The organism is Flavobacterium sp. M31R6, from assembly GCF_013284035.1.
GTDB lineage: Bacteria > Bacteroidota > Bacteroidia > Flavobacteriales > Flavobacteriaceae > Flavobacterium.
In genome coordinates, this window is sequence record NZ_CP054141.1 from 2,595,215 (window position 1) to 2,710,557 (window position 115,343).

93 protein-coding genes and 1 other RNA gene (1 of these 94 cut by a window edge) are annotated in these 115,343 nt (G+C 32.8%); 46 read left to right on the top strand and 48 right to left on the bottom strand.

The annotated features are described in order from the left end of the window. The first annotated feature begins 186 nt into the window (after positions 1–186). Positions 187–366 (top strand): hypothetical protein, encoded by a 180-nt coding sequence (locus HQN62_RS10605; RefSeq protein WP_116795272.1) that lies wholly within the window; start codon positions 187–189, stop codon positions 364–366. Between the two features lie 64 nt (positions 367–430). Here the strand turns inward: HQN62_RS10605 and HQN62_RS10610 are convergent, their stop codons facing one another. The 8 genes from HQN62_RS10610 to tsaD form a co-directional block, all read right to left on the bottom strand. Continuing rightward, positions 431–997, bottom strand: coding sequence for a hypothetical protein (locus tag HQN62_RS10610; RefSeq protein ID WP_173504341.1), 567 nt, complete (start codon positions 995–997; stop codon positions 431–433). A 1-nt stretch (position 998) separates the two neighbouring features. Further along, positions 999–2,180: a THUMP-like domain-containing protein gene (locus HQN62_RS10615; protein WP_173504342.1), complete on the bottom strand. Its 1,182-nt coding sequence runs from the start codon at positions 2,178–2,180 to the stop codon at positions 999–1,001. A gap of 1 nt (position 2,181) precedes the next feature. Continuing rightward, positions 2,182–3,273, bottom strand: a complete 1,092-nt coding sequence (locus HQN62_RS10620; protein WP_116795269.1) for an AI-2E family transporter — start codon at positions 3,271–3,273, stop codon at positions 2,182–2,184. 77 nt (positions 3,274–3,350) lie between these two features. Continuing rightward, complete coding sequence (locus HQN62_RS10625; protein WP_173504343.1) at positions 3,351–4,301, bottom strand: zinc metalloprotease; 951 nt, start codon at positions 4,299–4,301, stop codon at positions 3,351–3,353. A gap of 227 nt (positions 4,302–4,528) precedes the next feature. After that, positions 4,529–5,479, bottom strand: a complete 951-nt coding sequence (locus HQN62_RS10630) for a zinc metalloprotease (RefSeq protein WP_173504344.1) — start codon at positions 5,477–5,479, stop codon at positions 4,529–4,531. 320 nt (positions 5,480–5,799) lie between these two features. After that, the gene (locus tag HQN62_RS10635) at positions 5,800–6,444 is read right to left on the bottom strand and encodes a DUF4159 domain-containing protein (RefSeq protein WP_173504345.1); all 645 of its coding nucleotides are present in this window, start codon (positions 6,442–6,444) and stop codon (positions 5,800–5,802) included. Between the two features lie 30 nt (positions 6,445–6,474). Next, positions 6,475–7,182: a 16S rRNA (uracil(1498)-N(3))-methyltransferase gene (locus HQN62_RS10640; protein ID WP_173504346.1), complete on the bottom strand. Its 708-nt coding sequence runs from the start codon at positions 7,180–7,182 to the stop codon at positions 6,475–6,477. Positions 7,183–7,185: 3 nt separating this feature from the next. Beyond that, the gene (gene tsaD, locus HQN62_RS10645) at positions 7,186–8,208 is read right to left on the bottom strand and encodes a tRNA (adenosine(37)-N6)-threonylcarbamoyltransferase complex transferase subunit TsaD (protein ID WP_116795264.1); all 1,023 of its coding nucleotides are present in this window, start codon (positions 8,206–8,208) and stop codon (positions 7,186–7,188) included. A 268-nt stretch (positions 8,209–8,476) separates the two neighbouring features. Between tsaD and HQN62_RS10650 the strand changes: the two genes are divergently transcribed. The 5 genes from HQN62_RS10650 (at position 8,477) to HQN62_RS10670 (ending at position 16,650) form a co-directional block, all read left to right on the top strand. After that, positions 8,477–12,856 carry a translocation/assembly module TamB domain-containing protein gene (locus HQN62_RS10650; protein ID WP_254454429.1) on the top strand — a complete coding sequence of 1,460 codons (4,380 nt, stop codon included), beginning with the start codon at positions 8,477–8,479 and terminating at the stop codon, positions 12,854–12,856. Positions 12,857–13,173: 317 nt separating this feature from the next. Further along, a complete protein-coding gene (gene pfkA / locus HQN62_RS10655; protein WP_116795262.1) occupies positions 13,174–14,160 on the top strand; it encodes a 6-phosphofructokinase in 987 nt (328 codons plus the stop codon). 44 nt (positions 14,161–14,204) lie between these two features. After that, entirely contained in the window at positions 14,205–15,209 is a 1,005-nt protein-coding gene (gap, locus tag HQN62_RS10660) for a type I glyceraldehyde-3-phosphate dehydrogenase (protein ID WP_116795261.1), read from the top strand. Between the two features lie 210 nt (positions 15,210–15,419). Then, positions 15,420–16,271: an N-acetylglucosamine kinase gene (locus HQN62_RS10665; protein ID WP_116795260.1), complete on the top strand. Its 852-nt coding sequence runs from the start codon at positions 15,420–15,422 to the stop codon at positions 16,269–16,271. Between the two features lie 4 nt (positions 16,272–16,275). Further along, positions 16,276–16,650 carry a methylglyoxal synthase gene (locus tag HQN62_RS10670; RefSeq protein ID WP_116795259.1) on the top strand — a complete coding sequence of 125 codons (375 nt, stop codon included), beginning with the start codon at positions 16,276–16,278 and terminating at the stop codon, positions 16,648–16,650. Here HQN62_RS10670 and HQN62_RS10675 read toward each other — a convergent pair. Both HQN62_RS10675 and HQN62_RS10680 read right to left on the bottom strand, forming a co-directional pair. Continuing rightward, positions 16,631–17,011 carry a RidA family protein gene (locus tag HQN62_RS10675; protein WP_173504348.1) on the bottom strand — a complete coding sequence of 127 codons (381 nt, stop codon included), beginning with the start codon at positions 17,009–17,011 and terminating at the stop codon, positions 16,631–16,633. The two genes, HQN62_RS10670 and HQN62_RS10675, sit on opposite strands and share 20 nt — an antisense overlap. A 22-nt stretch (positions 17,012–17,033) precedes the next feature. Continuing rightward, the gene (locus HQN62_RS10680) at positions 17,034–19,709 is read right to left on the bottom strand and encodes a putative LPS assembly protein LptD (RefSeq protein ID WP_371811604.1); all 2,676 of its coding nucleotides are present in this window, start codon (positions 19,707–19,709) and stop codon (positions 17,034–17,036) included. A gap of 128 nt (positions 19,710–19,837) precedes the next feature. Between HQN62_RS10680 and HQN62_RS10685 the strand changes: the two genes are divergently transcribed. From HQN62_RS10685 to bshA, 15 genes are all read left to right on the top strand, one after another. After that, positions 19,838–20,989 (top strand): N-acetylmuramoyl-L-alanine amidase family protein, encoded by a 1,152-nt coding sequence (locus tag HQN62_RS10685; RefSeq protein ID WP_173504350.1) that lies wholly within the window; start codon positions 19,838–19,840, stop codon positions 20,987–20,989. A 55-nt stretch (positions 20,990–21,044) separates the two neighbouring features. Beyond that, entirely contained in the window at positions 21,045–22,004 is a 960-nt protein-coding gene (locus HQN62_RS10690; protein WP_173504351.1) for an MlaD family protein, read from the top strand. Between the two features lie 5 nt (positions 22,005–22,009). After that, positions 22,010–23,344, top strand: coding sequence for a 4Fe-4S dicluster domain-containing protein (locus tag HQN62_RS10695; protein ID WP_173504352.1), 1,335 nt, complete (start codon positions 22,010–22,012; stop codon positions 23,342–23,344). Between the two features lie 87 nt (positions 23,345–23,431). Beyond that, positions 23,432–24,223: a (Fe-S)-binding protein gene (locus HQN62_RS10700; protein WP_116795254.1), complete on the top strand. Its 792-nt coding sequence runs from the start codon at positions 23,432–23,434 to the stop codon at positions 24,221–24,223. A gap of 3 nt (positions 24,224–24,226) precedes the next feature. Next, positions 24,227–25,003, top strand: a complete 777-nt coding sequence (locus tag HQN62_RS10705; RefSeq protein ID WP_254454430.1) for a phosphatase PAP2 family protein — start codon at positions 24,227–24,229, stop codon at positions 25,001–25,003. A 64-nt stretch (positions 25,004–25,067) separates the two neighbouring features. Further along, positions 25,068–25,550 (top strand): ABC transporter ATPase, encoded by a 483-nt coding sequence (locus HQN62_RS10710; RefSeq protein WP_173504353.1) that lies wholly within the window; start codon positions 25,068–25,070, stop codon positions 25,548–25,550. 143 nt (positions 25,551–25,693) lie between these two features. Further along, positions 25,694–26,191, top strand: a complete 498-nt coding sequence (locus HQN62_RS10715; protein ID WP_165818074.1) for a phosphatase PAP2 family protein — start codon at positions 25,694–25,696, stop codon at positions 26,189–26,191. A gap of 64 nt (positions 26,192–26,255) precedes the next feature. Then, on the top strand, positions 26,256–27,281 hold the full coding sequence (locus HQN62_RS10720; RefSeq protein ID WP_173504354.1) for a YncE family protein: 1,026 nt from the start codon (positions 26,256–26,258) through the stop codon (positions 27,279–27,281). Between the two features lie 99 nt (positions 27,282–27,380). Further along, positions 27,381–28,541 (top strand): TolC family protein, encoded by a 1,161-nt coding sequence (locus tag HQN62_RS10725; RefSeq protein WP_173504355.1) that lies wholly within the window; start codon positions 27,381–27,383, stop codon positions 28,539–28,541. Between the two features lie 4 nt (positions 28,542–28,545). Then, positions 28,546–29,460, top strand: a complete 915-nt coding sequence (locus HQN62_RS10730; RefSeq protein WP_173504356.1) for an HlyD family efflux transporter periplasmic adaptor subunit — start codon at positions 28,546–28,548, stop codon at positions 29,458–29,460. 85 nt (positions 29,461–29,545) lie between these two features. Next, entirely contained in the window at positions 29,546–32,599 is a 3,054-nt protein-coding gene (locus tag HQN62_RS10735; protein ID WP_173504357.1) for an efflux RND transporter permease subunit, read from the top strand. Positions 32,600–32,651: 52 nt separating this feature from the next. Further along, entirely contained in the window at positions 32,652–33,392 is a 741-nt protein-coding gene (locus HQN62_RS10740; RefSeq protein ID WP_173504358.1) for a phosphatase PAP2 family protein, read from the top strand. 106 nt (positions 33,393–33,498) lie between these two features. After that, on the top strand, positions 33,499–34,686 hold the full coding sequence (locus HQN62_RS10745) for an MFS transporter (RefSeq protein ID WP_207786910.1): 1,188 nt from the start codon (positions 33,499–33,501) through the stop codon (positions 34,684–34,686). 80 nt (positions 34,687–34,766) lie between these two features. Then, complete coding sequence (locus HQN62_RS10750) at positions 34,767–36,815, top strand: heavy metal translocating P-type ATPase (RefSeq protein ID WP_173504359.1); 2,049 nt, start codon at positions 34,767–34,769, stop codon at positions 36,813–36,815. A 155-nt stretch (positions 36,816–36,970) separates the two neighbouring features. Then, a complete protein-coding gene (gene bshA / locus HQN62_RS10755; protein ID WP_116795238.1) occupies positions 36,971–38,104 on the top strand; it encodes an N-acetyl-alpha-D-glucosaminyl L-malate synthase BshA in 1,134 nt (377 codons plus the stop codon). 106 nt (positions 38,105–38,210) lie between these two features. On the opposite strand, the gene HQN62_RS10760 is transcribed toward bshA, so the two are convergent. Then, entirely contained in the window at positions 38,211–38,642 is a 432-nt protein-coding gene (locus HQN62_RS10760; RefSeq protein WP_173504360.1) for a hypothetical protein, read from the bottom strand. Positions 38,643–38,888: 246 nt separating this feature from the next. Then, positions 38,889–39,407, bottom strand: a complete 519-nt coding sequence (locus HQN62_RS10765) for a hypothetical protein (protein ID WP_173504361.1) — start codon at positions 39,405–39,407, stop codon at positions 38,889–38,891. Positions 39,408–39,727: 320 nt separating this feature from the next. On the opposite strand from HQN62_RS10765, the gene aroC reads away from it, so the two are divergent. From aroC to HQN62_RS10780, 3 genes are all read left to right on the top strand, one after another. Next, a complete protein-coding gene (aroC, locus tag HQN62_RS10770; RefSeq protein WP_173504362.1) occupies positions 39,728–40,789 on the top strand; it encodes a chorismate synthase in 1,062 nt (353 codons plus the stop codon). Between the two features lie 63 nt (positions 40,790–40,852). After that, a complete protein-coding gene (locus tag HQN62_RS10775; RefSeq protein WP_116795235.1) occupies positions 40,853–42,127 on the top strand; it encodes a dicarboxylate/amino acid:cation symporter in 1,275 nt (424 codons plus the stop codon). A gap of 198 nt (positions 42,128–42,325) precedes the next feature. Beyond that, positions 42,326–44,530 carry a response regulator gene (locus tag HQN62_RS10780; protein ID WP_116795234.1) on the top strand — a complete coding sequence of 735 codons (2,205 nt, stop codon included), beginning with the start codon at positions 42,326–42,328 and terminating at the stop codon, positions 44,528–44,530. Positions 44,531–44,638: 108 nt separating this feature from the next. Here the strand turns inward: HQN62_RS10780 and HQN62_RS10785 are convergent, their stop codons facing one another. Further along, positions 44,639–45,889: a DEAD/DEAH box helicase gene (locus HQN62_RS10785; RefSeq protein ID WP_173504363.1), complete on the bottom strand. Its 1,251-nt coding sequence runs from the start codon at positions 45,887–45,889 to the stop codon at positions 44,639–44,641. Between the two features lie 109 nt (positions 45,890–45,998). Continuing rightward, on the bottom strand, positions 45,999–47,039 hold the full coding sequence (locus HQN62_RS10790; RefSeq protein WP_173504364.1) for a formimidoylglutamase: 1,041 nt from the start codon (positions 47,037–47,039) through the stop codon (positions 45,999–46,001). A gap of 87 nt (positions 47,040–47,126) precedes the next feature. Here HQN62_RS10790 and HQN62_RS10795 point away from each other — a divergent pair, with 87 nt between their 5' ends. After that, the gene (locus tag HQN62_RS10795; protein WP_173504365.1) at positions 47,127–48,002 is read left to right on the top strand and encodes a hypothetical protein; all 876 of its coding nucleotides are present in this window, start codon (positions 47,127–47,129) and stop codon (positions 48,000–48,002) included. Between the two features lie 88 nt (positions 48,003–48,090). On the opposite strand, the gene hutI is transcribed toward HQN62_RS10795, so the two are convergent. Both hutI and HQN62_RS10805 read right to left on the bottom strand, forming a co-directional pair. After that, positions 48,091–49,329 carry an imidazolonepropionase gene (gene hutI, locus HQN62_RS10800; RefSeq protein WP_173504366.1) on the bottom strand — a complete coding sequence of 413 codons (1,239 nt, stop codon included), beginning with the start codon at positions 49,327–49,329 and terminating at the stop codon, positions 48,091–48,093. A gap of 6 nt (positions 49,330–49,335) precedes the next feature. Continuing rightward, on the bottom strand, positions 49,336–50,385 hold the full coding sequence (locus HQN62_RS10805) for a glutaminyl-peptide cyclotransferase (RefSeq protein WP_173504367.1): 1,050 nt from the start codon (positions 50,383–50,385) through the stop codon (positions 49,336–49,338). A gap of 88 nt (positions 50,386–50,473) precedes the next feature. Here HQN62_RS10805 and ffs point away from each other — a divergent pair. From ffs to fsa, 4 genes are all read left to right on the top strand, one after another. Continuing rightward, an RNA gene (ffs, locus tag HQN62_RS10810) (signal recognition particle sRNA small type) lies at positions 50,474–50,571 on the top strand. Positions 50,572–50,663: 92 nt separating this feature from the next. Then, a complete protein-coding gene (locus tag HQN62_RS10815) occupies positions 50,664–51,467 on the top strand; it encodes an SDR family oxidoreductase (protein ID WP_173504368.1) in 804 nt (267 codons plus the stop codon). 10 nt (positions 51,468–51,477) lie between these two features. Beyond that, the gene (locus HQN62_RS10820) at positions 51,478–51,672 is read left to right on the top strand and encodes a hypothetical protein (RefSeq protein ID WP_173504369.1); all 195 of its coding nucleotides are present in this window, start codon (positions 51,478–51,480) and stop codon (positions 51,670–51,672) included. 153 nt (positions 51,673–51,825) lie between these two features. Next, positions 51,826–52,482 (top strand): fructose-6-phosphate aldolase, encoded by a 657-nt coding sequence (gene fsa / locus HQN62_RS10825; protein WP_111410476.1) that lies wholly within the window; start codon positions 51,826–51,828, stop codon positions 52,480–52,482. 250 nt (positions 52,483–52,732) lie between these two features. Here the strand turns inward: fsa and HQN62_RS10830 are convergent, their stop codons facing one another. From HQN62_RS10830 to HQN62_RS10840, 3 genes are all read right to left on the bottom strand, one after another. Continuing rightward, positions 52,733–54,172 carry an MFS transporter gene (locus HQN62_RS10830; protein ID WP_173504370.1) on the bottom strand — a complete coding sequence of 480 codons (1,440 nt, stop codon included), beginning with the start codon at positions 54,170–54,172 and terminating at the stop codon, positions 52,733–52,735. A 196-nt stretch (positions 54,173–54,368) separates the two neighbouring features. Beyond that, positions 54,369–55,070 carry a LytR/AlgR family response regulator transcription factor gene (locus HQN62_RS10835; RefSeq protein ID WP_111410478.1) on the bottom strand — a complete coding sequence of 234 codons (702 nt, stop codon included), beginning with the start codon at positions 55,068–55,070 and terminating at the stop codon, positions 54,369–54,371. After that, positions 55,060–55,830, bottom strand: coding sequence for a sensor histidine kinase (locus HQN62_RS10840; protein ID WP_254454431.1), 771 nt, complete (start codon positions 55,828–55,830; stop codon positions 55,060–55,062). Before HQN62_RS10840 ends, HQN62_RS10835 begins: the two co-directional genes overlap by 11 nt. A 547-nt stretch (positions 55,831–56,377) precedes the next feature. Between HQN62_RS10840 and HQN62_RS10845 the strand changes: the two genes are divergently transcribed. From HQN62_RS10845 to HQN62_RS10905, 13 genes are all read left to right on the top strand, one after another. After that, positions 56,378–59,425: a SusC/RagA family TonB-linked outer membrane protein gene (locus HQN62_RS10845; RefSeq protein ID WP_173504371.1), complete on the top strand. Its 3,048-nt coding sequence runs from the start codon at positions 56,378–56,380 to the stop codon at positions 59,423–59,425. An 11-nt stretch (positions 59,426–59,436) separates the two neighbouring features. Beyond that, the gene (locus HQN62_RS10850) at positions 59,437–61,017 is read left to right on the top strand and encodes a RagB/SusD family nutrient uptake outer membrane protein (protein WP_173504372.1); all 1,581 of its coding nucleotides are present in this window, start codon (positions 59,437–59,439) and stop codon (positions 61,015–61,017) included. Between the two features lie 363 nt (positions 61,018–61,380). Continuing rightward, on the top strand, positions 61,381–63,318 hold the full coding sequence (gene nagB / locus HQN62_RS10855; protein WP_173504373.1) for a glucosamine-6-phosphate deaminase: 1,938 nt from the start codon (positions 61,381–61,383) through the stop codon (positions 63,316–63,318). A 127-nt stretch (positions 63,319–63,445) separates the two neighbouring features. After that, complete coding sequence (locus HQN62_RS10860; RefSeq protein WP_173504374.1) at positions 63,446–65,515, top strand: beta-N-acetylhexosaminidase; 2,070 nt, start codon at positions 63,446–63,448, stop codon at positions 65,513–65,515. A 245-nt stretch (positions 65,516–65,760) separates the two neighbouring features. Further along, complete coding sequence (locus tag HQN62_RS10865; RefSeq protein ID WP_165818135.1) at positions 65,761–68,100, top strand: T9SS type B sorting domain-containing protein; 2,340 nt, start codon at positions 65,761–65,763, stop codon at positions 68,098–68,100. 132 nt (positions 68,101–68,232) lie between these two features. Beyond that, a complete protein-coding gene (locus tag HQN62_RS10870) occupies positions 68,233–69,849 on the top strand; it encodes an ABC-F family ATP-binding cassette domain-containing protein (RefSeq protein WP_116798307.1) in 1,617 nt (538 codons plus the stop codon). A gap of 178 nt (positions 69,850–70,027) precedes the next feature. Further along, complete coding sequence (locus HQN62_RS10875) at positions 70,028–71,251, top strand: DUF418 domain-containing protein (protein WP_116798306.1); 1,224 nt, start codon at positions 70,028–70,030, stop codon at positions 71,249–71,251. Positions 71,252–71,376: 125 nt separating this feature from the next. Then, positions 71,377–71,916 (top strand): bifunctional pyr operon transcriptional regulator/uracil phosphoribosyltransferase PyrR, encoded by a 540-nt coding sequence (pyrR, locus tag HQN62_RS10880; RefSeq protein ID WP_111410489.1) that lies wholly within the window; start codon positions 71,377–71,379, stop codon positions 71,914–71,916. Between the two features lie 69 nt (positions 71,917–71,985). After that, positions 71,986–72,912 (top strand): aspartate carbamoyltransferase catalytic subunit, encoded by a 927-nt coding sequence (locus tag HQN62_RS10885; RefSeq protein ID WP_173504375.1) that lies wholly within the window; start codon positions 71,986–71,988, stop codon positions 72,910–72,912. 8 nt (positions 72,913–72,920) lie between these two features. Continuing rightward, positions 72,921–73,253, top strand: a complete 333-nt coding sequence (locus HQN62_RS10890) for a ribonuclease Z (protein ID WP_173504376.1) — start codon at positions 72,921–72,923, stop codon at positions 73,251–73,253. 138 nt (positions 73,254–73,391) lie between these two features. Then, a complete protein-coding gene (locus HQN62_RS10895) occupies positions 73,392–74,300 on the top strand; it encodes a ribonuclease Z (protein WP_116798303.1) in 909 nt (302 codons plus the stop codon). Between the two features lie 30 nt (positions 74,301–74,330). Beyond that, positions 74,331–74,975 (top strand): pyridoxamine 5'-phosphate oxidase, encoded by a 645-nt coding sequence (gene pdxH / locus HQN62_RS10900; protein ID WP_173504377.1) that lies wholly within the window; start codon positions 74,331–74,333, stop codon positions 74,973–74,975. A gap of 160 nt (positions 74,976–75,135) precedes the next feature. Then, positions 75,136–75,642 carry a CAP domain-containing protein gene (locus HQN62_RS10905; protein WP_116798301.1) on the top strand — a complete coding sequence of 169 codons (507 nt, stop codon included), beginning with the start codon at positions 75,136–75,138 and terminating at the stop codon, positions 75,640–75,642. 71 nt (positions 75,643–75,713) lie between these two features. On the opposite strand, the gene HQN62_RS10910 is transcribed toward HQN62_RS10905, so the two are convergent. From HQN62_RS10910 to HQN62_RS10930, 5 genes are all read right to left on the bottom strand, one after another. After that, positions 75,714–77,660: an OmpA family protein gene (locus HQN62_RS10910; RefSeq protein ID WP_116798300.1), complete on the bottom strand. Its 1,947-nt coding sequence runs from the start codon at positions 77,658–77,660 to the stop codon at positions 75,714–75,716. Positions 77,661–77,714: 54 nt separating this feature from the next. Then, positions 77,715–78,389, bottom strand: coding sequence for a tetratricopeptide repeat protein (locus HQN62_RS10915; protein ID WP_173504378.1), 675 nt, complete (start codon positions 78,387–78,389; stop codon positions 77,715–77,717). An 86-nt stretch (positions 78,390–78,475) separates the two neighbouring features. Next, on the bottom strand, positions 78,476–79,387 hold the full coding sequence (locus HQN62_RS10920) for a PorP/SprF family type IX secretion system membrane protein (RefSeq protein WP_116798298.1): 912 nt from the start codon (positions 79,385–79,387) through the stop codon (positions 78,476–78,478). Positions 79,388–79,527: 140 nt separating this feature from the next. After that, positions 79,528–88,446, bottom strand: coding sequence for a DUF7507 domain-containing protein (locus tag HQN62_RS10925; RefSeq protein ID WP_173504379.1), 8,919 nt, complete (start codon positions 88,444–88,446; stop codon positions 79,528–79,530). Positions 88,447–88,503: 57 nt separating this feature from the next. Next, positions 88,504–89,082 carry a hypothetical protein gene (locus HQN62_RS10930; protein ID WP_173504380.1) on the bottom strand — a complete coding sequence of 193 codons (579 nt, stop codon included), beginning with the start codon at positions 89,080–89,082 and terminating at the stop codon, positions 88,504–88,506. A 1,228-nt stretch (positions 89,083–90,310) separates the two neighbouring features. Between HQN62_RS10930 and HQN62_RS10935 the strand changes: the two genes are divergently transcribed. From HQN62_RS10935 to HQN62_RS10950, 4 genes are all read left to right on the top strand, one after another. Then, a complete protein-coding gene (locus HQN62_RS10935; RefSeq protein WP_116798295.1) occupies positions 90,311–90,811 on the top strand; it encodes a CAP domain-containing protein in 501 nt (166 codons plus the stop codon). 375 nt (positions 90,812–91,186) lie between these two features. After that, positions 91,187–91,672 carry a SixA phosphatase family protein gene (locus HQN62_RS10940; RefSeq protein WP_116798294.1) on the top strand — a complete coding sequence of 162 codons (486 nt, stop codon included), beginning with the start codon at positions 91,187–91,189 and terminating at the stop codon, positions 91,670–91,672. A 7-nt stretch (positions 91,673–91,679) separates the two neighbouring features. Then, positions 91,680–93,755: a polyphosphate kinase 1 gene (gene ppk1 / locus HQN62_RS10945; RefSeq protein WP_116798293.1), complete on the top strand. Its 2,076-nt coding sequence runs from the start codon at positions 91,680–91,682 to the stop codon at positions 93,753–93,755. Positions 93,756–93,806: 51 nt separating this feature from the next. Next, complete coding sequence (locus HQN62_RS10950; RefSeq protein ID WP_116798292.1) at positions 93,807–94,697, top strand: Ppx/GppA phosphatase family protein; 891 nt, start codon at positions 93,807–93,809, stop codon at positions 94,695–94,697. A 282-nt stretch (positions 94,698–94,979) separates the two neighbouring features. Here HQN62_RS10950 and HQN62_RS10955 read toward each other — a convergent pair whose 3' ends face one another. From HQN62_RS10955 to HQN62_RS11070, 24 genes are all read right to left on the bottom strand, one after another. After that, positions 94,980–96,149: an OFA family MFS transporter gene (locus HQN62_RS10955; RefSeq protein WP_217362487.1), complete on the bottom strand. Its 1,170-nt coding sequence runs from the start codon at positions 96,147–96,149 to the stop codon at positions 94,980–94,982. Positions 96,150–96,170: 21 nt separating this feature from the next. Further along, a complete protein-coding gene (gene pflA / locus HQN62_RS10960) occupies positions 96,171–96,953 on the bottom strand; it encodes a pyruvate formate-lyase-activating protein (protein WP_173504381.1) in 783 nt (260 codons plus the stop codon). A gap of 103 nt (positions 96,954–97,056) precedes the next feature. Further along, positions 97,057–99,291, bottom strand: a complete 2,235-nt coding sequence (gene pflB, locus HQN62_RS10965; RefSeq protein ID WP_173504382.1) for a formate C-acetyltransferase — start codon at positions 99,289–99,291, stop codon at positions 97,057–97,059. Between the two features lie 349 nt (positions 99,292–99,640). Continuing rightward, complete coding sequence (locus HQN62_RS10970; RefSeq protein WP_173504383.1) at positions 99,641–100,084, bottom strand: DUF1572 family protein; 444 nt, start codon at positions 100,082–100,084, stop codon at positions 99,641–99,643. 2 nt (positions 100,085–100,086) lie between these two features. Beyond that, the gene (locus HQN62_RS10975) at positions 100,087–100,560 is read right to left on the bottom strand and encodes a nuclear transport factor 2 family protein (RefSeq protein ID WP_173504384.1); all 474 of its coding nucleotides are present in this window, start codon (positions 100,558–100,560) and stop codon (positions 100,087–100,089) included. A 187-nt stretch (positions 100,561–100,747) separates the two neighbouring features. Further along, on the bottom strand, positions 100,748–102,442 hold the full coding sequence (locus HQN62_RS10980; protein WP_173504385.1) for an Ig-like domain-containing protein: 1,695 nt from the start codon (positions 102,440–102,442) through the stop codon (positions 100,748–100,750). A gap of 321 nt (positions 102,443–102,763) precedes the next feature. Next, positions 102,764–103,018: a hypothetical protein gene (locus tag HQN62_RS10985; protein WP_173504386.1), complete on the bottom strand. Its 255-nt coding sequence runs from the start codon at positions 103,016–103,018 to the stop codon at positions 102,764–102,766. Positions 103,019–103,174: 156 nt separating this feature from the next. Next, on the bottom strand, positions 103,175–103,441 hold the full coding sequence (locus HQN62_RS10990) for a YtxH domain-containing protein (RefSeq protein ID WP_116798284.1): 267 nt from the start codon (positions 103,439–103,441) through the stop codon (positions 103,175–103,177). A 159-nt stretch (positions 103,442–103,600) separates the two neighbouring features. Then, positions 103,601–103,756 (bottom strand): lmo0937 family membrane protein, encoded by a 156-nt coding sequence (locus HQN62_RS10995; RefSeq protein WP_116798283.1) that lies wholly within the window; start codon positions 103,754–103,756, stop codon positions 103,601–103,603. 70 nt (positions 103,757–103,826) lie between these two features. Further along, a complete protein-coding gene (locus HQN62_RS11000; RefSeq protein ID WP_173504387.1) occupies positions 103,827–104,291 on the bottom strand; it encodes a sll1863 family stress response protein in 465 nt (154 codons plus the stop codon). A gap of 91 nt (positions 104,292–104,382) precedes the next feature. Then, complete coding sequence (locus HQN62_RS11005) at positions 104,383–104,568, bottom strand: CsbD family protein (RefSeq protein WP_116798529.1); 186 nt, start codon at positions 104,566–104,568, stop codon at positions 104,383–104,385. Positions 104,569–104,689: 121 nt separating this feature from the next. Continuing rightward, positions 104,690–105,148 (bottom strand): low affinity iron permease family protein, encoded by a 459-nt coding sequence (locus tag HQN62_RS11010; RefSeq protein WP_116798281.1) that lies wholly within the window; start codon positions 105,146–105,148, stop codon positions 104,690–104,692. A gap of 114 nt (positions 105,149–105,262) precedes the next feature. Continuing rightward, a complete protein-coding gene (locus HQN62_RS11015) occupies positions 105,263–105,652 on the bottom strand; it encodes a hypothetical protein (RefSeq protein WP_116798280.1) in 390 nt (129 codons plus the stop codon). Between the two features lie 10 nt (positions 105,653–105,662). After that, positions 105,663–105,887: a hypothetical protein gene (locus HQN62_RS11020; RefSeq protein ID WP_173504388.1), complete on the bottom strand. Its 225-nt coding sequence runs from the start codon at positions 105,885–105,887 to the stop codon at positions 105,663–105,665. 12 nt (positions 105,888–105,899) lie between these two features. After that, positions 105,900–106,385 carry a hypothetical protein gene (locus HQN62_RS11025; RefSeq protein ID WP_173504389.1) on the bottom strand — a complete coding sequence of 162 codons (486 nt, stop codon included), beginning with the start codon at positions 106,383–106,385 and terminating at the stop codon, positions 105,900–105,902. Positions 106,386–106,518: 133 nt separating this feature from the next. Continuing rightward, positions 106,519–107,286 (bottom strand): MlaD family protein, encoded by a 768-nt coding sequence (locus HQN62_RS11030; protein ID WP_173504390.1) that lies wholly within the window; start codon positions 107,284–107,286, stop codon positions 106,519–106,521. 27 nt (positions 107,287–107,313) lie between these two features. Next, a complete protein-coding gene (locus tag HQN62_RS11035; protein ID WP_116798276.1) occupies positions 107,314–108,090 on the bottom strand; it encodes an ABC transporter ATP-binding protein in 777 nt (258 codons plus the stop codon). A gap of 3 nt (positions 108,091–108,093) precedes the next feature. Next, positions 108,094–108,888, bottom strand: coding sequence for an MlaE family ABC transporter permease (locus tag HQN62_RS11040; RefSeq protein WP_116798275.1), 795 nt, complete (start codon positions 108,886–108,888; stop codon positions 108,094–108,096). Between the two features lie 49 nt (positions 108,889–108,937). After that, entirely contained in the window at positions 108,938–109,423 is a 486-nt protein-coding gene (locus HQN62_RS11045) for a PA2169 family four-helix-bundle protein (RefSeq protein WP_173504391.1), read from the bottom strand. Between the two features lie 123 nt (positions 109,424–109,546). Beyond that, positions 109,547–111,940: a glycosyltransferase gene (locus HQN62_RS11050; protein WP_173504392.1), complete on the bottom strand. Its 2,394-nt coding sequence runs from the start codon at positions 111,938–111,940 to the stop codon at positions 109,547–109,549. 247 nt (positions 111,941–112,187) lie between these two features. Continuing rightward, entirely contained in the window at positions 112,188–113,261 is a 1,074-nt protein-coding gene (locus HQN62_RS19060) for an OmpA family protein (RefSeq protein ID WP_173504393.1), read from the bottom strand. A 169-nt stretch (positions 113,262–113,430) separates the two neighbouring features. After that, entirely contained in the window at positions 113,431–114,507 is a 1,077-nt protein-coding gene (locus HQN62_RS11060; RefSeq protein WP_173504394.1) for an AI-2E family transporter, read from the bottom strand. Between the two features lie 97 nt (positions 114,508–114,604). Then, a complete protein-coding gene (locus tag HQN62_RS11065) occupies positions 114,605–115,186 on the bottom strand; it encodes an NADPH-dependent FMN reductase (RefSeq protein WP_173504395.1) in 582 nt (193 codons plus the stop codon). A gap of 39 nt (positions 115,187–115,225) precedes the next feature. Continuing rightward, positions 115,226–115,343: the 3' portion of a hypothetical protein gene (locus tag HQN62_RS11070; RefSeq protein WP_173504396.1), read on the bottom strand. It continues 56 nt past the right edge of the window; 118 of the gene's 174 nt are visible here — the last part of the coding sequence; the start codon falls outside the window, past its right edge; it ends in the stop codon at positions 115,226–115,228.

A 115,343-nucleotide genomic window follows, 5' to 3' on the forward strand; every position in this document is an offset into this window, starting at 1 on the left:
GAATACAATAGCAAACATAAAAAATGCTATTAAATTCAGTTTTTGATTTAAAAATAATGAGATTGACTTGATCAAAATTTGTTTATTGGCAAATTAAGAGATATCAAAGATGTTTGTTTAGGCTGTTGATTAAATAAGTTCTTAAATTTTATTTTTTAAATTAAAAAAAAACATACGAATCGTTAGATGAAAAGGATATTGCAGAATAGTTTTTTTAAATGTATTGGACCGGAAAATAAGTCAGGAATTACATTTGTAGAAGTGGTTGTTGTTGGATTACTAGTTCCATTGGTAGTGCGAAATGTGAAAAATTATGTTATCAATATTGATAAACAAAATGATAATCAAGAGGGTTACAATGCATAAAAAAAACATTTACAAATGAATCTTAATTCATTGATAAATGTTTTTTATTTTGAGTAAAAGATGCTTATTCTATACAACGTATGTTGTCCATGAAATAAGTTTCTGGATGGTATACTTTTCTGTCTAGTTCAGCTGTAAATTCTTTTTTGAATATAATGTCTTCAACATCTGTTAGGTATTTTATTCGCATTAAGGAAACAGGAGATATTTTTAAGTCTTCATAGTTCTCTTTCGTGAACATAAAAATCCCTGACTTCACCCTATTGTCAAAACCTTTATCATCTCGCACCATAGAACCGCAATTTTCTTGGTCTATATGTAGCAGAGTAACTATTTTTCCATTTTGAAGCTGCAAAAATATTTTTGAATCTTTGTCAAAACAATTCGCTTTTACAAAATCTTTACTTTTTTGTATTAATTGTACGGTCAGCGTTGGTAATCCATCGGTCAAAGCTAAGGAATAAAAAATGTAATTGGAATTTCCTCCAAAAACCTTTTCACTAATTAAGTATTCTTTTGTGGATTTGTAGGTTCCAATAGAATCTGTGACATTTGTTGCGTAATCACAAGGTTTTTGAGCAAAAAGATTAAAACTTAAAAAGTATAAGGCTGTAACAAGTATGTATTTCATTTTATTTTATTTTGTTGCAAATTAAAACAATTTTAGTGTTATTTTCATCGGTTGTAAAAAAACAATATAAATCTCCACCATCTTTGATTTTCCATTTTTTTCGAATACTTTCAACCGAATCAGAAAAATTTCGTGTAGTAATATTAGCTTTCTGATTTTCTAAATAGTGCTTCATTTCATTTTTGTTATAAGCAATACAATTTTTAATTTCAAAAATTCTACCAGGAAATTCTTTTTGTTCATTTGAGGTGTACAAATGGGAATGTTTATGCAGTTTATTCAATCCGAAAAAAAGTCCAACTTGGTCAAATCCTCCGGATTTCATGATGGAACTATTAGGTTCGTAAAGATATTGTTGTGGTAAACCAAAGGATGGCAGTTCATTAATTTCATTTAAAATAAATTCAAATGTTTCTGTTTTCTCTTTTAAAAGATTTACGGTTTTAATGATAATAGTCCCGTTATAGTCTTTGTTTAATTCCCATAGCAATTCTTTTACTTCATTATCAACAGCAACTATATGAATGGATTTGATATGATTTAATTCATTAATACCGGCTGTAATATCCAATATTGGTGCTGTTTTTATTAAAATCGAATTTGATTTTTCAAAATAAAAATTTAAATTTTCTGGTACATTGGGTAAGCAATCCTTAAGCATGAATACCTTTCCTTTGCTGTCATTTCTTCTGGAAGGATCTATATAAATCCAATCCCATTTGATGCTTGTACTTGATAATGTTTCAAAACTATCTCCTGCATAGCAAGTGATGTTATCACTATTTAATTGTTTGCAATTGTGTTGAACAATGTTGGATAATTCTGAATTGATTTCACAATGTGCTACATTTTTGATTTTTTTCGAAAAGTAATAATCATCAATGCCAAATCCACCCGTTAAGTCGATAAGATTGTCTCCCGAGACAATTGAGCTTTTATATAAAGCTGTCTTTTCGGATGAAGTTTGTTCAACGGATATTTTACTTGGATAAATTATGTTTTTAGTTGAAAACCAAGTTGGCAATTTGTCTTTTGCCTTTGATTTTGCGGCAATTTGATTTATAATGGAAATCCACTCCACAGCAGGAAATGGATTTTTTTGAAGAGCCAATTTAGAAATAGAGGTCCCAATATTTAAATCAATAAATTCTTGAATTTTAGAGTCTAAAATGTCTAGGTTCAATTTATAAGTTTTTTGTTATTTGTTGAATAAATTTATTGTCCGGAAAAAACTCTTTGCTAATTACTTTTATGATAGTGTACAAAGGAACGGCAATAATCATCCCCATAATTCCAAATAAGAATCCTGCAATCAATATGACAAGAAATATTTCTAAAGGATGAGAACTAACACTTTTTGAAAAAATGATTGGCTGAGAAAAGTTATTATCGATTACCTGTACAATCCAAAAGCCTATTAATACATAAATGGTCGTAGGCAAGATTTCGGATTGAAAGTCGGAACCTAAGTTGCTTAACATTGTTAAAATAGCTGCCAAGATGGAAGCAATTAATGGACCTATGTATGGAATGATATTTAAAACTGCACATAAAAAAGCAATTACAAATGCATCCGGGATTCCAAAAATAAACAATACAATAGTATATAATATGAAAACGATGAACAGTTGAATTAGTAAACCTATAAAATATCGAGAAAGTAGGGTATTTATTTTTTCAACAGAATTCAAAATTTTTTCTTCATGAGAGTCTGGAATAAGTAGTTTGGCTCCTTTTAAGAATATGGATTTGTCTTTAAGGAAGAAAAAGGTAATGAAGAGAACGGAACCAAGACCCATTCCGAAGTTACTAATTGTTCCGACCACAGAATTTAAAAAATTAGGTATTATATTTAAATTTAGGATTGATTTGTAATTTTTTGCATCAAAAATTGTTGCGGAGTCTATATGATGTTGCTCCAAAAAAATGTTTAATTTTTTGAAAAGTTCTAAACTATTCTTTTCAATTTCAATTGTATTTAAAAGAGATAAATTTTGTCCTTGTGATATGATCAATGGGATGAACATCATTATGAAACCAAAGATGATTAAAATATAAATCATTAAAACGGTAATGGATGCAATTGTATGTCTGAATTTTAATCTTTTCTTGAAAAAATCTAAAATAGGTATTCCAATTAAGGTAAGTATTAATGAAACTAATAGATAAATCAGTACGTTTTGAATTTGATACAGAAAATATAGAAGTAAAGTAGTTAAGATTAAAGTAGCAATTGCCCTTAAAATCCCATTTGCAATAATTTTGGATGTTATCATATCGTTGTATTTGGTTATAAAGATAAAAAAACTCGCCAAAAAGCAGCGAGTTTTGAAAACTATAAATTTATATATGACTATTGAGCGAAACTAGCTCTTACTCCACCAGAAACAAATAATGCTGACATCCGTGCTTTTTGACCGCTAGTAAACATATACATTCCTCTATCATCAGTATAATCCATGTAATTCATTGTCATCTCATTATGAGTTGGTAAACACAAACTCACATATGGATATGCTGGGACTCCAAAATTTGAAGTTTTTGCAACTGGTGTGTCAGCGACTAGATCATTGCCGCAAGAAGAATCACCCCAAATATGGCGTAAATTCATCCAGTGCCCAACTTCATGTGTTGCTGTTCTTCCCAAATTATAAGGATAACTGTCACTGGCTGATAGACCAAAATATTTAGAATCAATTACAACACCATCGGTTGCTTGTGAACCTCCTGGGAATTGCGCATATCCTAAGATTCCATTTCCAATTTTGCAGGCCCAAATGTTCAATGTTGCACTTGGAGTTGTAGGGTCAATGCCTCCTTTTTTTGAGCTTTTCATTGCATCCCTAGTTCCCCATGAAGTTTTTGTTGTCGATTTCCGCACAATTTTTACTAGCTCAAATGTAATACCAATATTTGCAGCAACTGGAGCAAATTCAGCTGGAGTGCTAGAAAAATCAGAATTTGTAGCTGTATAATCTTTATTTAAAACATTTATCTGTGATTGTATTTGATTATCAGAGATGTTTTCTGCCGCAGTTCTATATAAAACATTTACTACTACAGGAATTACAACTTTACCATTTACTAAACGTTTAGTTAGTACTGCTTCTTTGGTAAAAGCTTCAATTTGATTCATTCTCACTGCCAATGTGGGATCCTCTTTTAATTGTGCTTCAAGAACTTCTTGTGTTGCACAACTGCGAAGCGTTGGCGAATCTAGTTGGGAGATCTCGGATCCATTATCTTCATTTTGACATGAAAAAAGCATTATAAATGCAACTGCGGATAAAATAATTTTTTTCATAATAATTTATGCGTTTAAAAAATTGATTATCAGTTAATTAAGTGCAATTTACAATTTATTGTTGTTAAAATATGAAGAAAATAATAGTTTTTTTATAACATCTTTAATATCAAAAGGTCGAAATTTTTTTTTAATAATGTTTTGGAAATCGCAAGCATAAAAAAACTCGCTATCAAGTAGCGAGTTTTTCATTTTAATAACAAATTAAATCAAATAACAAAAAGCAATTAAATTCCAAAAGCAGCTCTTGCGCCACCAGAAACAAATATTGCCGACATTCTATTTTTTTGCCCAATTGAAAACATATACATAGCATTGTCATCTGTGTAATCCATGTAATTCATTGTCATTTCAACAGGAGTACCAGTACAAGTGCTATAGTGAGGATAAACTGGAACACCATAATTAGCATCATTATGAGTAGGAGTGTCAGAAACTAAATCGCTACCACAAGTAGCATCTCCCCAAATGTGTCTTAAATTCATCCAGTGCCCAACTTCATGTGTTGCTGTTCTTCCTAGATTATATGGCGCATTTGCAGATCCAGATAATCCAAAATATTTAGAATCAATTGCAACTCCATCGGTTGCAGAAGCACCTCCAGGAAATTGTGCATAACCTAAAATACCACCGCCAATTGTACAAACCCATAAGTTTAGTTTTGTAGTTGGTGAAGTTGGAGCTATACCGCCTTTACTTGTTTTTTTCATTGCATCAGCAGTTCCCCAAGATGTTTTAGTTGTTGATTTTCTAATCACTTGATCAAGAACAAAAGTTATCCCTACATTAGCTTTTACTCCCGAAAATAAAGCAGGAACCGAATTGTAATCAGAATTTAATGCATTAAAATCTTTGTTCAAAACATCAATCTGGGATTGGATTTGGGTAGCAGAAATGTTTTCAGCTGCTGTTTTGTATAAAACATTAACAACGACAGGAATTTCAACTTTCCCATTTACTAATCGTTTTGTCAATAAAGCATTTTGAGTAAAAGCTTCAATTTGGTTCATTCTAATTGCCAAAGTTGGATCGGCTTTCAATTGAGCTTCCAAAACATCTTGTGTAGCACATTTTCGTTGGGTAATTGCATTTGTAGAATCGTTTTGTGATTCAGTTTGTTCGTTTTGACAAGAAAATAACATTAAGCAAGCTGCCGCTGATAAAATTAATTTTTTCATAATAGTAATCATTTTTGTTAAATAAAAGTTTGTTTGGTTAATTATTATGCAATTTTATAACAAAATATCAGTTATTTAAAATTTTTTTAACAATAATTTTACTCATTTTTAAGAATTAGCCGATTTTATTGACTTGGTTAATAGTAATTTAGGGGTATATACGTAGTTATAAACTTGTTAATTTGTAGAATTTGCTGTGCTTCAAGATTTATTAATTAATTATTATTAGTATTTTACGTGTTAAAAAATTTGTGTAGCTAAAATTATTTTTCACTAAAAGAGAATTAAAGTATTGAAAGGAAATTTTTGTTTAAGAGAATTTAATTTGAGAAAACGTAATTTATAATATTGGCTCCCATTTTTAAAGCTTTTTCGCGAACTTCCAAAGGGTCATTATGGACTTCCGGATCTTCCCATCCATCACCTAGGTCGCACTCATATGTATAAAGAAGGACTAATTTATTTTCGATAAATATTCCAAACGCTTGTGCTCTTGTCCCGTCATGTTCATGGATTTTAGGCAAGCCGTTGGCAAAAACAAAAGGTTTTTGAAATATTGGATGGTTTGATGGTATTTCAATCAAACTATTATTTGGGAATATTTTTTTGATTTCCTTACGAATGTATTGGTCCATTCCGTAATTATCATCGATATGCAGAAAACCACCGCCAAATAAATACTTTCTTAAGTTTGTTACGTCACTTTCACTAAAAACAACATTGCCATGTCCTGTCATGTGAACAAATGGATAGGAAAAAAGGTCAGGACTGCTTGGTTCTACAGTTCTAGGTTTCGATTTTATTTTTGTGTTTATGTTGGCATTACAGTATTTTATTAAGTTTGGCAGTGAAGTTGGATTTGCATACCAATCGCCACCACCACTATATTTTAGTAAAGCAATTTCTTGAGAGAAACTGGTCAGAGAAGAGAATAGTAATAATAATAAAAATACTGTCTTTTTCATAAATTTAATTGTAGAATTGAATTTTAAAATCTAATCCTCATTAGTAAAAACAATACTGTGACAGGCAACTACAGCAGCAGTTTCTGTTCGTAATCGTGTTTCGCCTAGAGAAACAGGGATGTAATTGTTTTCTAATGCCAATTCGATTTCTTTGTTGGAAAAATCACCTTCAGGACCTATTAAAATAGTATAATCTGTTTTTGGTCTAAGAATTGATTTTAGCGATTTTTTATTTGTTTCTTCGCAATGGGCTATTAATTTTTCTCCTGAGTTTTCTCTTTTTATGAATTCTTTTAACGAAATAGCAGGATTCAATTTTGGAAGATACGTTTGATTGCATTGTTTCATTGCCGAAAGAATAATTTTTTCAAATCTTTCCGTATTTATTACTTTTCTCTCTGACCGATCACATACAATTGGAGTGATTTCATATATTCCAATCTCAGTAACTTTTTCAAGAAACCATTCGTAGCGATCATTCATTTTTGTGGGAGCAACCGCAAGATGTAATTTGTGTTTTGGAGCTTCAGTTTTTTGAATTTCTAAAATCTTAACGGTACATTTATTATCAGAAGCTAATGTAATTTCAGTTTTAAATAAAAAACCTAAACCATTAGTTACAAATAGTATGTCATTGTCTTTTTTACGTAATACTTTAATAATATGTTTGCTTTCTTCTTTATCAAAAGAAAAGGTTTCGGTAGTTTCGTTTATTGTAGGGTTATAAAATAATTGCATAATTTAAAATTGTATTCGTGCTTTTGAAACAACTTCTGCAGTTTCAAATTTTTGGGATAAAAACTTTTGATAACCTACAATTCCAATCATTGCAGCATTATCGGTGGTGTATTCAAATTTAGGAATGTATGTTTTCCAACCGTATTTTGTTTCTGTTTCTTTCAAGGTATTTCTAATTCCTGAATTGGCCGAAACACCACCACCAATTGCAATTTGTGTGATGCCAGTTTCTTTTACGGCCATTTTTAGTTTATCCATCAATATTTCGATAATCGTATATTGAATGGAAGCACAGATGTCGTTTAAATTTTCTTCGATAAAATCAGGGTTTTCAATTTTCTTCTTTTGAATAAAATATAAAATAGCTGTTTTTAAACCCGAAAAACTAAAATCTAATCCTGGAACTTTTGGTTTTGTAAAAGGAAATGCTTTCGGATTTCCTAATTGTGCATATTTGTCAACCAAAGGGCCGCCCGGGTAGGGAAGACCAAGTATTTTGGCACTTTTGTCAAACGCTTCACCTACTGCGTCGTCTGTTGTTTCACCGATGATTGTTAAATCAAAAAAATCATCAACCCGCACAATTTGAGTATGTCCACCACTTATTGTTAACGCAAGAAAAGGAAAGCTAGGTTTGTCAAAACCTTCTTCATCTATAAAATGAGCCAAAATATGGGCATGCATGTGGTTTACTGCGATGAGAGGTATTTGTAAAGCCAATGCCATTGATTTTGCAAATGAACTTCCAACCAAAAGAGAACCCATAAGTCCGGGGCCTTGCGTAAAAGCAATTGCTGATAGCTGTTCTTTTTTAATATTAGCTTTTTTTAATGCAGCCTCGATTACTGGAACTATATTTTGTTGATGAGCCCGAGAAGCAAGTTCAGGCACAACGCCTCCATATTGATTATGAATTAACTGATTGGCAACAACATTTGACAGCACTTTGTCGTTACATAATACTGCAGCGGCAGTATCATCACATGAACTTTCTATGGCAAGTATATAAACCTCCGGAATTTGCATATAAACAGATGATTTTTGAAGTATATTTGATGGATTACTATAAAAATAGTATTTTTACAGCTGTGCCAAAATTAAAGATTTTTTAGTTAAGGTATTAGTATTTCCAACGGCAAATTATTTATTTGTACTAAAAAAACAAAAAGCGACTCTTATCAAAAAGATTAAAAAAATAGTATTCCGCAGTCTACTTGGACTAATTTTACTTTTGTTAGTACTTTTTATAGCCCTTAGTTTACCTTTTGTTCAAACTAAGCTGGCTCAGTATTTCATGAAAAGCATCAATGATGATTATGGGCTTCACATGGATATTGATGAAGTACAGCTTACCCTTTTTGGTGGTGTAAAACTTAAAAAAGTTTTGATTATAGATCATCATAAAGACACCTTGATTTATGTTAAAAGATTGAATACATCATTTTTAGGCGCCAAAAAGATTTTAGATGGGGATGTGATTTTTGGAGATTTGGCAATGAATGGTGTTCTTTTTAATTTAAAAACTTATAAAAAAGAAAATAAAACCAATCTGGATTATTTTTTAGACGCCTTTGGTCCTCCAAGCAAAACACCTTCTAAAAAGCATTTTTTATTAACTGCTTCAAGTATTGATTTGTCGAATGGTCGATTTATTTTGTCGAATGAAAATCATGAAACTGTAAAACCTGTCGATTTTACAAGATTGAATATATTGGTTACCAATTTTAAAGTATACGGTCCCGAAATATATGCCAATATCCAAAAAATGTCTTTTTTGGATCATAGAGGTTTGTATGTGAAGAGCTTAAAAGGAAATTATAGTTTTACGCAACAGCATATGATATTGGATAAAATGGAAATTGAAACCAAAGAATCCAGTATTAAGGGTTATGCCGCTTTGAACTATGAGATTGAAGATTTTTCTGATTTTCAAAATAAAGTCGAATTTGATGTTCAGTTAAAATCTGCAAAATTAGCCTCCAATGATATTCGTTGTTTTTACAATGAATTGGGTAAATATCAATATTTTAAGCTTAGATCACATATTACGGGACCCTTAAACAACTTGAAGTTTCTCGATTTATATCTAAGAGATAATAGAGGTACTAAAATCGTTGGTTTTATAAATTTTAAAAACCTTTTAGGAACAAAAGATCAAAAATTCTATATGAATGGAAAGTTTGATCAATTGGATGCTAATTATGATGATTTGGTGAGTATATTGCCGAATGTTTTAGGTAAAAAGCTCCCTATTATCTTAAAGAAATTTGGGGATATTTCATTAATTGGAAACACCCAGGTTACAACCACCTCAATCCATGCCAATCTGATGGCAAACACTGCTTTGGGTGCTGTAAAATCAAAATTCATTATCAATAATATGGATCAAAGTGACAAGGCAGCTTATGTTGGTTATGTTGTTTTGGATGATTTTAATATTGGAAATTTATTGGATAATAAGGATTTGTCTAAAATAAGTTTAAATATTGATGTCGATGGACATAGTTTTTCAGAAAAGTATTTGAATACCTCATTAAAAGGAATAGTTTCAAGTATTGTTTATAATGGCTATAATTATAAGAATGTTGCCGTAAATGGTAATTTCAAATTACCTATATATAAAGGATCAATTATTGTAGATGATCCTTATTTGAAAATGAATTTTGATGGATTGGTAGATTTAAGTAAAAAAGAAAGCCAATATGATTTTCAGATTAAAATAGATAAAGCGGAATTGAATAAATTGAATTTTGTAAAAGATAGTGTTTCTAAATTTAACGGGAATATTATTGTTGATGTACAGGGGAATTCTATTGATGATATGCACGGTAATATCTACGTGAATACCGCCAACTATACTAATCCTAAGGATACTTATCAGTTCAATGATTTTAATTTGAATTCCAGTTTTGATGATAAAAGAATTAGAACTATAAAAATAACAGCTCCAGATATAACTAATGGAACGGTTGTGGGAAAATATAAATTCTCGGAATTAAAAGGTTTGGTTACAAATTCCCTGGGAAGTCTTTATACAAATTACAAACCTATTCCAGTTAAAAAAGGGCAGTTTTTGAAATTTAATTTTGAAGTTTATAATAAGATAGTTGAAGTGTTTTTGCCTGATATAAAGCTAAGTGAAAATACTGTCGTAAAAGGAAATATTAATTCGGATATTAATGAATTCAAATTCAATTTTAATTCTCCAAGTATAAAACAGGCTGATAATTCTTTTGATAATATTAGGATTTCTATTGATAATAAAAACCCATTGTATAATGCCTACATTGAGTTGGACAGTATTAAAACTAAGAGATATAAAATCCGTGATTTTAGTTTAATAAATGTCACTTCAAAAGATACTTTGTTTTTTAGGACTGAGTTTAAAGGAGGTTCAAAAGGGGAGGATTATTTTAATTTGGATTTATATCATACAATTAATAAGGAAAATAAAAATGTAATCGGATTCAGCAAATCAGAAATCAAATTAAAAAATAGTTTGTGGTTTTTAAATGAGGCGAATCTATCCAATAATCGTTTAGTTTTTGATAAAAAGTTAACGGAGTTTAAACTGGATGATTTTATACTTTCCAATAAGGAGCAAGAAATAAAACTCGATGGTGAGTTCAAGGGGAATTATTATAAAGATATTAATGTCGAATTCAAGAATTTTGATATCAATGCATTAACCTCGGCCCAACAGAGTTTTCCCATTTATGGAAATTTAAACGGAAAAATTAATTACAACCAAAATAAGCAGGTCTATAAACCTACGGCATCCTTGCGGATTGATAGCTTGAAAGTTAATGATTATGATTTGGGAGTTTTAAATTTTGATATAAAAGGGGATGAAAATTTTAGAAAATTCACCTTATTTTCTACTATTGAAAATAAAGATTTTGAATCTTTTAGTGCCGATGGAACCTTTGAGATAGTAAACAAAGAAACCTTATTTGACTTGAATTTAAAATTTGACAAATTCAATTTGGCAACATTAAGTTCATTGGGAGGAGATGTTATTTCCCACATAAGAGGATTGGTATCTGGAAATGCAACCGTTGGTGGAACCTTAAGCAAACCGGATGTCAATGGGCGTCTATACGTCAATGGCGGAGGATTGGCAATACCATACCTAAATGTTGATTATGCACTAAAAGAAAAAACTATTATTGATCTTACAGGTGAAAAATTTCTTTTCAGAAATAACACTTTGATAGATACAAAATACAACACTACGGGAACTTTAAATGGAGTAGTGGAGCATAAAAATTTTTCGGATTGGAAATTAGATTTGGCTATTAATTCTAAGAGACTTCTTGTGCTGGACACTAAAGATAGTGAAGATGCCGCTTATTTTGGAACAGCATTTATTAATGGTATTGCCACAATTAAAGGGCCTGCAAATGGTTTATTTATTAAAGTTGATGCAAAATCTGAAAAAGGCTCTGCTCTTAAAATACCAATAAACAGTGCGGAAAGCGTTAGCGAAAATAGCTTTATTCATTTTATAACCCCGAAAGAAAAATTCAATTTACAAAAAGGAATTGTTGATAAAACAAAGAATTATAACGGACTTGAATTAGAGTTTGATCTTGAAATAACTCCCAATGCGGAAGTTGAAGTTATTTTGGACAGGAATTCTGGACACGGAATGAAAGGACGCGGAAATGGTACACTTTTGTTTAAAATCAATACACTTGGTGCTTTCAATATGTGGGGTGATTTCTTGCCTTATGACGGTACTTATAATTTTAAATATGGTGGATTAATTGATAAAAAATTTAAAGTTAAAAAAGGAGGTTCTATTATTTGGGAAGGTGACCCTATGAGAGCTCAACTGAATCTCGAAGCAGTTTACAAAACATCTGCAAATCCAGCACTTTTATTAGAAAATTCAAGTGTCAATAAAAAGGTTGATGTTGAAGTTATAATTGGGATTCGAGGCGATTTGTCTCGTCCAGAGCCTGATTTCATGATAGACTTTCCTACCATTACAAGTGTTTTAAAATCTGAACTTCAAACAGAATTAGCTGATAAAGATGTAAGGCAAACCCAAGCTTTGTATTTATTGTCAACAGGGAGTTTTTTAGGCAGAGATGGATCAAGTCAAGCGGTTGCATCAAGCATGTATGAAACAGCTTCGAGTATGTTGGGAAATATAGTTCAATCAAATAATGAGAAATTTGAAATGAATTTTAATGTTGTTTCACCAGACAATAGACCAAGTACCCAAACAGATGGTAGAGTCGAAGCAATTGTTACTTCTCAAGTAAATGAAAGAATTACGATAAATGGTAAAATTGGGGTGCCCTTTGGAGGTGTTAATGAATCCGCTATTGTGGGAGCGGTTGATATTAAGTACAGAGTAAATGATGATGGGTCTTTTAATTTCCATGTTTTCAATAAAGAAAATGATTTAAATTATATAGGACAGGATATTGGTTATACTCAAGGTGCCGGTATTACTTACGAAGTAGACTTTGATACTTTTAGAGAATTGGTCGATAAAATGTTTAAAAGTAATAAACTGACCAAAGAAAAAAAATCTAAAACAAAAGTTGATAATTCAGATTCCAATTTGAATCCTGATATTATTAATTTCACCAAACCCAAAGAGCCTAATTCGGACAAACCGAAAATTAATCAAGATGCTGTACTTCCAGAGGATGATTAATCATAAGTAATTATTAATTAAGGACTTATGTCTTTTTTGAAAATTTTAGTTAACTTTATAGCTAAAATTTTGTTTTGCACTTATTCAATTATTTTATACTGTCTGTTTATTTGTTTTTACAAAAGAGATAAATAGTTCGTATTTCCCCTTTTTCAACAGTTTTAGATTTAAAAAAAGGAAATAAATAATAGCCATTTTTTAATTAAAAAAACTTATCAACGAAAACGTTTGAATTTCAGATATTTTATTAAAATGTTAGAAAGCCCCCCTAAAATGTCTTTGATATTTGCTAAATTTACACTTTAATACTTAAAAAAATGTCAAAAACAATAAAAAAGATAGGTGTACTTACCTCTGGAGGAGACTCTCCGGGAATGAACGCTGCTATTCGTTCTGTTGTGCGAACATGTGCTTTTCATAATATAGGATGTGTTGGTATTTATAGGGGGTACCAAGGAATGATTGAAGGGGATTTTAAAGAAATGGGACCCCGTAGTGTAAATAACATTGTAAACAAAGGCGGGACTATTTTAAAATCTGCTCGATCAATGGAATTTAAGACTCCCGAAGGAAGAGAAAAAGCACATAAGAATTTAGTTAAGGCAGGAATTGATGCTCTGGTAGTAATAGGTGGTGATGGTTCTTTTACAGGAGCATTATTATTTAATTCTGAATATAATTTTCCAGTTATGGGAATTCCTGGAACTATCGACAACGACATATTTGGTACGAGCCATACTCTGGGTTATGATACCGCTCTAAACACAGTTGTTGATGTAATTGATAAAATTCGTGATACGGCAAGTTCTCACAACAGATTGTTTCTTATTGAGGTAATGGGGCGTGATGCTGGTCATATAGCTTTGAATGCAGGAATTGGTGCTGGAGCCGAAGAAATTCTTATTCCAGAAGAAGATTTAGGATTGGATCGTTTGTTGGACTCTTTACGAAAAAGTAAAGCTGCAGGAAAATCTTCAAGTATAGTGGTTATCGCTGAGGGTGATAAAATAGGTAAAACCGTTTTTGAACTAAAGGATTACGTAGAATCAAATTTTCCGGAATATGATGTACGTGTATCAGTGTTAGGGCATATGCAACGTGGTGGTGCTCCATCTTGTTTTGATAGAGTTTTGGCTAGTCGATTAGGAGTAAAAGCGGTTGAATGTTTATTAGAGGGTAAATCAAATTTCATGGTTGGATTATTATGTGATAAAATTGAATTAACACCTTTAGAACAAGCCATCAAAGGACATACTGAAATAGATCAGGAATTGCTTCGCGTTTCAGATATTATGTCTATTTAAAAGTAAAAGAGAATAAAATAAAAAAATAATTTAAATTTAATACAATGTCAAAAGTAAAATTAGGAATAAACGGATTTGGTAGAATTGGAAGAATTGTTTTCAGAGAAACTTTCAATAGAGACAACGTAGAAGTAGTAGCAATCAACGATTTATTAGATGTAGATCATTTAGCTTATTTATTAAAATATGATTCAGTTCACGGTCGTTTTAATGGAACTGTAGAAGTAAAGGAAGGTAAACTTTATGTAAACGGAAAAAACATCCGTATTACTGCTGAAAGAAACCCAGCTGATTTAAAATGGAATGAAGTTGATGTTGATGTAGTTGCAGAGTGTACAGGTATATTTACAACTATTGAAACTGCAAATGAGCACATTAAAGGTGGTGCTAAAAAAGTAATTATTTCTGCTCCATCTGCAGATGCGCCAATGTTTGTAATGGGAGTAAATCACGAAACTGCAAAAGCTTCTGATATTGTTGTTTCAAACGCTTCTTGTACTACAAACTGTTTGGCTCCATTGGCTAAAGTAATTCATGATAATTTTGGAATTGTTGAAGCTTTGATGACTACTGTTCACGCAACAACTTCAACTCAAATGACAGCTGATGGTCCTTCTAGAAAAGACTGGAGAGGTGGACGTGCTGCAAGTATAAATATTATTCCTTCATCTACAGGTGCTGCTAAAGCTGTTGGAAAAGTTATTCCAGAATTGAATGGAAAATTAACAGGAATGGCATTCCGTGTTCCTACTGCAGACGTTTCTACAGTAGATTTAACTGTAAAAGTTGCCAAAGAAACTTCTTACGAAGAAATTATGGCTGTTTTGAAAAAAGCTTCTGAAACGACAATGAAAGGTATTTTAGGATATACTGAAGATGCAGTTGTTTCTCAAGATTTTATTTCTGACAAAAGAACTTCAATCATTGATGCTACTGCAGGAATTGGTTTAAATTCAACTTTCTTCAAATTGGTATCTTGGTACGATAATGAATATGGTTATTCAAGTAAATTAATTGACCTAGCTGTACATATCTCTTCATTAAAATAAAATTTATAATTTTACAAATCCCATTAAGTGAAATTAATGGGATTTTGTTTTTTTGTTCTATTGAATGTTTCTCGCCAGAAGTGTTTAAAATTAGGGACAAAATTCATAACCAATAAACCAAATAATATGAAATGAGCATAAATTGGTTACAAGTGCCAATGAAGATATGCGAATTACATATGACCGATAAAAATATATAAATATCTACATATGAAATTAATAGTTGATAGTGGTTCTACTAAAGCAGATTGGATTGCAATAGATGATGACGGGAAAGTTATGTTTACCACACAAACGTTAGGTTTAAATCCAGAAATTCTTGATAAAGATGAAATTCTCGATCGCTTGAATGATCGATTTGATATATTACAAAATAAAAAATTGGCCACCCATTTATTTTTCTATGGTGCTGGTTGTGGAACTGATAGGATGAAAATTTTTCTTTCTCAGGTTTTTAAAGAATATTTTTCAAATGCTATTGTAGTTGTTGAAGAAGATACATATGCAGCTGTTTTTGCCACTACACCAAAAGGGGAAAAAGCAATTGTTAGTATATTAGGTACTGGTTCAAACTGCAGTTATTTTGATGGTAAGGTTTTAGAACAAAGAGTACAATCATTAGGCTATATTGTTATGGACGATTGTAGCGGAAACGTTTTTGGAAAAAGTTTAATTAGAAAATACTATTTTAATAAAATGCCAAAAGAATTGGCCGAAGTTTTTGAAAAAGAGTATGATGTGGACCCAGATTATATCAAAAGTAAATTGTATAAAGAGCCAAATCCGAACGCCTATCTTGCCACTTTTGCAAAATTTTTAATTCAGAATAAGGAACATGAATTTTGTAGAAAAATCATTTTTAAGGAAATGAAATCTTTCATTAAGAATTATATCAAGCAATTTGAAAATTGTAAAGAAGTACCTGTACATTTTGTAGGTTCGATTGCTTTTTATCTAAAAGATGAATTAGCTGAAATTTTTGAAAAATACGAATTGCAATTGGGTAATGTATTAAGAAGACCTATTGATGGATTGATAGCTTATCATATTGCAAATAAATAATTATATGGAAATAGCAATTATTGCCCATGACGGTAAAAAAGAAGATATTGTTAAATTTCTAATTAAAAACCGCGAGGTGTTGCAGCAAGAAAAAATAAAGTTCATTGCAACTGGAACAACTGGAGGAAGGGCGGAAGCTGCCGGTTTTAAAACCAGAAGAATGCTTTCTGGACCATTAGGGGGTGACGCACAAATTGCAGGAAGAGTTGCTGAAGGTAAAACACAAATGGTTTTATTCTTTAAAGACCCTCTTTCTAGTCATCCGCATGAGGCAGATGTTAATATGCTTATTCGTGTTTGTGATGTACATAATGTGCCGCTGGCAACTAATGAAGCGACAGCACAATTATTGATTAATGCTATAGCACAGCAATCATAGATATTTCTACATTTACATTTTTTGGCAAACAAGCCACTTGAACCGTTTCACGAGCTGGAGCGGTTTTTTCATTAAAATAAGATCCATAAACAGTATTAATACTTCCAAAATCATTCATATTCATAATGAAAATGGTTGTTTTTACTACGTTTTCAAAAGTCATTCCAGCTGCCTCGAGAACGGCTTTCATGTTTTCCATCACTTGCTTGGTTTCTGATTCTATATTGTCTACTACCAATTCCATTGTTGCTGGATTTAATGCAATTTGACCAGAAGTATATAACGTATTTCCTTTTAATACAGCTTGATTATAAGGTCCAATTGGTGCAGGGGCATTTTCGGTGTAAATTATTGTTTTCATAACCTATATATTTAGAGTTAATCTATTGATTGGTAAGTTTTCTTTTTTCCCATTTAATGTCACTAAGTACACCTGATTTGATGCCAATGAAAAAATTCCAGCTGGCACTATCTCCAAATGGAGTCCAGTTGAAAGCCATTCTCCAACTCATCAAATCCCTTTCAAAACGTAATTGTGTAAAGGTAACACCCTTTTGTACAAAATCATATCCTGTAGAAACTCCTGCTTTCCATTTTGGTGTTAAATCAGCATTTGCAGAAATCATAATGGAGTTTCCTGTTATTTTCTTTTCTCTGTTATTATTTCCATACGTTAAAGAATAAGCAAATGTCATATCCCATGGTAATTTTGATCTAAAGAATTCTGAAACAACATCTTCATCTTCATTGTCCCCGTCAAACTGGCTTTTTCTAATATTATTAGCATCAATATTTGATCCAAATAAATCATCTTCACGCCCTCCGTTTCTTTTACCTTGGTCGTTTTTGTCTTTTTGTTTTTTCTCTTTCGTACTTGATATTGAATAATTCATAGTCAAATTGGCACTCGTCATTCTAAAAAGACTACCTCCATTATTGATATTGTAAACATTTATTCTATTTCCGGAATTGTCAATCGCGTATGGGTCCAGAGTTGCTCCAAAATTCGCACTCAATTTATTGTCAAAAAACTGAGTTCCACCGCTTACTCTAACTGGTGCCCAGGCAAGTTCTTTGGCATCAAAGTTATAACTCGTTGAAAAATTTAAATTGTTAAGCAGCATTATTTTCTTAGGCTCAACTTTGGTACTATCCTTGTCAGCTACTTTTGCTTCGAATGTATTACTAAGGTTGAAGCCGACAAAATTAGAACTATTCATGCCAGGAACACCATACATACCTCCTTCAAATCGAGTGTAGTCTTTTTGCATCGTACCACTACCATCTGTTGCATAAGTATCATAATATTTTTCAAAACTAGGGGTGTAACTATGCGAAATCGCTGGTCGCATGACGTGTCGAATGGATTTTATTATTTTGTCATCACCAAAATTGAATGTACCGTAAATTGTAGTTCCAACACTAGTAGAAGATGAGTATGTCCTAAAAGAGTCAAATCCTTTTACATCAGTGGTAACAACGGTGCTTAATTGGTCGTCATAACGCTTGTTGATAGTATTAAAATACCAAACTTCTTCATAATTTAAAGAAGAAGAAACACTAAAATATTTCAAAATTTTGAAGTTAGTACTTACTGGAATTGTATGTTGGAATCCGAGTTCTCCATCTCGGAACATTTCCGGTTTGAAAAACAATGAATCGGTTGTTACAAAGCTATTTTTTCCGTTTAAATTGTATTGTAAGTTGATGTTTTTGAAGATTCCCTTTTTTGCTCCGTCATTTAGTGCAAACGGATAAATACGATCCAAGCTAAACTGTAACGTAGGAAGTGTCATGTTGATCACTTTTGTATTTGTATTTTGGGAATGCGTAGCTGTTAATGATATTCTGCTTTCTGGAACGGAATGAAATACAGTACTATAAGATATGGAGGAACTCAAAGTATTGTTTAATGAGGAACCAACATTGATCTGATTAATTGTTTTTTTGAAATATTCACTACTTCCTAAATTCACAGAAGCGGAAAAAGTGGAATTTGGATTGGCTTTTGAATCTTGAGAATGCGACCATTGAATATTGTAAATTTTAGTTTTTGAATAATCAGGATATCCTCTTTCACTGATAATATTGTTTTCAAATCTAATATTAACATTCCCTTGGTAATGGTACCGGTTGGCATAAGAGGATTGCGCATTTATACCATAACTTCCATTTGTGTAGTAATCTCCTAGTAGTGTTAGGTTATAATGGTCACTTAACGCAAAATAATATCCTCCATTTTGAAGAGAAAAACCTTTATCGTTGGAATCATTATAGGAAGGTAATATAATTCCTGAAGTACTCGTTTCTTTTGAAAGAGGAAAATATGCAAACGGTAAAAATAATGGAGTAGGTACTCCCTCAATTACCATATTGGTGAAACCCGTAACTATTTTTTTGCCGGGAATAAATTTTATTTTATTAGTTTGAAAATAATATTCAGGATTATCTACATCTTTTGAAGTAGTAAATCGTGCTCCTTTTAGAAAATATACAGAATCGTTTTCCTTTTTAGTAATGGCCGCTTTTACGTTAAATTCTCCTTGAGAAGACCTTGAATTCCAAATTAAAGCTTTTTTAGTTTTAAAATTAAAGCGAATAGAATCAGGTTCGATAACATTTGAACCTTGTTTGAAATTTGGAAATTGTGTGTAATTACCGAGCGAATCTTTTATTCTTCCCGCATAAACCTCATTTTTTTCGTAATCCATTACTATAATACCAGATTTTAATTCAACATCTTGGTAGTATAATTCAGCCTTGTCGTATAAAGTTATGAGTTTCTTTTTTTGTTCAATCTTTGCATATTTTTCCGCTTTGTATTTTACTTTGCCATTAAGAAAGTTTTTTTTAACCTTAATGGTGTCTAGTTTAATGGTGTCAGTAGGTGATTCGACCAGAGGATTTTTAATACTATCTTCCTGGATCGGTTTCTTAACTTCTTGTTTCTTAGACGGAATTGTTGTTTGTTTCTTTTTTATATCTTGTGAATATAAATTAGAACATCCTAAAGATAGGAAAAATGATAGTAAAACGATATTAAATAAGTTTGTATGCAAAGGTTTAAATGCTATTTTTGTAAAATGAAGACTCGAATATTCGCGAGCCAAAATTACTATAATTTTTTGGCAAAAATAATCAAATCATAAATTTATAACGGAAGTCTTATAATTAAATTAACTAATAGATGTATATATCAAAAAAAATAAAAATTGCATTCACATTTTTATTAGTAATGTTGGCAGTAGAATCGCATAGCCAATCCAATGATTTTAAAGTTACTTTAGATGCTGGTCATGGAGGTCATGATTTTGGTGCGAATTATAATGGACGGATTGAAAAAAATATTGCATTAGCCATTGTTTTAAAAGTGGGTAAAATTTTGGAATCCTATCCTAAGGTAGATGTTATATATACTAGAAAGACCGATGTTTTTATTGATTTGATAGAGCGTGCCAATATTGCCAATAGAGCTGATTCTCATATTTTTGTTTCTATCCATTTGAATGCCAATAGAAATACCGCAGCAGATGGAACTGAAACCTACGTTATGGGGATGAATAAGATTGCTTCAAATCTTGAAGCTGCAAAAAAGGAGAATGCAGTAATCACAATGGAAAAAGATTATAAGCAGAAATATGAAGGTTTTGATCCAAATTCTCCAGAAACCATGATTGGTATGACTTTGATGCAAGAAGAATATTTAGATAATAGTATTTCATTAGCAGGTAAGGTAGAAGATGAATTTGCAAAATTAGGTAAGAAATTAAGACATGGAGGTGTGAAGCAAGCTCCTTTTATGGTTTTGCATAAAGCATATATGCCTAGGGTTCTAATTGAAACTGGTTTTATTTCCAATCCTGTTGAAGGGGATTTATTAAATTCAGAAGAAGGACAAAATGATATTGCCAGAGCTATTGCTAATGCAATAATCAGTTATAAGTATGATTATTTTGGGGATGGGGGAGCAGAAACCTTTGGAGAAAAGCCATCTCAAATCCTTAGAGAAAATCCTGTAAAAAGTTCTGAAAATCCAGATGTTAATAAAACTGAGATTAATAAAGGGATTATTAAAAAAGATACTCTAGGTTCGATTTATAAAATTCAGTTATCGGCTAGTAAAAAAAAGTTAGCACTGGAACCTAAAAATTTTAAAGGATTGCAAAATGTAAAACTTGTTTATGAAGATAATATTTATAAATATTTATACGGTGAAACTTCCGATTATGAAAGTGCCAAGAACCAATTAAATGAAGTGAAATCCAAAGGATATAATTCAGCTTTTTTAATAGCATTCAAAAATGGAAAAAAAATAAGCATTCAGGAAGCAATCAAATAATACTCATAAATTCGAATATTTTATATTAAATTTGCCCATTAAAAAAAACAAAATTTTGAAAATTACAAGAGAAATAAAAACTGCCATTTTAGTTATTACATCAATTTTATTATTCATTTGGGGATACAGTTTTTTAAAAGGAAAAGACCTTTTTAATAGTTATAAAACTTTTTATGTTGAATATGCTAATGTCGAGGGACTTGCGCCTTCAGCTCCAGTAACAATCAATGGACTGAGCATAGGTAAAGTAAAAACCATTACGATTAGTGAAAAAGGAACTTTATTGGTTGAATTGCAAATAAATACTGAATTTCCAATATCAAAATCAAGCACGGCCACAATTTATGATGCCAGTCTTATTGGTGGCAAGCAAGTTGCCATCCATCCTAATTATTCAGACAAAATTATCGCCGAAAATGGGGATTACCTAGCGGGCACTATAGAGTCTAGTCTTATGGCTTCATTGGGCGACAAAGCGGCTCCAGTTATGGCTAAAGTAGAGAAATTAATGACCAGTGCAGATAAATTAATTACTAGTTTTAATTCTGTTTTGGATGCAAAAGGGCAAGCAGATTTAAAAAAGAGTTTAGCAGAACTTAGCGCGACTATGGAGCAATTCCATAAAGTTGCATCAAATGCAAATGTGATTTTGGATGAAAATAAAGGCCAGTTGAAAGGTGTTGTTTCTAATTTCAATAAAGTCTCTGATAATTTCGTTAAAATTTCTGATTCATTGAATAAAGCAGATTTAGGACAGACTGTTAGGAACTTGAATGCAACATTAAGCAAAGTTGATGGCTTAATGAAAGGTTTAGAGTCTGGAAAAGGTACCATGGGAAAATTACTGAAAGACGAGGCACTTTATGCTAATTTAGAAAAAACTTCCAAGGAGTTAGAGTTGCTTCTGCAGGATGTAAGATTAAATCCAACACGTTATGTAAATGTTTCTGTTTTTGGTAAGAAAAACAAACCATATGTTGCTCCAAACGATTCTATAACAAAAATAAAAAACTAGTATTTATGAGTTACCTTAGTAATGTGTTATTTGCCATAGTATTGATTATTGGATTCGGGTATTTTTATTCGAATGTAAAAAAAATCATTAGGAATATTAATCTTGGCGTTGCTGTTAATCGTAAAGATAATGCTAAAGCACGTTGGAGAAATATGGCAATGATTGCTCTTGGGCAATCCAAAATGGTTAAAAGACCCGTTGCTGGAATACTGCATATCATAGTTTATGTTGGATTCGTTATTATCAATATTGAATTATTGGAAATCATTATTGATGGTTTATTTGGAACTCATAGAATTTTTGCTCCTCTTGGAGTTGTTTATGATTTTTTAATTGGTTCTTTTGAAGTCTTGGCTTTCTTGGTATTGTTTGCTGTTACTGTATTTTTGATAAGAAGAAATATCGTTAAGTTGAGAAGATTTATTCACGCTGATTTAAAAGGCTGGCCAAAAAGTGATGCCAATTATATTTTGTATTTTGAGATTACTTTAATGACTTTGTTTTTATTAATGAATGCCACCGATTTTCATTTGCAAAATGTACCTGGAGGATTTTCACATTTTATAAAAGCAGGCTCTTTTCCAATAAGTCAATTTATTGCACCGGTGTTCAATAGAATGTCAAATGAGTTGGTGATGTTACTAAATGAAGGCTTTTGGTGGTTGCATATTGTTGGGATTTTGATTTTTATGAATTATTTATATTTCTCAAAACACCTTCATATTTTATTGGCTTTCCCAAATACTTACTTCGCTAATTTAAATCCTCAAGGACAGTTTGATAATTTGGCTTCAGTAACTGCCGAAGTAAAACTGATGATGGATCCAAATGCAGATCCTTTTGCAGCAGCGCCAGTTTCAGAAAATGAAGCTCCAAGTAAATTTGGTGCCAGCGATGTTCAGGATTTAAACTGGGTTCAGTTATTAAATGCCTACACATGTACTGAATGTGGTCGTTGTACTTCTTCTTGTCCTGCAAATCAAACAGGCAAAAAACTGTCTCCTCGTAAAATTATGATGGATACAAGAGATAGATTGGAAGAAGTAGGAAAGAACATTGATGCCAACAAAGGTGTTTTTGTACCAGACAACAAATCGCTATTGAACGATTACATTACTCCAGAAGAATTGTGGGCTTGTACCTCTTGCAATGCTTGTGTAGAGGAATGTCCTGTAAATATCAGCCCGCTTTCTATTATTATGGATATGAGACGTTATCTTGTAATGGAGCAAAGCGCAGCTCCAATGCCTATAAATGCGATGATGACTAACATAGAGAATAATGGCGCACCTTGGCAATACAGCCAACAAGACCGATTGAACTGGAAAAACGAAATATAGTTGAATCGTTTAATCGGTAAAAAGTTTAACCGATTCAACAATTAACAAATCAACGATTCAACATTTAAACGATTAAACAAAAAAGAAATGTCAGAAAATTTAATTGTGCCAACAATGGCCGAAATGCTAGCCCAAGGAAAACAACCAGAAGTTTTATTTTGGGTAGGTTGTGCAGGTAGTTTTGACGATAGAGCAAAGAAAATAACAAAGGCATTTGTACGAATTCTAAATCGTGCCAATGTTTCTTTTGCCGTTTTAGGTACTGAAGAAAGTTGTACTGGAGATCCAGCAAAAAGAGCAGGAAATGAGTTTTTGTTTCAAATGCAAGCCATGATGAATATCGAAGTGCTTAATGCTTATGAAGCAAAAAAAATAGTTACTGCTTGTCCGCATTGTTTTAATACTTTAAAAAATGAATACCCAGAATTGGGTGGCCATTATGAAGTGGTGCATCACACAGAATTCCTTAAATCATTGTTAGATTCAGGACGTCTGACTATCGAAGGTGGACAGTTTAAAGGGAAGCGTATTACTTTTCATGATCCTTGTTATTTAGGACGTGCCAATAATGTATACGAAGCACCAAGGGATTTAATTCAGAAACTGGACGTTGAATTACTAGAAATGAAACGTTCTAAAGCAAATGGTTTGTGTTGCGGAGCAGGAGGGGCACAAATGTTTAAAGATGCTGAGCCTGGTAATAAAGAAATCAATGTGGAAAGAACAGAAGATGCTCTTGAAACAAAACCTGACATTATTGCTGCAGGTTGTCCTTTTTGTAATACCATGTTGACCGATGGAGTTAAAAATAAAGAAAGAGAGGGTGATGTCAAAGTTATGGATATAGCCGAATTGATTGCTAACGCCCAAGATTTATAAAAAATGGCTAAACGAAAATTTATTTTCCTAATGTTCTTGCCAATTTGGAGTTCCTTATTAGCCCAAACGACAGTGAAAGTAAATTTTCAAGATTCCATTCCGGATTCGAGTGCCGTTAAACAATTAAAGTTTAATGTTAAACAATTGATACTTCCAGCCACTTTGATTGGATTTGGAGTAATTGGAATTAATAACGATCAATTAAAAGATCTAAACGCCGAAATCAGTGAAGAGGTAGTAGAACATATTGATAAGCAAATAACAATTGATGACTTTACTCAATATGCGCCAGCTGCTTCAGTTTATGCTTTAGGAGCTTTTGGAATAAAAGGAAAAAATAATTTTAAAGATAAATCGATAATCCTTGCAACCTCCTTTTTGTTGATGACAGCAACGGTTACGGGATTAAAGAGTATTACTAAAGTTGAAAGACCTGATGGGACAAGTAATAATTCTTTTCCTTCAGGGCATACTGCAACCGCTTTTATGGGAGCAGAATTTCTATATCAGGAATATAAAGATGTTTCTATTTGGTATGGTGTTTCTGGATATGCTATAGCTACTTTTACAGGAGCATTTAGAATGTATAATAACCGACACTGGCTTACCGATGTTGTAGCAGGAGCGGGAATTGGAATATTAAGTGCCAAAGCAGGTTATTGGTTGTTCCCAACGGTTAATAAATTATTTGCTTCCAAAAGTAATCCAAACAAAAAATCTGCGTTTATTCCTTATTATGATGGGAAACAAGTAGGATTTGGATATATTTCCACTTTTTAAATTAAAATATACAAATAAATTTTAGGTGTAAAAATCTAAAATCATAAATCTAAAATTACACAACATGTACGTTCCTTTTGAAAATTTACCCGAAGAATCTAGAATTTGGATTTATCAATCGAACAGAAAGTTCTCGGATGCCGAGTTTTCTGAAATTGAAACTGATTTGCAAGCTTTCCTTAACGAATGGGCGGCACACGGAACTAGCCTGGAGTCTTCGTATTTATTGAAATACAATCGTTTTATTATAATTGCCGTAAATCAGGATGTTCAAGCAGCTACAGGTTGTTCTATTGATTCTTCAGTTGAATTTATCCAAAGTTTGGAAAAAAAATACAATGTAGATTTATTAGATAAAATGAATGTAACCTTCAAACTAGGAGATCATATTGCACATAAGTCATTGATTGATTTTAAGAAAATGGCGAAAGATAAAGCAGTTACCGAAAATACAATTGTCTTTAATAATTTGGTTAACAATATCGAAGAGTTCAATGAATCATGGGAAGTTCCCGCTATGGACAGCTGGCATAGCCGATTTTTTTAAACCAATTTTACAAAGTCAATATGTCTAAAATCCTTTCCCTTTTTGTATTCCTTTTTTGTTTTTCAATTTCAAATGCCCAAAATTCGGATATAGATCTTTTAAAGAAAATAAATTTAAATAGAAATACAAATCTCGAATCAACAATGATTGGGATTACAAATAGTGCCATGCCTGTTAGTATTGGAACTCCTATTGTTATCTATGCGGTTGGGCTAATCGAAAAAGACAGTCTCACAAAGAAAAAAGCAATATTTATAGGAGAAACCTTTGCCGCTTCAGCATTTGTTTCTTTGGCATTAAAAAGCATTGTTAAAAGGGACAGACCATATGTTACCTATCCAGAAATTGATAATGTTGTAGAAGAATCTAGTTATTCTTTTCCATCAGGTCATACTTCATCGGCTTTTGCAACAGCTACCTCATTGAGTATGGCTTACCCAAAATGGTATGTTATTGCTCCGTCTTTTTTATGGGCTGGTGCAGTTGGTTATTCTCGCTTATACCTTGGCGTTCATTATCCAACCGATGTTTTGGCAGGTGCACTTGTAGGTAGTGGTTCTGCTTTTTTGTGTTATAAATTGAATAAATGGATTAATAAGAAAAAAAATAAACCCATTTTATTTGATGGACAGAAGCAATAAATTAAGCGAAATTTAATTTAATATCAAATTGGAATCCCGATATTTATACTCAAAAATCGGTCCAATGAAAAAAACACTTTCCATAGCACTTACCTTTTTATGTTTTATGACTTGTCTAAGTCAAGAGTATAAAGTTTCTAAAAAAATTAAAATTGCAGGTAATGAAGGTTGGGATTATCTTGCTGTTGACGAAGTAAATCAAAATTTGTTCGTTTCACACGGAAGTGTTGTTAATGTAGTGGATTTAAAATCGGACACAACTATTGCAACCATTAGTGATACCAAAGGTGTTCACGGAATTGCAATAGCAAATGATTTAAACAAAGCTTTTATCACTGACGGGAAGGATAATTCCGTTACAATTATTGATCTGAAAAGCCTCAAATTGATTGAAAAAGTTGCCATTGATGGTCAAAAGCCTGATGCTGTTTTGTACGATCAGTTTTCTCAAAAAGTATTTACCTATAATGCCAATTCTAAGGATGCAACTGTTCTTGATGCCATTACTAATAAAGTTGTAAAAACAATTCCATTGGGCGGAAAACCCGAATTTTCGGTTACTAATACCAAAGGCTTGATTTATGTCAACATTGAAGATAAAAATGAAATCAAAACAATCGACGCCACTAAATTGGAAGTAATCGAAACTTGGAGTATTGCACCTGGTGATGAACCATCAGGACTGGCCATTGATTTAGATTCTAATAGATTATTTTCGGTTTGTGGCAATAAATTGATGGTAGTTGTTGATGCTTCAAATGGGAAAGTTATCAAGACATTGCCTATTGGAGATGGTTGTGATGGTGTAGCTTTTGATGCCAAAAAGAAACTTGTTTTTAGTTCCAACGGTGAAGGAACAATTACGGTTGTAAAAGAACAAAACCCAAATACCTTTTCGGTTCTGGAAACGGTAAAAACTCAAAAAGGAGCAAGAACAATTGTATTAAACAAAACTAGGGGGGATTTATATCTAACCACCGCTGATTTTGGTGCAAAACCCAAAGCAACTACCGAAAATCCTAACCCAAGAGCTTCTATTGTTTCCAATTCTTCTGTGGTTTTGGTTGTCGCGAGTAATAGCAAAAAATAATTTTATTTTATAAATCAGTTAATGAGATTCATCTTTTTTTTCATTCTTAGCTTTATTTGTCTAAAGTCTTTTTCGCAAGAAAAAGATTTGCGATTTTATATGGAAAAGGCAAAAAACAATTCGCCTTTACTCACTGATTTGTCCAATCAAATCAAGTCAAATCAAATTGACAGTTTGATTAATAGAGCCAATTACAAACCACTAGTTACTGGAAACCTCAATGCTAATTATGCGCCAGTTATTAATGGAATTGGTTATGATACCGCTATAACTAATGGACAATCCGTTTCAGGTTTGATTGGTATTAATCAAAAAATAGTCGGTAAGAAAATATCAGGTTCACAGGCTGAAAGTTTCAAAATTCTAAAAGAGAGTTTGGCTTTAAACAAAAAAATAGCTCTCAAAGATTTGAGTAAAGTAATCGCCGACCAATATATCACGACATACGGAAGCGCCGAACAAATAGTGTATAATCAAAAAATGATAGCGCTATTGGGCAACGGTTTGAATACGCTGAAAAAATTAGCTCAAAATTCCATTTATAAACAAACCGATTATTTGATTTTTCTTTCCACATTAAAACAGCAGGAATTACAAGTTTTACAACTTAAGCAACAATATCAAAATAATTTGGGAATACTCAATTATTTGTCTGGTGAAACCGATACCACTTTTGTGAATTTGGCAAAACCGGATATTAACTTAAAAACGATTTCAAGTCCTGAAAAAACAATCTTCTTAAAACAATTTGAAGTTGATAGTTTGAAAATTGTTAATCAAAGTAAGTTGATAGATAACGCTTATAAACCTACATTGGCCTTGCTTGGCGACGCGGGCTATTTGTCGAGTTTTGAGTATCTGCCGTATAAAAATTTTGGATTTAGTGTTGGATTAGGAATGTCAATTCCTATTTATGACGGAAATCAAAGATCATTGCAACATCAAAAAAATGAGCAGGCAGTGGCCACTAATTTGGCTTACAAAACCCATTTCAATAAGCAATACCAACAACAATTACTGATGCTTAATCAGAAATTGAAACAAACTGTGGATACCGGAAACCAATTGCAATCTCAGCTTCAAATAACCGATGCGTTAATTGAAGCTGACAAAAAACTATTACTGTCAGGTGATGCCCAAATCACCGATTTTGTAATCGCGATAGGTAATGTTATCACGCTCAATAATTCGATTTCTCAAAACAAAATCAACAAATTGCTACTTATTAACGAAATCAATTATTGGATTTCTAATGACTAACATAATGAAAAAAACATTTTCTATAGGTTTGCTAATTACAGTTTTTTTTATTTCCTGTAAAGATAAATCCGAATCTGAAACCCCAACTGCTGTTCGAGTTCCGGTAACTTTAACTTCAATTGATACCACCGGTATACAAAGCTATATTGACCTGAATGCAACGGCTACTTATTTGGTGAAAAATAGCATTAAAGCCAACGCAACGGGCTATTTAAATTCTGTAAATGTGGCGACAAATGATTTTGTAGTCAATGGTAAGGAATTATTTTCGATAAAAACTCGAGAAGCCAAAGTCCTTGGAAATTCCGTAAATAAAATAGACCCAACTTTGGGTTTTGGTGGAGCGATCAAGGTGCTTTCGAACACCAACGGAACAGTAACTATGGTCAATGTGCAACAAGGCGATTATGTGCAGGACGGAGATGCCTTGATTACCATCAATGATGCCAAAAGTTTTGTAATTGTTTTGAGTTTACCATACGATTTGAAGAAATATATTTCGGTCGGTCAACAATTAAATGTTTTTTTACCAGACAATTCAAAAAGAACTGCGACTGTAGAAAAATTTTCGCCTTCAGTTGACGCTACTTCCCAAACGCAAAATGTGATTTTAAAAATAAATGGCAAACAAGATATTCCAGAGAATTTAATCGTGAAAGTTCGGGTAAATAAAGCGACTAATTCTAAAGGTATTTCAGTGCCAAAATTGGCCGTTTTAAGCGATGAAACCGAAACTGATTTTTGGATAATGAAAATGATAAACGCTGATACAGCAATCAAAATTCCGATAAAAAAAGGAATTCAAACAGAAGATAAAGTTGAAATTCTTTCTCCTGTTCTAACGGTAAAAGATCGAATTTTACTCACGGGTAATTACGGAGTAGGAGATACAATTAAGGTCAGAGTGATTAAGGATTAAATAAGTTTGCCATAGATTTAAATGATTTGACAGATTCTTAAAAATCCTTTAAAATTTTTTAATCTGTAGCTAAAAAAAATAAAAAATGAACAACTTTTTTGTAAGACACAAAAACGGATTAAGCTCAATTATTTTCCTGATTATTTTAGGGGGCTTTTTTGCCTATTCTAAAATGCAAACTAGTTTGTTTCCAGAAATTACTTTTCCCAAAATAAAAATCATCGCCGATGCAGGACAGCAACCCATAGACAAAATGATGATTACGGTTACTAAACCGCTAGAAACCGCTATCAAAAAAGTACAAGATTTAAAGACCGTTCGCAGTACCACCAGTCGCGGAAGTTGTGAAATTTCGGCTTTTATGGATTGGAATGCAGATATAGATTTGAGTAAAACCCGTATTGAAGAGCAAATTAGCCAAATCCAAAATAACCTTCCGCCAGATACTCAAATAACGGTGGAAAAAATGAATCCGTCTATCCTTCCCGTAATTGGTTACGCGATTGAAGGCAAAGGAATGTCTCCCATTGAGTTAAAGAAGATTGCCAATTTCACTATCAAACCCTTTCTTTCCCAAATCGATGGTGTTTCTGAAATTAGAATCATCGGTGGAAAAGAAAAAGAGTATTGGCTGTCGTTGGATTTTGAAAAAATGAGGGCTTTAGGCATTTCGCCAAATAGTATTTCACAAATTTTAAGCCAAACCAATTTTATTAAATCCAATGGTTATCTATCGGATTATCGGTATTTGTATTTAACCATCACCGATGCACAAGTAGATAAAAAAGAAGAATTAGAAAACCTTGTAATTCTTAATAATGGCAAAGGAATTATTACGCTGAAAGATATTTCTACAGTTGAAATCAAAGAAGCCAAAGAATACATAAAGGTTAATGCCAATGGAAAAGAAAGCATTTTGGTTGCCGTAATCAAACAACCCAATACTAATTTGATTACGCTTACTACTGATATGAATACAAAGTTAGAATCTTTAAAAAAGATTCTGCCAAACGGGATCAAAATCAAACCTTTTTATGAACAGGCTACTTTTGTAAATGATGCGGTCAAAAGTGTAACCGATAGTTTGTTATTAGGCTTGTTGTTGGCTATCATTGTAGCAGTTTTGTTTTTGAAATCGGTTAAGGCCAGTGCTACCATTTTAATCGTGATACCCGTAACTTTAGGCTTAACCTTAATTGTATTATACCTCACCGGAAATAGTTTTAATATTATGACTTTGGGAGCCATTGCGGCTGCTTTGGGATTAATAATAGACGATGCGATTGTGGTTGTTGAGCAAATTCACAGAACACACGAAGAACACCCTGAGGAGCCTACTGTGAATCTTTTGCAAAAAGCTATTCACTACTTATTCCCAGCAATGGTCGGTTCATCGATTAGTACTATTGTAATTTTTATCCCTTTTGTATTAATGAGTGGTGTTGCGGGTTCCTATTTTAAAGTACTGACCGATACAATGATCATCACCTTGATTTGTTCTTTTTTTGTTACTTGGTTATTGCTTCCGGTGGTTTATTTGTTGCTTACAAAAAATGAAAATTCAGCCAACGGAATTCAAAAAAAAATCCAGAGTCACGAGGTTAAAACACAAAATTGGGTAGCTTATTTTATTTCAAAACCCATTATCAGCATTGCTTTTTGTATAGTTTTGGTTCTTTCCATTTTTATTATTTTGCCAAACTTGGAGACTGGCTTTTTACCAGAAATGGATGAAGGAAGTATCATTTTGGATTACGAAAGTCCTCCAGGAACTTCGCTCGAAGAAACGGACAGAATGCTAAATGAAGTGGAGAAAATTATTATAAAAATACCTGAAGTTGAAGCCTACAGTCGTAGAACGGGAACGCAAATGGGTTTTTTTATCACTGAGCCCAATCGTGGCGATTATTTGATTCAATTAAAGAAAAACAGAAGCAAAAGCAGTAATGACGTAATTGACGAAATTAGAGCCAAAGTTGAGGCGACACAGCCGGCGTTGCGTATTGATTTTGGTCAGGTTATTGGAGATATGTTAGGCGATTTAATGAGTTCTGTTTCTCCAATTGAAGTCAAAATATATGGAAGCAATCAAACTGAATTACAAAGAATTGCCAAAGAAGTTAGTGGAATTGTTGAAAATGTAAAAGGAACCGCAGACGTATTTAATGGCATTGTTTTGGCAGGGCCAGAAATAACGATTCAGCCCAATTATGCGCAATTGGCACAATATGGAATCACCCCAACTGACTTGCAATTTCAAATGCAAACTGCTTTAGAGGGAAATGTGGTAGGGAGTTTATTAGAAAATGAAAAGCAAACGTCTATTCGATTGATTTATGCCAATGGACAAAAGCGCAGTTTGGAAGATATTAAACAACTCAAGATATTCCTACCCAACGGACAAGCTATTCCAATTTCAAGTTTAGTTACAATTTCGGTACAAAAAGGAATTGCCGAAATTGAACGCGAAAATCTTCAAATGATGAATGTAGTTACCGGACGATTGGACAATCGGGATTTGGGAAGCGTAATGCAAGAAATTCAAACGAAAGTTACTGATAAAATTCATTTGCCAAGCGGCTATTATATTGAATATGGGGGAGCCTACAAGGATCAACAGCAATCATTTGAGGAATTATTGATGATTTTGATTGCATCTTCATTATTGGTTTTTGGAGTTATTTTGTTTCTTTTTAGAGATTTCAGAATTGCATTTGTCATACTTTTAATTTCCGTTTTAGGTATTGCGGGAAGTTATATTTTGCTTTTTATAACAGAGACGCCTTTAAATGTTGGCAGTTACACGGGAATCATTATGATAGTGGGTATTATTGCAGAAAATGCGATTTTCACTTTTCTTCAATTTCGAGAAACTTTCAAATTGACCCGAAACGTAAACGAATCCATAGTCTATTCTATTTCAACACGATTACGGCCAAAATTAATGACAGCTTTAGGAGCTATAATTGCACTTTTGCCTTTGGCTATCGGAATTGGAACGGGTTCAGAATTACACCAACCTTTAGCGATAGCAGTTATTGGCGGATTTATTATTGCAATGCCTTTGCTGTTGATTGTTTTACCAAGCTTGTTGGCTCAAGTATATAAAAACGAAAAACATTTTAAGCATTTTATGTAGTTTTTTGAATGCTCAATCAGTGCATAATTATTAAAATTAACCTTCTTAAATTATGCGAATAAAAGCATCTCTTTTAGCAATGGTATTATTATCCTTTACAATAACTGTTAAAGCGCAAAACGATACTATCAATATAAAATCAAAGCAAAAAAACAGTTTTCTGAAAATGAGTATTGTGCCGATTGCCCTGATTGCTGGTGGAAGTTTGATAAGTAGTAGTAACTTCGAGAAGTCTTTTCAAGAAGGTGTCAGAAATGCTGTTGGGGATGATTTTAGCACAACGGCAGACAATTACACTCGGTATGTGCCAATAGTAGAACTTTACGCTGCTGATGTAATAGGAGTAAAAGCAAAAAATCATTGGTTTGACCAAACTAAAAATTTGACTTTATCAATAGTTATTACTGATTTTATTACATTCAAATTAAAAACTCATATTTATAAAATTCGGCCAAATGGTTCTCCAGATGGTCAGTCTTTTCCCTCTGCACATACTTCTTCGGCTTTTACCAATGCTACTGTTTTGTTTGAAGAATTCAAAGACACTAGCCCTTTGTTAGCTTATAGTGGTTATGGTTTTGCAACGACTACAGGTGCTTTGAGGATAATGAATGATGCGCATTGGCTATCGGATGTTTTGGTGGGTGCAGGAATTGGTATTTTAGTATCAAAAGTGGTTTATTATTTTGACCCAATCATTAAATGGAACCCTTTTGAAAAAACAAAAAATGTTACCCTTATTCCTGAAATTGATAATCATCAATATGGATTTTATATGTGTTTAAAAATTTGAGAGTGTTTTATAGTATGCTTTAATTTATTATTTTAATAAAGAAAAGGCAATTGGATGAAAAAGAGATTTAAAGACTATTTTTGTTAAGCATACTAAGTGTACAGCAATGAAAATAATCAGGCATATTTCTAGAACGGTTTGGATACTCTCTTTAATCAGTTTGTTTACTGATACTGCTAGTGAAATGTTATACCCCATAATGCCTATTTATTTAAAAACAATAGGGTTTTCAATTGTTTTAATAGGGGCTTTAGAAGGTTTTGCAGAAGCTTTGGCAGGTTTAAGTAAAGGTTATTTTGGGAAATTATCGGATAATTCAGGGAAACGCGTTCCTTTTGTACAACTGGGATATGCACTAAGTTCGATTTCAAAACCAATGATGGCTATTTTTTCATTTCCAATATGGATTTTCTTCTCGCGGGCAATGGATCGATTCGGAAAAGGGATTCGTACTGGTGCGAGAGATGCGATTCTATCTGACGAAGCAACTACCGAAACTAAGGGGAAGATATTTGGATTTCATCGCTCTATGGATACTTTTGGTGCGGTTTTGGGACCATCTTTGGCATTATTGTATCTTTATTTTTATCCACAGCAATACAAAACACTTTTTTATATTGCTTTTGTTCCTGGTTTATTAGCAATAGCGGCTTCTTTTTTTTTGAAAGATAAAAACAAAAAGAGTTTACCAGAAGTAAAGGCAACGTCTTTTTTTTCATTTCTAAAGTACTGGAAAACGAGTCCGTTGCAATATCGTAAAATTGTGGTTGGGCTTTTGGCTTTCGCGATATTTAATAGTTCGGATGTTTTTTTATTGCTAAAGGCCAAGCAAGCGGGTTTAAATGATACGTCGGTTATAGGAGTTTACATTTTCTATAATTTAGTCTATGCTCTTTGCGCTTTTCCATTAGGTTTTTACGCTGATAAAATAGGGCTCAAGAAAATGTTTGTTTTTGGACTTTTGTTATTTTCGATAGTATATTTCGGAATGGCGCTTAGTACCAATATTTACATTATTGCTTCATTGTTTTTAATTTATGGAATATACGCGGCGGCAACCGAAGGTATTTCAAAAGCCTGGATTAGTAACGTTTCCGATAAAAAAGATACAGCAACAGCAATTGGAACATATTCAGCGTTTCAAAGTATTTGCGCTATGATTGCCAGTTCGTTGGCGGGATTTATTTGGTATGAATTTGATGCAAATACAACCTTTTTGGTTACAGCTATAGCAACAGTATTCGTTATTGCTTATTTCTTGTTTTTTATCGAATACAAAAAAAGAATTATATAAAATCAACAGATTGTTTAATCACGATTGCAAATAGGGAATAGCGGTGCTATGTTCCTATAAAAAACAAATATTATCTGCATATGAAGCAAATGGAAAAACAAGATATAAACGGCAAAGAGTCGCGTTGTACCATTAAAGAAAAAGGAAGCACAAAAAATAACAATTCAAATTCAAGCTGTTGTTCGACTGATAGTGGATCGGAAAATCATAGTGAAGATAATGGTCACAATCACGATCACGATCATGATCATTCACACGGAGATGGGAGCTATTTTCAAATGTTCTTTCCATCTGTAATTTCTTTTTGCTTATTGCTGATTGGAATTGTTTTCGATAATTATTTTCCTCAAACTTGGTTCACATATTGGGTTCGAATAGGCTGGTATATTGTTGCTTATATTCCAGTTGGATTTCCCGTTTTAAAAGAAACTTTCGAAAGTATTAAAAAAGGGCAATTTTTTTCAGAATTTTCATTAATGGTAATTGCAACTATAGGCGCATTTGCCATCGGACAATTTCCCGAAGGAGTTGCCGTAATGTTATTTTACGGTATTGGTGAGAATTTGCAAGGACTAGCAGTGAAAAGGGCTAAGTCCAATATCAAATTATTATTAGATCAAAGACCTGACTTTGCAACTGTTTTAGAAGGGGATAAAACTATTTCAATCAAAGCATCCGAAATAGGTATTGGTGCAATTATTCAATTAAAACCAGGAGAAAAATTAGCTTTAGATGGAAAATTACTTTCTAAAAGTGCTACTTTCAATACTGCAGCTTTAACTGGTGAAAGTAAGCCTGCTAGTAAGAGAAAAAATGATATTGTTTTCGCTGGTATGATTAACTTGAACACCGTTGTTGAAATTGAAGTCACGACTGCTTATACCGACAGTAAACTCTCTAAAATCTTGGAAATGGTGCAAGAGGCAACTGCCAAAAAAGCACCAACCGAATTGTTTATTAGAAAGTTCGCTAACCTATATACACCAATCGTAGTTTATTTGGCACTAGCAATTTGTTTGGTACCTATGTTTTTTGTTGCCCATTATGTGTTCAGTGATTGGCTGTATCGAGCTTTGGTTTTCTTGGTAATTTCTTGTCCTTGTGCTTTGGTGATTTCTATTCCGCTAGGGTATTTTGGAGGAATTGGAGCCGCGAGCAAAAATGGAATTCTATTCAAAGGGTCCAATTTTCTGGATATAATGGCAGCCATTCAAGTAGTTGTTTTGGATAAAACAGGAACGTTGACCAAAGGCATATTTATAGTTCAAAAAGTGGTGGCTGTAGGTATTTCAGAAGATGATTTGGTTCAATATACCGCCGCATTAGAATCAAAATCTACACATCCTGCAGGAACAGCAATTGTAGAATATGTAAAAGTACTAGATAAAAATTTAAAAGTTACTGAAGTTGAGGAAATTATTGGACACGGATTGAAAGGAAAAATAAATGATACCGAAATAATAGTTGGAAATGTAAATTTAATGAAGAAGTTCAATATCAATTATGATTTGGAACTGGATAATTCAGCTTTTACTATTATAGTTGTTGCGATTAATAAGGTTTATTCCGGTTACTTTTTGATTGCAGATGAGATTAAGGAAGATGCGAAAGCTACCATTGAAAGTTTGCATAAAATAAATGTCAAAACTATTATGCTTTCTGGTGATAAGCAAGCTGTTGTTGATGCTGTTGCAAAAGAACTGAATATCGAATTGGCTTTTGGAGATTTATTGCCAGAAAATAAGGCTGAACATGTAGAAGCATTAAAATCACAAAATTTAAAAGTGGCTTTTGTTGGTGATGGCGTAAATGATGCGCCCGTGATTGCACTTGCCGATGCCGGAATTGCAATGGGGGGTTTAGGAAGTGATGCTACCATTGAAACTGCCAATATTGTTATTCAAAACGACCAGCCTTCAAAAATTTATACCGCAATAAACATTGGAAAACAAACCAAAAAAATAGTTTGGCAAAATATAACAATGGCTTTTGTAGTGAAAGTCATTGTTTTAGTACTAGGAGCAGGAGGATTGGCTACAATGTGGGAGGCAGTTTTTGCGGATGTAGGAGTGGCGCTATTGGCCATTCTGAATGCGGTTCGGATTCAGAGAATGAAGTTTAAAAGTTAAATTTTAACTTTATTTTATACTAAAAGAGACCTAATCTCCTTAATTTCGTTCCACTTAAAAATCATACATGAAATCGCCATTAACAACAAGTTTGTTGTGATAAACCAATGCAATATGGCGATACCATGTTTCCAAAATTTAAATATTATCTATACATGAAAATAGCAATAGTTTGTTATCCAACATTCGGGGGAAGTGGCGTAGTTGCTACAGAATTAGGTCTAGAATTAGCTAGGCGAGGTCACGAGATTCATTTTATAACCTATAGTCAACCAGTGCGTTTAGCATTGTTAAATCCCAATGTTCACTACCACGAAGTAATCGTTCCAGAATATCCTTTATTCCATTTTCAGCCTTATGAATTGGCTTTGTCCAGTAAATTGGTTGATATGGTTAAATTGTATAAAATAGAAGTATTGCATGTACATTATGCAATTCCTCACGCTTATGCGGGTTATATGGCCAAGCAAATGCTGAAAGACGAAGGAATTGATATTCCGATGGTAACCACACTTCACGGGACCGATATTACTTTGGTTGGGAATCATCCTTTTTACAAGCCGGCAGTAACTTTTAGCATCAATAAATCAGATTATGTGACTTCGGTTTCCCAAAGTTTAAAAGACGATACGTTGAAGTTATTCAACATAAAAAATGAAATTCAGGTAATTCCGAATTTCATTGAATTGGACAAAAATAATTATGATCCAACAGTTCCTTGTCGACGTTCTGTTATGGCCAATCCGAATGAACGGATAATTACTCATATAAGTAATTTTAGAAAAGTAAAGCGAATTCCGGATATCATTAAAATATTTTATAAAATTCAAAAAGAGATTCCTGCCAAATTAATGATGGTAGGGGATGGTCCAGAAAAAGAAAAGGCTGAAAAGTTGTGTCGAAAATTTGGTATTCAGGATAAAGTGATTTTTTTCGGAAATAGTAATGAAATAGACAGAATTTTAGGTCTTACGGATTTATTTCTTTTACCATCAGAAACAGAAAGTTTTGGATTGGCAGCACTCGAAGCAATGGCTTGTGGAGTTCCTGTGATATCAAGTAATTCGGGTGGTTTGCCTGAGGTGAATATGGATGGTGTTTCCGGTTATTTAAGCGATGTGGGAGAGATTAATGAAATGGCTCAAAATGCTCTAAAAATATTAAAAGAAGACGGTGTTCTTGCTGAATTTAAAACGAATGCCTTACATGTAGCCGAAAAATTTGATATTAAAAACATTCTCCCTATTTATGAAGCTTTGTATCTCAAAGCCATTAATAAATACAAATAAAGGTTATTAATCGAGCTGAGTTTACTAATCTAAATAAGGTAATCATATAAAAAAATCCATTCGCAGAATGGATTTTTTGTTGCTTTATAGATTGTTGTGACTAGTGCTATAATGTTTTAAGCAACTCTTTTCTTTCCATCCAAAAGATATCGGATTTTAAGAATATAATTTTTGTATCTACTACACGATCAGTTTTGTCTCTTGTTGATTTTGTTATAAATCTTGCCTTGGAATTGGTAAAGTTTAGTGTATGTTTTTCGTCTAGGTCTTTTTCCTTTTCAGTAAAAAATGAGATTACGTTATTTTCTACGGTCCATTTTCCTTTTCCATAATTATTTACCTCGGGAGGAGTACCATGTATAATTTTAGAATAATAATGAAAAGAAAATGTTCCATCTTGGGATAATGTTAATTGATATTCAAACGTATTATTGTCATTAGTTTCCATTGCAAGTTTATAATCCCCGATTACTTTATCGGCTTGTGAGAATGAGGTTAAACTTGAAACTAAAATTAAAATCGTAAATATTACTTTCATATTATTTTTTTATGATTGATGAAAAATTTCAATATAGCTCTAAAGATAGCTATTTAAAAGTTTATAGAAAGTTAGATTTCCTAAAAGCATTTCTAATGGATCTAACAAATCAGTCCGATACAACAAAACTTGGTTAGCTTTGTCTGATAACCTTTCCTTTTCACTTATTTCAAATATAGAAATTAATAATTAACAAAGATGAAGTTGAATGAATCCATCTTTAATATTAATAAAAGAAGAATTTTATTAAAATTTATATCGCATTGCCAAACCTGCATTGATCCCAAAATCATTTTTCTGGTAATTGTTAAAAACTAATTCCGGTCTTAAGTCTATGGCAATTTGAACAGGAATTTCTTTGAAGTGGTACTCAATACCAATATCTCCATTGATTACGGCAAAAATTCCATTGTCACTTCCATATCCATTATTGTAATTATCATTGGTATTCCACGAACCAAATCCTCCTCCGAAGCCGGCAAACCAATCCAATTCCTTTTCAATATTCCAATACCATTGATAGATTCCGGATAGTTTTATGGCATCGGTATTATTATCATTAGTAAAACCCAAATCAAGTTCCAATCGATTTTTTACAGATAGTTTCTTTTGATACGAGATTTCAACTCCTAAACCATGATTATTTCCAAATCGCAATCCTATTGCATTTTTTGAAATGTTATCTTGTTTTGGAATAGTGTCTTGCGCTTGGCTAGAAAATGCTAGACCTATTAGCAGATATAACAAGTAGTAGCTTTTTTTCATTTGTCTATTTATTTTTTGGAGTTAATAAGCATACTTTCTATAAAAATACAAAAAATAATAAAGGTTGTGTTTAGTTATTTTTAAATCAGGTATTTATGATTTGTTTCGAAATAATCAAAATTCATTTTTCTTTTAAATTGAAAATAAGCCGGCAAAGTTTATACATCCAAGATAAATTACATTTTAAGAGTTTACATTTTGTTTACTCTGAAAAACAAGTTGATTTATATGGATATTGTATAGAATTATTGTGAAATATTACTAATTTATAATTTTTAGTTTAATTCATAAAACTTACATTTGCGTAAAATTTTTATACAATGGCAGGAAATAGCTACGGCACACTATATAGAATAACTACTTTTGGAGAATCGCATGGTGAAGCGTTAGGAGGAATTATTGATGGTTGTCCTTCTGGAATTCAACTGGATTTGGAGGCAATTCAATTTGAAATGTCACGAAGAAAACCAGGTCAATCGGCGATAGTTACCCAAAGAAAAGAACCAGATGATGTCCAATTTTTATCAGGAATTTTTGAAGGAAAAACTACTGGAACGCCTATTGGTTTTATTATTCCGAATACCAATCAAAAATCGGATGATTATTCCCATATAAAAGATAACTACAGACCCAGTCATGCCGATTATGTGTATGAAAAAAAGTATGGAGTTCGTGATTATCGAGGGGGAGGACGCAGTTCTGCCCGCGAAACGGCCAGTAGAGTAGTAGCGGGAGCTATTGCTAAACAAATGCTTTCCAATATTAAAATAAATGCTTACGTTTCGGCCGTAGGTCCTCTTTCTTTGGATACACCTTACCAAGAATTGGATTTTTCTAAAATAGAAAGTAATCCAGTACGTTGTCCGGATGAAGCTATGGCTGCAACAATGGAAGATTATATTAAACAAATTCGTAAAGAGGGTGATACAGTAGGAGGTGTGGTTACTTGTGTAATTCAAAATGTGCCTGTTGGTCTTGGAGAGCCTGTTTTTGATAAATTACATGCTGAACTTGGAAAGGCAATGCTTTCTATCAATGCGGTAAAAGGTTTTGAATTTGGAAGTGGTTTTGAAGGTTCTAAAATGAAAGGTAGCGAACATAACGATTTGTATAATCCTGATGGAACTACCAGAACGAATCTTTCTGGAGGAATTCAAGGTGGCATAAGCAATGGAATGGATGTTTATTTCCGTGTGGCTTTCAAACCGGTAGCAACTATAATGCAAAAACAGGAATCACTAGACAATAAAGGAAATATAACCGAAATGACAGGAAAAGGTCGTCACGATCCTTGTGTTGTTCCTCGTGCAGTTCCCATTGTAGAAGCTATGGCTGCGATTGTTCTTGCTGATTTTTATCTTTTAAATAAAACATATTTATAATTGCAAAGCATCCTTAGTATTTTGACGAGCTAAATATTGAGATTTAACCTTGAAATTAATTAAATGACTACAATTACAACCAAAAAACCATCTTTCTTTAAAGGTCTTACTGGCCAAATTTTAACCGCGATGTTCTTAGGAGCTGTTTTAGGTGTTATTATTCACAACTCTATTGCAGTAGAAAGTGCACAAGAATTCAGCAATAAAATAAAAATGTTAGCTACTATTTTTATTAGATTGGTACAAATGATTATTGCACCATTAGTTTTTACAACTTTAGTAGTGGGAATAGCCAAATTAGGGGATATAAAAACGGTTGGTAGAATTGGGGGAAAAGCCTTAGCCTGGTTCTTTACAGCTTCATTTATTTCATTATTAATTGGAATGTTGTATGTGAATTTATTGCAACCGGGTGTTGGTTTAAATTTGTCTAATGTCGATTTAGCTTCGGCTACAGATGTTACGGCAAAAACTCAAAGTTTGTCTTTTGAAAATTTTATTGAGCATATTGTACCCAAAAGCCTTTTTGAAGCAATGGCTACCAATGAAATTTTGCAGATTGTAGTATTTTCTATATTTTTCGGATTGGCAGCTGCATCAGTTGGAGATCATGCAAAACCAGTGACCGATTTTTTGGATAGAACTTCACATATTGTTTTAAAAATGGTAAATTTTGTAATGAAATTTGCTCCGATTGGAGTTTTTGGTGCTATTGCAGGAGTATTTGCTGTTCGCGATTTTCAGGAATTAGCAATTACTTATTTCAAATTCTTCGGTTCATTTTTAATTGGTATTGGCACGCTTTGGATAGTATTAATTTTTGTAGGGGTACTTTTTCTGGGAAAAAGAATAAAAGTATTGTTGAAACATATCGTGAGTCCATTGGTTATAGCTTTTAGTACAACTAGTTCTGAGGCTGTTTTTCCAAAACTTACAGAAGAATTGGAACGATTTGGCGTAAAAGACAAAATAGTATCTTTTATGTTACCATTGGGTTATTCGTTTAATCTGGACGGGAGTATGATGTATATGACATTTGCGGCAATTTTTATTGCGCAAGCTTATGGAGTACATTTGGATTATCCTACTCAGTTCACAATGCTTTTTGTCCTTATGCTTACCAGTAAAGGGATTGCTGGAGTTCCTAGAGCAAGTTTGGTAGTTGTTGCTGCTACTTGTGGAATGTTTAAAATACCAATTGAGGGTATTGCGTTAATATTGCCGATAGATCATTTTTGTGATATGTTTAGAAGTGCCACGAACGTTTTAGGTAATGCTTTGGCAACTTCGGTAGTTGGAAAATGGGAAGATGAAAAAGAAAGAAAACAAAATAGTTAAAATAGAATTTTAAGTCATTAATATTTGATTTAAATATTAAAAATATAAATATATGATTTTTTGAAAAAAAGCAGTTACAACTCAAATGTAACTGCTTTTTTATTTATCAAACTTAGTGTTATATTTCTAAAATTTTCTGAATTAAAATGTGATATATCTATAGATTATGACGTATATTTGAAGAAATAACTGCTATTTATGCCCCGAATAAGAATAGTTTTATTAATTATTTTGTGGTTTAGTTTTTTAGGTACTGCATTTGGCCAAACGCAATTACCAACCAAAAAAGTAATTGATAAATTAACAAATCAAGCTACTGAGCTACGCGAATCCGGTAATTTTGAAAAATCTTTGTTGATTTCAAGGTTGGCTTTGCGCAAAGCTGTAGCTATACATGACAATGTTCTTATTGCCAAAAATTATAATAATGTTGCAGCTAATTATAATGATTTAGTTGAATTTGACAAGGCTATTTTTTACTACAACAAAGCCTTGATTTATGCCAATCTTACTCAAAATGACACTATAAAACAAAGGATTAATAATAATCTTGGAAATATGTATTGCTTTGAAAAAAAGAAATACGAAAAAGGGGTGGTTTATTATAGAAAGGCACTAGAATACAGTAAAAAAATACCCGATTCTTCTCAAATGGCTTTTACTAATCTCAATATTGCTTGGGCTTTTTTTGATATCGGTAAGTTTCAAGAGGGTGAAGGGAATTTGAAAATGATTAATGCCTATTATAAAAGGCACAATAATAATTCAATTATTGTTGTATTAAAAATGCTTAACGGCATGTATTGGAATTTTAAAAATGAAGATACAAAAGCTGATTTTTATTTTAAAGAGGCCATTCGGCTTGGAAAAAAACTAAATGAAAAATCGGATTTGTCATTTTCTCATTTGGAGTATTCTAAATTTTTATTGAAACGAAAGGATTATAAAAGAGCATATGAAAATCTAGATATTTACACTAAACTCAATGATGAAATTTATGCCGAAGAAAAGTTAGAAAAGGCAAATGTAGAAGGAATTAACTTTGAATTGGATGAATACAGAAGGACCATTGATAAAATTGAAAATGAAAAGGATTTACAATTTCAAAGTTTGAAAAAATCAAGAATCATTGTGTTACTTTTTATAATCGCAATTTTTGTTTTGTTGCTTTTCCTGAACTCATTGATTAAAAATAATAAGTTTAGATTAAAATCAAATGCAGATTTGATGATTGCCAATGAAGAATTGATTATAGCAAATAAAAAAGCAGAAGAATCATCTATTCTAAAAACACAATTTGTTTCTACAATAAGCCATGAATTGCGAACGCCATTGTATGGGGTTGTTGGTATTACTGATTTATTACTGGAAGAGCATAAAGAGCTTGCTTCAAGTCCACATTTAAACTCCTTAAAATTTTCAGCACGTTATTTATTGTCTTTGGTTAATGATATTTTACAGATCAATAAAATTGAAGAAAATAAGATTGTATTGGATAGTTTGACTTTCAATTTGACAGATGAATTTTATATGATAAAAAATTCATTGTCTTTTATTGCTAAAAAAAACAACAATAAAGTATATATAGATGTCGATCCATTAATTCCGGAAAGTCTAATAGGAGATAAATTGAGATTCGCCCAAATTCTTATGAATTTAGTTAGCAATGCCTTGAAATTTACTAAAAATGGAGAAGTAAATATAATTGCCAAACAAGTTGAAATACGAGACAAAACACATTCTATAGAGATTAAAATTAAAGACAATGGTATTGGTATCGCCTCTTTAGACCAACAAAAAATATTTGATAAATTTGTTCAAGTAGGAAGAAAGGAATTAGATTATCAGGGGACAGGTTTAGGTTTGCCAATAGTTAAAAGATTATTAGAACTTTTTGGTAGCGAGATTGTTGTTGAAAGTGAATTAGGAAAAGGGACAGCATTTAGTTTTCTTATCAATTTTGAATTTAATGCAGACAAAACTATTGATATCATAAATAATATTCAGGTAGATATGACTTCTAGTCAAGTATTTAAAGTGTTGGTTGTTGAAGATAATCCTATCAATCAATTGATTACCAAGAGAACCATAGAGAAGAACAATTACTCGTGTGTGGTAGTAGAAGATGGCTTTAAGGCTTTGGAAATTTTGGAAACTGAAGAATTTGATATTATTTTAATGGATATTAACATGCCTTTGATGAATGGATTTGAAACTTCAAGAAGAATAAGACAAAAAGGTATCGAAACTCCAATAATTGCCTTGACAGCCTTTGATAAAAACGAAATTACGGATGAAGCAATTATGGCTGGAATAAACGATATTATTGTAAAACCTTTTGAAGTAGTTCAGTTATTTAAAATTATTAATTGTCTTATTTTAAAAACAAAAAGCGTTGTTTGATACTAATACCTTTTTTTATGTTTTTATTTTGATATTTAGTTAACAAAAAAAAACATTTTAATCTTAGATTAAAATGTTTTTTTTTACAATTGTCCTAATAAAAAGAATTTAGTACCAGCGCTTTTTATTTTGTTTTGATGTTGTTGATTTTCTCGATTTATGTGCGCCACCGCTTCGGTTTGAGTTTTTCTGAGCATTTGGAGATTCTGTAGGACTTCCAGAATGCCAAGGATAGGGATGGTCATTTATAGTCTGAACATCTACTTTAATTAATTTTTGGATGTCTTTCCAGTAATCTTTTTCATCTTTGCTGCAAAAAGAGATTGCAATTCCTCCATTTCCGGCACGACCCGTTCTTCCAATACGGTGAACGTAAGTTTCCGGAATATTGGGTAAATCAAAATTGATGACAAAAGGCAATTGGTCAATATCAATACCACGAGCAGCAATATCAGTAGCCACAAGAACTCCGACTTCTTTATTCTTAAAAGCATCTAGAACACGTTGTCTTGCATTTTGGGATTTGTCACCGTGTATGGCTTCGGCAGGAATTTCTTTTTTTCTCAATGCTTTTACCACGTTATCAGCTCCATGTTTTGTTCTTGAAAAAACTAAAACATCTGATAGATTTTCATTTTTTATCAAATGGTACAATAAGTTTCTTTTTTCTGTTTTTTCAACAAAATATACACGTTGTTCTACATTTTCTGCTGTTGATGAAACGGGGGAGACTGTAACTGTTTCAGGGTCTGTAAGAAACATTTCGGCCAGTTCACGAATGGCGATTGGCATCGTTGCAGAAAAGAAAAGTGTCTGTCTGTTTTTTGGTGTAAGCTTTACAATTTTTTTGACATCATTAACAAAACCCATATCAAGCATTTGATCGGCCTCATCTAGTACCAGTGTATGCAAGTGATCTAGATCGATAAAACCTTGCTTGTGTAGGTCTAATAAACGTCCTGGTGTGGCAATTAAGATATCGACTCCGTTTTTTAAAGCATCTACTTGTGGGTTTTGAGAAACACCTCCAAAGATTGTTAATTGTGTCAAGTTGGTATATTTACCATAGGTGTCAAAGCTTTGTCCAATCTGAACTGCTAATTCCCTTGTAGGAGTAACTACAAGTGCACGAATTACTTTGGCTTTTTTTGATGACCCTACGATTCGATGTAATTGATGTATAATTGGTATTGCAAAAGCCGCTGTTTTTCCTGTTCCAGTTTGTGCACAACCTACCAAATCTCTTCCTGCCAAAACGATTGGAATAGATTGCTCTTGTATGGGTGTTGCTTCTGTATAGCCTTCTTCAAATACGGCTCTTTGTATACTTTTTGAAAGTGATAAATCTTCGAATAACATATTTTTTGTATTAAATATCTTGTAATAAGTACATAGATAAGTGTGCAAAGATAGTGTTATTATTTTTGATGCCTATTAATTTTGAATTTCGCTAACGATAATGTAAAATTTATAATACAATTGAATTTTGTGCTTTCATAAAATCGGTTACTAAATAACCTATCAGTTTCCCAATCAAATGATTGTTTTTGTCTTCACCTAAGTCTGGGGCTCCTTCGCAAATATGCAAATAAGTTGCATTCCTATTTTTTCCGAAAAAAGAAACAAATTGACGCAGTTCTTCGATTGAAAAACCACTTAAAGTCATCGCACTGCTCGCAATATTTGGTATGGCATCCAAATCAATTTCGATTCCAAATGGGTCATTTTTAATAAAATCAAGGGCTGTTAACATTTCTTGATCAAAGTTTTTTTCTTTTCGGATGTTAACGCTATCATAAGTATTGTATCGAACTCTATCTTCGATCTTTTTTATTATATCCAAAACACTTTTGGAAGTATAATTTTCATGTAGTCCAAAAATGAAATATTTTTTTAAGAATCCTTCTTCAAAGGCATACGAAAAACCATTTCCGCTATGGCGCCCTTCCAAAATTCTAAAATCGGAGTGGGCATCAAAATTGACAGCATTTATGGCTTTTCCTTTGGCAAGTGCTGCTCCTTTGATATTTCCGTATGCATTGTTGTGTCCGCCACCAATAACTATCGGGATTTTACCACACTGTATTATTTTGCAAATTATATGGGAAACTTCTTTGTCAATTTTTTCGACCAATTGACTTAATTTAGAACGATCATCGATATCATTGAAATCTAGATTTTCGACTTCTTTCATTTCTTGTTTTACATTCAGCTGACCTAAAGCAATAATTTGGTTGCCTTTTGAAAAACGATTATGTTGTATATTGGCTATACTTTTGATGGCACTTTCCCATGCTGATGCCGCTCCAGGTCTTCCATAATTAGCTCTAACACCAATGTCTTCCGGAATTCCAAATAAGACAAATTTGGCTTCACTTGATTTTATAAAGTCTATAGGGTCAGTGTTCTTTGGAATTGTAAGTATTTTTTCACCAAATTTAATTTCACCACTTCGATGATTGGTGATTTTGGCTAGGTCGTTAATACTGAGTGTAATAAGTTTTTCCATAAAAAATATATTTTTCAAAAATAATATAATTGTGTTAAGTTGCGTTATATATATTATTAAATTTGTAAAAAACAATTATATTTTAACATGGAAAATCAAAAAAACAATTCAAGTCTAAAAGCTGTCATAGCAGTTTTAGCTATTTTATTAGTAGGGAGTTTAGTTTATATTTTTAAAATGTCTTCTGAAGTTGAAGCTGTTCATACCGAAGTTGTAAAAGTTGGTTCTGAAAAAGAATCGGTTATGAAAGATTTACAAGATCTAAAAGCGACTTATGATGCCGCTATTGCAGAAAATACCTCGATGTCTGAGGAATTAATTCAAGAAAGGGATAAAGTCGTTAATTTGATGGATGAACTAAAAAAATCTAATGGTGATTTATCAAAATACAAAAGTCAGGTTCGTACTATGCAAGCTCACATGAGTGAATTGATGAAAGAAAATGAAGGTTTGAAAAAACAAAACGTGACGTTGACTAACCAACGTGATAGTACAGTTGTTGTTTTGGGTCAAGCACAAAAATTTAATGAAGTTTTAGTTGGGCAAAATGAAGAATTAGCAAAAACAGTTGATAAAGGATCTAAATTATCAGTTTTGAACTTGCAAACTGCAGCTTATAAATTAAAAAGTTCGGGTAAAGAAATCGCAACAGATAAAGCAAGTAGAGCAGATGTTCTTAAAATTAGCTTCACTATCGCTGAAAATTCTATAGCAAAATCAGGTGATAAAGATTATTATGTACAAGTTATTGACAGTAAAAATAATGTTTTAGGAGATGCTAAAACGGTTACTTTTGGAGATAAAACTTTGTCATATAGTTTTGTTTCTAGCGTTAAATATGAAAACAAAACTGTTCAGGTATCTCAGGATTTAGCTGGAAAAGATTTTGCTAAAGGATTGTATTCCGTAAATGTTTTCGATAAGGATCAATTGGTTTCTTCAACTAATTTCTCTTTAAGATAATAAGCATGTTTTTTTGAAAAAGAAGGGCGAAATTCAATTTGAATTTCGCCCTTCTTTTTTGACTTATATTTTAAAAAGCTAAAAATTATTATTCAATAATTTTACCATTGAGCATTACTTTATCAATTAGATTACTACCAAAAGCATATGGCAATTGATAGTAGGAAGGTATTGCTTTTGTGATGATTAAATTGGCTTTCTTGCCTTTGGTAATACTTCCGTGGGTTTTGGAAATTCCCATGGCATAAGCACCATTTAAGGTTGCAGCATTTATGGCCTCTTCGGGAGTCATTTTCATTTTGATACAAGCTGTGGCAACTACAAAATTCATATTTCCCGATGGGGTAGAGCCGGGATTATAATCAGTAGCAAGAGCCAAAGGAAGTCCAGCAGCAATAATTTCGCGTGCTGGGGTGTAAGGAATACTTAAAAAATAGGAACAAGAAGGCAAAGCTACCGGCATTGTTTCTGTATTTTTTAAGGTTTCTATGTCTTCTGGTTTCATTATTTCAAGGTGATCTACCGAAAGGGCATTGTGTTTTACACCAGCTTGAATTCCGCCAATAGAATTGAATTGGTTCACATGAATTTTTGGCTTTAAGCCAAATTGAATTCCCGCTTCCATAATTTGTTCGGTCTCTTCGACTGAAAAGTAGCCTGTTTCGCAAAAGACATCAATAAAATCGGCCAATTTTTTTTTGGCAATTTCAGGAAGCATTTCGTTAATAATGCAATCTATATAACCTTTTTTATTGTCTTTAAAAGCAGTAGGGAAGGCGTGAGCACCAAGAAAAGTCGCTTTTATGGTTATCGGATAGTTTTGTGATAATTGTTGAATTACACGCAGCATTTTGAGTTCTCCTTCAACGGTGAGACCGTAACCCGATTTGATTTCGACTGCACCGGTTCCCAAATGCATTACTTCTTCAAGACGTGCTTTTGATTGGATATAAATTTCTTCTTCTGAGGTTTCGTTAAGTTTTTTTGCCGAATTTAATATTCCGCCACCTCGATTGGCAATTTCTTCATAGGTCATTCCATTTATGCGATCCACGAATTCTTGTTCGCGATTACCGGCGTACACGATGTGGGTATGGCTATCACACCAAGATGGAAGGATTGTTTTTCCTGTTGCGTCAATAGTGGTATCGGCATTAATTTTAGGAAAATCGTCCATAGACCCAAAATCAGCAATTAAGTCGTCTTCGATAAGTAAAAAAGCATTTTTAATTGTTGGCAAAATAGCCATCTCAGTTCCAGATACTTTTGAAATGGAATTTTCGCGGACTTGAAGCAGTTCTTTAATATTAACTATTAATGTTGTCATTTAAATTTATTCAGAAACTGTTATTTCAAACATTTTATTCCAATTTTTACCAGTTACAAAAATGGTTTTTGTTTTAGGATTGTAGGCAATTCCATTTAATACATCATCAGGTGTAACTTTCAAAAATTTACGTAAACCTGACATATTCAAAATTCCTTCTACTGCACCTGTGTTTGGATTTACGACAGCAATAGCATCTTTTTGCCAAACATTGGTGTAAATTTTACCATTGATCCATTCCAATTCATTGATGGCTTTAATTTTGGATTCTCCAGAATATACATTTATATGGTCCATCATCTTTTGGGTTTTTGGATCCATTTTCCAAATTTTTTCCGTTCCATCAGTTTGATATATATAGGTACCATCATTAGTCATTCCCCAGCCTTCAATGTCTTTCTCAAAAGTAAAAGTTTTTTCCAGTTTAAATGTTTTGGCATCATATATAAAACCCGTTTTTTCTTGCCAGGTCAATTGGTATAATTTACCGTTTATAAAGGTTATTCCTTCCCCAAAGTACATCGAATCTAAATCAATTTGCTTGTAAACTTTACCGGTTTTGTAATCGTATTTTCTAAAATAGGATGTCCCTTTTTGTCCGGTACTTTCGCATAGTGTGTCATTGTGAAATTCGAAACCTTCGGTAAATGAAGCGGTGTCGTGAGGATAAGTATTTACGATTTTATAATTTATTAATTTCGGAGTTACATTAGAAACCAATTCAATTCTTGCTGTAGCCGCAGAGTTTTCACCTCCAAAATAAACTAAAGCTTTAAGATTTTGGTAACCCAGTTTTTGATCTTTCAAGTTGAAGTTTAGTTTCTCATTTCCTTTTTTGAAACCTACTTTTTTATCGTTTACAAAATAGACAATACTGTCAATTTCTTTAGAATTTGGGTTTAAAATACCCAACGAAATAGCATCATCAGAGATATAATGTGCCTTATAATTGGAATTATCAAAGGTAAATATAGAATTTTCACCATTTTTTGTGTTTCCACAATTGGATAAAATGATTCCTAAGAAAATGATAAATAGGAAGTTATAGTTTTTCATAGTTTTGAAATTTTAAAAAGCCAATATACAACGATAATTTTAAGAGGCAAAGCCCTTGCAAAAATATAAAAAGATTGTATATTTGCACCGGCAAGTCCTACACGACCAGCTCCTGCAGACTCCCCCAGGATGGGAACATAGCAAGGGTACGTGGTTGAGCGGTGCGATGTAGATCGCTTGCCATTTTTTTTATTTCATATTCTTTTCAAGAATTATACAAAAGTAGTCTTCCTTCGGGAGGATTTTTTTATTTTTACCCTAACCATAATTTATAGTTAATGAATAAAGTAGTCTTAATTACAGGAGGTTCTTCGGGAATTGGGAAGTCTATCGGGGAATTTTTGCATCATAAAGGATTTGTGGTGTATGGCACGAGCAGGAATCCTGAACGAGTTCTTAATTCGATTTTTCCTTTAATTACTTTGGATGTAAGAAATGCAGATTCCATTCATTCGGCTGTTGATAAAATTATAGAGATTTCAGGAAGACTGGATGTTGTGATTAATAATGCTGGGGTTGGTATAACAGGACCTTTGGAAGAAATTCCGATGGAGGAAATCAAAAATAATTTTGAAACCAATTTTTTTGGTCCAATTGAAGTGATGAAAGCTGTTTTGCCACAAATGCGTTCGCAGCAATCGGGATTAATAATAAATATCACCTCAATTGCTGGTTATATGGGCTTGCCTTATCGTAGTATTTATTCGGCTTCGAAAGGGGCTTTGGAATTAATTACAGAGGCATTACGCATGGAAGTGAAGTCATTTGGTATTCAAATTGCAAATATTGCACCTGGTGATTTTGCCACCAATATTGCGGCGGGACGTTTTCATGCTCCTGTAATAAAAGGTTCTGCTTATGAAATACCTTACGGAAATAATCTTAAAACTATGGACGAGCATGTGGACAGTGGAAGCAATCCTAATGAAATGGCTGAAGCAGTTTATGCCGTCATTCAAAATTCAAAGCCAAAAATTCATTATAAAGTTGGTGCTTTTATGCAAAAGTTCTCTATTGTCTTGAAAAGAATACTTCCAGATAAAGTATATGAAAAAATGCTTATGAATCATTATAACTTATAAAATTATGGAAATGAATACCGAAATGTTGCCAATTATTTTATGGGTTTTAATCATTATAGTTTCTTGGTTTATTATTCGAAAAATTTTGAAATCATTGAGTGACAGAATAAATAATTCAGAACTTTATAACGCAGACATGCTTAATGTTCTTGAAGAAATTAGAGATGAACTAAAAGAATTAAATAAAAAGAATTCTGATAGATAATTATAAGTTGTAATTTTGCAAAAAAATTGCGTGAAGGATTGAAGCGACATCCTTTTATTTTTTTCTTTAAAAAATAAAAGATATAGCGGAAAGCCTGGTTTGCTTTTTCGGCAAACACGCCCAAGAAATGAACACAATTAAATATATTATATTATGAAATTTTTTATTGATACGGCTAATTTAGCTCAAATTAAAGAAGCACAAGCATTAGGTGTTTTAGATGGAGTTACTACTAATCCATCTTTGATGGCTAAAGAAGGAATTACAGGAAAAAACAATATTTTGAAGCATTATGTCGACATCTGTAATTTGGTTGAAGGAGATGTAAGTGCCGAAGTGAATGCGTTGGATTACGACGGAATGATTAAAGAAGGTGAAGAATTAGCTGATTTGCACGATCAAATCGTGGTTAAATTGCCAATGACAAAAGAAGGTGTTATGGCGGCTAAATATTTTTCTGATAAAGGAATTAAAACTAATGTTACTTTAGTATTTTCTGCAGGACAAGCTTTATTGGCAGCCAAAGCGGGTGCTACTTATGTTTCTCCATTTATTGGTCGTCTGGATGATATTTCTACAGACGGTTTGGCTTTGATTGAAGAAATCAGAGAGATTTATGATAACTACGGTTATGAAACTCAAATTTTGGCTGCTTCTGTACGTCACACTATGCATATCGTAAACTGTGCAAAAATCGGTGCTGATGTAATGACAGGGCCATTATCTGCAATTTACGGTTTATTGAAACACCCATTGACTGATATCGGTTTGGCACAATTTGTTGCTGATTTCGAGAAAGGAAACAAGTAATAAAAGTACTCAGTTTTCAGACTGCAGAATTCAGTCGAGAGAACTAATAAAAAAAAGTCCCATTTCGCAATGAAATGGGACTTTTTTGTTTTTGCTGAAAATGGTCAAAAATTCAATATTTGATTCTATGTTCAAACGAAAATCATATATGCGATTCTCAGTGATTTGATCTTATAAAAAAAATCCCATTCTGTTTTAGAATGGGATTTTTTGAATTCATTTTACTGTATACTAAAATCTGAAAACTTCTTTAGTGTCCTCCAGATACTTTTTTATCAAAATCAATTCCATGTGATTTCAAAATACCGCTTACTTTCCAAGCATAAAATGCAAGATAAGCGAAACAAATGATACCAACGATATAGCTGCTTTGTATTCCAACGAAATCAGCAATTTTACCTTGAAATACACTAACAAAACCACCACCCATAATCATCATAATCAAGAAACTACTTCCTTGGCTGGTGTGTTTACCTAATCCACTTACTGCTAAAGTAAAGATACATGGCCATAAAGTACTACAAAATAAACCTACACTTGTAAAAGCATATACACTAATCATTCCGCTAGTTGTTATTCCTACAGCAGTAGCCAAAATACCTAAACTTGAAAAAATCAGAAGCATTCTGGCAGGATTTCCTTTACTAGCCATATCTGCTCCGATTAATACTAAGATTACTAGTCCGTAGATATAAAAAGGAGTTAAATCGTGATTTGCCATTGCATTTACTGCTAAAAACACTCCAAATGCTAAGTAAGGCGCTAGAAATCTCAATATTTTTAGTAAGCTCATGTTTTCTGTAAAAGCTTCAACTGCTCCAGTCCAACGACCAATCATTAAACTTGCCCAATATAAAGATATGTATGGGGCAACATCTTTGGTTAAAAAGCCTAATTTGCTTTCCATGTAAGCCGGTAAATTACTGGCTGTAGATACTTCAACACCAACATATAAAAATATAGCGATCATCCCCATTACCAATTGAGGATATTGCAATGCTGATGTTTTTACTGAAGCTTTATCGTTAGAATCATCTTCTTCAATTAACTCTGGTCGCTCTGGCAATGATGAGAATTTTAATAAAATAGCAACTATCAAAAATGCAAATCCTAACACGAGGTAAGGAATTTTTACACTTTCAATACTTGCATTGGTGTTACCACTAGCACTTGAGCCAAAAATTGCAAAACTAACAATTAGTGGTCCAATAGTAGTTCCGAAATTATTAACCCCACCAGCTAAAGTTAAACGTTGTGAACCTGTTTTGATTGGGCCTAAAGCAATTGCCAATGGATTTGCAACTGTTTGTTGCAGAGAGAAACCCAATCCAACAATAAAAAGTCCAGCAAGCATTAATGTAAAGGAACCTGTATTGGCAGCTGGATAAAATAAAAGTGTACCCAAAGCAGATATAAGTAATCCTAATGATAATCCATTTTTATATCCAATTTTGTTTACTAAATCTTCTTTAATTAAAAAAGAAACTCCCATATAAATAAGAGAACCAACAGTATATGCTATATAGAATGCAAAAGCTACTAGTTGACTTTCACCTTGTGTTAAATCAAATGCTTTTTTGAAAACCGGGATAAGAATATCGTTACTTGCAGCAACAAATCCCCAAAAGAAGAATACGATGACTAAGGGGATAAATTGTCCCCATTTGGTTTGTGAATTTTCTGAACTCATAATTTTTAAAAATTTAATTTTTTTTGGTTATTATTAATTTTTTGATGCTGCAAGACTGTAAATATATTTGTTAAGAATTTCAAAAAAAAATTTTATGATATAAAGTTTTTCACTTTTATATAAACGACATTATTTCGTCAACAAATGGCGATTTTATTACTTTTTATTGAGTTAAAGTCTAGGTTATATGCAGAAATTATTCCAAGATTTTGCTTTTAACTTCTTTACTGTAATTTCGGCCGATAGGAATTGTATAAGATGAAATTTGTATTCTATTCCCCTCAATAGATTTAACTTTATTCAAAGCTATAGTATATGATTTGTGGATACGCATAAATCGATCAGTTGGTAATTCTTCTGTCAATGAAGTTAATGATTTATGGGTGATATAAGTTTTTTCGGGAGTGACCACTTTGATGTATTCTTTCATCCCTTCGACAAAAAGGATTTCATCGATATTAATTTTTACCATTTTTTTATCGACTTTGATAAAAATGTGTGGTTCAATACGATGGTTTTCAATTTTGATGTTATTTTTTAAATTGTATTCTGCTTCAATTTTGTGAATACATTTTATAAATCGAGGTAACGGAATGGGTTTTACTAGATAATCCAATACTTCCAAGTCATAACTTTCGGCGGCAAATTCCCTGAAAGCCGTTGTAATGACGATTCGAGTTTTGTTTTCAAGCAAACTGATTAATTCAAAACCAGTCATCATAGGCATGTTGATATCTAGAAATACGGCATCAACACTATTTGAATTTATGAATTCGAGTCCTTCTAATGAATTATTAAATGTACCGATAATCTCAAAGTCTGAAAAATTTTCAAAATAATTGAGCAATACTTTTATAGCTAAAGGTTCGTCGTCAATTATTACACATTTAATCTTCATTATATAAAGGTATTTGTATTTTGATTATATAAAAATTGAATTTTATCATTTGGTTTATGATAAAATTATTTTTGTAAATTAGTTTTAGTCTTTTTTTAGTGTTGGACAAACCAATTCCCTTTTTTGTTTTTAAAGGTGGTGAAATTACAAAATTATTTATTATTTCAAATTCAAGATCTGAATTGACAATTCTAAAATTAATTTTTATTTTTAGTTTTTCATTGTTTGCGCCTCCATGTTTAAAGGCATTTTCTAGTAGTGAAATAAAAAGTAATGGAGGGACTTTAATATTATCAATATCGGATTCAAGATTTATTGCAACTTCTACATTTTCAAATCGTAATTTTTCTATTTCGATATAATTTTGCATATAATCGATTTCATTTATCAAAGGCACAAATTTAGTGTCATTTATATCGTATAGAACATATTCCATTAAATTGGAAAGTTTTATGATAACATCTGGAACTTTATCCGAAGACTCTAATGAAAGCGCGTACAGATTATTCAAAGTATTAAAAAAGAAGTGAGGCTGAATCTGATTTTTTAGATATTTTAATTTTATTTTATTTTGATTTTCCATTATCGCTTTGTTGCGATCTCTTTCCCTAAGCCAAGTTAGCATTAAATAAATAGAAGATGCAATTGCAAGGACGTATATTTCTCCAATAGTAACTGCGACAATATGGTTGATTTCAAAGGGTCTGTAGTCTCTATTGGCTTCCGGCCAAATATTTTTTGAAATTATATAATACGTCATTACTGTTTTTAATAAGTATACGACAGCTAAGCTTGCTAATAGGGAAATGGTATATTTAATATATTTTGATTTTAATACATACCTAGGTATGAGTATTAACAAATTGAAATATACAAAAGGTATGTGAAGCGCGTATTCTAATAGATTCGACTTAAAGGAATATTTATAATCATTGAAGTAAGCTCCCCAACGCAAAAAGTTAAGAAAAAACCAGATTCCCCAGAACCATACGTGATTAATAAGTTTAATCTCAAAGCTTATTTTTTTCATTTATTACAGTTATATGTAGAAATATATATAATAGAGTTATTTGCTGTTTTGTTTTGCAACAATAATCATTTTGTCATTAAAAAAAGCATTTTGATGAAAAAAATGTTGAAATATGAGAAAAACAGCTAAAAATATATTTTAGAAAACGTTTTCGAAAAACGTATTGTTGATTAAAAGATGTCGTTCGTTTAAAAAGTAATGCTGTTGGTTTAATTTATTTTTTTAAAGAGTACGTTAAGAATAATTTTACCCTATAACTAACAAAAATAATTTAAAAATGAGAAAAATTTTTTTAATCGTGATGATTATTTTTACGACGCAAGTAACCCTTGCGCAGGTAAAAAAAATCAATGGTTTTGTTTCAGATGCGACGGGTACTCCGATACCAGGTGCAAATGTTAACGTAAAAGGCGAAGCCAATGGCGCCTCAACAGATTTTGACGGTAAATTTACAATTGAGGTTAAGCCTGGTGCTACATTAGTGATTTCATACTTAGGATATGAAACGCGAAATGTAGTAGTAGGAGAGTCTTCAACGATCGATGTAAAGTTGAATTCAGCAGCTTCTACTGCATTGACAGAGGTGGTTGTAACTTCATTAGGGATCAAGAAATCTAAAAAATCTTTGACCTATTCTGCGCAAGAGTTAAAAGGAGAAGATCTTGTTAGAGCGAAGGATCCGAATCTTATGAACACAATTGCTGGTAAAATTGCCGGAGTTGCCGTAACTAAAAGTGCTGGTGGTACTGGAGGTTCTACAAAAGTTACTATTCGTGGAAATTCATCTACTACAAACAACAACCCTTTATATGTTGTTGATGGTGTACCAATGTTGAATATATCTTCTATTCAGCCAAACGATTCATTTGGTTCTACTCAAGGTGGTAACCGTGATGGGGGCGATGTTATTGGTTTATTGAACCCAGATGATTATGAAGGAATGACAGTGCTTAAAGGTGCTTCTGCAACGGCTTTATATGGTAGCCAGGGTGCTAGAGGTGTAATTTTATTGACTTCTAAAAAAGCAAAAGAAGGGGTTTCATCTTTTAGAGCTTCTTCAAATACTACAGTTGAAACAGCTGCTTATTTACCTAAATTTCAAACTTCTTACATCGCTAAACCAGGAGCAGATGAATCATGGGGAGCTGCACAAAGTACACCGGATCATACAAGAGACTTTTTTGACACGGGAGTAACTCAAATATCTTCTTTTGGTTTTTCTACAGGATCTCAAAATTCTGCCACAAATATATCTTATGCCAATACTTCTTCTAATGGTGTTTTACCAACTAACAGTTTGAGTAAAAACAACTTTAGCATCAGACAAATGGGAAAATTCTTTGGAGACAGATTGACAGTAAATGCTAATGCAAATTATACTTCTCAATATGTAACAAACAGACCTACTAGTGGTTTGTATTTTAATCCGCTTACAGGTCTTTACTTGATGCCAAGAGGATATGATTTTAACGAATATAAAAATAATTTCGAAAAATTTGACCCAGCAAGAAATTTGATGGCTCAAAATTGGATGACAGACAGAGACATCGAACAAAATCCATACTGGGGATTGAATCGTAATAAATCTAAAGATGGTAGTCAATATATGAATGGGGCTATTGGATTAAATTACAAAGTTAACAACTGGCTTTCTATTGGATCAAGATATAATTATGATAGAATTACTTCAGAATTTGATAAAGAGATTTATGCAACTACACAAGGTACGTTATCACATCCAAATGGTAGATACATCAATATTAACGATGTGAGCACACAAAATTATGGTGATTTAATTGCTACAATTAACACTAAATTCAGTGACGATTTAACATTTTTTGCAAATGTAGGTACCAGTTTTACAAAAACTTCACTTAATGATGAAACAGTTTTAGATTCTGATCCATCTGGTTTAGGGATTACAAACTGGTTTACACTTCATAATTTTAATTCTAACACTGGTAATTATCAAAATTACGGATACCGTAGAGAACAACAATCTGTTTTTGCAGCAGCTACTTTTGGTTACAAAAACATGTTGTACGTAGATATTACAGGACGTAATGACTGGTCTTCTACATTGGCAAATACTGGAAACATGTCTTTCTTCTATCCTTCTGTAGGAGCAACTTGGCTTATTTCTGAAAGTTTTACAATGCCAGAAGCAATTACATTTGCTAAAGTTCGTGCTTCTTATGCGCAAGTTGGTAATGATGTTCCAGCATTCTATACTTCTCCAACTTCTGCATATTCAGCTGCAAATCCACAAAATATCAATCCAACTGTTGGTCCAAGACCAGGTACAAATTTGAAACCTGAAAGTCAAGATTCTTATGAGTTAGGTACTGAATGGAGATTTGTTAACAACAGATTTGGAATAGAATTAACGTACTATAATAATAAGACCAAAGATCAATTGCTTACAATTCCTGCTCCAGCTACAAATGCTGAAGGATACCAAAATTATGCTTATAATGGTGGTGTAATTAAAAATAACGGTATTGAGATTTTAGTTAATGCTAAAATTATAGACAATGATAAATTTAAATGGGACGCTACTTTAAACTATTCAAAAAATAACAATGAAGTTTCTGGATTACCTGAAGAATTGGGAGGTACAGTTATTTTGACTCAACCAGGAGTTAACAGCTATAGATATTCATTAATAAATGGTCGTCCATTTGGAGTTATTGAAGGGATTAATCTTAAGAAAGATGCTGAAGGTAGAGTTTTATTGAATGAAGATGGTTCAATTCAAAAAACTGATTTCGAGGAAGTAGGAAATGCAAATCCAGATTATATGTTAGGTTTTAATAACTCATTCAAATTGGGTAATTATTTCTTAAACTTTACAATTGATGGACGTTTTGGAGGAGATGTAATGAGCTTGACTGAAGCAGTAAATGATCAATTTGGTGTTTCTAAAACAACCGGAGATGCAAGAGATGCTGGTGGTGTAGATATTAATGCTGTTTATGCTCCTGGAACAACAAAAGCAGGACAAGCTTATGCTGGCAAATATAATGCAGAGAGCTACTATAGTCAAGTTGGTGGTAGAGCTGGTATAACTGGAGAGTATGTTTATAGTGCTACAAATGTAAGTTTAAGAGAATTAGCTTTTGGATATACATTTGACCTTAAAAACAGCAAAATTTTCAAAGCAGCTAATTTATCGTTAGTGGGTAGAAATTTATTCTTCTTCTACAAAGATGCACCATTTGACCCAAATATTTCTTTGAGTACAGGTAATGGTTTACAAGGGATTGATGTTTATGCAGCACCTTCTACAAGAAGTATCGGTCTTAATTTAAATGTAACTTTCTAATCTATATCATCATGATACTAAATAAAATAAAAACAACTGCTATATGCGCGACATTGCTTGCCGCAATAAGTTGTACAAGCGATTTCAACGAAACGAACACGAATCCAACTGGGATTACCGCTAAAGACCTTGAGCAGGATTTTAATCATGTAAAAGTTCCTTTCAGTACTGTTTTTACAGGGATTTTCAATACAACACACTGGAAATACCAATTGCAACAAAATCTTAATGCTGATATATGGTCAGGATATATGGCTACTCCAACACCTTTTAAAGGAGCAGCAGGAGATAACTCAAACTACAATCTTGTTGATGGTTGGAATGGTTTTATCTGGAGTTTGCCTTATACAGATGTAATGGCAAATACACTTAAAATTGAGCAAAGAACCAAAGGAAAATACGATCAATTTTATGCAATTTCTTTGATCTTGAAAGTAGAAGGAATGCACAGGGTTACAGATGTCTTTGGACCAATTGTATATTCTCAATTTGGAACTACAGACGCTACAATTCCTTATGATTCACAGGAAGAAGTATATACTAAAATGTTTTCTGAACTAGATTTTGCTGTTACAGAATTAACTAAAAGAGTAAATGCTGGTGAAGCTTCAACTTTTGTGAGTACAGACATGAGTGGTTACGGTGGTGATTACAAACAATGGGTTAAATATGCAAATTCATTGCGTTTGCGTTTGGCTATGAGAATTGTTAAAATTAAACCAGCCTTGGCTAAAACAGAAGCGGAAAAAGCAATTAGTCATCCTTTTGGTGTAATGACTACAAATGCTGATATCGCTAAAGTTATTATTCCTAATTATATTGATCCAATTTTAACAATCTCTTCGGCATGGGGAGATATTAGAATGTCTGCTGATATGGAATCAATTATGAATGGATACTCTGATCCAAGACTTGCTAAATACTTTAAAGAATCTGCTGATTTTCCTGGCGAATACAGAGGAGTTCGTACAGGTATTAATATGATAGCTAAGTCTGATCGTACAGGTATGTCTGAAATTGGTTCAATTGTTGGATCAAATGAAAAAGTGTTAATGACTACTGCTGAAGTTTATTTCTTGAGAGCTGAAGGTGCTTTAAGAGGTTGGAATATGGGTGGAACTGCTCAAGCTTTATATGAAGCGGGTATAACAGCTTCATTTACACAACATGGAGCTTCAGGAGCAGCTGCTTATATAGCTGATAATGTTAGTACAGCTAAAGATTTTGTTGACGTTAAAGATGCTGCTAATAATGGAGCAGCAGTGAATAATGTTACTATTGCTTGGGATGGTGCAGCAGCAAATGAGGTAAAGTTGCAAAAAATCATTACTCAAAAATGGATTGCTAACTTCCCAGAAGGTCAAGAAGCTTGGTCAGAATACAGAAGAACTGGATATCCAAAATTATTCAGAGCGTTACACAATACAAGTGGAGGAACAATCACTACGCAATTTGGTCCACGTAGAGTAAATTTTGTACAAACTGAAAAAGACGGTAACCCTGGTGGTGTGGCTACAGGACTTGCTAAATTAGGAGGGCCTGATAATGGAGGAACCAGACTTTGGTGGGATACTACTGGAGCTAATTTCTAAAATATACAAATAGTTATTTTTTATTCCAGACAGGTGAAAGCCTGTCTGGATATAAAAAAAATGAAGAATTGAAAAATGATGTTGCAAGATTTTTTAATTGATTTTTAAAGGTTTTATAACCAATCGCTCCGATTTGTAAAGTAATTTTACTTTGTTTTAAGAGCCTATTACTATTGAAATTTCTTTTTATTTTTTTAGAAAATAAAATTTATATATAAACAAAGCTGATTTCGCTTTGTTTCAAAAAAAACTAGAATTAAAATTATAAGCACAAGATATAAATATTTCAGATTTAAGAATTTAATGTCTTAATTGTATTTATATTACTATTCCTTAAGATAAAAATATATAATTATAAAAAACATGAGAACTACATCAATTATAGGTAATGACATAAGCTTCAAAAAAGCGGGTCAGTTTGAAGATACCCGTTTTGAAAAAATCCACAACGTAATTTTTAAAAACTCAACGGATGCTTCAATAATTGTTGCCCAGGAGATTGCCGATTTAATTCGTTCCAAACAAGAAAAAAACAAAAAGTGTGTATTAGGTCTAGCTACAGGTTCTTCACCAATAAAAGTGTATCAGGAATTGGTTCGTATGCACAAAGAGGAAGGCTTGAGTTTTGATAATGTTGTGACTTTCAACTTGGACGAATATTATCCTATGCCGAAGGAAAGTAACCAAAGTTACCATTATTTCATGCACCAGCATCTTTTTAATCATGTTGACATCAGACCCGAAAATATTAATATTCCTGACGGAACAGTTGCTTTGGAAGACCTGAACCAGTTTTGTGTTGATTATGAAATGAATATTAAAAATGCCGGAGGATTGGATTTTCAATTGTTGGGAATTGGTCGTACGGGTCACGTTGGTTTTAATGAGCCGGGTTCACACATCAATTCTGGAACTAGGATTATCACTTTGGACCATATAACCAAAGTGGATGCTTCTGGTGATTTCAATGGAATTGGGAATGTCCCTAAAAAGGCTATCACGATGGGAGTTTCTACAATTCTTCGTTCTAAAAGAATTGTCTTGATGGCTTGGGGACAAAATAAAGCATCCATTATCAAGAGAACCATTCAAGGCGATATCAGCTCTGAAGTTCCTGCGACATTTTTGCAAAATCATAACAATACTACTTTTGTGTTGGATGAAGGTGCAGCATCAGAATTGACGAGATTGGAAACACCTTGGTTAGTTGGAGAATGTATTTGGACGGAACAGTTGAAAAATAAAGCAATTGTTTGGCTCTGCCAACATACCGATCAATCAATCCTTAAATTGACTGACAGAGATTACAACAACAATGGAATGTCCGATTTATTGGCAGCAGGAAGTTCGGCTTACGATTTGAACATCAATATGTTTAATGTATTGCAACATACCATTACTGGGTGGCCAGGAGGAAAGCCGAATACAGATGACAGTAATAGACCGGAACGCTCGAATCCTGCTAAGAAAAGAGTGATTCTGTTCAGTCCGCATCCAGACGATGACGTTATTTCGATGGGAGGAACGTTTGCTAAATTAATAAAGCAAGGTCACGATGTACATGTGGTGTATCAAACTTCTGGAAACATTGCGGTTACTGATGATGAGGCATTGAAGTTTGCTGAAGTGTGCAATGATTTTGTCGAAAAAGATAAATCAGGAATCAATTTTCAAGCTGTAATAGATTCAATCAATTCAAAAACAATTGGTCAAAGCGATTCTACCGAAGTGCGTAAATTAAAAGGATTAATTAGAAGACGCGAGTCGTACGCGGCAACAAGATACATCGGTTTGAAAGACGAAAACACTCATTTCTTGGATATGCCATTCTATGAAACGGGTATGGTTCAAAAGAAACCATTAGGACCAGAAGATATTGCAATTGTAAAGGAAATTATCGAGAGAATTAAACCACATCAAGTATTTGCTGCAGGAGATCTTGCCGATCCGCACGGTACACACGAAGTATGTCTGAATGCTATTTTTGCGGCCATGAAAGCATTAAAATCGAAACCATTCATGAACGATTGTTGGTTGTGGTTGTACAGAGGAGCATGGCATGAATGGGATATACATGAAATTGATATGGCCGTTCCATTGAGTCCTGATGAAGTTATGTTGAAAAGACAAGCCATTTTGTACCACCAATCCCAAAAAGACAGAGTAATGTTCCAAGGAAATGATTCAAGAGAATTTTGGGTTAGAGCCGAGGATCGAAATAAAAGCACGGCAAAATTATACGATAAATTAGGGCTTGCCGAGTATGAGGCAATCGAAGCTTTTAAACGTTTTGAGTACTAAATACCACTTTTTGTTTTGAGTGTTTACTGGAGAGCTAGACTCAAGTTTATGTATTAATTCTTGAGTTTAGTGCTTGTTTTAAACTGATTTTTCGAAGTTCAGATTTTTAATATCTTTTTTTTATAAAATGAAATACATCATAATTTTTTTATTTGCCTCTATTATTTCATCAGCTCAAATTAATAAAGAGCAATTAAATATTATGCCGTGGCCTCAAAACATTTCGCTTTCAGAAGGTGCGTTTCCTTTGACAAAAAAATTCAAGGTAAATATCACTGGAGCTCCAAATTCAAGGATATTTATTGGTGCGACAAATTTTTTAAGAAGATTGGATGGAAGAACGGGTTTGTTCTTTAATCAAGGCTTTGTAACAGGTTTAAATGAAGTTCCTGATGCCGAATTACAAATCAATTGTGTTAGAGCTGGAAAAATCGAATTGTATGAAGATGAAAGTTATTTGTTGGATATAACTCCGAGTAAGATTACCATAAATGCAACTACAGATGTTGGTGCTTTGCATGCGTTGGAAACTTTACTTCAACTATTGCAAAACAACAGTAATTCTTTTTATTTTCCCATTTCCAAAATTTCGGATTTTCCAAGATTTACTTGGAGAGGATTAATGATTGATGTTGCCAGACATTTTATGCCTGTTGATGTAATTAAAAGGAATCTAGATGGAATGGCAGCGGTAAAAATGAATGTTTTTCATTGGCATTTAGTGGATGACCAAGGTTGGAGAATCGAAATGAAAAAACATCCAAAACTTATTGAAATGGCATCGGATGGAAATTATTATACCCAAGAAGAAATAAAAAGTGTTGTAAAATACGCTTCAGATAGAGGGATTTTAGTAGTTCCAGAAATAGATGTGCCTGGTCATGGATCGGCTATTTTGACTGCATATCCGGAAATAGGAAGTAAAGTTGTCAATTTGAATTTAAATTCAGGTGAAAAAGGACAACAGTTCACGCAAATACAGTCATATAGTATAGAAAGAAATGCGGGGATTTTTTCTCCAACGTTGGATCCTTCAAATCCAAAAACGTATCAATTATTAAATGAATTTTTTGATGAAATTTGTCCGCTCTTTCCTGGAAAATTTTTTCACATAGGAGGTGATGAAAACGAAGGGAAAGACTGGGATTCAAACCCTAAAATTCAGGAATTCAAAAAGAAACATGGTTTAGTGAACAACCACGAATTGCAAACGTATTTTACGATGCAATTGATTCCTATGCTCAAAAAACACAATAAAGTATTAATGGGCTGGGAAGAAATTATGACTAAAAACATGTCCAAAGATGCTATCATTCATTCGTGGAAAGGTAGTAATGAAGGACAGCCTGCTGGAAAATCTCTTGCTGATGCTGCAAAAGGTGGCTACAAAACGGTCTTATCAAATGGATATTATATCGACTTGGTTTTTGGGGTTGAAGATCATTATTCAGTAGATCCAATGCCTAAAAACTTCGTATTGACAGATGAAGAAAAAGCTAGAATTTTGGGTGGTGAAGCTACTATGTGGACTGAATTGGTAACGCCAGAAACTCTTGATTCCAGAATTTGGCCTAGAACTGCAGCCATAGCCGAACGTTTTTGGTCAAATGAAAATATTACAGATATCAATAGTTTGCGTAAAAGACTGAATACATTTTCATTCCGATTGGAAGAACTGGGTTTGACACATTTAAAGAGTAAAGAGGGATTGTTGCGAAACATCAGTAACAATCAAAAAAATGAGGCATTACTTGATTTGTCAAATGTTTGTGAGCCAATTAAACAATATTCAAGAAATAAAGGAGGTACAGAATACCAAATGTATTCACCATTGACATTATTTGCTGATGCCTGTACTCCAGATGCATCCGATGCGCTCGGATTTGGTTTGGCAGTAACTAATTATTTAAACAATAAAACAAATGAAAATCAAAGCATTCTTGTTGCTTATTTAAGTAAATGGGTTAAAATGCATACTGACTTAACAGCTTTAGGCAATAATGCGCCTTTAGTTCAGCCACTTTTGCCTTTGTCTGAAAGTTTAAAAAATATTTCTGAGCAACTTTTGCTTAAAATAAATAAACAAAGTATAGATGCTTCTGCATTGAATGAATTACTGGAGAAATGTAATTCAAAAGAACATGCCGATGTTGAATTAGCGGTATATAATAGCTTGAAAAAGTTAGTTCAAGCTTAATTTAAATTCAAAAATAAAAGTTGTAATCGTTAAGATTGAGTTTGGTTATTTATATTTTAATATGATTTTTTTATTTTGAATTATTATTGTTTTTATGTGAAAACAATATTTTAACCTGGTAATTCGTTGCCAGGTTTTTTTTGAAGCATTTGCTTGCTAGTAGGATTAAACGTGTTATAATACTTAATTTGCTAATGATACACATCAAAAAAATAGTTGCATTTTGTTGCATTTTATTTTGTCAAATGTCTTTTTCACAAGGAGATTGTGCCAGTGCTCTTACTATATGTGGCAATACAACTTTTACAGGAGTAATAAAAACATATCCAGATGATTCTCAATTTAATGGTCATGTAAGTTGCGGAAATTACGTTCATTCTCCAATGATATGGTTAAAAGTAACTATTGTAACAGGTGGAAGTTTTGGGTTTGTACTGACTCCCAAAAGTCTAGATCCTAAAGCAGATTTAAACTTTTTTGTTTTTGGTCCAAACGTTACTTGTGGCGATATCGGGCAGTCCATTCGTTGCTCTTATACTTCACCTTTAGAAATGTTTTCAACAAAAAACAAAACTGGATTAATTCCAGGTGCTTACGGAGTTAGTAGGCAGTCTAACGAAGGGAATGGCTTTCTTGAAATGTTAGACGTAAAAGCAGGAGAAAGTTATTATATTGTTGTTATGGATGCCGGGGCTCCTTATAATCAGTTTTCAATTGATTTTAATGGTACTGCAACAATAGACGCTCCTCCTGAGATAAAAACGCCAAAAATATTTGGTAGTTATGGTGCGAAAATCTGTGAATCGGACGGTGTAAATGATTTTATTACAAATATTGATCTAAATGAAATTGCTGCTACTGCTGTAGGAAACCAAAATAATGTTGAAGCTTCTTTTTACATAAGAGGTGAGGATGCAATAAAAGACATCCGAAGGCTTCCTAATGGATTTCGAAACACCGAAAGTCCACAAAAGGGATATATTAGATTAACCAATACTGTTTCAAAATGTTTTGTAGTTGAGGAATTTATTTTTACGGTAGAGCCATTGCAGACTCCTTTTCCATTAAATGTTGCTGGATGTGATGTAAGTCAAACGGGGTTTGTACATTTCAATTTGGCAGAGAATGATTTGTTATTACAAGACAATAATCCAAACAGAATTGTAACCTATCATCCCGCGGCAAATGATATGATAACATTGCCAAAAGATTATGTAAACAAAGAGGCTTATCAAGAAGAAACTGTTTATGCTAAAATATTGGATACACAATCGCTTTGCAGTGTTTTTAAGCCTTTCAAATTAATAATAAATAAAACACTTCCGAATGTAAAACCTGTACAGTTAACACAATGTGATATTGGTAATGTGCCAAGTGATATAAAAACATTTAATCTCTTGGAAGCATCGGAAGCATTGACTTTAAAAGATTCTCTGTTTTCTGTAAAATTTTACCTTAACAATTCAGATGCTCAAAGTGATGTAAATCCCTTAGATTTCTTGTACACCAATAGCACAAATCCACAAACAATAATTGCCAAAGTAACAAACAAAACTACAGCTTGTTATGCTTTTACAACAGTAGATTTGAAAGTAAAAAAAGGAATTACACTAACCCAAACAATAGAAAAATGTGATGATGATGCCATATCCGATGGTATTGTGAAATTTAATCTAGCTGACGCAGGCTTCGAAAATAACGGAAACAAAGTCACTTATTTTCTAACATCAGAAAATGCACAATTGTTTCAAAATCCAATAGCTGCAAGTTTTACAAATACGCAGCCCTATCAGCAAACGGTTTATGCCAGAGTCCAAAATGAAAACGATTGCATTGGTATTAATACTATTGAGTTAAAAGTGGCTGTTTTGCCTAATCTTGAAAAAAATGAAACATTGTATTTATGTTTAAATAAAACAGAAGATTTAATAAAATTAAATACAGGAATTTCCAACGTAGATTTAATTAATTACCAATACAAATGGTCTCCAAACGGAGAAACAACTTCTGAAATAGATGTTAATAAAGCAGGAACCTACACGGTTGTCGTTAAAAATCAAAGCGGATGTACAAGAGAGCGGATATTTACTGTGAAGAACTCAGAACTTGCTGAGATTTATGAAATTATAATAGACGATTTTACCGAAGTAAAAAAAGTTACTATTTCCGCATTAGGGCAAGGAATTTATGAGTATTCTTTAGATAATATATCCGAAAATTATCAAGCTTCCCCCATTTTTGAAAATGTTGCCACAGGTATCCACGATTTGTACATAAAAGATCTTAATGGTTGCGGTATTCTGCATAAGACAATTTCTGTTTTAGGTGCCCCAAAATACTTTACTCCAAATGGAGATGGTATAAACGACAATTGGAATATTTGGGACTTAAACACTCCATCAAATTCAAATGCAATTATCGATATATTTAACCGATTTGGTAAACTTCTAAAACAAATTTCACCAAAAGACGTAGGATGGGATGGTACGTTTAACAATCTTCCTTTACCAGCTGACGATTATTGGTACACTTTATATTTATCTGACGGAAGATTTACAAAAGGTCATTTTTCGCTTTTACGATAAGAATAGGTATATTTTAAATGTAAAAAAAAATATAATATTGATAACCTAATGGAATTTTATCAGGTTTTTTTTGAATAAAAAAAGTCATTATTTTTTTGTACTTTTGCGCAAAATTTTAATAAAGAGACATTCATGTTAACAGTCAATAATTTATCAGTTCAGTTTGGCAAACGAATTTTGTTTGACGAAGTAAATACAACCTTCACACACGGAAATATTTATGGAGTTATTGGAGCCAATGGTGCTGGAAAATCAACTTTTCTTAAAATAATTGCAGGTGATATCGATCCTACTTCGGGGCATATACATTTGGAACCAGGAAAACGTATGTCGGTTTTAAACCAAAACCACAATATGTTTGACGAACATACAGTTTTGGAAACTGTGATGATGGGTAATAAAGTTTTATATGCTGTAAAAACAGAGATGGACGCCCTTTATTTGGATTACAATGATAAAAATGCAGATAGAATAGGGGAGTTACAAGTGCAATTTGAAGAGATGAACGGTTGGAATGCCGATTCTGATGCTGCTTCAATGCTTTCTAATCTTGGTATTTCAGAGGATAACCATTATACATTAATGGGTGATTTGGAGGGGAAAATCAAAGTGAGAGTTCTTTTGGCACAAGCGTTGTTTGGAAATCCAGATTTGTTGATTATGGATGAGCCTACCAATGACTTGGATTTTGAAACCATAGCTTGGTTGGAAAATTTCTTGGCAAATTATGAAAATACAGTAATTGTAGTTTCTCACGATAGACACTTCTTGGATTCAGTTTGTACACATATTTCGGATATTGATTTTGGTAAAATAAACCATTATTCAGGAAATTATACTTTTTGGTATGAATCCAGTCAATTAGCGGCTAAACAGCGTGCACAGCAAAATAAAAAAGCTGAAGAAAAGAAACAAGAATTAGAAGAATTTATTCGTCGTTTTTCTGCGAATGTAGCCAAATCAAAACAAGCTACTTCTCGTAAAAAAATGATTTCTAAATTGAATATTTCAGAGATAAAACCTTCTAGCCGTCGTTATCCTGCCATTATTTTTGATCAGGATCGTGAAGCTGGGGATCAAATTTTAAACGTTCAGAATTTGAGTGCTTCTGTGGATGGAGAAACTTTGTTTAAAGGAGTGGATCTGAATATGGCAAAAGGAGATAAAATTGTTCTTTTTTCTAAAGATTCTAGAGCTACGACTGCGTTTTATGAAATTTTAAACGGGAATCAAACTGCAGATTCAGGTACTTTTGATTGGGGTGTTACGACAAATCAGGCATATTTGCCGGGTGATAATCATTCGTTCTTTGAAAATGATTATACTTTAGTTGATTGGTTACGCCAATGGGCAAAAACAGAGGAAGAACGTGATGAAGTCTTTATTAGAGGTTTCCTTGGGAAAATGATTTTCTCAGGTGAAGAAGCTTTAAAAACTAGTAGAGTTTTATCAGGAGGAGAGAAAGTTCGTTGTATGTTATCCCGAATGATGATGGAGCGTGCTAACATCTTGATGTTAGACGAACCTACCAATCACTTGGATTTGGAATCGATTACTGCTTTCAATAATTCATTGAAAAACTTTAAGGGATCAGTTATTTTTACAACACATGACCATGAATTTGCCCAAACCGTAGGTAATCGTGTTGTTGAGTTAACACCAAACGGAGCTATCGATCGTTACATGACTTTTGATGAATATTTGGATGATGAAAAAGTTCAAGAATTAAGAGTTAAAATGTATTCATAAGAATAAATAAGTTTCAATAAATTATAAGCTTCTACATAAATGTAGGAGCTTTTTTTTTGGGCGATAATGTTCAAAATGAGTGTTTTATTTATAATGAATTTAAAAATTAATTTTTAGTTATTTATAGAAAATTAAGATACTTTTGAGAAAATAATTGTTTCATTTTTTTACCGTGTCTATGTCAAAGAGTACTTTTAATTTTAAAACACCAAGAGTAGAAGTTGTTGATGCCTTGAGAGGATTTGCAATTATGTCTATTATGTTATTGCATAATATTGAACATTTTGATTACTATTATTTTCCGGAAGCCTTACCTGAATGGATGAAAGTCTTGGACAAAGTAATTTGGGAAACCTTATTTTTTCTTTTTGGAGGAAAATCGTATGCCATTTTTGCACTGCTTTTTGGCTTTAGTTTTTATATTCAAAATGATAATCAGGAGAAAAAAGGAAAAGATTTTAGAGGTCGATTTATATGGCGTTTATTGCTATTGTTAGGTTTTGGATTTGTAAATACAATTTTTTACGAAGGCGATATATTAATGATTTATGCCGTTTTGGGACTTGCATTAATTCCTGTTTGTAAATGGAATGATAAAGCTGTTTTTATTACTGCGGTTATTTTGATGTTACAGCCTTTGGAGTGGACAAAGTTCGTTTATATGCTATTCCATCCAGAATATGTTCCAATGCCAAATTTATCAGATCATTATTTTGGAATGATGGGCGAGTATCTCAAAAGCACTTCTTTTATGGACTATGCGATAGGTAATCTCAATATTGGGAGATTTGCATCAGTTGCTTGGTCATGGGAAAATGGACGTTTTTTTCAAGCTCCTGCCTTATTTATGTTGGGTATGTTAGTTGGACGCAGAAAACTTTTTATTGCATCGACCGAAAGTAATTTGTTTTGGATAAAAGCTTTGCAATATGCCATTGTTCTTTTTTTACCATTATTTGCATTAAAGACTTTTTTACCAGATATGATAGTTCGAAAAGCGACTATGAGTAGTCTTTCGGTGATTATAACATCTTGGTCAAATCTTGCTTTTATGATTGTTTTGGTGTCCACATTTATTTTGATTTATCAAAAAGAATCGATTCATAATCTTTTGTCAAAACTGATTCCTTTCGGAAAAATGAGTTTGACCAATTACATCATGCAGTCTATCGTTGGTTCCTTTATTTACTACCGATACGGATTGGGACTTGTTGAATATACAGGAGCTACTTATTGTTTACTGATCGGAATAGTTTTGTTTGTTTTGCAATTATCATTTTGTACTTGGTGGTTAAAAACTCATAAGCAAGGACCATTGGAGTATATTTGGCATAAGGCAACATGGATTTCTTTTAGAAAAAAAAGAAATAATTTTTCTGGTGTTGCAATGAATAAATCCTAATTCGGAATTTGTATATTTGCTTAACCAAACTTACGGATGTTTTGAAATTGCTAATATTAAATATTGTATTTCAAAAATAATACTAAAGATGCCGTAAATCTTTTAAAAACAAATAATTGCTAAATATGAATCAAAAAGTGTTACTCAATTCAAAAGAAGTCAATATTATTTTGAATCGTTTGGCTTGTCAATTAATTGAAAAACATCTTGACTTTTCTGATACTGTTTTGATAGGGATTCAGCCTAGAGGAACTTTTTTGGCAGAACGATTAAAAGAATTATTAGAAAAAGAATATCACATACCAAATGTATCTTTAGGATATTTGGATATCACTTTCTTTAGAGATGATTTCCGAAGAACCAATAAGCCTTTGGAAGCCAATAAAACACAAATTGATTTTTTAGTAGAAGACAAAAAAGTCATATTCATTGATGATGTATTGTATACAGGACGTAGTATTCGTGCTGCTTTGACAGCTATCCAATCTTTTGGGAGGCCTTCTGGAATTGAATTATTGACATTGATTGATCGTCGTTTTAGCAGAGACTTACCCATTCAGCCAGATTATCGTGGTCGTCAAGTTGATGCGATTAATGGTGAAAAGGTGAAAGTTTGTTGGGCTGAGCAAGATGGAGAAGATGGTGTTTATTTAGTGACCAATTAGATTTGGAAATTCAAAAATAAAACGGAACTCCATATTAATAATTATAAAAATCTGAAAATCTAAACTATAATGAGCGAATTAAGTGTAAATCATTTATTAGGTATTAAATATATTAATGAAAATGATATTAACCTGATTTTTGAAACTGCCGATCATTTTAAAGAAGTAATTAATCGCCCGATAAAGAAAGTACCTTCGTTGCGCGATATTACAATTGCTAATATTTTTTTTGAAAACAGTACACGAACAAAATTATCATTTGAATTGGCTCAAAAACGTTTATCAGCTGATGTTATTAGTTTTTCGGCAGCACAATCTTCGGTAAAAAAAGGAGAAACATTAATAGATACTGTAAACAATATTCTTTCGATGAAAGTGGATATGGTAGTTATGCGACATTCGAATCCTGGTGCGGCTTATTTTTTATCAAAAAATGTTAAGGCAAGTATTGTAAACGCAGGTGATGGTGCCCATGAACATCCTACACAAGCCTTATTGGACAGTTATTCGATTAGAGAAAAATTAGGAGATGTAACGGGAAAAAAAGTAGTTATTGTTGGTGATATTTTGCATTCAAGAGTAGCACTTTCGAATATATATGCTTTACAAATGCAAGGGGCCGAAGTTAAAGTTTGTGGACCGAAAACACTTATTCCAAGATATATCGAATCACTTGGAGTGACAGTTGAACCTAATTTGCGTAAAGCACTTGAATGGTGTGATGTAGCAAATATGCTAAGAGTTCAAAATGAAAGAATGGATGTTAATTTTTTCCCATCAACTAGAGAGTATGCCCAACAATATGGAGTGGATAAAGTTTTATTGGATTCACTCGATAAAGAAATTGTAATTATGCACCCAGGACCTATAAACCGTGGTGTTGAAATTACAAGCGATGTTGCCGATTCACAACAATCGGTGATTTTAAATCAAGTTGAGAATGGAGTTGCTATTAGGATGGCAGTTATCTATCTTTTGGCTTCAAAAATTCAATAAATTAAGCAATGAAAGTAACTACAAAAGGCCATACAATTATAATTAAAGATACTGAAGGAGATATTGTGGAATTTTTGGAAAAAGTAAATAGCCAATATAATAGTTTCAAAGAGCATAATCTTATTTTGGATATTTCACATGACAAATCAGTTGATATCAAGTCAATCAAGATTTTTTCAGATTTAGCCAAAATACATAAAAAAGAAAAAAAATCGTTAGTTTTTGTTGTTGAAGAAATAGATTTTAATAAAGTTCCTAAATCCATTATTGTTGTACCAACCCAATTGGAAGCACAGGATTTAATAGAGATGGATGAAATTGAAAGAGATTTAGGATTTTAAGTGTTTAAAATGGTTTAAAAGTTTGATCGTTTTATGCTTAATCGTTTGATATTTGGAACGAATAAATAGTGCCAGTTTAAACAATTTTAAACTCTTGAAGGATTAAACAATTTAAACAAATAACAAAATAAACTAAATTTGAAACTTACCATCTTAGGCTGTTATGCCGCTACCCCCCGTACTTTAACCAATCCCACTTCACAGGTTCTAGAAATTAAAAATAGACTTTTTTTGATTGACTGTGGAGAAGGAACCCAAGTTCAGTTGCGTAAAAACAAATTGAAATTTTCAAAAATCAATCATGTTTTTATTTCTCATTTGCACGGGGATCATTTTTTTGGATTAATTGGTTTGATATCCACTTTTGCTCTTTTAGGGCGGACTACAGATTTACATATTTATGGTCCAAAAGGGATCAAAGAGATAATTGATTTGCAATTAAAATTATCAAATTCATGGACTAATTATCAATTGTTCTTTCATGAATTGCAATCTAAGGAAAGTGAAATCGTTTATGAAGATGATAAAGTAATCGTAAAAACGATTCCATTAAAGCATCGTGTTTACACCAATGGTTTTTTATTTCAAGAAAAAATGGGGGAGCGCAGACTCGATTTGAACGCTGTCCATGATTATGAGATTAATACATGTTATTATCAGAATATAAAGAATGGAAGAGACATTACACTTGAAGATGGCCGAATCGTTGAAAATGCTAAATTGACTTTTGATCCAATTCCCGCTTTGAGTTATGCTTTTTGCTCGGATACCAAATACTGTGAGGATATAATTCCTTTAATAGAAAATGTTACTGTATTATATCACGAATCTACATTTTTGCAATCCGAAGAAGCATTAGCAATGAAAACGATGCATTCAACGGCGAAGGAGGCAGCAAGAATTGCTTTGAAAGCCAATGTTAAGCAATTGATCTTAGGACATTATTCTACTCGTTACGATAGTATTGATTTGTTTAAAAAAGAAGCTGAAACCATTTTTAAAGAGGTACTATTGGCAGAAGATGGTAAAAGCTTCGATTTTGAATAACCATTTTAGAAAATTTTAAGTTTAAAAAAAATGAAGGATTTAAGTAGCTATAGAAAATCATACGAGAAAAGTGAATTATTAGAATCTACCATTCCGGAAGATCCTATAAATCTTTTTAATAGATGGTTTCACGAAGAAGAAGATTTTGATGAAAGTGGAGAAGTCAATGCTATGACAGTTTCTACAATTGGATTGGATGGATATCCGAAATCACGTATTGTTTTATTGAAGAAATTCAATGAAGAAGGTTTTATTTTTTTTACTAATTATAATTCTGAAAAGGGTAGGGCTATAATTAATAATCCCAAAATTTGTCTCTCTTTTTTTTGGGAAAGCTTGGAACGACAGGTAATAATAAAGGGGATTGCCCAGAAAACTTCCGAGAATATTTCAGACGGATATTTTGAGTCAAGACCAGATGGAAGTAAATTAGGGGCCATAGTATCCAATCAAAGTGAGGTAGTGCCCTCAAGGGACTATCTTGAAGAAAATTTAAAGCAATTAGAGAAAGATTTTGAAGGAAAAGAAATTCCACGACCAAAGCATTGGGGAGGTTTTTTGGTAACACCTTTAGAAGTAGAGTTTTGGCAAGGAAGACCCAATCGTTTGCATGATAGGATTCGCTATACGCTTCAGGAAGATTTTTCATGGAAAATTTCTCGTCTTGCTCCATAATGTAAGAATACGCTATTATCTTTTGCAATTTTTATGTAGTTCATCGATTTTATTTGGTACTTTTAAGTTTAGTGAGTTTATTTGGATTAAAATTCAACCTAAACCGTTAACATTAAAGCAGTTTGCCCCCAATCTACTTTAAACTTAAACTACTATTTTTATGAATTCGAAATTACTTCGTTTGTCTTTTTTTGCTGCAGTTTTGTGTTTTATGGTTTCCTGTACTGCCGAGGACAGTGCTACAACAAGAGAAACTTCCGAAAATTCTCCAATTGTTTTGAACTATGATTATAGTCCGGTTGAATTAGAAACAATGGCTTTGATCAACAATTACCGAGTAAGTATAGGTTTGAATGCGTTGGAAAAAATTAATCATATTTCATATAAATCCGAAGAGCATGATAATTATATGATTGCCAATAATGTAGTGAATCATGATGATTTTGATGCACGTTCAGCAAATATTATAAAAGTTTTGCATGCAAAAAATGTAAGTGAAAATATAGCCTACAATTACAATAGTGCCAAAGGTGCATTTGATGCTTGGCTAAAAAGCGAAGGACATAAACAAAATATAGAAGGTGATTTTACACATTTTGGAATTTCAATCAGAGAAAATCCAGCAAATGGTAAAAAATATTATACAAATATCTTTGTTAAGATTTAAATTCAAAACTGAATAAAAAACAAAAAAAAACTACCTTAATGGTAGTTTTTTTTGTTTAAAAGAAGATCTCTTTATAGAGCAGTAATGATAAATTCGCTACGTCTATTTTGTTGGTGTTCTTCTTCAGTACATTCTATTCCATCGGAACATTTATTAACTAATTGGGTTTCTCCATAACCTTTGCTGGTTAGTCTATTAGGACTAATACCATTTTTGATTAACCAATCTTTGGTTGATTTGGCTCTTCTTTCAGATAATCCTTCATTGTATTTAAAAGAAGCACGACTATCTGTATGTGAACGGATATCAATTTTCATGTTTGGATATTCAGCCATTACGTCTAATATTTTAGCTAAATCCAGAGCGGCTTCTGATCTAATATTTGATTTGTCTAAATCAAAATAGATCCATTTAATTCCAAAGCATTTACCTAAATCATCACCAACCGCCACTTTGCATAGCGCTTTTTCAAAAGCTAAATCCAATTTAGTTTTACAATCGGGAGTAGGGGCTATTGTTATCGTTTTTTCTACAGTTGTATAATCTCCTTTTTCAGCTCTTACACTATATGTTTTTTTCTTTTTTAAATTAGTAAATGAATAATTACCATTAGAATCAGATTGAACACTACTGATTATTTTATGTTGATCATCATAAAGTGTTACTTTGGAATCTGGAAGTACCTGTCCTGAAACCAATTCTGAGATAACTCCCCCTAATTCAGGTTTACAAAGAGGTTTTACTTCTAAAAATTGATAAATATCATCATATCCTTTCCCACCATCTCTATTGGAAGAGAAAAAACCAATTTTATTCTTTGTATTTATTAAATATGCAAAATCATCTTTTGGGGAATTGACATCAGCACCCACATTTTGCACCTCATCGAAAGTTCCGTCTGGATTAATTTTTGATACAAATATATCCAAACCTCCAAGTCCAGAATGCGTATCGGAAGAAAAATAGATTTCGTTTTCATCGCTCACAAACGGAAAGGTTTCTTTTCCTACGGTGTTAATAGTTTGTCCTAAATTTTGAGGGGTCCCGTAGCTACCATCGCTATTTATGCTAACTCTAAAAATATCTGATTCTCCCAAGGTTCCAGGCATATCTGAGACAAAATATAATGTTTTTTCATCAGGACTAAGAGCGGGATGAGCAGTACTATAATTGTTGCTGTTGAATGGCAACTCAGTAACATTTCCCCAATCTTTGTCTCCAAAACTGGCTTTGTATAATTTAATCAATGTAACTTTATTATCATCTTTTCCTTTTTTTCCTTCCAAATAATTATTTCTGGTGAAATACATAGTCTTGCCGTCTTTTGTAAAAATTGCACTGGCTTCATGAAATTTTGATTTCACACCTTTTGAAAATTTGCTTACTTTTTCAGCCTTTAATGAATCACCACTTAAGTTAGCTTCATATAAATTTGTAAAATACTGATCTGTCCAAGTATGTTTTCTTTGTCCTAAGCTTCCTGTATCTCTTGACGAAGTAAAAACTAATTTATTTTCATTGTAGAATGAACTTCCATAATCAGAATATTTAGTGTTAATTCCAGCGTCCTTAACTTTATATCGTCCTGAATTTTCTTTTATTTCATCTAAGAAATTTACTTCCTGAATATAAAGCTCTCCTTTTTTGGCATTGTCTGATTTTTCATTGTAGATTTTAAGCATTTCATTTGCCTTTTCATTATCACCTGTAGATCTTAGGCAGTAGGCATATCTGTAATAGTATACAGGATCAACATTTGTTGTTAAAGCAAATAACTGGCCATACCAATTAGCAGCCTTATCTAATTCAGAATTAAAGAAATATGCATTACCCAATTTTTGGAACATATCAGGTGATTGATATCCTTTTGCAGCAATTCTTTCGTATGTTTTTATTGCGTCAATATAGGCGTAATTGTCGTATTTTTTATCCGCATTTGCTACTTTAGCTTTTTGGGCATAATTGCTTAATGAAGAGAAGTAAAGTATTGCTAAGTAAATTACTGTAATGTTTTTCATAATATTAATTTTTTAGGAATCTTTAATAATATTTTTGATTACTATAAGAGTTTTTCATCGAGTATTGTTACTAGATAATTGATTGAATTTTTTTAGATATTCATTGGCCTTATCCGTTTTTCCAATCGATTTTAGCGCAATAGAATAGCGGTAATAATATTCAGGTTCTAAATCCGATGTTTTACTAAATAGTTTGCCATAACATTTTTCAGCTTTATCTAATTCGTCATTAAAAAAATAGGAGTCTCCCATTTTTTTTAACATATCAATAGATTCATATCCTTTTTCTGCAACTCTTTCATATGTTTTAATAATATCTATATAAGCATACGAATCTACTTTTTTTGGTGCATCGGAAATTGAAATTTTTGCATTTTCAGTTTTCAATGTTGTATCCGATTTTAGAATAGTTTTTTCATCTTGTAGCCCTTCTTTAAATACAGGTGTAACAATTCGTTTGCTGTTTGGACCTAAATCATATGTTCGAATTAGTTTTGGGTTACTTACATCATAAACTGTTTTGTAACCTCCAAATTTCATGGGGACGGTTTCTTCTACATGATAATATTTCACTTTCATGTTAGGATGGTAAATTTTATCATCCATTGCTAAACTATTTGTAGAATCACCTATTTTTTTTTCATTTAATGAACCCGTACTTTTTTGAGTCCAACTATTGAATGAAAATAAACTTATAATTACCGTGTAAAGAAGTATTTGATTTTTCATGACATTTATTTTAAGAGTAAACACTTTTTATGATGTAATTACTATTTGCTGACTCTTTTCATTAATAGACTAAAACTATTATAGGATTAAAAGAATCTAGGTGTTGTGATTTTGTTATTTTTCTTAAATATCTCATAACGTAAGAAAATCTCATGAGAACCAGAGTTGTAATTATCTAGTTCAGTAGTTTCAAAATCGTAGCTATATCCAACGTAGAAAGCGTCTGAAATTTGGAAACCAGCCATCGCGCTCACTGACGCACTCCATCTGTAGGCCAGACCAACAACAAATTTTTCGTTGAACATAAAGTTACCTGAAAGATCAACTTGTAAAGGGGAACCTTCCACTAATTTGGTCATGAAAGTAGGTTTAAACTTTATTGATTGGTTTAAATCAAAAACATATCCCCCAATCAAATAATAGTTTATTTTTTCTTTATAAATAGCTACATCATTATCATTGTATGCATCTGTCTCTATAAAGTTAGGAATTGAAAATCCTAAATAGGCTTTATGTGAATGTAAATAAATACCAGCTCCAATATTTGGGGAAAATTCATTGTCAAAATTTTGAAATTGGGGATCCGTTTGATCACTTGGATTTAATTTATTCACATCTATGCTAAATAAATTTGCGGTTCCCTTCACACCAAATGACAACTTATACGATTCAGAAACTGGAATAGTGTAGGATATATCAGCCGATATGGAATTGGTAGTTGATGGCCCAATTTCGTCATTTACTATAGAAACACCTAATCCTAATTTGCTATTGTTGAAAGGAGTGTTTACAGATAATGTATTGGTTATAGGAGCACCATCAAGGCCAACCCATTGCGTACGATGCAAAGCGAAAAAGCTTAAGGCACCTCTCGAACCAGCATATGCAGGGTTCACATTTATTGTGTTGTACATATATTGAGTATATTGAGCATCTTGTTGCGCATAACTTGCAATGGCTGTAAACATCATAACGATTGAAAATAATTTTGTTTTCATAGTTAGCTATTTGTTGGTTTAAATTGGCTATTTTTCAACAGCATAGTTTTGAGGATTTATTTATTAATAGTATTGTTTTTTATAAAAGATAGTTGAAGATGCTCTGAAGAGGCAATCCTCAGAGCATTTTCAATTCCTATTTATTTTACTAAATAGAGATATCCATCTTTTTTAACGTTTAGTGTTTTGCCAAGGCCATCAACGGTGTCGTAACTTATGATGTAGAAGTATGTTCCTGTTGGCAAACCTTCGTTTTTATTAATGGTTGTTCTTCCCTCGGATCTTCCTCTAAATGCGTTACCTTCATTATTATAATTGTCTTTCTCGAAAACTAAAACTCCCCAACGATTGAATACTTCAACTCTTATATTTTTATAGCAATCGTTGTTTTCTAAGTTTTCAATTTGGAAATAATCATTTCGACCATCTTCATTAGCAGAGAAGGCATTGTGTACAATTATAGTTTTACAAGGAAGCACTTTACAATCATCATTAATTGGCATTATGAGGATTAGACTTCTTGGACAATCACCTGCAACTTTATATTCAAAATGGTATGTGTTTACAGGTATTCCAAAAGCATTTAGAATATTCCCGTTTAATACTCCCACATTATCAGTGTTGATCCAAGTTCCATCTGTTGGTATTCCTTCAGGTAATAATTTTGTCAAATCAATCGGAGTTGTATCAGCATTACAAAATGCAGGGCTGGTGATTGTTATAGGCTCAATTGCAGCAACATTGATTGTGATTGTTGATGTACCGCAGTTTGTAGGATTTGCAGCTTCACAAACTTGATAGTCAAAAGTGTATTGTCCTGCTGCTACTCCTTTTATGAATGTTACATTTCCTTGTTCATCTATTTTGATGTATTGTCCGAGTGCAGTTAACAATTTGAATTTAAAATCACTCAAATTTGCTGGTGAACCATTCAATAAATCGTTGCTTAAAGCATTTCGGATTGCATCACCAATTGTACATTGCGTTACACTAAAGAGGTCAGCGGTCGGTTGTATGTCGGCAAACATTTTACAACTGATACCAAAATCGATATCCAAATGAACTTGGTTATCAGCACTTACAACAGCCGTTTGTGGATTAGCATTTGTAGGTCCACAAACTTCAAAGCTTGCTGGTTTATCAGTTTTTGGAGATTTTCCATTTTTAGTTGTACTTGGTAAAACTTTTACTAATCCTGTAGCACCCATTGCTGAAGATTGCGCTTCTAAGTTGGCATCCATTTTTAGTTCAACTTTATAGTCTCCGAATGCTCCAACAGGCGGTCTGTTTCTCCAGAAACCTTGAATACCAATAATAACACTGGCAGCGTAATCATTAGGGCCTGTTACAAATATATTTGAAGATTTTGCGTTACCAAAACCAGCCGCATTCAATTCCCCAACATTCGTTGGACCTTGATAGCTACCATCACCATTAAGGTCAATCCATTCCCATTTGCTATAATCAAATGATCCATTGGCATCAGGTATGTTTTTAGTTACCAAATTATCATTGTTGGCATCAAACCATTCGTCTTGTATTCCATTGTTGTTTGCATCGTACCAAACAAAGTCTCCTAATACAGGCAAATCAGATTTGTCATATCCAAAATCATGTGTTTGATATATACAGTTTTCTAAAGTTGTAAAGAATAAACTTGAATTTATTGGATATAATTGATAGGCACTATTTAAATTGGCATCTTGTACTTGCACTAAATAATCACCGGGAATCATTCCTGTAAAATTATAATAGCCTTGAGCATTAGTGATTCTAATTAGTATTGGGCCAGTTGTTGTTCCTTGAGGAACTAACGTTACTGGGACATTTGCTAGAGGAGTGTTAGTCCCTGCATTGAAAACAATACCGGCAATTTTTGTAGTATTATTACAAATTACAGTTATAGTTACAGTCGCAGTATCACAATTTCCATTGTCTGCAATTTCACAAATTTGATACACTAAGGTATATGTTCCAGCTGGCGTGCCATCTTTTAAATCTATAGATCCATCTGTATTCATTGTCATATAACCTGTTGCATCTGGTGTTACTAAAGTTAAAGTAACATCGGCAGGATTTACAGCCGCAGTATTCAAAGTATCATTGGTGAATACATTAAGAACATTAGAAGCACCATTTATTCCGTCTATAGGCCCAGCTGTGTCATCTACAGCATCAATTTTAAATGTAGGTCTAGAGGTGCAGAATGGATCCGATGGAGGATAATTTGCTACTATTGTTTGACTTGGATTTAATGTAAATGTCACAGAAGCTGTTGGTCTAAGGTTTTCAAAACCATCAGGGCCTTCAATCCATTTTCCGTCTACCAATAACCAACCAGGCCAATCGGTTCCATTACCATTTTCATCAACAATTGCTCCTGGCCAAAGTACTTTTCCATTCAATGGTAAGTTAGTCATTGTTGCAACTACATTATTATTACTATCAGTCCATGTCAATGTCAATCCATTTACAGGAGTGAAATTATTGGCAGTAGTTGTATAGCTGAAGTAAGGAACATCATTAATACAAATTCCTTCCCCAGATACTGTCATGGTTGGTCCTTCTATATTTACGGTTACTGTAGCGGTATCACAATTCGTGTTGTTTAATTTTTCACATATTTGATATGTCATTGTTTGAGTTCCAACTGGAGCATCTGGTAATACATCAATTGAACCATCAGGATTCATTTGTAAAAATGGGTTTGATGTTACAGTTGTTAAAATTACATCTGCTGGATTTACAGGCAATGCATTCAATGTATCATTAGTGAAAACGTTGATGACATTTGGTGTAGTTTGATTCACACCAACAATTGTACCTGCATTATCATCTACAGCATCAATTGGATTTGTTTTTTCGTTCACAATTTCATCATCTGATGCACTTATTGGTGTTTCATTTGGCGTAAATCCATCCGCTTTTGCAACATTAGTAACTGAACCTGTATTTAAATCTTCTTGAGTTACAGTATAACTTTGTGTATATTCTGAACTCGCACCTGGAGCTAAATCAGCTATAATTGTGTCTAATCCAGTAAGTGGATCTTTTACGGTTATTTGATGTAATGTTTGGTTACCTGTGTTTTTTACAGTTATGGTATAATTAATTACATCTCCAACAACACTATAACTTGCAGTTGTTGCGGTTTTAATAACTACCAATCCAGGAGACTGAGTTAGCGGTGTAATTGTACAATCAGGACATTCTGGATCTATTGGACAAGTGGTACAAGGTGTAGGATCTGATGAAGTATCCGTTACAGGATTTCCTTTTGGATCTTTTGATGTCACCGTTGCCAAGTTATACACATATCCAGTATTGATGTCTTCTTGAGTGATAGCATGCGAACCAGAAAATGTTGTTGAGTCCGTTGCCCCGACAGCTAAGACTGCAATTGGTCCGCCTGTAATAGTTGCATTATTATCAGTGACTGTTACATTGGTTAATGTTACATTTCCAGTATTTTTCACTACGAAATTGTAAGTAACCATGTCTCCCACATTCGTAATACCATCATTATTACTATCTACATAAGTTCCGTCTTTAGTAATGTTTATACTAGGAGATTGTGTTAGTGGTGTAATTGTACAATCAGGACACTCAGGATCGATTGGACAAGTGGTACAAGGCGTAGGATCAGAAGAAGTATCCGTTACAGGATTTCCTTTTGGATCTTTTGATGTCACCGTTGCTAAGTTATACACATATCCAGTATTGATGTCTTCTTGAGTGATGACATGCGAACCGGAGAATGTTGTTGAGTCAGTTGCCCCGACAGCTAAGACTGCAATTGGTCCGCCTGTAATAGTTGCATTATTATCAGTGACTGTTACATTGGTTAATGTTACATTTCCAGTATTTTTCACTACGAAATTGTAAGTAACCATGTCTCCCACATTCGTAATACCATCATTATTACTATCTACATAAGTTCCGTCTTTAGTAATGTTTATACTAGGAGATTGTGTTAGTGGTGTAATTGTACAATCAGGACACTCAGGATCGATTGGACAAGTGGTACAAGGCGTAGGATCAGAAGAAGTATCCGTTACAGGATTTCCTTTTGGATCTTTTGATGTCACCGTTGCTAAGTTATACACATATCCAGTATTGATGTCTTCTTGAGTGATGACATGCGAACCGGAGAATGTTGTTGAGTCAGTTGCCCCGACAGCTAAGACTGCAATTGGTCCGCCTGTAATAGTTGCATTATTATCAGTGACTGTTACATTGGTTAATGTTACATTTCCAGTATTTTTCACTACGAAATTGTAAGTAACCACGTCTCCCACATTCGTAATACCATCATTATTACTATCTACATAAGTTCCGTCTTTAGTAATGTTTATACTTGGAGATTGTGTTAGTGGTGTAATTGTACAATCAGGACACCCAGGATCGATTGGACAAGTGGTACAAGGTGTCGGGTCTGAAGATGTGTCGGTCACAGTTTTATCTTCAGGATCTTTTGCTGTTGCCGTAGCTAAGTTGTATACATATCCTGTATTGATATCATCTTGAGTGATAACATGTGAGCCAGAGAATGTGGTTGAGTCGCTAGCTCCAACAGCTAGTGTAGCAATTGGCCCACCTGTTATAGTTGCATTGTTATCTGTAACTGTTACATTGGTAAGGTCTACACTTCCAGTATTAGTGACTACAAAGGTGTAAGTGACAATATCTCCAACATTGGTGATACCATCATTATTACTATCCACATAGGTTCCGTCTTTGGTAATATTGATACTTGATTCAGAAATTATATATGTATAATTAGCTTTACAACCTTTGCTATCAGTAATTTCAACACTATATGTACCATTTGGTAAGTTTGAAATATCTTCTGTTGTTGCTCCATTTGACCATAAGAATGTATATGGAGCTGTTCCTCCCGAAACTGTTAGATTAATGGAACCATTGCTGCAACCAATACAATTATTGTTATTAATGATTATTGCTGTAGCGCTTAAAGTGGCACTTGGTTGGGTGATGGTAATCGATTTGGTTGCTTTACAGCCTTTGCTATCCGTCACGGTCACTTCATAAGTTCCAGCACCAATGCCTGATAAATCTTCAGTAGTGGCGGCAATTGTATTTCCGTCTTTTTTCCAAGTAAAAGTATAAGGAGAAGTTCCACCCGTGATAGTCAAGTTGATGGCTCCAGTAGTATCATTATGACAGTTTACGTTGGTTTGCGAAGTTACGGCGATGCTTAACGTGGCATTTGGTTGAGTTATTATGATTGATTTGGTTGCTTTACAACCTTTGGCATCGGTTACGGTTACTTCATAAGTTCCGGCGCCAATTCCAGATAAATCTTGAGTTGTGGCTGCGATCGCGTTTCCGTCTTTTTTCCAAGTATAAGTATAAGGAGAAGTTCCTCCAGAGATAGTCAAATCTATGGCTCCAGTGGTATCATTATAACAGTTTACGTTGGTTTGTGAAGTTACGGCGATGCTTAAACCTGCGTCTGGTTGAGTGATTGTAATCGATTTTATTGCTTTACAGCCTTTGCTATCTGTCACGGTCACTTCATAAGTTCCAGCACCAATTCCAGATAAATCTTGAGTTGTGGCTGCGATCGCGTTTCCGTCTTTTTTCCAGGTATAAGTATAAGGAGAAGTTCCGCCAGAGATAGTCAAATCTATGGCTCCAGTGGTATCGTTATAACAGTTCACGTTGGTTTGTGAAGTTACGGCTATACTTAAACCCGCATTTGGTTGAGTAATTGTAATCGATTTTATTGCTTTACAACCTTTATCATCGGTTACGGTTACTTCATAAGTTCCGGCGCCAATTCCAGATAAATCTTGAGTTGTGGCTGCGATCGCGTTTCCGTCTTTTTTCCAAGTATAAGTATAAGGAGAAGTTCCTCCAGAGATAGTCAAATCTATGGCTCCAGTGGTATCGTTATAACAGTTCACATTGGTTTGAGAGGTTACGGCGATGCTTAAACCTGCGTCTGGTTGAGTGATTGTAATCGATTTTATTGCTTTACAACCTTTATCATCGGTTACGGTTACTTCATAAGTTCCGGCGCCAATTCCAGATAAATCTTGAGTTGTGGCTGCGATCGCGTTTCCGTCTTTTTTCCAGGTATAAGTATAAGGAGAAGTTCCTCCAGTGATAGTCAAATCTATGGCTCCAGTGGTATCGTTATAACAGTTCACGTTGGTTTGTGAAGTTACGGCTATACTTAAACCCGCATTTGGTTGAGTAATTGTAATCGATTTTATTGCTTTACAACCTTTATCATCGGTCACGGTTACTTCATAAGTTCCGGCTCCAATTCCAGATAAATCTTGAGTTGTGGCTGCGATTGCGTTTCCGTCTTTTTTCCAGGTATAAGTATAAGGAGAAGTTCCTCCAGTGATAGTCAAATCTATGGCTCCAGTGGTATCGTTATAACAGTTAACGTTGGTTTGAGAGGTTACGGCTATACTTAAACCCGCATTTGGTTGAGTAATTGTAATCGATTTGATTGCTTTACAACCTTTATCATCGGTCACGGTTACTTCATATGTTCCGGCGCCAATTCCAGATAAATCTTGAGTTGTGGCTGCGATTGCGTTTCCGTCTTTTTTCCAAGTAAAAGTATAAGGAGAAGTTCCTCCAGAGATAGTCAAATCTATGGCTCCAGTGATATCGTTATAACAGTTAACGTCGGTTTGAGAGGTTACGGCTATACTTAAACCCGCACTTGGTTGAGTAATTGTGATCGATTTTATTGCTTTACAACCTTTATCATCGGTCACGGTTACTTCATAAGTTCCGGCGCCAATTCCAGATAAATCTTGAGTTGTGGCTGCGATCACGTTTCCGTCTTTTTTCCAGGTATAAGTATAAGGAGAAGTTCCTCCAGTGATAGTCAAATCTATGGCTCCAGTGGTATCGTTATAACAGTTAACGTCGGTTTGAGAGGTTACGGCTATACTTAAACCCGCATTTGGTTGAGTAATTGTGATCGATTTTATTGCTTTACAACCTTTATCATCGGTTACGGTTACTTCATATGTTCCGGCTCCAATTCCAGATAAATCTTGAGTTGTGGCTGCGATTGCGTTTCCGTCTTTTTTCCAGGTATAAGTATAAGGAGAAGTTCCGCCAGAGATAGTCAAATCTATGGCTCCAGTGGTATCGTTATAACAGTTCACGTTGGTTTGTGAAGTTACGGCGATGCTTAAACCCGCATTTGGTTGAGTAATTGTGATCGATTTGATTGCTTTACAACCTTTATCATCGGTCACGGTTACTTCATATGTTCCGGCGCCAATTCCAGATAAATCTTGAGTTGTGGCTGCGATTGCGTTTCCGTCTTTTTTCCAAGTATAAGTATAAGGAGAAGTTCCGCCAGAGATAGTCAAATCTATGGCTCCAGTGGTATCGTTATAACAGTTAACGTCGGTTTGAGAGGTTACGGCTATACTTAAACCCGCATTTGGTTGAGTAATTGTGATCGATTTTATTGCTTTACAACCTTTATCATCGGTTACGGTTACTTCATATGTTCCGGCTCCAATTCCAGATAAATCTTGAGTTGTGGCTGCGATTGCGTTTCCGTCTTTTTTCCAAGTATAAGTATAAGGAGAAGTTCCTCCAGAGATAGTCAAGTCGATGGCGCCAGTAGTATCGCCATAGCATTTAATGTCGGTTTGAGAGGTCACGGCTATACTTAAACCCGCATTTGGTTGAGTAATAGTAACTGATAATTCGCTTGATGCACAGCCGTTTTTATCTGTTGCAATTACAGTATAAGTGCCAGATCCTAATCCAGTTAAGTTTTGAGTGGTTGCATACGCTGATCCATTTTTTTTCCATGCATAAGTATAAGGGCCTGTTCCTCCTGTGGCATCATTAATTGTTATTGCACCGGTGGTATCTCCAAAACAATTCACATTAGTTTGCGAAGCTAAAGTAACAGAAGGGCAGGGGATATTTGTGGAAGGTGTTGCAATGTCCAAGAATGTATTTGTACATGCTGAATTTTTATAATCAAGTCTTGAAGTACTAACCGTTTTTGTACCACAGACATTTGATTTTGGAGTCAATTCATATTTTAATGTAATAGTTTCAACATTCAAAAAATCTATATTCCAAGAAATAACTTGTCCAGAAACTGATGCTGTTCCTTTAGAAGGGGTAATAGCTCCAATTGTAAAATCAGCACTTACAGTTTCTTTGTCAAATGGGGTGCCCGAAATTTGTTGAGCGACCCAAGAAAGTTGTGTAAATATATTTGAGTATATACCGGTCAAATCTGCACCACTTTCTGTAAAAAATGCTCCTGCGGATTGAATATTGTTTAAAGTATATTCAGCATTAGTTTGATCAGTACCGGAAATAGCACCAAAAAGGCCTACGCTAAATATTTGATTATTATATACAACACTTGATACAGTTGTTGTTTTAGCATCAGTTGCAGCCGTTATAGCTGATTGGATACAGCTACCACCTTGACCTGCCGTGCAAGATTGATCGTTACCAGTTCTATTAGCAACACCATCTGTCAATAATACAATACTTCTAGAGGTTACACAATCAAATGTTCCATGAGCTGTTAGTTCATCGTCTGCTTTTTTAATACCATCTTGAATATTAGTACTACCATTTGCAGTCAATGCATTTATTGCACTTATCAAATCGGCTTGGCCAGTTGATAAGGTTAATGGTTTTACAATGGTGGCAGTATTACTATATTTAACTATGGAAATTTTGTTTTTTCCAGTTGGATTATTAGCGGCTAGAAAAGTTTTATTTATAAAATCTATAGCTGCATCTTGTGCATGGGCTAAAGGTTTTGGATTATTACCATCACCCATACTCCCAGAAACATCGATGACTAAAACTACTTCAAGAGGTCTTGAAACTGGATTGGCGCCTTGAATTTTTAATTCTACATCAATTTTCCCACAAACACCTGGTCTAACCGTAACTGTTTTTGTAGGGGTAATTGTTTGTGCAGAACCTAGTACAGATGACAGAATTAAAAGAATTGCAAATAATTCTTTTTTTAATCCTTCTATATAATTGCTGAAGTGTAAATTTTTTTTCATTTTTTAACTATATTAAGGTGAATAACCTAGGTATTAGAAGTATGGATTCTTAAACAATTATTCTTGATTAGGATCACTAACTAAAGTATGTAGAATTGTACTAACTTTATAAGAAGAACAAGCTGTAGCTGTTGCAGTTATTTCAGTGCAGTTCCATCTGCTTACGGTTGTCCCTACGGGAACTTTGACATTTACCAAAAAACTTGCAGTTTCTCCTGGACTTAAAGAAATTTCGGAGATTGAATTTAGAGAAGCATCAGAAAAGGAGATGTTTAAATTTACATTGCCAGAGACATTACTTCCGTCATTATTTGAACAACTACTATTTACATTCGAGGAACTCAAAGTATAGGTTGAATTTGATGATCCTGTATTTGAAATTTGTATTGTATAAGATGTTCCCTCGGGAGGAACACTTTGAGTAAATCTGTTTTTTTCTACTTGAATGGTTGCTTTACAAGAGCTCGACTGAGAATAAGTAATAGAGCTATTTAATAATAAAATCGATGCAAGAAATAACATTGAAGGTTTCGGTGACACTTTTTCATATGCAAATGATAAAAACAATAAAAGATGTTTTTTAAGTTCAATTGCTAAAAAGTTTTTGAATAGGTTTAGCGTAGTTTTAGGTTTCATATTCTTAGTTTTTTTAATTGAAATTATGGTTAATGATTAGAGTTGAAAACTTGACTGCCTTTGCCTATAATGAACAGGCAAACTAACTAATACATGCAGTAGGTTCGAGAAAGACAATTTTGACTTGATTTGGATTTGGGAAAGAAATCAAATTAAAATTTTGTTTTGTCTAAATTGAAAACTGAAGCTTAATATCAGTTAACAATGAATTGAAGTAGGTTTTTTATTAATTCTATTTTGATTCAGATTTGGGAATTAAATCAAATTAAAATTTTGTTTTGTCTAAATTGAAAACTGAAGCTTAATATCAGTTAGCAATGAATTGAAGTAGGTTTTTTTGTCAATTTAATTTTGATTGAGATTTGGGATTACAATCAAAACTCTCTTTTTAATTTGCTAACACATACGTGGTTAACAGGTACTTGTAGTAGATTTTTTTTTATTTTGATTGAGATTTGGGAATACAATCAAAATTTTCGGTTTCAGCATTAAAGCTTGCAGTAGGTTACAAAATAATTTTTAAAACATTTTTTATTTGGGGTTAAAAAACTAATAAATTATTTATATACCAAAATTATAAAGAATGTTCATAATACAATCTGATTGTCTTTGAAAAACCTAAATACTCGTTGAAGAGTTAAAAATATAAGTAAAATACCTTAAAAAAATAATATTTTTTTTGATCTGTTTTTACTTTTTTCTAACAAAGTGATTCTTAAAAATGGTAATTATATTTAATTGTCTTTAAAAAATTGTGTCTTATGATACGAATAGTTTAAGAATGTGCCACTTTTGATGTAATAAATATAGCATTATAAAATGCTGATAACTGAATAGCTAAAATTTATAAATCACCTGCAAATCAATGTTTTGACCATAATTTAAAACATTGTTTAGACTACTGTTTAAAACTAAAATGATAATTAAAAAGCGGTTAATCTTAAATTTAAACATACTACTAAAAAGTGTGATTTGGTATCTCAAGAATTTCTAGTTCTTGAAGAAAGTTATAACTTAAATTTTTTAAATTCTATTTGAAGTTATCTATTTGTAAATTAAATAGTTAAGTTTTAATTGAAATATTTTACCTATAGAAATATAAAATACAGTGTATTTCAACGATTATTTTTTGCACTTAAACGAATATATTGTTTATTTGACAAATGAAATTTAATAACAATTTAAGTTTTTGCCCCACATCTACCTTAAATTTAAACCTATACTATTTATGAAAACAAAATTTATCCGTTTTGTAACCATTAGTTTTCTGCTTTCTATTTTAACATCATGTACATCTGAAGATAATTCAAAGGAGACTGAAGCAAAATTGCCAATAGTCACTGTTTATAATTATAGTCCAATGGAATTGGAAACAATGACATTAATAAATAATTATAGAGTGAGTATTGGATTAAATGCTTTAGAAAAAATAAATCACGTCTCTTATAAATCAGAAGAGCATGATGAATATATGATTGCAAATAATGTTGTCAATCATGACGATTTTGTGGCTCGATCAGAAAATATAATAAAAGCATTGGGTGCGTTAAGAGTAAGTGAAAATATCGCATATAATTATAATAGCGCACAAGCTGCATTTGATGCCTGGATGAATAGTCCTGGCCATAGAGAAAATATTGAAGGTGATTTTACACATTTTGGATTATCTATAAGAGAGAACCCCGTTAATGGAAGAAAATATTATACAAATATTTTCGTAAAAATCTAAGTTTTGTTTGTTTTGTATGTTTGTAATAGGGCTGTCATCTTTTGACAGCTTTTTTTTTGCAATAGTTTCAAATAATAAATATCCGAGAATGATTTGTTGGTTTTGATTCAGCTCAATAATTAAGAATAAAATTGTATTACATTGTTATTGCCGGAAGTGTATTTTTATAACTTCACTGAAATTGATATTTAACTTTAAATAAAAATTAAAATTAAGATTTTAAACTTTTTTTTGTAAATTGTAGCTCCCTAAGATTTTCTAGTTCAATTTGTTTAATTGAAATCTAACCTAATTAAAATAGTTAATTTATTGAATTTCACCTAATTAATTTTATTGTGGTGTCATTTTTGTTTTATAAAATAAAAGTTGTGATGTATGAAAAATTTAATTTTAATTCGGCATGCAAAGTCTAGTTGGGAAGCACCTTTACATGATAAAGATAGACCTTTGACTTCACAAGGAATGCAAAGTGCTCATTTAGTTTCTTCTCATGCTATTAAATATTTGCCCAAAACCTTTAGTATTTGGAGTAGTACAGCTGAAAGAGCGATAGAAACGGCATTGATTTTTGCTCAAAATATAAATTTCCCTTTGGAAAGCATTATATATAAGGACGAGCTATATACTTTTGATGAAAGAAAATTGGAAAAAGTTATCAAATCATATAGTAATGGTTATGATAGTATAATTATATTCGGACATAACGAGGCTATTACAAATTTTGTTAATAAATTTGGGGATGTTAACATTGATAATGTTCCTACAGCCGGATTTGTTCATATTGAGTTTGATAATGAAAGCTGGGACACTATTAATAAAGGCAAGACAAAAAAAATACTATTCCCCAGAGATTTAAAATAAATAAAAAGTGTTTGAACATAAATATATTGATAGAGAGAAAAGCTGGTTGGCTTTTAATGCTCGAGTGTTACAAGAGGCTGCCGATGATACGGTACCATTATTAGACAGGTTAAGGTTTTTAGGAATTTTTTCCAATAATTTAGATGAATTTTTTAGAGTTCGATTTGCCGCCATAAGGCGTTTGAGTTTGAGTGGCATTTCTGGCGAAAAATATTTTGGCGGAGTTACTGCACAACAATTGATTAAAGATATAACAGAGATTGTTATCCAACAGCAATCCGAGAGTTTAAGAATTCTTAATAATATAGAAGAACAATTAGAAACCGAGAATATCTTTATTATTCATGAAAATGACATTAATAAAGAGCAAGAAGCCTTTTTAAAAGATTTTTTTATTCAAAAGCTAAGTCCTGAGCTTGTAACCATTATATTAAATGATTTAGCAGAATTTCCTGTTCTTAAAGATTCATTGGGATATTTGGCAGTAAAACTCGTGATGAAAAAAAATCTAGAAGTTCGTTACGCCATTATTGAGATTCCTAAAATGATTAATCGTTTTGTTGTATTACCTTCTAACAATGAAAAACAATATGTCATTCTGATTGACGATGTTATCAGAATGCACTTGAGCAGTATTTTTAATATTTTCAATTACGAAAGTGTTTCGGCTCATATGATTAAAATAACAAGAGATGCTCAATTGGATATTGATAGCGATTTGAGCAAAAGTATGCTTGAAAAAATATCGTCTAGTGTAAAAGACAGAAGAATAGGAGAGCCAGTTCGTTTTATTTATGATCAGGAGATAGACAAGGATACACTAAAGTTTTTTCTGGACAAAATGAATATCGATTCTACGGATAGTATTATTCCGGGAGGAAGATATCATAATAGACGGGATTATATGGATTTCCCGAATCTTGGAAGATTTGATTTATTATATAAAAAAAACGATCCTCTGCCAATACCTGGATTAAGTCTTGAAGGCAGTATTTTGGAAAAAATTGCCGAAAAGGATTATTTGTTAAATGCACCATATCAATCTTTTGCTTACTTAATAAAATTTTTGCGTGAAGCGGCTTTGGATCCCAAAGTAACTTCAATCAAAATTACGTTATATCGATTAGCCAAAAATTCTCAAATCATAAGTTCTTTGATTAATGCGGCAAAAAATGGAAAAAAAGTTATTGTTCAAATAGAATTGCAAGCCCGATTTGATGAGGCTTCTAATATTTCTTATTCCGAACAAATGCAAACCGAAGGAATCCAGCTTATTTTTGGAATAAAAGGATTGAAGGTTCATAGCAAAGTCTGCGTGATTGAAAGAATGGAGAAAAATAAAATAAAGCGATATGGTTTTATTTCGACAGGAAATTTTAATGAGGCTACAGCAAAAATTTATACGGATGTTACACTTTTTACATGTCATCCTCAAATATTAAAAGACATATCAAAAATATTTGAATTTTTTGATATCAATTATAAAGTGCAACGCTATAAACACCTTATTGTTTCGCCTCAATATACAAGACATCGTTTTGTGAAACTGATCGATCGAGAAATTGCACACGCAATAGCTGGTAGAAAGACTTACATGAAATTAAAAATGAATAGTTTGTCTGATTTGGCTATGATTGATAAATTATATGAAGCGAGCAAAGCAGGTGTGAAAATTCAATTGGAAGTAAGAGGTATTTGTTCATTAATTCCTGGAGTTAAAGGATTGAGTGAAAATATTGAAGCTATTAGTATAGTCGATAATTATTTGGAACATTCAAGAGTTTATATTTTTGGCAATGCTGGATTTACCGAAGTTTATATTTCATCGGCCGATTTTATGACCAGAAATATAGATGCAAGAGTAGAAGTTACGTGTCCAATTTATGATCAAGAAATCAAAAATGAATTGATTGAAAATTTTGATATCGGTTGGAAAGGAAATGTAAAAGCAAGATTTCATTCTTATAAACTAGATAATAAATACAGGATAAGGAATGATAATCCAATTTTTAGAGCCCAGTTGGAAACCTATAATTATTATCTAAGAAAAGTTGAATTGACAGGGGAATTAAAAGAAGATTAAAATAACGCAAGAATAGAATTATTCTAAACCATAAATCGCATCCTAGAGAATATGATTAAAATTAAAAAATATGCTGCTATTGATATTGGGTCGAATGCTATGCGTTTATTAATCACCAATATTGTAGAAGAAGAAGGGAAGGAAACACAATTCAATAAGAGTTCATTAGTGCGTGTGCCTATTCGTTTAGGGCAAGACGCTTTTACTGTGGGGGAAATTTCTCAAGAAAATATAGAGCGAATGATTGATGCCATGAAGGCATTCAATTTGTTAATGAAAGTGCATAAAGTAGAACGATATATGGCCTTTGCAACATCGGCAATGCGTGAAGCCTATAATGCAAAAGAAGTGGTCGCTTTAATAAAAAAGAAAGCGGACATTAAAATAGAAATTATTGATGGTAAAAAAGAAGCCGCTATAATAGCTTCTACAGATTTACATCATTTATTAAAAACTGACGAAACCTATCTGTTTGTAGACGTTGGAGGTGGAAGCACTGAATTCACATTATTCTCTAACGGAAAAATGGTAAATTCAAGGTCATTTAAAGCAGGAACGGTTCGATTACTAAATGATATGGTTTGCGATGTAGTCTGGGATGAAATTGAAAAATGGATTAAAAATAATACTGCCGATTATGAAGAGGTTACCTTAATAGGATCTGGCGGGAATATTAATAAATTGTTCAAAATGTCGGGTAAAATTCAAGAAAAACCTTTATCATACATTTATATGAACTCCCAATATGCTTATTTAAGTTCACTTTCTTATGAACAAAGAATTTCTCAATTAGGTTTAAACCCTGACCGAGCAGACGTAATTGTTCCAGCAACTCGTATTTATTTGAATGCAATGAAATGGAGTGGCGCCAGACAGATTTATGTTCCAAAAATTGGACTTTCAGATGGAATAGTAAAAGCTATGTATTATGGGAAAGTATAGTAAAATAGATTAATTTCTTACTGTATTGTCAAAAACAAAGTAAAAAAGCAGTTCAATTTGAACTGCTTTTTTGTGTATTTTCTAAATAGCATTAACTTGAGTTCGATTATTTTTTTACAGCAGAAATATTAGGCTTTTTTGTTAATATCGTCCCGCTTTTCGTTGCAATCTCCCGAAAAAAAATTCGGGAGGATTTCCACTTCAATCGGGGCTAAAAGGAGATATTTTGCTTTTTTGCCACTATCTAATAAAGGAGTAATAGCAATAATCGAATTCAGGTTATTAAGTAAGTTTTAATAAAAGATTTTTTAGCCACAATCCAACAAATAAAGCAATTACAAGCAATATAGCAAACAGATAGAAAATTGTGATTTCGGTGCTTAAGCCTAGTAATAATGGTCCAACAAAAGCTGCAGCCGACCAAGCAGTTAATGTGTAACCAAGAACCGGTCCATATTTTTCTGTTCCAAAAATATTTTTTACAAATGAAGGCATGGTTGCAAATCCAGCTCCATAACCTGCAATAATAATAAAGGTTAGAGCTTGGAACGAGATTCTATCGGTTGAAAAAGTAGGTATTAATGCGAAGCAGGCAGCGTTTATTCCAATAAAAATCATAAAAGTTCTCCAACAACCTATTTTATCGGAAATGCTTGACCAGAACAAACGCCCCAATCCATTAAACAAACCGATGATGGCGACAAACATTGTTGCTTGTGTAGCACTCATCCCTACTACTTCTTCTCCTAAAATTGCAGCTTTAGAGATTATGGCAATTCCTCCACATACGTTTAGGAATAACAATAACCATAATGCAATAAAACGTTTGTCGGTTATAATTTGTTTTGGAGTCAAATCTACATGTGTATGTTGATTTTCAGATGTGCTTATCGGATTGGACAAATATAAAGCACTCAAAAGCATACAAATTCCGTAACAGATTCCTAAAGTAGAAAATGCACCAGACAGTCCCATTGAAGTATATAAAGGACCAATTAAAAAGGAAGCCAATAAAGAACCCAAAGCAAATGACATTATGATAATCCCGGAAGCCAACCCCGGGCGGTCAGGAAACCATTTTACAACAGTATAAACAGGGACAATATACCCAAATCCCAATCCGATTCCTTGTAAAACTCCAAATGTTAAATAGAACAAATAGATGGAACTCATTTTGACTGCCAAAGCACTGCCCAATAAGCCAATAGTTAAAAATAGGGTTGCTATTAATCCAGCTTTTGTTGGGCCAATTTTTTGAGCAAATTTACCCATAAAAGCAGCTGTTAATCCTAAAAAGCAAATTGCTAAGCTAAAACCTGTTTTGGTATCGTGAGCACCCCAGTTTAATTCCTTTGATAAGGGTTCTATCCATTTGCTATAAGCGTATATAGACCCGATTGACAGTTGCATAATCATTCCTGCCAATACGATCAAATATTTATTTTTTGACATGATTGTATTGTTATTAAGACCTTATTTAATTTTTACATTTTTGAAGTAGAGCCTGAATATTTCGGCAGCTTTATTTACTTCTTCTGCTGTATGAGGCACTGTGTCTGCTAATTGATACTCCAAGCCTAAGATTTCCCATTTGTGTTTTCCTAATTGATGAAAAGGAATAATTTCGACTCTTTCCACTGTTTTATACGAAGTAAAATGTTGTCCCCATTCATGTAGGTATTCTTCCTGATCGCTCCAACCTGGAACCAATACATAACGCAGCCACATCGGCTTTCCAGTACTTTCTCTGTATTCTGCAACTCGTAAAGTGGTTTTATTTTTTAGCCCTGTTAGTTTTTTATGCCATTCTTTGTTGATGTGTTTAACATCCAATAGCAATAAATCGGTTTTTTCTAATAGTTGTTCTGTTTTGGAATCTAAAACCCTTCCATTGGAATCCAAACAAGTATGTATTCCATTTTCGTGTAAACGGTCAAAAAAGTGAATTAATTTTTCACGTTGCAATAACGGTTCGCCACCAGAGACTGTTATACCTCCTTTCTTTCCAAAATAAGATTTTTGGTGCAATGCCTTTTCGATTAGTTCCTCTATAGGCATAAAAGAACCCCCATGAATATCCAAAGTATCTGGATTTTGACAATACAAACATCTGAATTGACATCCTTGTACAAAAACAACCATTCTAATTCCGGGCCCATCATGAGTTCCTAATGTTTCTATAGAGTGGATTCGTAATAATTCGGGGTTTTGTGCGTCGATCGAGTCGTCAATATATTCTTGTTGTGGAAAGTACATTCGAATAAAAAGATTTAAAAAAAACCTGTCTAAATCAAACTCAATTTAGTTTCTTTAGACAGGTTAGTGTGGTTTAATTCAAAATTTATAGTTCAGTGTTAATTTACATTGTTTCGTGAAAAGTTCTTGTAATAACTTCCAATTGATGTGCTTTGGACAATCGAACGAAATTCACTGCATAACCAGAAACTCTAATGGTTAATTGAGGATAGTTCTCCGGGTGATTGTAAGCATCCATTAAGGTTTCTTTATCTAAAACATTGACATTCAAGTGGTGCGCATTTTTTCCAAAATAACTGTCTAAGATGGTTTCCAAATTTAAAATTTGTTCTTCTTTGTCAGATCCTAAAGATTTTGGTACCATTGTGAATGTGTATGATATACCATCTTGAGCATCTTCATAATTCAATTTACTTACTGAATTTAAGGAAGCGATAGCACCATTTACATCTCTACCGTGCATTGGATTTGCTCCAGGAGCAAAAGCCTCACCAGCTTTACGACCATCCGGTGTGGAACCTGTATTTGAACCATACATTACATTTGATGTAATTGTCAATAAAGATAGAGTAGGAGTGGCATTTTTATAAGCCTTGTGTTTTCTTAATTCCTCAATAAAAATAGTAGTGATTTCTTGTGCAATGCTATCGACTCTGTCATCATCATTACCGAATTTTGGAAAATCACCTTCAATATTGAAATCTACAGTTAATCCGATATCGTTTCTTACTGGAGTTACTTTAGCATATTTAATTGCTGAAAGTGAATCGGCGATGATAGAAATTCCGGCTGCACCATAAGCGATATCAATATTAGGATCACTATCAATCAAAGCCATTTGGGCTCTTTCGTAATAGTATTTGTCATGCATATAATGAATTATGTACATGGATTTTGCATAAACTCTTGCCACTTCAGCCAAAGTTATTTTGAACATATTCTTAACAGAATCATAGTCTAAAACACCATCTTCCATTTGAGGAATATTTCTAATAACTACTGATCCTTTATCTTCTTCTCTACCGCCATTCAAAGCCATTAATAAGGCTTTTGGCAAATTGGCACGGGCTCCAAAGTGTTGAATTGTTTTTCCAATTTTTTGGTAAGAAACACAACAAGCAATTCCGTAGTCATCAGAACCTCTATTGGTACGCATCAAATCATCATTTTCATATTGTAGGGATGATGTGTCAATAGATACTTGTGCACAAAAATCTTTAAAACCTATTGGTAAATTTTGAGACCATAAAATTGTTAAATTTGGCTCTGGAGAAGCGCCCAAGTTATAAAGTGTTTGCAAAAATCTAAAAGAGGTTTTAGTTACTTTAGTTCTACCATCATTAAGTTGTCCGCCAATGGCTTCAGTCACCCAAGTTGGATCCCCACCAAAGATTTCATCATAAGCACCTGGACGCAAGTGACGAACCAAACGCAGTTTCATGACAAATTGGTCTATAAATTCTTGGGCTTCTTCTTCGGTAATTAGACCAGATTTTAAATCATTTTCTATAAAAATATCTAAAAATGATGATACGTTACCAAGTGACATAGCAGCACCATCTTGTTCTTTTACAGCACTTAAATAAGCCAAGTAAGTAAATTGTACAGCTTCTTGTGCGTTGGTCGCAGGAACAGAAATATCAATGCCATAAGAATTGGCCATGATTTTCATATCCTGTAAGGCTTTTATTTGCTCTGAAATTTCTTCTCTAAGACGCACTTTGTGATCGGTCATTTCACCAGCAACAGCCGCAAAATCGTTTTTCTTGATTTCAATCAAACGATCGACTCCATAAAGAGCGATTCTTCTAAAATCACCAATTATTCTTCCTCTAGCATAATTATCAGGCAGACCAGTTAATAAGTGTTTTGAACGATAGGCTCTAATTTCGCTATCATAAGCACTAAAAACAGCTTGGTTATGATCCTTTGCATAATTAAAAATTTTAACCACTTCATCAGATACCTTCAATCCTCTTTCTGCTACAGCAGATTCTACCAATTTAATACCACCAAAAGGCTTCATAGCTCTTTTTAAAAGAACATCGGTTTGTAAACCTACAATAACTTCATTTTCTTTATTAATGTATCCTGGTCCAAATGAGGTTATATTTGAAATAACGTTTGTGTCAATTGCCAAACAGCCATTGTTTTTTCTTTCCTGAAGTAAATTTTCTTTGCAAACACTCCATAGCGTTTTAGTTTTCTCTGATGGCCCCACTAAAAATTTGGCATCTCCTTCATAAGGAGTAATATTTTGCAAAACAAAATCATAAACATCAATTGCATTATTCCAATTTCCTGTTTTAAAATATAGTGTTTCTGTCGTACTTTTCATTTCTATTAAAATTATTAGTTAACGTTTTTTTACTTGTAATAAACTGAATTATACTAGTAAATTTAGTGATTTTATGGGTTGAAAAGACGCTTTGGTTGATTTTTAAACAATAATTAAGGTATTCATTTTTAAGTAGTTGTTTGTTTAAGTTTTACTTAGTTTTTGTGATTATTTCAAAAAACTATTACGTTATCGATAAAATTTATAGCAATTTATTTTTATAAGATTATCTGGGTTAAAAAATATTTATCAAATATTTTATTCTGGAAATGATTTAACAGCAATAAAATTTAAATCATATTATAGACAAAGTCAATTGTTCTTTGGTTACAATAAGATGATTTCAAACCTAATTATCGAGTAATCGTCTGTGATAATTTATTTGGCCCAAGTGATAGGTAAGATGTGTTGTGAGGTGAATTAACAGAAATTCTGTTGAAGTTTTAGCTTCAAAAACTAAAATTGGATATTCCTTTTTTAAATCTTCTTCCGTTAAAAGTATAAGAGCATCATTAACTATTTGTGTTGTTGCTTCTATTTGGGCTATGAGTATTTCTTTTGGAATGTCTTTATTGGAAAATTCCAGTTCCCGATTTCTGATATAGTTTGTTTTTCCAATTTGAACTCCGATATAGGTATTTAGATTCCCAATTAAATGCAAGCAAAGATTCCCTGCCGAATTAGATATATTTCGATCAATACTCCAAATCTTACTTTCATTCTGGAATGATTCAATCTCCAATTTTAGTCTATTTAGGTCCCTGTTAAACAAAGTTTTTAAAGTCTCTATCATCTCTATGAAATTGTTTTAGTATAGTTGTTTAAAGAAGTTAGCGCTTGTTCTTGTATTTTCTTTTGCATAAAACCTGTCCAACCAAACAATAATCCTTTGAAACCTAATGCTTGTTTAGCCCATTTCCAAATGTCAAAATTATCGGTATGTCTAATAATTAAACCATCCTGAAACTTAAATTCACCATGAATAACATTAATAACTTTTCTATTGGTTTTGCTAAAATTATAGGTAGCGATCCATTTTGCAGTTCCTATATAATCATCAGCTTTAATATCCGAAAATTCAATTTTAATATTCCCTTTACTTTTTTCAATCAACATTTTCCACATTTGACAAGCATCATTTCCTTTTAGTATACCAAAAGCAGGATCTTGAAATTGAATTTCGGGATGATAACATTCACACATCGTTTTGGCATCACCATTTGCAAAAGCAGTATAGAACTTAAATATTAGTTGTTCGTTTGGATTCATTTTTATAAAATTTGAAAGTAAAAATAGTAATTTTTTTCATACTTATTAAACCTGTTTCTTATCAATATTTAAAAAAGACAGTCTCTATTTAATACTTAATAATCTTATTTTTTTCCAAACAAAAAAGGATAGGCTTTTTTAATTACCTATCCTTCGTATTATGAGTTGCCTTTTATTATCAAAAAATTTATGGCTTAGAAATAATATTAGTATGCGTCATAACGATAGAACCATTTCTGGCTAACATTCTACCTTGGACAGTAGCATGTGAATTCAGTGTTATTGATGTCAATGCCAATATATTTCCTTTAAATATAGTATAGTTTCCAATTGTTGCAGATCTACCCACTTGCCAAAAGATATTTTTGGCTTGAGCACCGCCACTCAAAATAACATTTCCGCCGGCTCCACCAACAGTTGTAAAGTCTGAGGCTACTTGAAAAATCCAAACAGCATTAGCATCTCCTTGTGCGTCAAGAGTTAAATCTCCAGATTGTATTAAAAGGGTAGAAGTCGATTTATAAATACCAGGGGCCAGTGTTTTACCACCTTGATCTCCAGATACCGTTGCTGGTGCTGGTGTTGAAGCACCTTCGGCAAAAAGATAGGCATTTGTCAAATCTTGTTTGGCTTTTATTAGCATAGCACCTATTCCAGGAGGAGCAATATCATCAGAAGCGTAAATAGCACCTTCTACGATTATTGCAGGCGGAAAGCCAGTAATCGAAGATCGAACTCCCGGACTTATTCCTACGTCCATATTTCTTATTTCGCTAAAACCTGCATTATTGCTTACTCCAACACCAGCCAGAATTCCGAACCTCTCAGCTGATCCAAGGTTTACGGTGTTACCAACTAATGTAGAACTCGTGCTGAAATTCCATATATAATCGTTAGCTAATGCAACACCCGCCAAATTTTTGGCTCCGGAAATTGTTGCAGTATAAGTTGTTCCTGGCAAAAGATCACTACTTGGATCAAAAGTGGCTGTAGTACCTGTATAGGTAACAATTCCTATCACTGCTGTATTTCCATTTTTTACAATAAATGTTTTGTCATTAATGGTTTTAGGATCTATAGCGATACTGAAAGTAGCAGAAATCGATTTGTTAAGCATTGTTGCTGTTGCATTATCTAAAGGATCAGTAGAGACTACCGTTGGTGCTGTTGTAGCTCCAGTGGTAAACGTCCAAACATAATTAGAACTCAAAGCTGTTCCTTGTATATTTTTGGCTTCTGTCGTAATTGTAGCTGTATATTGTGTATTAGCCATTAAAGAAGTATTTGGCTTAAAATACGCTATTGTTCCATTATATGAAATACTTCCCTCAACTGTTGCTGCTCCTTGTTTGACAGTAAAACTATTTGCATTTATAGTAGTTTGATTCATTGGCATATTAAAATTAACAGCGACTACTTTATTAAGGACTACATTGGTAGTTTTATTGACAGGATCAGATGAAAGCACCATTGGGTTTAGGGTGGTTCCTGTACTAAAAGTCCAAACATAATCTGCTTCTAAGGCTTGGCCCAGTATATTTTGCACAGTTGTTTTAATAGTACCTGTGTACGTTGTATTGGCGGTAAGCGGAGCAGTTGGAATAAACGTAGCTGTTTTTCCAGTAATGGAAACTGTTCCTGCAACCAATGTTGTTCCTTGTACTGTAAAAGACGAGGAATCAAATGTGGAGGCTTTCATCTCTTGATTGAAAACTACCGAAATTTTTTGATCCAAAGGGACATTTATAGATCCATTTTCTGGATTAGCGGAAGTAACTATAGCAGATTCACCAGTTACTTGTTCTACATCGTCCTTTGAGCATCCAGTTATTAAAACAACAAGTGCTATCGCAATTGTCGTTATTAGTTTTTTAGTATTCATTTTTTTTTGGGGATTTGATTATTTATATTGCAAAGTTTGCTTGATTAGCGCAAAAGAGTGTTATAGAATTCGGCCTATTAGTTGTATAATTCGCTGTTATCAAAAAATAGTTGCTTTACTATTTACTCCATAAAAAAAGCCAAATTGTACGAAATACAATTTGGCTTTTTGTTGTAGAGAAACCGATTAAAATCTACTTATAACCCTAAACTTTTTCTATTGTTTTTTTATAAAAACTTTTTTCTTCAAGACAGAGGTATATGAAGTCAATTTTTGATTTCTTTATTTGTCATTAGCATTCATGACACTTTTTTTCTCTTTTTATTTATTTTTAATAAGAAGCTCTTTATTGGCAATAGTCAACTCTTCATTGCACTTTTTATTTTTCTGATAATGAAACATTAATACTTTATTGATATTTTTTAATTCTTCAATACATTTTTCGTTTTCATCATTTTGACAGACTAATTTTTTATTGTCTAAAGCCAATTTTGCTACTCTATTTTCTTTCTGCTGAACTTGAAAGGCCAATTTTTTATTTGCGCTTAATAATTCATTTTCATTTATTGAATCCATAAAATTTGTTGTTTTTAAAATTTAACCATAAATCTTCAAAGGATACAATCCAAATCATAAAAAAGAGTTTTAATTTATTTGTAATAAAAAAAACAGCAGCAATAGCCTTCTTCTTTTAAAGAATATCTCTATTGTTACTGCTTTAATGATTTAAATTCAAGGATTGATGCTTTTAATATCATCAAATTTTGATCTACTTTCAGCAACTAAGTCTTTTCCATTATGAACAATTTTTTCATAATTGTTTTTTAATGACCCAGATAGATTTTCCAATTTATCTTTCAAATTATCGGCATAATCACTGCCTTTTTGCTGAATTTTTTTTCTTGTATCTGCTCCTTTTGCAGGTGCAAACAATATTCCTACAACTGCTCCTGCGGCTATACCGCCTAATAGGCCTAATGCGATTTTATTTGCTTTCATAATATGTAAAATTTATTTGTTATCGATATATGGCATCGTTTTCTTTATTAATGTTTATCTCACAATCTTTTCTTTTCATCGGAGTTCGATGATTTTTCAATTGTTTGCAACAAAAATGGTTTTAATGGCGATTCCCTATTTCTGTCTTTTAAAGATTAATTATAAAACTTTTCTGCCTTGAATTATTCTTAATATTACTGCAATTAATGCAATTACAAGTAAAATGTGTATTATGGATCCTGCACTATAGGCAAAGAATCCGATTGCCCAAAAAATAACTAGTATTACTGCTACTGTATAAAGAAGATTACTCATGATTTCTGTTTTTTTTAAAGATTAATTTTTAGCTGCAATCATCACTATTACAACTATATAACGCATTTATTTAATTTTTGTTATTTACGGTGAAGTCTTTTAAGCTTTGTCCAAGTTCATCCATATCATGGTTGAATTCTCTCTTAAAAGATTGCCAATCGCTATTGACATCATTTTTATAGGAATCCATTTTTGCTTTTAGATTCTTATTTTTTTGTTCAATTGTATCGATGTTTCTTTGATATGCTTTATCGATGTCTTTTCCCGTTTTTTTGATTTTCAATTTCAATTCGGCTATTTTGGCATTGTTTTCTTCAATTTTTACATTGGTACTATCTTTAAATGCTTGCCATTCTTCAGCTGTTGCGACTCTTTTGGCTTCGTCCAAATCGTTTTCTGCATCTGTTACTGCAACTTTTGCACTGTCAACACTATCTTGTGCAGCTTGTTCTTTTTCTGTGTTTGGTTTACAACTCGTGACTATTGATCCGATCATGAAAGTTGCAATTGCAAGGGTTAAAATTGATTTTTTCATTTTAGTATATTTAAGATTATATTTTTTTTGTAAAAATTGTATCCATTTAAACAGTTGAAAATTATAAATGGATACAACTTGCAGCAACGATTTAAAGATCTTGAATAATTTTGTGAAGTTCTTCTTTGGTTTTACCCAATTTAATTTGAAGTTTTCCCAGCATTTCGTCTTTTTTTCCTTCAACAAATAATAAATCATTATCCGTTAAGGCAGCAAATTTTTGTTTCAATTTTCCTTTTTGCTCGTCCCAGTTTCCTTTTAGTTCTGTTGTGTTCATCTTGTCCATATTATGTGTGAAACCATTTTCACAACATTACAAAGGTGGGGTAATATTGACATAAAAGTGTTTCAAAATTCTTGAAAAGAGTTACATCATTTACGGTTTTACGTATAGCCCATTATTTTTCTCTGATATGATTTTCTTCTGTATCCAAGGCCTTATCAAGTTCTTTGTTAAACTCTACTTTACATTCATCATCCAATTCCTTAATTTGTTCTGCTAAGTCAGAGTATTCTTTGGATAATTCGGTGATTTCCTTTTCGGTCTTGATTTCGGCATTCAATACGGCATTACTGGCGGTTTCATGAGAGGACACTAATTCATTTATTTTTAGATTCAAGGAAGCTGAGAATCGATTGAACGATTTTTGGATAATGAATAAACTCAGGAAAGTAACACCAAAAATGATATCCCCGATAATAAGATGTGCGTCATTTTTTATGAATAAACTATTGATCCACCAGAAAAGCACTAAACATAATGCTATTAAAAACGAAATGGAGTTTCCTAATATAGTTGTTGCCACAGATACCAATTTTTCGAAAAGATTTTCGGAATGGTTGTATATTTTATTCATGATATTTTATTTTAGAAAGTATAAAAAAGCCCTACCAATTTAATAGCAGGGCTTATTCTAAATTTTCAACAAACGTTCCCGTTGTCTTAAATTTAATTTTTTTTGTAAGAACTTTTATGCTTTTACGGTCTCAAAATAATCTGAAATAAAAAAGATTTTTTGAGTGTTACTCATTTTGTCTGCTTCTTTTACCACTATTTTAATATTGGCAAAGCGATGATCCTTTTGTGTTTTATTGAATAGTTCTGTTTTTGCATTGGTTGCACCAAAGAGCAATACGTCATCATATTTTAAAATGATTTCTTCTATTTTTTTATAGAATTCAGTTTGCAGTTGCTGTTCTTTATTATGCATCAATGATTCACTTTTAGTTAAACTTTTAACTTTATCTAGATGGGAAAAATTGGATTCAATTGTTTTCAATTCATTCCATTGATCCGTAAATTCTATGATGTGAGCTATTGAATGATCCATCCAAACGCCTAATTTTTTTTCTGTTTTCATTTTTTTGTTTTCAAATATTTAGAATATCAATTCCGTGATTTGGAGCATATTTATCTAAAATTTCTTTTAAAGAATTTAGATATTCATTTAGAACTTTTTTGTTCATTTCAGGATTTTCAATACCTGGAATGGTTTCTGGCATTTCTAGAAGATATTTTGATAATTCGGGATAGTCCTTTCTTATCAACATTGTGATCTTCAAGATTTGGTTGTTTAGTTCACTTTCAGCTTCCATTTTTATTAGGAATTAATGTTTACCATTTTTATGGCCATCATGGCCATCATTACCATGATTGTCGTTATGCTTTTGGTTTCCATTATGATTACCATTATCATGTTTGTTGTAATTAGACGCTGTTCTATAGTTTTCCTGATGTCCCTTATTATAGCCTTTGTAATATTTTACTTTGTGCTCATTGTAATGGGTATAAGGTCTTGTACCATGATAATCATTTAATACTACTTTATATCCATTGTACAAATCATAGTTTCTATAACGATTAGGCAGATTGTTAGATCTAATCCAAGCGCCATTGCTTAAAAAGATGAACTGTTGTGCATGTATATCATAATAGGATTGCACATCTGGGATATAATAATACGATACTTCGTTATAGCCAACCGGTCCCCATTGAGGCGGTGCTCCTACATTTACGTTTATGGATACTTGCGCATGATTTGCAGTTGATGCAAATAAGAATAGGGCTAGGGCAATTAGTTTTAGTGCTTTCATTTTTATTTTTTTAATTTTTTTATCTTCATTTATGAGGCGATTTATTCTCCTCTAAATTTGATATTACAAAGTTCATTCATAAACATTCAAACCTTGTTATAGTATTTCTAGTAAAGATTTCATAATTCACGGATTAGTTAGCTTTTGCTTTTAAATCTTTTTCCTTTTGTTTTTCTTCTTGTTTCTTGGCTTTGTCTTTTTCTTTTTGAATCTCTTCTTGTTTCTTGGCCTCGGCTTTTTCTTTTTTATTGAAATAGCCTTTCAGCAAAAAGTTGTGTTTTGCTGCTTCCATATTATCATCAAAACCTTTGGTTCCTTTTTCTAGGTTTGTCATAGTTGCATCCAATTTGTTGCCCATATGCTCATCCATTAACAGTTTGGATAAAGTTCCTTTTCCATTGTTTATTTTAAAACTGAACTCGGCCAATTGATCCGTAATTACAGCGGCATTATCTACTGTCGTTTTTACCCCTTTCATGATATCCTCGATTTCAATTGCTGTGAGCGAGGCAATTGTAGCATTGTCTTTTACAGTACTTTTTGATGTTGTTCCTGGAGATATAGTCAGTACTTTATCGCCCATCAGACCATCAGAACCGATGCTGGCTTTGGCGTCTGTTTTTATAAAGCGTCGAACTTCATCTTTAATCACTAATTTGACTACAACAGCAGAATCAGTAATGAGTTCAATTTCACTTACGGTCCCTACATTTATACCTGAGAATCGAACATTATTTCCCACCTTCAGTCCTGATACAGTTTTGAATTGTGATTGCAGCGTAAAAGTTGATCCAAATAAATTTTTCTGTTTTCCAACAAAGTATATGGTGCCAACAAAGAGAATCAATCCGATTGTTACAAACATTCCTAACTTCCATGTAAATCCTGATTCTTTATACATAATTTGAGTATTTTGTCTATTTATTTATTAAATGAAAAATGAACGAACCCATTCGTCTTCACTTTTTTCTAATTCGGCATAACTGCCTTCTGCGCAGATTACGCCATCTTTTATAATCATAATTCGGTTTGCTGTAATTTTGGCGCAGGCCATATCATGAGTAATAATAATAGAAGTTGTTTTGTATTTTTTTTGAACATACAATATCAGTTCACTAATTTCTCTTGAGGTTATAGCGTCCAAACCTGTGGTAGGTTCGTCATACAAAATGATTTCAGGCTTGATAATAATTGTTCTGGCTAAACCAATTCTTTTTCGCATACCGCCAGACAATTCCGAAGGCATTTTGTCAATGGCTTCTTCTAAGCCTACACTTTCCAGTGCTTCTAGAATGGCTTCGTCAACTTCAGCAGAGGATACATGTGGAGAGTGGTGTTTTAAAGTAAACTCCAAATTCTGTCTAACAGTCATGGAATCATATAAAGCACCATTTTGAAAAAGAAAACCTATTCGAACTCTGATGTCGTTTAAATCATCATTCCTTAGTTCGGTGATATCGGTTCCAAAAATTTTTATTTCACCTTCATCAACATGAATTAAACCTACTAAACATTTTATAGCTATTGATTTTCCAGAACCTGATCGGCCTAAAATGACCAAATTCTCTCCTTTTTTTACAGATAAATTAATGCCTTTAAGAACATCATTATCCCCAAAAGATTTGCAAACATTTTTCAGTTCTAGGATTGTTTCTACTGAATCTGTCGCCGTTTTTTTATTCTTTAATGGTTTTGCCTGTGTCATAATTTAATAAAATAAGTCGGTTATTTGCACGGCAATCATATCAAGGATGAAGATGCTTAAAGAAGCGGTAACTACTGCTGTGTTTGCTGCTTTTCCAACACTTTCAGTTCCATTTTCGGCATTAAATCCTTTATAGCAGCCCACTAGACCAATAGCAAATCCGAAGAAAAAAGTCTTTACTATCGCCGGTAGAATGTCCAGAAATTCAAGATGTTCTAATACATTGGAGAAATAACGGTAAAAACCCATATTTTCATGAATGTTGTAACCTATATATCCACCAAAAACTCCAATGAAATCTGCGTAAATGACCAAAATTGGAATCATAATTGTGGTTGCCATAATTCTGGTTACCACTAAATATTTATAAGGATTTATAGCTGAAACTTCCATCGCATCAATTTGTTCAGTAACTTTCATAGAACCCAATTCTGCTCCTATTCCAGACGCAATTTTCCCGGCACAAATTAATGCCGTGATTACGGGTACAATTTCCCGTATTAGTGAAAGCCCAACCATACTGGGTAACCATGATTCGGCACCAAACTTCGCCATTGTTGGGCGAGATTGTATGGTAAGTACCAAACCCATTATAAAAGCAGTAATACTTACAATGGGTAAGGATTTGTATCCAATAGCATAACACTGCCAAAGAAATTCTTTGAATTCGAAGGAGGTCTTCGCAACTTCTTTAAAAAATCGTGTTGTAAATAGTGTAGCCTTTCCAATATCTTCAAAAATGTTTTTCAGATAGGTTTTTACAATCGATACTTTTATAATTTTTGCAGAACTATTCATGATTTAAAAAAAATAGAGTTGTAGAGTTGATTAAGCAAATGGATAGTCGTTAGGTTTGAGTTTCTAAATTGAATCTTCTGCAAGTCACCATCAAATCACCAAGACCTTTTAAGGTATCATGATCTTTCTTTATGGATTGATGTTGTGCATTAATTATGTTTTGATGCTTTGGAGACAAATGCTCTATATTATTATTCAAAACAGTGGTGTATTTTTTTAGGGTGACATCAGCATCGTATTCACATCTGTTTAGAATATCTTCACGATCTTTAATTCTAAATTTTGATCTTACTTCCCTGTAAATTTTAGAAACTAATAAAATCATGGGGGATTCCATAGTCGGTTTTCCTCCTAATTTTAGAATTTCAGAAACCAATTCGGCTTTGTATTGTTTGTTTTTTTCTTGAAATCCTGTAAACAACGTTATTAAATCGTATTCATTGATTTGCTTCGAGGCCATTATGTAACTTTCAAATCGGTTTTTATTTATCCCGATAAAAGCATTTAATGCATCAATAGATTTTTTCTTATTCATCAGATTCAAATTAAGGTTGGCCTGTTTGATATCAAAAAAGCAAAATTTTCAATAAACAAAGGTCAATACTTTGGTATCCAAAAGTGTTTCATAACTTTGAGTAAATCTTATATAGTTCACACATTAAGCCAATGTTTTTTTATGGTTTACTTTAGAATAAAGCTCTTTTTGAGAACCATTGAGAGCATTTAGAAAAGACTTTCTGGTATTTTTTTCTATACATAATCTAGACATTAAGTAGCTTACGGTAGATTCTGCACCTTGATTTAAATTGACGTATGTATCTTCTAATCCGTCATAACAACCACCAGTACAAGGATTGTAAATAATTTGATGCAGGTGGTTGTTTCCTAAAAACCAACTGAAAGCAATTTTTATTTTTCGTTTGTATTCCGGGTCATTGAAAGCTTTAGAAAATTTGCTTAACGCCAAAATAGTATAGGCAATATCTATAGGTTGTTCACCACCAATTGCTCGAATTTTTGCACTGTTGTTTTTTAGCAGCCACCCTTTATTGGATATTACTTTGATGCTATTGTCTTTAAAAATTTTACCTAAAAGAAAGTCAAATGAATTTTTAGCTACAGCTTTATAGTTTGTGTCACCAGTACTCAAATAAGCGCAAAGCATCGCTTCTGGCAAAATACTGTTGCCGTATGTCAAATAACTTTCAAACCAGTTCCAATTGGGTTTCGATTCATGCTTGTACATTTGAATCATTCTATCGGCCAGTTCTTTTATTATTATGGTATTTTGTTGTGATTTTTCTTTTGTGTTGACATAATAAAGCCCTTTTATTACAAAAGCCATTGCGCGTGTCGAATGCATTTTTAAAACATTGACAGAAGCTCGTTCCAAAGTCTTTTTTGCTTTTTCTACCAATGAACCTGGCAAAACTGATGCAAAAGAAATCAAACAACCTAAAGCCCAAATGGCTCTACCGTTAGAATCTTCAAGGTTAGTCTCGTAGTTTTGATCTGTAAAATCACCATCTTCATCTACATAATTTAGGAAAGAACCATCGTCCTGTAGACAAGAGGTGATAAAATTTAAATAGATTTTGATGTACTCTAAATCGGTTTTGTCTTTCGTTAATTCAAAATGTTCACACATCGCTACCATGGCACGGGCATTGTCATCTATGGTATATCCTGATTCAGAGTCGGGCTGATTGATAATAGAAAACTGAATCATACCAAAATCGGTCGTTAATCTTTTGATGTGGTCTAAATTAATTTCAGGAATTTTATATTCTAAAGTCAAATTTTCATCACCAATTTTATCGAATAAAAAAGCATGGGCAATAGCCGAATTTTCCCAGGCTGTTGGCACAATTTTATGCAATCCGTTTGCGCTTATGTTTTTTCTTAATTTATTATCGAGTAACAAACGATTTACTTCTTTGGCCAATTGCTTAGAATTTCCAAAATCAATTATGATTCCAGCACCATCACTTAACACTTCACATGCGTGTGGAATAGGTGTGGAGACAATAGGGCAACCACAACTCATGGCATATGAAAAGGTTCCACTTACTGCTTGATTTGGGTCTTTTGAAGTAAACAAATAAATATCCGTAAGCTGCAAAAAGTCTAGAAGTTGGGGCAGGGGCAAAAAGGAGTTAACAAATAGTACATGATTTTGTAATTGCAGGCTTTGAATTTTTTCGTCCAACATCATTCTGTATTTTTCACCTTCTACTTTTACTACAGATGGATGTGTTTTGCCAATTATTAAAAATAAAACATCATTGTTTTCTTTGATAATACTTGGCATGGCATCAAGTGTTGTTTCGATGCTTTTTCCTGAATTTAATAATCCAAAAGTGGACAGTATTTTTTTCCCGGACAAATTATATTCTTCTTTCAAAAGTTCTTTGTCAGAATGGGGCACCAAATGAGTTCCATGAGGTATTACCGATATTTTTTCTGAATCGACTCCATAATCATTTTTCAAGATTAAAGCTGCCGAATTGGTCATCACAATTATCGAATGTGCTAGCTGTCCTATAACTTGAACATTTTCTTTAAGCGAATCATTCGGATTAGGTAATACTGTGTGAAACACAATTATTGAAGGTTTTTCAATTTTATATAGAAATTGTATTAAATGGGCTTCGTTATTTCTAAAAAGGCCAAACTCATGCTGAAGCAATACTATTTGAATCGAATTATTGGCATTGATTTTTTCGGACAAATTGCTGAAAGAATCGGGTTCGTCAGTGTTGAGGATATATTTTACAGGTTCCTCATAATGATGTTTTTCGGCATCCGATTCCAATGCACAAATTTTTATATTGAATGAATTCTTAAACTTATTATTTAATGATTTAATCAAATCCTGAGAATAAGTTGCAATACCACATTCTCTTGGAGGGAAAGTGGTAATGAACAATATTTCGGGAAGTTTTATGACTGTATTAGGAATCAAATGATTGATAATTGAGGTTTTAAATTCTGTGTTTAATACTCCAGCAGGAAGGATATTAGGGGTCTGTGTGGTGATTCTATTTCTCATCTTTAAAGGTATTAAGCATTAATTCTTTTTATAAAACTTGAAATTACAAGAATTATAAAGGTCTATTTATAATACCTAAAATTGTTATGAGACTTTTTAAATTAGTTGCATTATTTACAGATTGTTAAGTAGTTATGTTTATATGCGACATTCTTTTTGAATAGCTAATAATAATTTTTAAATAGAAAAGGGCTGTTGTTTCCAACAGCCCCATTCACCCAAACCTTTTCCAAAAAAATAATATAAACTATTTATATGTTGTTATCAATTCAACTCTTCTGTTTTTGGCTCTGCCTGAAGAAGTTTTGTTATCGGCAATTGGTTTACCGTCTCCAAATCCTAAAGCAGTAAGCCTAGTTTCAGGTATTCCTTTGCTGATTAAATAAGTTTTAACAGATTCGGCACGTTGTTTTGATAAGTCTATATTAGCGAGGTCACCACCCACATTATCAGTATGACCACCAATTTGTAAATCAGTCGCATTATAACGTTTTAATATGACCACCAAATAATCAAGTTGAACATAAGACGATATTTTTAACTCTGCACTGCCATTCTCGAAGAAAAGTTTACCTGCAATATCAGCTATTTTTTTGACGTCTACTGGTGCAATTGTAGGACAGCCTTTGTCAATAATATTCCCTTTCTCGCTTGGACAACGGTCAACATTATCTGTTACACCATCGCCATCAGTATCTGCACAACCTTTTAGTGCTAATGGCCCAGCAGCATCAGGACAGAGATCCACTTCATTGGCTACACCATCATTATCATTGTCTAAAGGACACCCAGATGCATTTACTTTGTAACCTGCAGTTGTATTCGGGCATTTATCATCAATGTCTGCAACACCGTCTTTATCAACATCCTGGCAGCCTTTTAAGTCAACTGAACCGGCAACATCAGGACAACGGTCTTTGCTGTCAGCTATTCCGTCTTTATCAGTATCAGGACAACCATTCAAGGTTCCTAATCCTAGTACATCGGGACATTCGTCTAAATAATCGGCAACACCATCTATATCTTTATCAAGAGGACATCCAGTTTTGTCAACAGCGACACCAGCAGGAGTATTAGGACATTTATCATTTCTGTCGGAAACACCGTCATTATCAGTATCCTTTATTTCATCAAGAAGCGTAGTTGCTAAGTTTCCAACTCCATAAAACGGAATATTTGTTTTATAAAAATCATTTTCTAAATCTCCAATAGGTGAAGCTTTAGTTTCAGAAATTTTAATATCCCATTTTAGTTTTCCCGTTTTTGCTTCTGTACTATATGTAAATGCTAAACATATACATATGAATAATAATTTTTTCATTTTTGTGTTTTTTTAATTGTTTATATCAAAGGTCATTCACAAATTGATTTTAAGTGTTACATAACTTTTTCTATTAGTTACATGATTCACACCTTTTTAAATAAATTATAAAATGTGTTTGGATGTTGGCGGTTCTTTTTTGGGATAATAAATTGACTTTTACTATTCGTTATAATAGGGCTTTTATTTTTTTGAAAAAACTTGAATTTGTAGATTTTTTGCTTTCAATTTCTCCTATCAAAAAGCCATAAGGTTTCAATGCTTCAACATGATCACAGATGATTTTTAGCATGGCAGTTAATGGTATTGCCAAAATAATTCCAGGAATTCCCCAAAGTAGTTCACCTAGTACTAGTGCAATAATCGTAAATAAAGGATTAATTTTTACTTGAGGTCCTAGCATCAAAGGCTCAAGCAACCAGCCTTGTATAAATTGAACGATTCCGTATGTAATGGCAATACCTCCAAGTAGAATTAAATTGCCTCCATGCATGGCTGCAATTAAAATCGTAAGTGCCGTTCCAGTGATGTTACCGACAAAAGGAATGATTTCTAGGAATCCACATAGTATGGCAAAAAAGAGTGCGTTTTCTAATCCAATAAAGCTAAAACCGATATAATACATAATCCATAAACAAACGATCATTTTTGAAAGGCCAATCAAATACTGTTGCGATACATTGGCCACCTTGTGTATTACTTGTTCCATTGCTTTTTGCTCTGAAATGGCAGTAAGTTTTAAGATAAATTGTTTGATATGCGAGCGATAGTACAACAAAAATAAAAAATAAGCCGTGACCAAAATAAGATTAGTTAATGTAATCGCCAGCGAACTTAATAGCATTTGCACCATATTTGAATAAGAAGGTTTTTCCTCTTTCAAAATTTTGTACTGTTCTTCTATCGAAATATTAAAATGGCTGTAAATGTATTTTTGAATGTAGACAACAGTATCAATGGCCTTATCTTTTAAAAGAGTGATATCGTTCATCACTTCAGATATTTTCCAACTCAGTAGTGCAATTAAGCCAGAAAGAAAAAGGAATAAAGCAAAAAAACAAAGAAATACTGCTATTCCTTTTGGAATTTTCTTTTTTTCCATCCAATTGCAAAAAGGTAAAAAAAGGGTAGCCAAAATTCCTCCAATTACAAAAGGCATAAGGAAAACTTTCCCATAATATAAACCTGATATAAGAAGAAAAAATAGGAATAATTTCTTTGTGACAATAGTTGAGGAGGCAGTCATTTTTTATTTTTTATTTTAAAAATTATAGTATTGAGTTACCCCAATTAAAAATTCGAGTGCCTTCTTGCGGAAAACACTCGAATGAAACTCTTTTTCTTTATATGCTAATTACGTCCGATGAATAAGATTCTTTTTTGACCAATTTTATTGACCAAAGCAATTCTTTTATGAAAGCAGACGCCAGTTTATCAGTTGCGGCTTTGTGGATGGCATTTCCTAAATCATCAAATTCATTCTGAACTTTTGCAATCTGAAAAGTTGCAGGAATGGTAAATGCTTTAATTTTCCAAAGTACGAATTGTAAAAAAATCAAGACTTGTGATCCAGCATATCCTCCAGACGAAACAGTGGAAATTCCAATAGGTTTACGTTCCCATTCGGCGTACAAAAGATCAATAACATTTTTTAAACTAGCGGGATAACCTCCATTGTACTCCGGTGTAACGATAATAATACCTTCTGAAGCTTTGATTTTATCAGTAAATTCAGGTACCTGAGCTGTCGGTTTAACTTGAAATTCCAATCGCTCTTCAAATATTGGGAAATTATAGCTTTTCAGATCTAATATTTCGGCTGTCGCCAATTCATTTTCTACGAGATACTTTTGCAAGTACAATGCGACACTGTGGCTTTTTCTACCTGTTCTTATACTCGACGAAATAATTGAAATATGATACATGACTTTTCTTTTTATATATTTTTATAGAATGAAGTGAACCTAAAGAGTTCTTATTTTTTCTATAAATAGAATATTGGATTTTTTAAAAGCTTCTGTTTTAAAATCAAATTGAATGGAGCCAGTATCAACTGCAGCATTTTTTCTAGAAGTTACTTTA

Excerpts from the sequence above, each read along its gene's own strand:
- pyrR (WP_111410489.1), top strand. The coding sequence starts at position 71,377 with ATGAATCAAAAAGTGTTACTCAATTCAAAAGAAGTCAATATTATTTTG.
- HQN62_RS10625 (WP_173504343.1), bottom strand. The coding sequence starts at position 4,301 with ATGAAAAAAATTATTTTATCCGCAGTTGCATTTATAATGCTTTTTTCA.
- HQN62_RS10935 (WP_116798295.1), top strand. The coding sequence starts at position 90,311 with ATGAAAACAAAATTTATCCGTTTTGTAACCATTAGTTTTCTGCTTTCT.
- pdxH (WP_173504377.1), top strand. The coding sequence starts at position 74,331 with ATGAAGGATTTAAGTAGCTATAGAAAATCATACGAGAAAAGTGAATTA.
- HQN62_RS10730 (WP_173504356.1), top strand. The coding sequence starts at position 28,546 with ATGAAAAAAACATTTTCTATAGGTTTGCTAATTACAGTTTTTTTTATT.
- HQN62_RS10915 (WP_173504378.1), bottom strand. The coding sequence starts at position 78,389 with ATGAAAAATCAAATACTTCTTTACACGGTAATTATAAGTTTATTTTCA.
- pflA (WP_173504381.1), bottom strand. The coding sequence starts at position 96,953 with ATGTACTTTCCACAACAAGAATATATTGACGACTCGATCGACGCACAA.
- HQN62_RS10830 (WP_173504370.1), bottom strand. The coding sequence starts at position 54,172 with ATGAGTTCAGAAAATTCACAAACCAAATGGGGACAATTTATCCCCTTA.
- HQN62_RS11040 (WP_116798275.1), bottom strand. The coding sequence starts at position 108,888 with ATGAATAGTTCTGCAAAAATTATAAAAGTATCGATTGTAAAAACCTAT.
- HQN62_RS10850 (WP_173504372.1), top strand. The coding sequence starts at position 59,437 with ATGATACTAAATAAAATAAAAACAACTGCTATATGCGCGACATTGCTT.
- HQN62_RS10920 (WP_116798298.1), bottom strand. The coding sequence starts at position 79,387 with ATGAAAACAAAATTATTTTCAATCGTTATGATGTTTACAGCCATTGCA.
- HQN62_RS10860 (WP_173504374.1), top strand. The coding sequence starts at position 63,446 with ATGAAATACATCATAATTTTTTTATTTGCCTCTATTATTTCATCAGCT.
- HQN62_RS10740 (WP_173504358.1), top strand. The coding sequence starts at position 32,652 with ATGCGAATAAAAGCATCTCTTTTAGCAATGGTATTATTATCCTTTACA.
- HQN62_RS11030 (WP_173504390.1), bottom strand. The coding sequence starts at position 107,286 with ATGTATAAAGAATCAGGATTTACATGGAAGTTAGGAATGTTTGTAACA.
- HQN62_RS10840 (WP_254454431.1), bottom strand. The coding sequence starts at position 55,830 with ATGACGTATTATATAATTTCAAAAAATATTTGGCCGGAAGCCAATAGA.
- HQN62_RS10925 (WP_173504379.1), bottom strand. The coding sequence starts at position 88,446 with ATGAAAAAAAATTTACACTTCAGCAATTATATAGAAGGATTAAAAAAA.
- HQN62_RS19060 (WP_173504393.1), bottom strand. The coding sequence starts at position 113,261 with ATGAAAAAATTATTATTCATATGTATATGTTTAGCATTTACATATAGT.
- aroC (WP_173504362.1), top strand. The coding sequence starts at position 39,728 with ATGGCAGGAAATAGCTACGGCACACTATATAGAATAACTACTTTTGGA.
- HQN62_RS10835 (WP_111410478.1), bottom strand. The coding sequence starts at position 55,070 with ATGAAGATTAAATGTGTAATAATTGACGACGAACCTTTAGCTATAAAA.
- HQN62_RS10985 (WP_173504386.1), bottom strand. The coding sequence starts at position 103,018 with ATGGATTCAATAAATGAAAATGAATTATTAAGCGCAAATAAAAAATTG.
- HQN62_RS10775 (WP_116795235.1), top strand. The coding sequence starts at position 40,853 with ATGACTACAATTACAACCAAAAAACCATCTTTCTTTAAAGGTCTTACT.
- HQN62_RS11015 (WP_116798280.1), bottom strand. The coding sequence starts at position 105,652 with ATGAAAACAGAAAAAAAATTAGGCGTTTGGATGGATCATTCAATAGCT.
- HQN62_RS11005 (WP_116798529.1), bottom strand. The coding sequence starts at position 104,568 with ATGAACACAACAGAACTAAAAGGAAACTGGGACGAGCAAAAAGGAAAA.
- HQN62_RS10970 (WP_173504383.1), bottom strand. The coding sequence starts at position 100,084 with ATGATAGAGACTTTAAAAACTTTGTTTAACAGGGACCTAAATAGACTA.
- HQN62_RS10815 (WP_173504368.1), top strand. The coding sequence starts at position 50,664 with ATGAATAAAGTAGTCTTAATTACAGGAGGTTCTTCGGGAATTGGGAAG.
- HQN62_RS10990 (WP_116798284.1), bottom strand. The coding sequence starts at position 103,441 with ATGAAAGCAAATAAAATCGCATTAGGCCTATTAGGCGGTATAGCCGCA.
- HQN62_RS10670 (WP_116795259.1), top strand. The coding sequence starts at position 16,276 with ATGGAAATAGCAATTATTGCCCATGACGGTAAAAAAGAAGATATTGTT.
- HQN62_RS10685 (WP_173504350.1), top strand. The coding sequence starts at position 19,838 with ATGTATATATCAAAAAAAATAAAAATTGCATTCACATTTTTATTAGTA.
- HQN62_RS10630 (WP_173504344.1), bottom strand. The coding sequence starts at position 5,479 with ATGAAAAAATTAATTTTATCAGCGGCAGCTTGCTTAATGTTATTTTCT.
- HQN62_RS10665 (WP_116795260.1), top strand. The coding sequence starts at position 15,420 with ATGAAATTAATAGTTGATAGTGGTTCTACTAAAGCAGATTGGATTGCA.
- HQN62_RS11060 (WP_173504394.1), bottom strand. The coding sequence starts at position 114,507 with ATGACTGCCTCCTCAACTATTGTCACAAAGAAATTATTCCTATTTTTT.
- HQN62_RS10940 (WP_116798294.1), top strand. The coding sequence starts at position 91,187 with ATGAAAAATTTAATTTTAATTCGGCATGCAAAGTCTAGTTGGGAAGCA.
- tsaD (WP_116795264.1), bottom strand. The coding sequence starts at position 8,208 with ATGCAAATTCCGGAGGTTTATATACTTGCCATAGAAAGTTCATGTGAT.
- HQN62_RS11025 (WP_173504389.1), bottom strand. The coding sequence starts at position 106,385 with ATGAAAGCACTAAAACTAATTGCCCTAGCCCTATTCTTATTTGCATCA.
- HQN62_RS10975 (WP_173504384.1), bottom strand. The coding sequence starts at position 100,560 with ATGAATCCAAACGAACAACTAATATTTAAGTTCTATACTGCTTTTGCA.
- pflB (WP_173504382.1), bottom strand. The coding sequence starts at position 99,291 with ATGAAAAGTACGACAGAAACACTATATTTTAAAACAGGAAATTGGAAT.
- HQN62_RS10790 (WP_173504364.1), bottom strand. The coding sequence starts at position 47,039 with ATGGAAAAACTTATTACACTCAGTATTAACGACCTAGCCAAAATCACC.
- HQN62_RS10795 (WP_173504365.1), top strand. The coding sequence starts at position 47,127 with ATGGAAAATCAAAAAAACAATTCAAGTCTAAAAGCTGTCATAGCAGTT.
- HQN62_RS11065 (WP_173504395.1), bottom strand. The coding sequence starts at position 115,186 with ATGTATCATATTTCAATTATTTCGTCGAGTATAAGAACAGGTAGAAAA.
- hutI (WP_173504366.1), bottom strand. The coding sequence starts at position 49,329 with ATGACAACATTAATAGTTAATATTAAAGAACTGCTTCAAGTCCGCGAA.
- HQN62_RS11035 (WP_116798276.1), bottom strand. The coding sequence starts at position 108,090 with ATGACACAGGCAAAACCATTAAAGAATAAAAAAACGGCGACAGATTCA.
- HQN62_RS10710 (WP_173504353.1), top strand. The coding sequence starts at position 25,068 with ATGTACGTTCCTTTTGAAAATTTACCCGAAGAATCTAGAATTTGGATT.
- HQN62_RS10650 (WP_254454429.1), top strand. The coding sequence starts at position 8,477 with ATGAAAAGCATCAATGATGATTATGGGCTTCACATGGATATTGATGAA.
- HQN62_RS10635 (WP_173504345.1), bottom strand. The coding sequence starts at position 6,444 with ATGAAAAAGACAGTATTTTTATTATTATTACTATTCTCTTCTCTGACC.
- HQN62_RS10620 (WP_116795269.1), bottom strand. The coding sequence starts at position 3,273 with ATGATAACATCCAAAATTATTGCAAATGGGATTTTAAGGGCAATTGCT.
- HQN62_RS10885 (WP_173504375.1), top strand. The coding sequence starts at position 71,986 with ATGAGCGAATTAAGTGTAAATCATTTATTAGGTATTAAATATATTAAT.
- HQN62_RS10950 (WP_116798292.1), top strand. The coding sequence starts at position 93,807 with ATGATTAAAATTAAAAAATATGCTGCTATTGATATTGGGTCGAATGCT.
- HQN62_RS10720 (WP_173504354.1), top strand. The coding sequence starts at position 26,256 with ATGAAAAAAACACTTTCCATAGCACTTACCTTTTTATGTTTTATGACT.
- HQN62_RS11045 (WP_173504391.1), bottom strand. The coding sequence starts at position 109,423 with ATGAATAAGAAAAAATCTATTGATGCATTAAATGCTTTTATCGGGATA.
- HQN62_RS10780 (WP_116795234.1), top strand. The coding sequence starts at position 42,326 with ATGCCCCGAATAAGAATAGTTTTATTAATTATTTTGTGGTTTAGTTTT.
- HQN62_RS10715 (WP_165818074.1), top strand. The coding sequence starts at position 25,694 with ATGATTGGGATTACAAATAGTGCCATGCCTGTTAGTATTGGAACTCCT.
- HQN62_RS10865 (WP_165818135.1), top strand. The coding sequence starts at position 65,761 with ATGTCTTTTTCACAAGGAGATTGTGCCAGTGCTCTTACTATATGTGGC.
- HQN62_RS10695 (WP_173504352.1), top strand. The coding sequence starts at position 22,010 with ATGAGTTACCTTAGTAATGTGTTATTTGCCATAGTATTGATTATTGGA.
- HQN62_RS11000 (WP_173504387.1), bottom strand. The coding sequence starts at position 104,291 with ATGAAAAAATCAATTTTAACCCTTGCAATTGCAACTTTCATGATCGGA.
- HQN62_RS10725 (WP_173504355.1), top strand. The coding sequence starts at position 27,381 with ATGGAAAAGGCAAAAAACAATTCGCCTTTACTCACTGATTTGTCCAAT.
- HQN62_RS10760 (WP_173504360.1), bottom strand. The coding sequence starts at position 38,642 with ATGAAAGTAATATTTACGATTTTAATTTTAGTTTCAAGTTTAACCTCA.
- HQN62_RS11020 (WP_173504388.1), bottom strand. The coding sequence starts at position 105,887 with ATGGAAGCTGAAAGTGAACTAAACAACCAAATCTTGAAGATCACAATG.
- fsa (WP_111410476.1), top strand. The coding sequence starts at position 51,826 with ATGAAATTTTTTATTGATACGGCTAATTTAGCTCAAATTAAAGAAGCA.
- HQN62_RS10930 (WP_173504380.1), bottom strand. The coding sequence starts at position 89,082 with ATGAAACCTAAAACTACGCTAAACCTATTCAAAAACTTTTTAGCAATT.
- HQN62_RS10675 (WP_173504348.1), bottom strand. The coding sequence starts at position 17,011 with ATGAAAACAATAATTTACACCGAAAATGCCCCTGCACCAATTGGACCT.
- HQN62_RS10605 (WP_116795272.1), top strand. The coding sequence starts at position 187 with ATGAAAAGGATATTGCAGAATAGTTTTTTTAAATGTATTGGACCGGAA.
- HQN62_RS10610 (WP_173504341.1), bottom strand. The coding sequence starts at position 997 with ATGAAATACATACTTGTTACAGCCTTATACTTTTTAAGTTTTAATCTT.
- HQN62_RS10745 (WP_207786910.1), top strand. The coding sequence starts at position 33,499 with ATGAAAATAATCAGGCATATTTCTAGAACGGTTTGGATACTCTCTTTA.
- nagB (WP_173504373.1), top strand. The coding sequence starts at position 61,381 with ATGAGAACTACATCAATTATAGGTAATGACATAAGCTTCAAAAAAGCG.
- HQN62_RS10875 (WP_116798306.1), top strand. The coding sequence starts at position 70,028 with ATGTCAAAGAGTACTTTTAATTTTAAAACACCAAGAGTAGAAGTTGTT.
- HQN62_RS10870 (WP_116798307.1), top strand. The coding sequence starts at position 68,233 with ATGTTAACAGTCAATAATTTATCAGTTCAGTTTGGCAAACGAATTTTG.
- HQN62_RS11050 (WP_173504392.1), bottom strand. The coding sequence starts at position 111,940 with ATGAGAAATAGAATCACCACACAGACCCCTAATATCCTTCCTGCTGGA.
- HQN62_RS10735 (WP_173504357.1), top strand. The coding sequence starts at position 29,546 with ATGAACAACTTTTTTGTAAGACACAAAAACGGATTAAGCTCAATTATT.
- HQN62_RS10705 (WP_254454430.1), top strand. The coding sequence starts at position 24,227 with ATGGCTAAACGAAAATTTATTTTCCTAATGTTCTTGCCAATTTGGAGT.
- HQN62_RS10910 (WP_116798300.1), bottom strand. The coding sequence starts at position 77,660 with ATGAAAAACATTACAGTAATTTACTTAGCAATACTTTACTTCTCTTCA.
- HQN62_RS10980 (WP_173504385.1), bottom strand. The coding sequence starts at position 102,442 with ATGAATACTAAAAAACTAATAACGACAATTGCGATAGCACTTGTTGTT.
- HQN62_RS10700 (WP_116795254.1), top strand. The coding sequence starts at position 23,432 with ATGTCAGAAAATTTAATTGTGCCAACAATGGCCGAAATGCTAGCCCAA.
- HQN62_RS10905 (WP_116798301.1), top strand. The coding sequence starts at position 75,136 with ATGAATTCGAAATTACTTCGTTTGTCTTTTTTTGCTGCAGTTTTGTGT.
- HQN62_RS10805 (WP_173504367.1), bottom strand. The coding sequence starts at position 50,385 with ATGAAAAACTATAACTTCCTATTTATCATTTTCTTAGGAATCATTTTA.
- bshA (WP_116795238.1), top strand. The coding sequence starts at position 36,971 with ATGAAAATAGCAATAGTTTGTTATCCAACATTCGGGGGAAGTGGCGTA.
- gap (WP_116795261.1), top strand. The coding sequence starts at position 14,205 with ATGTCAAAAGTAAAATTAGGAATAAACGGATTTGGTAGAATTGGAAGA.
- HQN62_RS11010 (WP_116798281.1), bottom strand. The coding sequence starts at position 105,148 with ATGAATAAAATATACAACCATTCCGAAAATCTTTTCGAAAAATTGGTA.
- HQN62_RS10845 (WP_173504371.1), top strand. The coding sequence starts at position 56,378 with ATGAGAAAAATTTTTTTAATCGTGATGATTATTTTTACGACGCAAGTA.
- pfkA (WP_116795262.1), top strand. The coding sequence starts at position 13,174 with ATGTCAAAAACAATAAAAAAGATAGGTGTACTTACCTCTGGAGGAGAC.
- HQN62_RS10955 (WP_217362487.1), bottom strand. The coding sequence starts at position 96,149 with ATGTCAAAAAATAAATATTTGATCGTATTGGCAGGAATGATTATGCAA.
- HQN62_RS10890 (WP_173504376.1), top strand. The coding sequence starts at position 72,921 with ATGAAAGTAACTACAAAAGGCCATACAATTATAATTAAAGATACTGAA.
- HQN62_RS10785 (WP_173504363.1), bottom strand. The coding sequence starts at position 45,889 with ATGTTATTCGAAGATTTATCACTTTCAAAAAGTATACAAAGAGCCGTA.
- HQN62_RS10750 (WP_173504359.1), top strand. The coding sequence starts at position 34,767 with ATGAAGCAAATGGAAAAACAAGATATAAACGGCAAAGAGTCGCGTTGT.
- HQN62_RS10640 (WP_173504346.1), bottom strand. The coding sequence starts at position 7,182 with ATGCAATTATTTTATAACCCTACAATAAACGAAACTACCGAAACCTTT.
- HQN62_RS10995 (WP_116798283.1), bottom strand. The coding sequence starts at position 103,756 with ATGAGTAATCTTCTTTATACAGTAGCAGTAATACTAGTTATTTTTTGG.
- HQN62_RS10820 (WP_173504369.1), top strand. The coding sequence starts at position 51,478 with ATGAATACCGAAATGTTGCCAATTATTTTATGGGTTTTAATCATTATA.
- HQN62_RS10765 (WP_173504361.1), bottom strand. The coding sequence starts at position 39,407 with ATGAAAAAAAGCTACTACTTGTTATATCTGCTAATAGGTCTAGCATTT.